Origin of the sequence: Pseudomonas sp. Marseille-Q0931, from assembly GCF_940789645.1 — a bacterium.
Classification (GTDB): Bacteria; Pseudomonadota; Gammaproteobacteria; order Pseudomonadales; family Pseudomonadaceae; genus Aquipseudomonas.
Map to the genome: position 1 here is coordinate 1 of NZ_CALNWT010000013.1, position 115,343 is coordinate 115,343.

Genomic DNA, 115,343 nt, shown 5'->3' on the forward strand with positions numbered 1-115,343 from the left:
GCCCCCCCCCCCCCCCCCCCCCCCCCACCCGGGGGGGGGGGGGGTGCCCGAAAAACCGCCGATAAAACCATGGCTGTTGCCATAAACGCGGCAGCCCTGATGGGTGCTGAGACTGGTGCCATCGGCGTTCTTGATCCGCGTGTCGGCGGCGAATGCCGCCGCCTCGCAGGCCAGCGCCTGCTCGACTGCCTGCTCCGGGGTGATCGACCAGGGGTGATAAAGGTCCAGTTCCGGCAGCTCGCGGGCCATCAGCGCCGCATCGGCCAGGCCGGCACATTCATCTTCGGATGCGTGCCTGGCAATCGCCAGGGCTGCCGCCACGGTCTCGCGAATGGCCTCGATACCGGTGGCCGAGGTGCTGGCCGAGCCCTTGCTCTGACCCACGTACAGGGTGATGCCGAAACCCTGGTCGCGATTGAATTCGACGGTCTCCACCTCGCCCTGGCGCACGGTGGTGGACAACCCCTGGCCCGCCGAGACGGCGACTTCGCAGGCACTGGCACCCTGGCGCCTGGCCTCGGCGAGAATCGCCTCGACCTGCTCCTGCAGCGCTGGCAAGGCCTGCGGCCCGATGCGTTCTACTTCACTCATAACCACTCCCGATTCTCTGGCGCAGCCCCCTCGCACACGTAGCCTGGGGCCTGCTCTCGACTGCCGGCTACGGGCCGGCGGTCACGGTTACTGCTATCATGGCGGCGTTTCCCTCTGGACCCACCCCATGTCTGATTCCTACGACGACTTCTCCCTGGAGAAGAGCAAATCTCAGGTCAAGCGCGAACTGCATGCCCTGCAGGAACTCGGCGAGCGCCTGACTGCGCTCAAGCCGGACCTGCTGGCGAAAATGCCGCTGACCGACGCACTACGCCGCGCCCTCGCCGAAGCGCCGAAACACACCGCCAACGCCGCGCGCAAACGCCACATCCAATTCATCGGCAAGCTGATGCGTGAACAGGATGTCGAGGCGATCGTCGCCATGCTCGACCAGGTGGACAGCTCCACCCGCGAATACAACGAGCGCTTCCACGCCCTCGAGCGCTGGCGCGACCGCCTGATCGGCGAAGGCGACAGTGCGCTGGAAAGCTTTGTCGAGCTTTACCCCGATGCCGACGTCCAGCATCTGCGCGGCCTGGTTCGTCATGCCCTGCATGAAGCCGCGCGCAACAAGCCGCCGGCCGCCGCGCGCAAGGTGTTCAAGTACATCCGCGAGCTTGACGAAATCCAGCGCGGCCTGCGCTGAGCCGGCATCGCCTCAGGCACCGGTGCCGCCGACGGTGATCGCGTCGATCTTCAACGTCGGCTGACCAACGCCCACCGGCACCGACTGGCCATCCTTGCCACAGGTGCCGACGCCGCTGTCCAGGGCCAGGTCATTGCCAACCATGGATACGCGGCTCATAGCCTCCGGACCGTTACCGATCAACGTGGCACCTTTGACCGGCGCGGTGATCTTGCCGTCTTCGATCAGGTAGGCCTCGCTGGTGGAGAAAACGAACTTGCCGCTGGTGATGTCCACCTGGCCGCCACCGAGGTTGGCACAGTAGATGCCCTTCTTCACCGAACGGATGATTTCCTCCGGGTCGCTCTCGCCGGCCAGCATGTAAGTGTTGGTCATGCGCGGCATCGGCAGGTGCGCGTAGGACTCGCGACGACCGTTACCGGTAGCAGCCACGCCCATCAGGCGCGCGTTGAGCTTGTCCTGCATGTAGCCCTTGAGCACGCCGTTCTCGATCAGCGTGGTGCACTGGGTCGGCGTGCCTTCGTCGTCGACGCTGAGCGAGCCGCGACGACCGACCAGGGTGCCGTCATCGACGATGGTGCACAGCTTGGACGCCACCTGCTGGCCAATCTTGCCACTGTAGTTGGAGCTGCCCTTGCGATTGAAGTCGCCTTCCAGGCCGTGGCCGACCGCCTCGTGCAGCAACACGCCGGACCAGCCGGCGCCCATCACCACCGGCATGCTGCCAGCGGGTGCGGCGATAGCCTCCAGGTTGACCAGCGCCTGGCGCAGCGCCTCGCGGGCGTAACCCATGGCTCGGTCTTCCTCCAGGAAATAGCGGTAGTCGGTACGTCCACCGCCGCCATGCCCACCACGTTCACGACGACCGTTCTGCTCGACGATGACGCTGACGTTGAAGCGCACCAGCGGGCGGATATCGGCGCTGAGGCTGCCATCATGAGCGGCGACCAGAATGCGATCCCACACACCGGCCAGACTTACGGTGACCTGCTTGATGCGCGGGTCGAGCGCCCGGGTGGCACGATCGATACGCTGCAGGAGCTCGACCTTCTCGGCGCGGCTCATGACATCCAGCGGGTTGCCTTCGGCATAAAGCTGGGTCACCTGCGGACTGACGAAAGCCTGCACGCGGCCCTGTTGGCCGGCGCGGGAGATCGAACGCGCAGCCTGCGCAGCCTGGGTCAGCGCATCGAGGCTGATCGCATTGCTGTAGGCGAAACCGGTTTTCTCACCGGACTGGGCGCGCACGCCAACGCCCTGATCAAGATTGAAACTGCCTTCCTTGACGATGCCATCTTCCAGTACCCAGGTTTCCGAAACCTGGCTTTGGAAATAGAGATCGGCGGCATCGATGCCGGGACCTGCGACCTCACCCAGCACGCTGCTGAGGCTGTCGAGCGTCAGGTTACCGGGCGCCAACAGGTGCTCGCTGACGGATTGCAACATCGTATTCATGATCACTCCACAACGATCGGACGCGGTGCGCCCGATAAAAAGAATCGGCGGTGCTGCTGCACCGGCATACGTTGGCGAATGGCCGCCTGCTCGGCGGCATCGCGCGAAGCAAGCAATGCGGCTTCGCCTTGATCCTGCTCGGCCAGTACGCTGCCCCAGGGGTCGATGATCGCCGAATGGCCAAAGGTCAGGCGCTGCCCGGGGTGCTCGCCACCCTGCCCGGCTGCCAGCACGTAGCACTGGGTCTCGATGGCACGGGCGCGCGTCAGCACCTGCCAATGCGCCGCGCCAGTCACGGCGGTGAAGGCTGCCGGCACGCTGATCAGCTCGGCACCGGCTTCGCGCAGCGCGCCGAACAGCTCGGGGAAGCGCAAGTCGTAACACACGGTCAGACCCAGGCGCCCCACGGGCGTGTCCGCTACCACGACACGCTGGCCATGGGCGAAATCGTCAGACTCGCGATAACGGCCACGGTTGTCGGCCACGTCGACGTCGAATAGGTGCAGCTTATCATAGCGAGCCGCGCGCTCGCCCTGGTCATCGATCAGCAGCGAGCAGGCGTTCGGCTTGCCCTCGGCATCGTCGTCAGGCGGCAGTGGCAAGGTGCCGGCCACTATCCATAAACTGAGGTCACGCGCGGCGCGTTTCAACCAGGGCAGGATGGGACCTTCGCCGACTGCCTCGGCACGACCGATGGCGGCCAAGTCTCGACGGCCCATGGCGGCGAAGTTCTCCGGCAGCACGGCAAGGCGTGCACCGCCCTGCGCCGCCCGCTCCAGCATGCGACGCGCCAGGCGCAGGTTGGTTTGCACGTCATCCTGACTGACCATCTGGATTACAGCGAGATTCATGGCGGCACTCATCGGTTCTCGTCGTGACAGCCTACGCCAAGACGCGCCGTCATTGCGGTTTTTCGAAGGGCTTGTCGAAACGGATATCCGGGTCGTGCAGCGGGCCTCTGACGTCGTATTGCACGCTGGCGAAACGGGCGACCTTGTCACCCAGCAATTTGTCCGCCACGAACAGGGCGCCACCAATCGCCGGTGCACCGACGATCAGAGCCGCCAGTGGCAGGTTGTTGGTCACCGGCAGGGTCACCAGCAGCTTGGCATCGATCTGCTCGTTACGCAGATCCAGATTGCCGTTGAGCTCGAGATTGCTCGACGGCCCGGTCATGGTGATGGGCTCATGGGTGACGAAGAAGCCATTGGTCGCCTGCAGGTTGCCCTTGACCCGGTCATAACTCAGCCCCTTGCCCAGCAGGTCGGAGAAGTCCAGACGCAGGCGGCGGCCGATGGAATTGAAGTTGAGCAGGCCGAATACGCGCAGCGCCTGGGCCGAGCCCTGCACTTCGACGAACTGCCCCTTGCGCAGCGAGGGGTCGAGATTGCCCGAGAAGCGCTTGAGCGAGAACCAGGCAGGCGAGCCGGGCCAGTTGCCATCGACGTCGACGCGGAAATTTTCGCTGGTGACGCTGGGGGCGTAATCCCAGGCTTTCAGGATCGCACCAAGGTCCTTGCCCTGCAGGCGCCCCTTGTACCAGCTCTGGGTATTGCCGGCAGCACTTCGCCAACCGGCGCTGCCGCCAATCTTCAACCCCTGCAGGTCGAGATCGAGCTCATCGAAACGCACGCCCTGTTCCTCGGGGCGCACCTTGAGCGACCAGGCACCCAGCACCTTGTCGCCGCGCTGAACACGCTGGATGCTGATATCCAGCGGCGGCAGCGACTTGGGATCGAAGTCGGCCAGGGGATCGGGTGCATCGCTGGCCTTTTCTGCATCGGGTTCGGGGTCGGGAGCTGGCAGCCTGACATGCCGCAAATCGATACGGATAGGCACGCCTTCGGCGTCCGCCAGCAGCACTTGGCCGGCGGCCAGTTCGCTGTCGAGTTGCAGGGCCCAGCCCTGAGGTTCTCGCGTCACGCCGACGCTCAGTTGCTCGACCTCCTGGCCGAAGCCGCGCAACCGTCCGATTTCCAGCCGTGCACTGCGCAAAAAACGCTGGCTGTCAGCGTCCACCTCGACCGGATGATCGCTACCGAGCTGCTTCCAGGCATCCAGATCCAGCTCATCCAGGCGTCCGCGCACGCGCAGGCCCTGGCCAGGCGGCAGTCCCGCCGCGCCACCGCCAACCACCACCTCGCCACGCCCCTCGGCCAGTGCGCCGGCAGGTGCGGCCAAATTGAGACTGGCCAGCTCGCCATAATCCGCCCAGTAGCGACGCTGACGCCCGGAGAGCGTCATGCGCCAACTGGCATCACGCTCCTGCTGCGCCGTCTTGCCGAACGGCGCCGGCAGATCGATCGCCACACCGCGCAGGTTGGAGTCGACACGCAGCTTGCTGTCGTCGCCGTCCAGGGTCAGGCGCAGGCGATAAGGCAGCAAACCGCTGACAGGCAGCTTCTGCGGCCCACCGAGCCATTGGCTGAGGGTATCGACCTGCACCTGGCCGCGCAGATCGAATCCGCTGCGCGCCTGTCCGCGTGAACCTTCGGCGCTGATCCTGCCGCTTACCTGACGCCCGAATACCTCGGCGCGAACATCCGGCGCGCTCAGCCCGGCATTGCTGTCGAAACGAAAGGCGCCCTTCACCTTGTTCAGTTGCAGATCCGGATTGGCCAGCTTGAGGCTGGCCCCCTCGGTGGCGAAATCCACCACCACACCGGGCTTGGCTCCCTTCTGCAGCGGAATATCCAGTTGCAGCCGCCCGGTCAGCGGGCCTTGCCCCTGCCAGCCGGCAAAAATTTCCGAGGTCCCCAGCGGCGCTTCCTGCAGCAGTTTGATCGCGTCGCTCAGGCTGCTCTGCACCTTGCCATCGAGGTGCAGACGTGGCGGCTTACCATCGTGCAGCAGCGGGATATTGGCAATGACGTCGCGGACCTCGCTTTCCTGCAGACGTCCGCTCTGCAGGCGCACGCGCACGGCATCGTCCTCGATCAGCACCTCGCCCACACCTTCACGCAGCGACGGCCAGCCGGGCTGGAAGGCCAGCTCGGCGTCCCTGACCTTGAAGAACAGACTGAGACTGCGCGCCCCCAGCGCTGCGCCCTTGTTCAGCGAGCCCTGGTACTGGAAGTAGCCTTCCTCGACATGGCCGGCGCGAATCGCTGTCTTCAGCCAATGATCGAGTTCGGCACTCATGCCGGGGGCGCGGCTCGGCAGATACTTCTCGGTGTAGGACGCATCGCCGTCGCGCATGCCAACGCGCAGGTCCATGTAGCTTTCCGCCTCAGGATCGCGCAGCAGGCGGATCAGCATGTCCCCTGCGACCTGCCCTTCCTCGCCGTCCACGCGCATATAGGGGCTGTAGAGGGTCAAGCCAGTTTCACTCCAGTCCCAGCTCAACCGCGCCTGAGCATGGCGATAACGCCAGGGCTTGGGGAAAAGTTGATCCAGGTGCAGGGCGAAGTCCTCGGTATTCAGGCGCAGCTCGCCTTTGAACATGTCGCCCGAGGCGCTACCGCTGACATTCTCTGCCGCCGGCGCACCGCGATAGGCCTGGATGCCCACCTTGTCCAGATTGGCAGCGAACTGCAGACGCTCGGCGCCCTCGCGCTGCGGGTAATAATCGAGCAGCAGGTTGTTGACCGCGCCAACCGGTGCCAGCGCCACCAGAACCTCGCGCGCCTTGTCGGGCATCGGCGCCAGCGCCTGCACCAGCGGCGCCCAGGCGGCGAGGTCGAGACGATCGGCCGTCAGCGCCCAACGCTCGTCAGCCTCCCCCACATCGTGCTGTTTCAGGTTCAGGTGCAGCTCGCCGATACGTTGCTCACCATGGCTCATGGCCAGGGAATCGATCTGTGCCCGTACGCCCTGCTCATCCCGAGCGAAGAAGGCGTTGAAGGCCAGGTCCTTGAGCGTCACGGCCTCGTGCCTGGCCTGACCGCCAACCACTGCGGGAGCATGCAGGCGCAGGGCGCCCTTGTGCAGGGCCAGGCCGCGCCCTTCCAGCCAAAGCTCACCGCCGGCCTGCAGGCGCTGCAGCTGCCAGTCGCCGAGCAGTGTTTTCGGCAGCCAGCTCGCCCAATCGCTCTGCGGCAGGCTCAGATAGAGCTGCGACTCGGCTTCGCGCCAGGTCTTCGGCTGCATGCGCGTGCGCAGACTCAGCGCCACCGGCTGGCCGTCTGGCAGCAGCAGACGACCGTCGAGGCGCTGGCTGTTGCTGCCGTAGCGCAGGCTCAGATTGACGTAGCTGAGCAGCAACGGCTCCTGATTGAGAGGCTGCACCACCACGCGGCTGTCGAGCAGGCTGATGCGATGCACCATCTGCAATTGCTTGAGCAGTCGTTCGACATTCAGCTCGGGGCCGTCGCGCTGTGGCAATCCTTGCAACTGCCAGCCGCCCTCGGCGTTCTGCTGCACGTTCAGTTGCAGACCGTCGACTTGCAGATGGGCGATACGCGGCTGGCGTGCCAGCAGGCTGCCGCTCACATCCGGCAGCAGTTGCACGCGCTCCAGGCTCAGCCCTGCACCCTCGGCCCCGAGGCGTACATCGCGCGCCACCAGCACCGGCGCGAAGCCCCGCCAACGGCCTTCGAGGCTGCCGATCCGCACCGGCACGCCCAGCTGCTCGGTGGCGCGATCTTCCAGTTCGAGGCGGTATTCGGCCACCAGCGGCACCAGCTCACGCCCCAGGCTGACGTACAGCGCGGCCAGCACCAGCACGGCCGCGCACAGCCCCAGGCCCCAGCGCAGCAAGGCCGAGAACAGGCGCACCAGGGCGCCCTCGGTACCTGCGGCGCTCAGAGCAGCACCACGTCGTACTGTTCCTGGGAATACATGGTTTCCACCTGGAACTTGATGGTGCGCCCGATAAAGGCTTCCAGATCGGCGACGTTGCCCGACTCTTCATCGAGCAGGCGATCGACCACTTTCTGATTGGCCAGCACGCGATAGCTTTCCGCCTGGTAGGCACGCGCCTCGCGCAGAATTTCGCGGAAGATCTCGTAGCAGATGGTCTCGGGCGTCTTCAGCTTGCCGCGGCCCTGACACGCGGTGCACGGCTCGCAAAGAATCTGCTCGAGGCTTTCACGGGTACGTTTGCGGGTCATCTGCACCAGGCCGAGTTCGGTGATGCCGATGATGTTGGTCTTGGCATGGTCGCGCTCGAGCTGCTTTTCCAGGGTGCGCAGCACCTGACGCTGATGCTCCTCGTCTTCCATGTCGATGAAGTCGATGATGATGATGCCGCCCAGGTTGCGCAGGCGCAGCTGGCGGGCAATCGCGGTGGCCGCCTCCAGGTTGGTCTTGAAGATGGTCTCTTCCAGCGTGCGATGGCCGACGAAGGCGCCGGTATTGACGTCGATGGTGCTCATCGCCTCGGCCGGGTCGACCACCAGGTAACCACCGGACTTCAACGGCACCTTGCGCTCCAAGGCGCGCTGAATCTCGTCCTCGACGCCATACAGGTCGAAGATCGGCCGCTCACCCGGATAGTGCTCCAGACGATCGGCGATTTCCGGCATCAGTTCGGCGACGAATTGCGTGATCTTCTGGAAGGTTTCCCGCGAGTCCACGCGAATCTTCTCGGTGCGCGGGCTGACCAGATCGCGCAGCGTGCGCAGGGCCAGCGACAGATCCTCGTAGATCACCGACGGCGCCTTGGCGGTCTGCACCTGCGCGGAAATCTGATCCCACAGGCGGCGCAGGTAGCGGATGTCGATGAGAATCTCGTCGGCGCCGGCACCCTCGGCCGCGGTGCGCAGGATGAAGCCGCCCGCCTCCTCGATGCCCTCGGCGGCAACGCAATCGGCGACCACCTGCTTGAGGCGCTCGCGTTCGCCTTCATCCTCGATCTTCAGGGAGATGCCGACATGGCTGGTGCGCGGCATGTACACCAGGTAACGCGAGGGAATCGACAGCTGAGTGGTCAGGCGTGCGCCCTTGCTGCCGATGGGGTCCTTGGTGACCTGCACCGTCAGGCTCTGGCCTTCGTGGACCAGCGCACTGATCGGCTCCACCGCAGCGCCTTCGCGGGTGGAGATCTCCGAGGCATGGATGAAGGCCGCACGTTCAAGGCCAATGTCGATGAAGGCCGCCTGCATGCCGGGCAGCACGCGCACCACCTTGCCCTTGTAGATATTGCCGACGATGCCGCGCTTCTGCGTGCGTTCGACGTGAACTTCCTGCAGCACGCCGTTTTCCACCACGGCCACGCGCGACTCCATCGGCGTGATATTGATCAGAATCTCTTCGCTCATGCATCCATCCTGGTGATCATGCCGGCCGGGCTACTGCACCGCCCCGCGGACTCAAGCTTTTCGGACACCTCATCCCGCAGCCGCGTTGCCGTCGCCTGGTTTCTGAAAATGTCCTGGCGCCGGGAATTGCCAGCAGGCAATACCGAATTCCCCAAGCAGCTCGGCAGTTTCGCACAGCGGCAGACCGACCACCGCCGAATAGCTGCCCTGCAATTGGCTGACGAACACGGCCGCCAACCCCTGGATACCATAACTGCCCGCCTTGTCGCATGGCTCGCCGCTGGCCCAGTACGCCTCGATTTCGGCCTCGCTGATAGGGCGAAAACTCACTTCGCTGCTGACCACACGAGCCGACTCGCGACCATCGCCGACCAGCGCAACGGCTGTCAGTACTTGATGGCTGCGCCCCGACAGGGCCTGCAGCATGGCCCGCGACTCGGCGAAATCCGCCGGTTTGCCGAGAATGCGCCCATCGAGCACCACGGCGGTATCAGCGCCCAGCACCACGGCATCGACACGTTCGCCCAATGCGCGCAGGCCGGCCCGCGCCTTCTCGCGAGCCAGACGCTCTACATAGGCTGCTGCCGGCTCGTCTGGCAACGGGTTTTCATCTATCGAGGCGATTTGCGTGACGCATGGCACAGCGATCTGGGCCAGCAACTCACGGCGACGGGGCGAAGCGGAGGCCAGAAACAGCTCGGCCATGCGGGTATCTCCCTTGGCGAACCGCGGCCAGCCATGCCAGGCCGCGTTCAGTTGACGTTGAGGCGCAGGTGCAGCCCCCGCAGGATGACGCAGATCCACGGCCACAGCAGGGCGCTCACCAGCGCCGGCAGGATGAAGGCCAGGGTTGGCGGGCGGCTGCCGGTCAGCGCATTGAGCCACAGCTGCACCAGCTGGGCGAGGCCGAACACCACCATCAGCACCATGCTCTGCTGCCACATGGGAAACATGCGCAGACGCTGGTGCAGGCTCAGTACCAGAAAGGTGATCAAGGTAAGGATCAGCGCGTTCTGCCCGAGCAGCGTGCCGAACAGCACATCCTGCGCCAGGCCGAGAATCCACGCTGTGGTCAGGCCGACGCGGTGCGGCAGCGCCAGCACCCAGTAGGTGAGGATCAGGGCGACCCACAGCGGGCGACCGATCTGCATGAACTCGAGCAGCGGCGCGACGCTGAGCAGCAGCGCGAAGGCCAGACTCAACCAGATCACCCAGCCGTTACGAGACTTTACGCCGACCATCAGTTCGCCTCCTGTGCGGGAGCGTCCGCGGCCGGAGTGGCGGTCGACGCGGGCGCCTGCTCGCCTTGGGTACGTTCCTGCTCGGCCTCGCGGTCAGCGGCCTCCTGGGCCTGGGCCGAATCGGAAGCGCGCTGCTCAGGGCTGCGCCGGTCGGAGAACACCAGCAGCAGATAACGACTGCGATTGAGCGCCGCGGTCGGTGTGGCGCGGACGATGGCGAACGGCTGGCCGGAATCATGGATCACCTCCTTGACCGTGGCCACCGGGTAGCCGGCCGGGAAACGCTGGCCCATGCCGGAGCTGACCAGCAGATCGCCTTCCTTGATATCGGCGGTATCGGCGACATGGCGCAGCTCGAGGCTTTCCGGGTTGCCAGTGCCGACAGCGATGGCGCGCAGGCCGTTGCGGTTGACCTGCACGGGAATACTGTGGGTGTTATCGGTGAGCAACAGCACGCGCGAGGTATAGGGCATGACCTCCACCACCTGGCCCATCAGGCCACGCGCATCGAGCACCGGCTGACCGAGGAACACGCAGTTTTGCTTGCCCTCGTCAACGCAATCCTTCTCGCCCTTGTCGATCAGGATGCGGTGGGTGTATGGGTTGGGGTCGACGCCGATCAGTTCGCTGACCAGCACCTCTTCATCCACCAGCGCCGCGGAGTTGAGCAGCTCGCGCAGGCGCACGTTTTGCTCGGTCAGGGTCGCCAGCTTCTGCAGGCGGCGCTGCAGCAACAGGGCTTCGGCCTTGAGCTTCTCATTCTCGGCCACCAGCTCGCTGCGCGAGGAAATCTGCTGGGTCGCGCCTTCCCAGGCCCGCACGGGCAGCTCGGCCAGCTCGTACAGGGGCGTCAACACCGTGCCCATGATGCTGCGCACGGGCTTGAGCGTGTCGAAGCGGGCGTCGGCCACCATCAGCACTGCCGACAGCACGGCAAATACCAGTAGGCGAATGCCCAGCGAGGGACCTTTGGCGAAGAGCGGCTTAATAAGCTGCTCCTTGTGCGCCACGAGGGCGGAAAGCGCGCGAATTCATGCGAAGGGCGAACCGGTCTGGCGAAGGTTGGGCCGAGTGTACTGCAATGCTCGAATATGCGCGTGCCGCCCGGAGGCGGCACGGCAAGCGTCCACAGCCGCGGGGCTCACTCGGTGGAGAGCAGGTCCATGGCGTGGCGGTCCATCATTTCCAGGGCCTTGCCGCCGCCACGGGCGACGCAGGTCAGCGGGTCTTCAGCAACGATCACCGGCAGACCGGTTTCCTGGCTCAGCAGCTTGTCCAGGTCGCGCAGCAGCGCGCCACCGCCGGTCAGCACCAGGCCGCGCTCGGCGATGTCCGAAGCCAGCTCGGGCGGCGACTGCTCCAGGGCGCTCTTGACCGCCTGGACGATGGTCGCCAGCGATTCCTGCAGCGCTTCGAGCACTTCGTTGGAGTTCAGGGTGAAGCTGCGCGGCACGCCCTCGGCCAGGTTGCGGCCGCGTACGTCGACTTCACGGATTTCGCCACCCGGATAGGCAGTACCGATTTCCTGCTTGATGCGCTCGGCGGTGCCTTCACCGATCAGCGAACCGTAGTTGCGGCGCACGTAGGTGATGATGGCTTCGTCGAAACGGTCGCCGCCCACACGTACGGACTCGGCGTAAACCACGCCATTGAGGGAGATCAGCGCGATTTCGGTGGTACCGCCGCCAATATCGACGACCATCGAACCGCGGGCCTCTTCGACCGGCAGGCCGGCGCCGATGGCAGCGGCCATCGGCTCTTCGATCAGGAACACTTCACGGGCACCGGCGCCCAGGGCCGATTCACGGATGGCGCGGCGCTCGACCTGGGTCGACTTGCACGGCACGCAAATCAGCACGCGCGGCGACGGCTGCAGGAAGCTGTTCTCGTGAACCTTGTTGATGAAGTACTGCAGCATCTTTTCGCAGACGCTGAAGTCAGCGATCACGCCGTCCTTCATCGGACGAATCGCGGAAATGTTGCCGGGGGTACGGCCGAGCATGCGCTTGGCCTCGGTGCCCACAGCCACGACACTCTTCTGGTTGCCGTGGGTACGGATGGCGACCACGGACGGCTCATTCAGGACGATACCGCGCTCGCGCACATAAATAAGGGTATTGGCAGTACCCAGGTCGATCGACAGATCGCTGGAGAACATGCCACGCAGTTTCTTGAACATTAGGAAGGGACCCTAGGCAACGCGTGGGTAAAAGTCAGACGCGGAAAAACGCGCGGGTAAAAAGTGCGGCAAACTCTAACAACGGCAGGGATTTTGAGCAAGGCGGCAATATGGTAGATTGCCTGTTTTTCCGGGCCTTGCAGCTGCACAGCGCGGCCTTTGACCGCCGGCTCGCGGCATCCGTTCCCTGCTTGTCCTCTCTGTCACACTTCCCCTGGAGAACCCCTGATGGCGCTTGAACGCTCCGAGGTGGAAAAAATCGCCCACCTGGCCCGCCTGGGTCTGAACGAAGGCGATATTCCGCAAACCACCGAGACCCTGAACAACATCCTCGGCCTGATCGACCAGATGCAGGCCGTCGATACCCAGGGCATCGAACCCATGGCGCACCCGCTGGAAGCGACCCAGCGCCTGCGTGCCGACGTGGTCAACGAGAGCAACCAGCGCGACGCCTACCAGGCCATCGCCCCGGCCGTGGAAAGCGGCCTGTACCTCGTGCCGAAAGTCATCGAATAAAGGAAAGGGCCCGACATGCATCAACTGACCCTGGCCGAGATCGCCCGCGGCCTCGCCGACAAGCAATTCTCCGCCGAAGAACTGAGCCGCGCCCTGCTGGCGCGCATCAATCAGCTCGACCCCCAGCTCAACAGTTTCATCACCATTACCGAAGAGCTGGCCATCGAACAGGCCAAGGCCGCGGACGCCCGCCGCGCCGCTGGCGAGAACGGCGCCCTGCTCGGCGCGCCGATCGCGCACAAGGACTTGTTCTGCACCAACGGCGTGCTGACCTCCTGCGCCTCGAAGATCCTCACCGGCTTCAAGGCGCCCTACGACGCCACCGTGGTTGAGAAACTCGCCAACGCCGGTACCGTGACCCTCGGCAAGCTGAACATGGACGAGTTCGCCATGGGCTCGGCCAACGAATCCAGCCACTACGGCGCGGTCAAGAACCCCTGGGACACAAGCCGCGTGCCCGGCGGCTCCTCAGGTGGTTCCGCTGCAGCCGTAGCGGCGCGCCTGATTCCGGCCGCCACCGGCACCGACACCGGCGGTTCGATCCGCCAGCCGGCGGCGCTGACCAACCTCACCGGCATCAAGCCGACCTACGGCCGCGTCTCGCGCTGGGGCATGATCGCCTACGCCTCCAGCCTTGATCAGGGCGGCCCACTGGCCCGCACCGCCGAGGACTGCGCCCTGCTGCTCGGCGCCATGGCCGGTTTCGACGCCAAGGATTCCACCAGCGTCGATCAGCCGGTGGATGACTACCTGGCGGCGCTGGCCCAGCCGCTGGCCGGCCTGCGCATCGGTCTGCCCAAGGAATACTTCGGCGCCGGCCTCGATGCACGCATCGGCGAGAAGGTCATGGCCGTGGTCGAGGAGCTGAAAAAGCTCGGCGCCACCATCAAGGACATCAGCCTGCCGAACATGCAGCACGCGATTCCCGCCTACTACGTGATCGCCCCGGCAGAAGCCAGCTCCAACCTGTCGCGCTTCGACGGCGTGCGTTTCGGCTATCGCTGCGAAAACCCGGTGAACCTCGAAGACCTGTACAAACGCTCGCGCGGCGAAGGCTTCGGTGCGGAAGTCAAACGGCGCATCATGATCGGCACCTACGCGCTGTCGGCCGGCTACTACGACGCCTACTACATCAAGGCCCAGCAGATCCGCAGACTGATCAAGAACGACTTCGTCGCCGCGTTCAATGACGTCGACGTGATCCTCGGCCCGACCACGCCGAACCTGGCCTGGAAGATTGGTGAGAAAGGCGGCGACCCGGTCTCGGCCTACCTCGAAGACATCTACACCATCACCGCCAACCTGGCCGGCATCCCCGGTCTGTCGATGCCGGCCGGCTTCGTCGATGGCCTGCCGGTGGGCGTGCAACTGCTCGGCAACTACTTCCAGGAAGGTCGCCTGCTCAACATCGCGCACCAGTACCAGCAGGTCAGCGACTGGCATAAAGCGACGCCCGCCGGATTCTGAAACAACCCTCCCCTCTCTCATTCTTTGTGAAGAACGGAGAGGGACCGGGAGAAGGTACGGCCCGTCACCCTCTCCCCAACCCTCTCCCGCAAGCGGGAGAGGGGCAGACCGCAAAACATTTGAGGGACATTGAACATGCAATGGGAAACCGTGATCGGGCTCGAGATTCACGCTCAGCTCAGCACCCAATCGAAGATTTTCTCGGCCAGCGCCACCACCTTTGGCGCCGAGCCCAACACCCAGGCCAGCCTGGTCGACCTCGGCATGCCCGGCACCCTGCCGGTGCTCAACGCCGAAGCCGTGCGCATGGCCTGCCAGTTCGGCCTGGCCATCGACGCCGAAATCGCCGAGCGTAACGTCTTCGCGCGCAAGAACTACTTCTACCCGGACCTGCCGAAGGGCTACCAGACCAGCCAGATGGACCACCCCATCGTCGGCAAGGGCTTCCTCGACATCACCCTGGAAGACGGCACCGTCAAGCGCATCGGCATTACCCGTGCGCACCTGGAAGAGGATGCCGGCAAGAGCCTGCACGAAGACTTCCACGGCATGAGCGGCATCGACCTGAACCGCGCCGGCACGCCGCTGCTGGAAATCGTTTCCGAGCCGGACATCCGCTCGGCCAAGGAAGCGGTGGCCTACGTCAAGGCCATCCACGCACTGGTGCGCTACCTGGGCATCTGCGACGGCAACATGGCCGAAGGCTCGCTGCGCTGCGACTGCAACGTGTCGGTACGGCCGAAGGGCCAGGCCGAGTTCGGCACCCGCGCCGAGATCAAGAACGTCAACTCGTTCCGCTTCATCGAGAAAGCCATCAACCACGAAGTGCAGCGCCAGATCGAGCTGATCGAGGACGGCGGCAAGGTGGTGCAGGAAACCCGCCTTTACGATCCCAACAAGGATCAGACCCGCTCCATGCGCAGCAAGGAAGAAGCCAACGACTACCGTTACTTCCCCTGCCCGGACCTGCTGCCGGTGGTCATCGAGCGCAGCTTCCTCGACGAGTTGCGCGCCGCGCTGCCCGAGCTGCCGCCGCAGAAGCGCGAGCGTTTCGAGAGTCAGTTCGGCCTGTCCACCTATGATGCCAGCGTGCTCAGCGCCAGCCGCGAAATGGCCGATTACTTCGAAGCGGTCGAGAAAGCCTGCGGCGATGCCAAGCTGGCCGCCAACTGGGTGATGGGCGAGCTGTCCAGCCTGCTCAATAAAGAGGGTCTGGAGATCGAGCAGTCGCCGGTGTCCGCCGAGCAGCTGGGCGGCATGATCCTGCGCATCAAGGACAACACCATCAGCGGCAAGATCGCCAAGATGGTGTTCGAGGCCATGGCGGCCGGTGAAGGCAGCGCCGATGCGATCATCGAGAGCAAGGGCCTCAAGCAGGTCACCGACAGCGGCGCCATCGAGAAGATGCTCGATGAGGTGCTGGCGGCCAACGCCGAGCAGGTCGAGCAGTACCGCGCCAGCGACGAAGCCAAGCGCGGCAAGATGTTCGGTTTCTTCGTCGGCCAGGCCATGAAAGCCTCCAAGGGCAAGGCCAACCCGGGGCAAGTGAACGAACTGCTGAAGAAGAAGCTCGAAGGCTGAGCCAGACCGGTTCGCTTGATACTGAAAAACGCCGGGTTCCGCCGGCGTTTTTTATGGGGAAACGACAGATGACGATCCGTAGCCCGGATGCAATCCGGGAACCTTCATTGCCCCGGATTGCATCCGGGCTACGCACCTGCATTCTACTTGCCGCACTCGCCGCACTCGGCGGCTGCTCCACCTTCGGCGGCGGCGCAGGCGGCAGCGAAACCGGCAAGGCCTCATACTACGCTCAGGCGCACCACGGCAAACGCACCGCCAGCGGCGAACGCTTCGATCAGAGCGCGCTGACCGCTGCGCATCGCACCCTGCCGTTCGGCACACGTGTGCGGGTGACCAACCTGAACAATGAACGTAGCGTCGTATTGCGCATCAATGATCGTGGGCCCTTCGTACGCGGCCGCGTGATCGACGTTTCACGCGCCGCCGCCGTGCGCCTGGACATGCTGCGCGCAGGCGTGGTGCCGGTACGGGTCGAGGCGCTGGACTGACCAACAATTGGCAACAAAATCTTTCTGCAGCATCTGGCGGCGTACAACGCCATCGCTACACTAGCCGCACTTTTTCCGGAGCTACCCTGCAATGACCCTGATGACCTATGTCTACCTGATCGCCGGCCTGGTGCTGCTGGTCGCTGGCGCCGAAGTGCTGGTGCGCGGCGCCGCCAAGCTGGCCGCACAGTTCGGCATTCCACCGCTGGTAATCGGCCTGACCGTGGTGGCCTTCGGCACCAGCGCCCCGGAAACCGCGGTCAGCGTGCAATCGGCATTCAACGGCAGCGGCGACCTGGCAATCGGCAACGTGATCGGCAGCAATATCGCCAACGTCCTGCTGATCCTCGGTGTGACGGCCCTGGTCGCGCCGCTGATCGTCTCGCGCCAGTTGATCCGCCTCGATGTGCCGATCATGATCGGCGCCAGCCTGGTGGTCTATGCGCTGGCCTGGGACGGCGCGCTGAGTCGCCTCGACGGCGCCCTGCTGTTCGCCGGCGTGCTGACCTACACCGGTTTTCTGATCTACAGCGCGCGCAAGGAGAACAAGAACGAGGATGACGAGTTCGCCAAGGAGTTCGGCCTCGACGAAGCGCCCAAACCCTATGCCTGGGCGATCAACCTGGGCCTGGTCATCGCGGGCCTGGTGCTGCTGGTGGTGGGCTCCAACTTCCTGGTCGAAGGCGCCGTGCAACTGGCTCGCGCCCTGGGGCTTTCGGAGCTGGTGATCGGCCTGACGGTGATCGCCATCGGCACCTCGCTGCCGGAGCTGGCCACCTCGATCATCGCGGCCTTCAAGGGCGAGCGCGACATCGCCGTGGGCAATATCGTCGGCAGCAACATCTTCAACCTGCTGTGCGTGCTGGGCCTAGCCTCGCTGGTTTCGCCGGCAGCCATTCCGGTAGCCGCCAATGCGCTGGCCTTCGACTTCCCGGTGATGATTGCCGTGGCGGTGGCCTGCCTGCCGATCTTCTTCACCGGCTATCGCATCAACCGCTGGGAAGGTCTGCTGTTCCTCGCCTACTACGTGGCCTACACCCTGTACCTGGTGCTGTTCAGCACCGGCCGCCCGCAGGCCGAAACCTTCGGTGACGCAATGATCGGCTATGTGCTGCCGCTCACCGTCATTACCCTGGTGATCATTGCCGGGCGTGCCTGGCACAAACAGCGTGGCGAGCAGGTGTGAGCATGAGCGAGAACCATGACCGCGGGCTGCAGGTACGCCGTGAGGTGATGGGCGATGCCTTCGTCGACCGCGCCCTGGGCAATGCCACCGAGTTCACCCAGCCGCTGCAGGATTTCGTCAACGAGCATGCCTGGGGCGGCGTGTGGACGCGCAGCGGCCTGCCGCGCGCGACGCGCAGCCTGATCACCCTGGCTGCGCTCACCGCATTGAAATGCCCGCAGGAACTCAAGGGCCACGTGCGCGGCGCGCTGAACAACGGCTGCACCGTCGAGGAAATTCGCGAAACCCTCCTGCACTGCGCGGTGTATGCCGGTGTGCCGGCCAGCATCGATGCCTTCCGCGCGGCGCAGGAGGTGATCGACGAATGGCAGCGCAACGCATCTGAAACCTAGCAGCCCGCCTGCGTACCCATGCGGCGAAACATGAGGCGCATCGGGCGTTCTGGCTCAGCCTCTGAGGCAAAACCTCAGATGTGCTGGCGAACCTGACGCGTATCAGGCCCCAGTTCAGCCAGCAGTGCCTGGATCATCGGCTCATCGGGCCACCAGTTGCAGAAGCCCACCCCCAGATTGCCGAAGGCCCAGGGCATGGGCAGGAACTGCCAGTCGTGCAGGCGTCCGGCCCGTTTACAGGCCGGGCAGTTCAGCGTCGCATCGTCGTGCCCGGCGAACCAGTTGCCGACAGCCTCGTCCCAGACGATTTCATCAGCCGCGCTGACCTGCTGACAGCTCGGGCAGGCCAATCCTTCCACGCCACTGTCGCCCGCATGGAATACGGTACGCTCCTGTACGAGCTGAACGCCGCAGTAGTCGATAGCGCGGTCGAATCCCTGCGCAGCGTCCCCTGGCAGATAGAGGCCACTGCACGGGCAGACCTGCGCCGCGACGATCTTTCGCTCGATCAGCCAGTCCAGCAGCGACCGCCCCCGCACACGCGCCTGCTCGTCACTGGGACAGATCACAACGAACCAGTGGATGGAATCACTCATTTTTCTTTTCCTTGAAAACCGAGTTCAGGCGACTATCGAAACGCTAGATCCAACCACCCCACTGCAGCAACAGCAGACCGATATTGGTGGTGACCACCGCCGCTAAGGTGGTGATGACGATGATGGCTGCCGCCAGCTCATGGTTGGCCCCCACCGCACGGGCCATGACGAAGCTGGCCGCCGCCGTCGGGCTGGCGAAATAGAGGAAGAGGATCGCCAGGTCCGCACCGCGAAAGCCCAACAGCCAGGCGCCAGAGGTACTCAGCAGGGGCAGCCAGACCATTTTCATCATGCCCGAACCGATGGCGGTGCCGCTGCTGCGATGCAGCGACGCCAGACTCAGCGTGCCGCCGATACAGATCAGCGCCAGCGGCAAGGTCATCTGCGCGAAGTACTCGGCCGAGGTCAGGAACCACTGCGGCAGCGGGATTTTCCAGTAGGCGATCGGCACCGCCATCAGCACGCCGATGATCATCGGATTGGTCACGATGCTGCGTACGATGGCCTTGGCACCGGGCTTGACGCCGGGGCTGTAGATGGCCAGTACGACGGCCGAGAGCGCGTTGTAGCAGAGGATCACCAATGCCGCGAGCAACGAGCCGACCGACAGGCCGTAGTCACCGTACATGCTGGTGGCCAGTGCCAGGCCGACGATGCCGTTGTTGCCGCGGAAGGCGCCCTGGGTGTAGATGCCGCGATCTTCGAACGGCACCCGCCAGATCGCCCAGGCCCAGGCCACGAAGAACGAGGCCACGGTGGCCAGGAAGAAGTAGCTCAGCAACTGCGGCTGCATGGCCGCATCCAGGTCGGCCTTGACCACCCCAAGAAACAACAGGGTCGGCATGGTGCCGCGAAACACCAGGCTCGAGGCTGTGTCGATGAAGGACGTATCGATCCAGCGCACACGTTTGAGCACCACGCCGAGAAACAGCATGGCGAACACGGGCGCGGTAATGGCGAGGGTTTGTGCAGCGACGGCGAGCATGACGACACCAGCAGGTTGTCTGACGACCTATATTAGCTGGCTAAGCATTTCTAGGCTATGGGCACAGAATGCCAATATTCGCTCGCGCAGGACGGCTGGGCGGCATTTCGCTTCAGCCGCGATTAGGCCAGTGAGCCAGACGTTTCGTGGCTAAAGCCGCTCCTACAAAAAAGCGCGCAGCACGCCCGATACGCTGCAGCGCATCAGCGGCGAACCGGGCGTTTCTGCAGCTTGCGCTGCAAGGTACGGCGGTGCATGCCGAGGGCGCGGGCAGTAGCAGAGATGTTGCCCTCGTGCTCGGCCAGCACGCGCTGGATATGTTCCCACTGCAGGCGGTCCACCGACATCGGGTTTTCCGGCACCAGGCTGTCGAGGTCGGCGTGTTCGGAAAGCAGCGCAGTGAGCACGTCGTCAGCATCGGCCGGCTTGCACAGGTAGTTGGCCGCGCCGCGCTTGATGGCCTCCACCGCGGTGGCGATGCTGGAATAGCCGGTGAGAATCACCACGCGCATCTCGGCGTCCAGCTCCAGCAGCTTGGGCAGCAGTACCAAGCCGGAGTCGCCTTCCATCTTCAGGTCGACCACGGCGTAATCCGGCAGATCGTCCTTGGCCAGGGCCAGGCCCTCTTCGGCGCTGGACGCGGTGGAGACGCGCAGGCCGCGGCGACTCATGGCGCGCGCCATCACGCGAGTGAAGGTGGGATCATCATCCACCAGCAGCAGATGCGGATGCTCTTCGCCTTCGAACAGGGATTCTTCGCTCATGCTTGGTTTTCCTAATCAGGCCACGCCATAGGCACGCGGCAACTTCAATTCGGTGAGGGTGCCGCCTTCTTCATGGTTATACAACTTAACCGTGCCACCAGCACGGGTCACGCTGGCCTGGCTGAGGAACAACCCCAGGCCGAAGCCCTTGCCCTTGGTGGTGAAGAAAGGTCGACCCAGCTGTTCGGCGATGGCCAGCGGCACGCCGACGCCATGGTCACGAATGCTCAGGCGCAGCCACTGATGGTCCCAGTCCAGGCAGATGTCGAGCTTGTCCGGGCAGGCATCGGCGGCATTATTGAGCAGGTTGAGCAGCGCCTGGGTCAGGTCTGCCGGCGGCATGATGCGCGGCGGCGTGCCGCGGCCCAGGCACTGGTAGCGGTAGCTGGCCTCGGGGCGCATCAGGTGCCAGCGATTGAGGGTGGTTTCCAGCCACTCCACGCTGGACTGCTCGATAACCGCCTGGCGCCGATCGTTCTCGGCGGCGCGCACCAGCTGTTGCAAGGTGAACTTGCACAGCTTGACCTGCTCCTGCAGCAGGGCCAGGTCGTCCTGCAGGGCGGGCGTGTCGCGGTATTCCTGGCGCAGTTCCTTGAGCAGCACGCTCATGGTGCCCAACGGCGTGCCCAGTTCGTGGGCGGCGCCAGCGGCCTGGGTGGCCACGGCCAGCAGTTGTTGATCACGCAGGCTTTCCTCGCGGCGCTCGGCACGCAGCTCGTCCTGCCGACGCAGCTCCTCGGCCATTTTGGCTACGAAGAAGGTGATCAACGATGCCGCCAGGGCGAAGCTCAGCCACATGCCGTAGACCAGCAGGCTCTCGCGAGCGGCGGGCAGTTCGAGCGGGTGCGTCCATACCAGCAGCAGGGTATATCCAGTCAGGGCCAGGCCCGATAGCACGATGGTAAATAGCCAGGGCAGCGTCGCCGCGGCGATGGTCAGCGGCACCAGGTAATAGGAGACGAAGGGATTGGTCGAACCGCCCGAGTAATACAGCAGCACACTGTGGATGATCAGGTCGCAGCCCAGTTGTACCGCGTACTCGACCTCGGTCACCGGCCAGGGACCGCGCAGGCGCAGCGCCGTGCCCAGGCACAGCAGCAGAGAAACGCCAAGGGTGACCGATAACTGCAACCACGGCAGCGGTATCATGCCCGATTTGTAGGCAAGCCCGACCGAGCCTGCCTGGGCGGCCAGCACCAGAATTCGAATGAGGGTCAGGCGCCAGAGATTCTGGCGACTGGCGGAGAGTAACTGCACAGGTTCGAGCATGGCGACTCCAATTGATCGCGGCGAGTATAACCAAGCCTGCTGCGGCCCTGCGCCGCTGCGGCAACCGGACGCACACCTCTGCACCCTGTTTGAACGCGCAAAAAAACTCAAACAGGTTAACCCGAATCGTCACCCGTCTTCGTCTACCCTCGGGAAACGGCCACCAAGGTCACTGAAAAAGGAACTGCACATGCGCACCATGCCCCGTATCGCCTCCATCCTCGCCCTGACCATCGCCGGCCTGGCCAGTACAGGTCTGCTTGCCGACGAGGCGCGCTACAACCAGATCGCCCTGCGCGCCGAGGTGAACCAGGAGGTCGCCCACGACCTGATGCACGTCACCCTCTACACCGAAGCGCAGAACAGCGACCCGGCCAAGCTGGCAGCCGAGATCACCAACACCCTCAACAAGACCCTGGAGCAGGTACGCCAGGTACGCGGCGTTTCGGTCAAGCTGGGCAGCCGCAACAGCTATCCGGTGTATGACGACAAGGGGCAGAACATCACCGCCTGGCGCGAGCGCGCCGAGGTGCGCATGGAAAGTGCCGACTTCGCTCGTCTGTCGGCCCTGACCGGCGACCTGCTGCAATCGATGAAGATGGCCGGCATGGACTTCAGCATCGCCACCGATACCCGCAAGACCCGCGAGGACGCCATGCTCAAGGACGCCGTCGACGCCTTCAAGGCACGCGCGCAACTGGCCACCGAAGCACTGGGTGGCAAGAGCTACAAGCTGGTCAACCTGAGCATCAGCACCGGGGGATTCCAACCGCCGATGGCCATGCGCAACTTCGAAGCCAAGAGCATGGCGATGATGGATGCGGCGCCCACGCCGCAGATCGAGGCTGGCACCAGCCAGGTCACGGTCAGCGCCGATGGCGTCATCGAAGTGCAGATGCCCTGATCCCCGAGCGAAAACGAGAAAACGCCGTTATCGACGGATAACGGCGTTTCGCATTCCTTGCCGACACTTACTCGAAAGCGTGGATAGAGACGCGCAACTGCCGGAGCCGCCTTACGTCAAGGCGCTGGCGGCAAAGTCATCTCGATGCTTTCCCCCAGCGAATCCTCCAGGCGCTGCAGCTCGACGCCGACCACAGCGGCATCATCGGCCAGGGTTTTGGCGATATGCAGAAACTCCGGCGCTGCTTCGACGAAGGCCAACACCACCAGCGGATCGAAGCGCGTGCCGCTGGCCGCGCAAATCTGCGTCACCGCCTGCTCTGGGCTGACGGCCGGCAGGTAGGCATGCTGGCAGGTCAGCTCTTCGAAGTGCCCCACCAGTGCCATCAACCGAGCCGACAGCGGTATCTGCTCACCGAACAGGCCCTGCGGATAGCCTTTGCCGTCCCAACGTTCGTGCTGGCCGTAGACGATGTCCTTGGCGTCGGACAAGAAGTCGGTGATGCTGCCCAGCTTGCGCTCAGCCCTTTCCAGCGCATCACAGCCGGCGATCACCCCCTCGCTCAACAGGTGCAGGTCACTCTCGTCCGGCTCGCCATGGCTGAGCAGGATGCGATCGGGCAGGGTCAGCCTGTCGATCACATGCAGCATGGCCGACTTGCCCAACTGGGCGATGCGCTCCTCGCTCAGCAGCTCCGACAGGGCAGGCTGCTGCCGCGCCAGGGCGGTGGCTAGGCCAATCATGTAGCGTTCGATCCGCGCCAGGCGACGGCTGCGCGGGTTGTCGCGCATCACCGCGACGCTGGCCATGGCCTCGATGGTGACGTCCTGCAAACGCTGGATATCACGCGTACGGCGCTTGACCTCGAGTTCCAGGTATTCGCTTTTGTCACGCAGGTAATCGGTTGCGGCTTTGAGCTGCAGCTGCGCCCGCACGCGGGCGAGCACGATGGGCGGGCTGACCGGCTTGGTGATGTAGTCGGCGGCACCGAGGTCGAAGCCCAACTGCTCGTCGGCGGCATCGCTTCTGGCCGTCACCAGGATCAGCGGGATATAGCGGGTTTGCGGGCCGCTCTTCAGCTCGCGGCACAATGCGTAGTCATCCTGCCAGTTGAGCAGGATCAGGTCCGGTTGCGGGCGTGCCCTGGCAGCTTGCAGGGCCTCTTCGTTGCCGACCAGTCGCACCTGATAGCGATCGACCAGCAGCGCGCCGAGCCGCTGTCGTGCATCCACCGCATCATCCACCACCAGAATCAATTCCTGCTCCGACCTGTCGAGCATCCCGCGCATGGCGACCTCCGTTTGCACCCTTCTACCCTGATCGACGGTGCTGGGCTGTAGTTGCGCTCAGGCCGTCATACAAATGACCTTGCCTGGGGTTTGAAAGTGCAATACGGATTGGCAGAGCAGCGGCGCCAGCCGACAATCGACACCATGATCCTTAGCGCAAGGCACCCCCATGCTCGATCAGGAACGTTGCTGGCAGGCCGTCTGCGAACGCGACGAGGCGTTCGACGGACGCTTCGTCTTCGCCGTACGCAGCACCGGCATCTATTGCCGACCGAACTGCCCGGCGCGGCGACCACGGCGCGACAACGTCAGTTTTCATGGCGATGCGCAACGTGCAGAAGCTGCTGGATTTCGCCCCTGCAAGCGCTGCTCGCCGCAAGGCCAGAGCCCGGCACAACAACTCGACGCGCTGGTCGCAGCCGCCTGTGAACTGCTGCGTGGCGAACAGCGCCTGACACTGACGCAACTGGCCGCACGCATCGGCCTGTCGTCATCGCATCTGGCCCGAGCGTTCAAGACGCGCACCGGCATGACGCCCAACGCCTGGGCAACGGCGCAACGGCGCCAGCGCCTGGAGGCTCATTTACCAAAGGCCGATAGCGTGCTCGATGCGGCCCTGGCCGCCGGCTATTCCGGCACCCGCGCGCTGTACGAAAAGCCCCAGGCCCTGACACCGGCACAACGCCGCCAGCGCGGGGCTGGCGAGCGCCTGCGTTACAGCATCGCGCCCTGCCCGCTCGGCCAGGTGCTGCTGGCCACCAGCGACAAGGGCGTTTGTGCGCTGCTGTTCGGCGATCAGCCGGCGGCCCTGCGCGAGGAACTGCAACAGCGCTTTGCCGCGGCGCAGCTCGAAGAGGACGAGGCAGGCCTGCGCAGCTGGCTGCAGCAGGTGCTGGCGCAGCTCGAAGAACCCGAGCGCGCGGCTCATCTGCCCCTGGACATTCGCGGCAGCGCATTCCAGCAGCGCGTCTGGCAGGCCCTGCAGCACATCCCCAGCGGCGAAACCCGCAGTTATGCCGAGCTGGCCGGGCAACTGGATAGTCATCCGCGAGCGGTTGCCCGCGCCTGCGCCAGCAACGCCATCGGCCTGCTGCTGCCGTGCCACCGCGTGGTAGCCAGCGATGGCAGCCTCAGCGGCTATCGCTGGGGGCTGCAGCGCAAGCGGCGACTATTGGAGCAGGAGCAGTCGTAACCCATCGGCGGCTTCCCGACGCACCCGGAGGTCGTCGTTCGTAGGGCGGATGTAACCCGCCAGGCCGCTGATGGCGGGTTGCTCCCGCCCTACATAGCTGCAGCGCTAGCGTCAGTTGCTGGAGCAGGAAGGCCAGGAGACGTAGCCCGGATACAATCCGGGGAAGATCATGGCCAGCGCCGCGACCTACACCAACATCGCCTCGGCCACTTCCTTGCGCGTGCCGCGCCCGACCAACTGTTCTACCAGGGTCAGGGCGAAGGCCAGCGCCGTTGCCGGCCCCTGGCTGGTGATGCAGTTGCCGTCGACCACCACCGCCTCGTCGACGAAGGTGCAGCCACTCAGACGATCGCTGAACGCCGGGTAGCAGGTCATGCGCCGCTGCCTGAGCACGCCGTAATTCTGCAACGCCACCGCCGGCGCGGCGCAGATGGCGGCGAACAGTTCGCCGGCCTTGGCCTGCTTGCGCACGCGCTCGGCCAGCGGCTCGAAATCGGCCAGGCGCTGCGCGCCGGGCATGCCACCGGGCAGGACGATCAGGTCGAAATCCTGCGCCAGCACGTCCACCAGCATGGCGTCGGCGGTCAGGCGGGTGCCGCGGGCGCAGGTGATCATTCGGCGTTCCTCGACACTGGCCACCAGCACCTCCACATCGGCGCGGCGCAGCACGTCGATCAGGGTCACGCATTCGATATCTTCGATGCCGTCGGCGACAGCAATCAGCGCTCGCTTGCTCATTTTTCAACTCCTTCAGGCAGAAAACGAAACAGTCCGGCTGGTCATGAAAGGCCGAAAGACCACAAATTCACCCGGCAAAACCTTGCTGGTATGATGCGCGGCTTTTGCAAGACCGAGCAATTTTCCGGCCCTTACGGACGGATGTGCTTTGCTGTCTGCAGACCATTTCGGCGCGTTCGCGCCTCGGGGAGCCACCATGCTGGAAAGACTGTTCCAACTCAAAGCCCACAACACCACGGTGCGCACCGAGGTGCTGGCCGGGATCACCACTTTCCTGACCATGGCCTACATCCTCTTCGTCAACCCCAACATGCTGGCCGAGACCGGCATGGACCACGGCGCGGTGTTCGTCGCCACCTGCCTGGCCGCCGCCATCGGCTCGCTGGTCATGGGTCTTTTGGCCAACTACCCGATCGCCCTGGCGCCGGGCATGGGCCTCAACGCCTTCTTCACCTACACCGTGGTCATGACCATGGGTTACAGCTGGCAGACCGCGCTGGGCGCGGTGTTCCTCTCCGGCGCGATCTTCTTTCTGCTGTCGATCTTCAAGATCCGCGAGTGGATCATCAACAGCATCCCCCTGGCCCTGCGCGCCGGCATCGCCGCCGGCATCGGCCTGTTCCTGGCGATCATCGCACTGAAGAACGCCGGCATCGTCGTCGATCACCCGGCCACGTTGGTCGGCCTCGGCGACATGAGCCAGGGCGGCGCATTGCTGGCCTGCCTGGGCTTCTTCGTCATCGCCGCGCTGGCCTATCGCAAGGTCACCGGCGCGGTGATGATCGGCATCCTGCTGGTCACCGGCCTGTCCATCGCCCTCGGCCTGTCCGAGCTGCCGGGCGTGATCTCCATGCCGCCGTCGCTGATGCCGACCCTGCTGCAACTGGATATCGCCGGTGCGCTGGACATCGGCCTGGTCAGCGTGATCTTCGCCTTCCTCTTCGTCGACCTGTTCGACACGTCGGGCACCCTGGTCGGCGTTGCGCAGAAGGCCGACCTGCTGGACAAGGACGGCAAGATGCCGCGTCTGGGCCAAGCCCTGCTGGCCGACAGCACCGCGACCATGGCCGGCGCCGCACTGGGCACCAGCACCACCACCAGCTATATCGAATCCGCTGCCGGCATCAGTGCCGGCGGGCGCACCGGCCTCACCGCCTGCGTGGTCGCCGCGCTGTTTCTGCTCAGCCTGTTCTTCGCCCCGCTGGCCGGCTCAGTGCCGGCTTACGCCACGGCTCCGGCGCTGCTGTTCGTCGCCGTGCTGATGATGAGCAGCCTGGCGCAAATCGACTGGGACGACCTGACCGTCGCCGCCCCCGTGGTGGTCGCCGCCCTGGCCATGCCACTGACCTTCTCCATCGCCAACGGTATCGCCTTCGGCTTCATCGCCTGGACCGGCATCAAGCTGCTGTCCGGCCGTGCCCGTGAGCTGAACGCGGCGATGTGGGTGCTCTCTGCCCTGTTCATCGTCAAGCTGGCCTACTTCGCCTGATCAACCCCCCAGATCGTTCCCACGCTCCGCGTGGGAACGCCTCCCAGGACGCTCCGCGTCCTGCACCACCAATGATCGATGACCACGGCACGCCAGCAACGGAATCGCTACAATGGCGCCCCGTTTTCCTGCCCCATGAGTGACCGATGAGCCGCCCCGCATTCGACCCCGCCACCTACGACGCCCAACTCGCCGAGAAGAAGACGCGCCTGGTCGAACTGCTGGCGCCCTTCGCCGCGCCGGAGCCTGCGGTGTTCGACTCGCCGCGCGAGCACTACCGCATGCGCGCCGAGTTCCGCCTGTGGCGTGAAGACGGCCAGCGCCACTACGCGATGTTCGCCCCGGGCGACAAGCACACGCCGATCCTGCTCGACGACTTCCCTATCGCCAGCCTGCGCATCAACGAGCTGATGCCGCGCCTGCGCACCGCCTGGCAGGCCAGCGAGGTGCTGTCGTTCAAGCTGTTCCAGGTGGAATTTCTCACCACCCTGGCAGGCGATTCGCTGATCACCCTGGCCTACCACCGCCCGCTGGACGAGGCCTGGCAGGCCGAGGCGGAGAAACTGGCCGCCGAGCTGAACGTCAGCCTCGTCGGCCGCTCCCGTGGCCAGCGCCTGGTGATCGGTCGCGATTACGTGGAAGAGGAATTGAGCGTAGCCGGACGCACGTTCCGTTATCGCCAGCCGGAAGGTGCGTTCACCCAGCCCAACGGCGCGGTGTGCGAGAAGATGCTCGGCTGGGCCTATGACGTGCTCGGCGAGCGCGAGGATGATCTGCTGGAGCTGTACTGCGGCAACGGCAACTTCACCCTGCCGCTGGCGACCCGCGTGCGCCGCGTGCTGGCCACCGAAATCAGCAAGACCTCGGTGAACGCCGCCCTGGCCAACCTGGCCGATAACGGCGTGGACAACGTCGAGCTGGTGCGCCTGTCCGCCGAAGAGCTGACCCAGGCGCTCAACGAGGTGCGCCCGTTCCGCCGCCTGGCCGGCATCGACCTGAAGAGTTACGACTTCGGCAGCGTGTTCGTCGACCCGCCGCGCGCCGGCATGGACCCGGACACCTGCGAGCTGACCCGGCGCTTCGAGCGCATCCTGTATATCTCCTGCAACCCGGAAACCCTGGCCGCCAACATTGCGCAACTCGCCGACACGCACAAAGTGACGCGCTGCGCACTGTTCGACCAGTTCCCCTATACCCACCACATGGAAGCCGGCGTGCTGCTGGAAAGGCGCTGAGCCTGGCTCGCGCTGGAAGCCACGTAGCGCCGCCGGTCGCGACGCATGGTCGCAAGCACTTGGGCCGTGCCCGCCGCGGGGCTATGCTGGGCGCTGGTTAATCTGGAGCCTTGCCATGCGTCGTTCCCTGCTCGCCCTCTTCCTCTTCTCCGGCCTGGCGCACGCCAGCGAGCCGCTGACCATCGACGTGCATCGCGACGCCAATTGCGGCTGCTGCAAGGCCTGGATCAGCCACCTGCAGGACAACGGCTTCACCGTCAACGACCATGTCGAGGCCGACATGGGCGCCGTCAAACAGAAGCTTGGCGTGCCGCCGCGCCTGGCCTCCTGTCACACCGGCGTGATCGACGGCAAGTTCGTCGAGGGCCACGTACCGGCCGCTGACATTCTCAAGCTGCGCGAGCGCACGGACCTGATCGGCGCCGCCGTCCCCGGCATGCCCATGGGCTCGCCAGGCATGGAATATGGCGACCGTGTCGATGCCTATCAGGTGATCGGCCTGGATCGCGAGCGCCAGGACCAACTGCTCAGTGACTACCCGGGCAACTGAGACGGCGCCAAGGCAGCTACACTGCAGCGATCAGTAACCCGGGAGTGCAGCCATGCGCTGGCAACGCGGTAGACGCAGTGACAACGTGGTGGACGCGCGCGGCCGTTCCGGCAGGCGCCTCGGTGGCGGCCTGAGCCTCGGCGGCGTCGCGCTGATCGTCATCTTCGGCTTGCTGACCGGGCAGGACCCGCTGCAGATCCTCGGCCAGATCGCCGGCCAGGCCACCCAGCCACAGGTCGCGCAGACACAAAGCGCACCGCCAGCCAACGACGAGCAGAGCGAGTTCGTCCGCGCCATTCTCGGCGACACCGAGGACACCTGGCGCGAGCTGTTCCAGCAGGCCGGCCAGCAGTATCGCGACCCGAAACTGGTGCTGTTCTCCGGTAACGTCAATTCCGCCTGCGGCTTCGCCAGCTCGGCGGTCGGCCCGTTCTACTGCCCTGGCGATCAGCGCGTGTATCTGGACATGGCGTTCTTCCGCGAGATGGAGCAGCGCTTCTCCGCTGCCGGCGACTTCGCCCAGGCCTACGTGATCGCCCATGAGGTCGGCCACCACGTGCAGACGCTGCTGGGCGTGTCGGCCAAGGTCAATGCGGCACGCCAGCGCGGCGAACGCGTCGAGGGCGATGGTGGCCTGCTGGTGCGTCAGGAGTTGCAGGCCGACTGCCTGGCCGGGGTCTGGGCGCATCACGCGCAACGACGGCACGACTGGCTGGAGGCAGGCGACCTGGAAGAGGCGCTGAACGCCGCCAGCGCCATCGGCGATGACCGCCTGCAGAAGCAGGCGCGCGGCCAGGTGGTGCCGGATGCCTTCACCCATGGTACTTCGCAGCAGCGCGTGCGCTGGTTCAGCACCGGTTTCGACAGCGGTCAGCCGGGGCGTTGCGACACATTCAAGGCAGCCCGCCTGTAACGCGCCGGGTCAGACCGCGAAGCGCTTGCTCCACCAGGCAAAGCCACTGGCGGCAGCACCGCACAGGGCGATCACCAGCGCCATGGGCATGGCCGAGCCATCATGCAGGTAGGCCACCAGCGCCGACGCGCCGGCCGCCACGCTGAACTGCATGCTGCCCAGCAGTCCGGAAGCGCTGCCGGCATGACGGCCCTGCCCCGCCATGGCGCAGGCCGTGGCGTTGGGCAGCACGCAGCCGAGGCTGGCGACGCAGATGAACAGCGGAATCAGCAGCGGCCACAGCTGCGCCGGCTGCCACAACGCCAGCGCCAGCAGGCTCAGACCGCTGGCCAGGTACACCAGCACCATGCGCCGCAGCCACCGCGCCGGGCCGCCGTTGCGCACCAGGCGCGCGTTGACCTGCGCCATGACCACGAAACCCGCGGCGTTGCTGCCGAACAGCCAGCCATAGTGCTCGGCCGGCACGCCGTAAAGTTCGATGAAGATGAAGGGCGAGCCGGCGATATAGGCGAACATGCCAGCCATGGCGACGCCACCGGCCAGGCTGTAGCCCATGAACGGCGCATTGCCCAGCAGCGCGCGGTACTGGCCGAAGGCACCGCTCAGCGGCGCCGGTTGCAGATCCTTCGGGCGCGTTTCCGGAAGCCAGAGCAGTACAGCCAGCAGGCACAGTCCGGCGAAGATCGCCAGGCTGTGGAAGATCGCAGGCCAGCCCAGTGTATTGAGCAGCAGGCCGCCCCCCAGAGGCGCGAGAATCGGCGCAAGCCCCATCACCAGCACCAGTTGCGAGAACACCTTGGCCGAGGCCAGTGGGTCGCACAGATCGCGCACCACGGCGCGGGTGATGACCATGCCGGCGCAGCCGCCCAGGGCCTGCACGAAACGTGCGGCCACCAGCCATTCCAGGTTCGGCGCCAAGGCGCAGGCCAGCGATGCCACGGTGAACAGGGCGACCCCGACCAGCAGCGGCACGCGGCGACCGAAACGATCCGCCAGCGGCCCGTAGAACAGCTGGCCGATGGCGATGCCGATGAAATAGGCCGCCAGCGACAGCTGGATATGCTCGACATCGGTGCCGAACTGCTGGGCCAGGGTGGGGAAACTCGGCAGATAGAAATCGATGGCCAGAGGGCCGAAGGCGCATAGCGCGCCCAGAATCAGCAGGGTTCGCAGGTTCATGAACAGTCCGGACTATTGTTAGCCGGCTAATCATCTCACCGACCAGCTGCATGCGAAAGCGCGGGCCGCCGAACGACGGCTCGCGTAGCTCAATGCGGTTCTGCCTCCTTTGTCTTGCCGCGTCGACTCACACGCTGGGCGGCCGACTCTACCAGCAGGTAGAACATCGGGATCAGGAACGTGGCCAGAAGCGTGGCGGCGAGCATGCCGCCGATCACCCCGGTGCCGATGGAATGCCGGCTGGCCGAGCCGGCGCCAGAGCTGATGGCCAACGGCACGCAACCGAGAATGAACGCCAGCGAAGTCATCACGATGGGACGGAAACGCAGCTTGGCCGCCTCCAGCGCCGAGTCGAAAATGCCCTTGCCCTCGGCGCGTAGCATCACCGCGAACTCGACGATGAGAATGGCGTTCTTCGCCGCCAGGCCGATCAGGGTGACCAGGCCGACCTGGAAGTACACGTCGTTCTGAATGCCGCGCAGCCACACCGCGAGAATCGCCCCGAACACCGCGAAGGGTACGGCGGTGACCACCGCCAGCGGCAGCGTCCAGCGCTCGTACTGCGCCGCCAGGATCAGGAATACCAGGATCAGGCCGAAGACGAAGGCCTGGGCGCCCGAGCCTTGCGTGGCCAGCTCCTGATAGGCCGAGCCGATCCAACCCAGGCTGTAATCCTCGCCGAGCACCTCGTCGGCCACTTCCTGCATCGCCGCCAGCGCCTGCCCGGAGCTGTAGCCCGGCGCCGGGCCACCGAGCACCTTGGCCGACGGGTAGACGTTGAAACGGTCGTAGGAATCCGGGCCGAGGATGCGCCGCACCCGCAGCAGGGTCGACAGCGGCACCAGATCGCCACCGCTGGAGCGCACGTAAACCTGGCCGAGGTCCTCCGGCTTGCGGCGGAACTCCGATTCGGACTGCAAACTGACCTGCCAGGTGCGCCCGTAGAGGGTGAAATCGTTGACGTAGTAACTGCCGAAGGTCGCCTGCATGGCAGTGAACACGTCACTGACACTGACGCCCAGAGCACGCGTCTTGGTGCGGTCCAGGTCGATGTAGTACTGCGGCACGTTGGCACTGAAGGTGCTCTGCACACCGGCCAGCTCAGGTCGCTTGCCGGCCGCCTCGACGAAAGCCTGCACCTTATCGCCAAGCTGCTCGACGCTGCCACCGGAGCGGTCCTGAATGTAGGACTCGAAACCACCGGTGGTGCTCATGCCGGTGATCGGCGGCGGGTTGAACGACAACACCAGGCCGTCCTTCTGCGCGGCGCCCATGCCCATGAACTCGCGCGTCAGGTTGCGCGCATCGAGCTCATCGGTGGTGCGCTCGCTCCAGTCCTTGAGCGGCACGAAGGACACCCCGGCATTGCTGCGCACGCCGAAGGTGAGCACGTCGAAACCGGCGAAGGTCACCACGTCCTGCACCGCCGGGTGCTCCATCAATTGCCGGGTCACCGCGCCACTCAACGCCTCGGTACGATTGAGCGAGGCCGCCGGCGGCAGGTAGTAGGCGTTGATCACGTAGCCCTGATCCTCGTCGGGCACCAGGGAGCCGGGCACCCGCGCAAACAGCAGCATGATCAGCGCGATCATCCCGCCGAACAGCAACAGGCCGATCAGCGAGCGCTTGAGGAAGAAGCTCACGCCGGCGCCGTAGCCCTCCGTGGCCTTTTCGAAGAAGCGGTTGAAGGCGCGAAACGGCGCAGCCGGCTCGTGGTGGCCGGGCTTGAGCAGCAGCGCGCAGAGCGCTGGCGACAGGGTCAGGGCGACGATGCCGGAAATCACCACCGAGACCGCGATGGTGATCGCGAACTGCTTGTACATCTGCCCCGCCAGGCCGCCAAGAAAGCCCACCGGCACGAACACGGCACAGAGCACCAGAACGATGGCGATGATCGGCCCGGTGACCTCTTCCATGGCCTTGATCGAGGCATCCCGCGCGTTGAGGTGTTCGGTTCGCATGACCCGCTCGACGTTCTCGATCACCACGATGGCGTCGTCCACCACGATGCCGATGGCCAGCACCATGCCGAACAGGGTCAGCAGGTTGATGGAGAACCCCAGCATGTACATGCCAGCGAAGGTGCCGACCAGCGACACCGGAATCGCCAGCACCGGGATCAGCGTGGCGCGCCAGTTCTGCAGGAAGATGAACACCACCAGCACCACCAGCACCAGCGCCTCGAAGAAGGTGTGGATCACCTCCTCGATGGAGACCTGGACGAATTTGGTGGTGTCGTAGGGGATCTTGTAGGCGATGCCCTCGGGGAAGCGCTGGCTCAGGCGCTGCATGGTGCGCTCGACCGCTTCGGCGGTGTCCAGCGCGTTGGCGCCGGGCTGCAGATAGATGCCGAAGGCGGCGTTCTGCTGGCCATTGAGGGTGGTGACCAGCGAGTAATCCTGCGCCCCCAGTTCGACCCGCGCCACGTCCTTGAGCAGCAGGCTGGCGCCGGTGTCGTCAGTGCGCAGGATGACGCTTTCGAACTCCTTGGGGTCGGTGAAGCGGCCCTGGGTGGTGACCGTGTAGGTGAAGTCCTGCGGCTCCTTGAGCGGCTGCTGGCCGAAGCTGCCGGCGGCGAACTGCGAGTTCTGCTCGCGGATAGCATTGACCACGTCGGTGGGCGTGAGGTTGTACTGCGCCAGTTTGTCCGGGCGCAGCCAGATGCGCATGGAGTAGTCCTTGGAGCCGAACTGGCTGGCATCGCCCACGCCCTTGAGGCGCTTGAGTTCGTCGATGACGTTGATCAGCGCATAGTTGCTGATGAAGATCGGGTCGCGTGAGTCATCCGGCGAGTACAGGGTGATCACCTGGAGGATGTCCGAGGACTTCTTTTCCACCTTCACGCCCTGGCGGCGTACCTCTTCCGGCAGCTTGGCCAGCGCCGCCTGCACCTTGTTGTTGACGTTGATGGTGGCCTGGTCCGGGTCGGTGCCGACCTCGAAGTACACCGTCAGGCTCATCGCTCCGCTGCTGGAGGAGTTCGACAGCTGATAGATCATGTTCTCGACGCCGTTGATCTCCTGCTCCAGCGGCGCCGCCACGGTTTCGGCGATGACCTGCGAGCTGGCACCGGGATAGGAGGCGCTGACCGACACCTGCGGCGGCAGGATTTCCGGATACTGGGCGATGGGCAGCGCACGCATCGCGGCCAACCCGGCGAGCACGACGACGATGGAGATGACGGTGGCGAACACCGGACGGTCGATGAAGAAGCGCGAGATCATGGCCGTTACTCCTGCGCCTGGCTGGCGGGCTTGGCTGCCTGCGCCTCCTCGACCTTGACCGGGCTGTCCGGCCGCACCTTGGCCAGGCCGTCGACGATCACCCGCTCACCATCGCTGACCCCGGAGAGGATCAACCAGCGCCCACCTGCGGTGTCGCCCGTGGCGACCTGACGCATGCGCGCGACGTTCTGATCGTCGACGACGTAGACGAAAGTACCGCGTGGCCCCTGGGCGACGGCGCGCTCCGGCACGGTAATGGCATTGGGGCGGGTCAGGCCTTTGACCTGCACCCGTACGAACTGCCCCGGCAGCAGTTTCTGCTCGGGGTTGGGCACCACGCCACGGGCGCTGACGGTGCCGGTGCCGCGGTCGATCAGGCTGTCGGTGAAGTCCACCTCACCCACCGTCGGATACGCCGAACCATCACCGAAATGCACCTCCACATTCAGCTTGCCGCTGGCCGGCGGCACCAGGCTGCCCTCGGACAGCTCGCGGCGCAGGCGCTCGGCCTCGGCATCCGGATAGGCGAAATTGACGAAGATCGGATCGAGCTGGGTGATCTGCGTGAGCAGGCTGGCGCTGGGGTCGCCCGCGACAATCAGACTGCCTTCAGAGACGCTTTCCTTGCTGGTGATGCCGGTGATCGGCGCCTTCACCGTGGTGTAATCGAGGTCGATCTGGCGCGACTGCACCTCGGCCTGGGCCGCCTCGATATTGGCCTTGCTCTGCTCGAAATTGGAGATGGCGTTGTCCAGTTCGCTCTCGCTGGCGAAGCCCTTCTTCTGCAATTCGCGGATACGCTTGAGATCGCGATCGGTCTGCCGGAACCGCGCCTGCTCCTGTGCCAGTGCGCCCTTGGCGCGGGCCAGGGCCGCCTCGTAGGGGCGCGGGTCGATACGAAACAGTACCTGGTCCTTCTGTACCCGGCTCCCCTCCTGGTAGGTGCGTTCCTGCAGGATGCCGCCAACCTGGGCCCTGACCTGCACCTCACGGTAACCGGCGGTCCGCGCGGGATACTCCAGCACGATAGGCAAGTCGCCGACCTTGGCCTGTTCGACCGTCACCGCCGTGGGCGGCGCGTCGGCGGCCTGTGCACCGAGGGTGAAAATAAGCGTTGCGGACAGGCAGAAACGATCCAGGCGAACGAACCACATGATGCATCCCTCTCCTTGGCTAGACGCAGAGCAGAAGCCGCACAAAGAAGCGCGCCACCAGCAGGCGGGCATAATCGGTACAATCGAGCCTAGCTCCAATTAGCCGGATCGCCATGCGTAGAACCAAAGAAGATGCAGAGAAAACCCGCTGCGCCATCCTCGCCGCTGCGGAACAATTGTTCCTCGAGCGTGGCGTCGCCCATACCAGCCTGGAGCACATCGCCCGGCATGCCGGGGTGACTCGCGGGGCCGTCTATTGGCACTTCCAGAACAAGGCACATCTGTTCCACGAAATGCTCAACCAGGTACGCCTGCCGCTGGAGCCGCTGGCTCAGCAACTGGCTGCCGTCGACGGCCTGTCATCGCTGCAGTTGCTGCGCGATCTGTGCATCGAGGCCATGGCCAATCTGGTGCTGGATGAACAGCGGCGGCGCATCCTCACCGTGCTGCTGCGTCGTTGCGAGTTCACCGAAGAACTGCGCGAGGCCGAAGAGCGCCACGAAACCTTCGTCAATCAGTTCATCGACCTGTGCCAGCAGCAGTTCGCCCTGCCGACGGTGCAAGCGCATCTGCAGCCGGGCATTACCCCGCGCCTGGCCTCGCGCACGCTGCACGCGCTGCTTGTCGGACTGTTCAGTGATTGGCTGCGCGATCCCAACCTTTTCGATGCCCAGACCGACACCCCGGCCATGATCGACAGCTGCTTTCGCGGTCTGCTGCGGCAGTGGCCTTAGAACCTGTTCAAAGTCTCGCGAGCTAGCGCAATGCAAGGCAAAAAACATGTTCTTAGCCGGCCCGGGTCCTACGCGGGCACAACCTCATAGCCCTCTTCACGGATCGCGGCCTGAATCTGCGCGGCGTCCAGACTGCCCTCCACACGCACCAGCCCCGCGGCCAGATCGACTTCGACCCTGGCCGCCTGATCCAGCGCCTGGATCGCCTGGGTGACGGCACGCACGCAATGACCGCATGACATTCCGCTAATCTTGAACTGTTGCATCTGCTGACTCCTTGAACCGATGGAAGATGGGTGTAGTCTCGACCTTGCCACGATGGCAAGGTCAAGTCCTGCCACCCCGGTTTCTGCAAGAGGATTCTCGTCATGCGCCTGTTGTTTTCTGCCTTCGCCTTGTTGCTGGCGCCTCTGGCACTGGCCGACCCGCTGGCACCGCTACCTTCAACGACACAGGGCGAGGGTTATGCGGTGCTGATCGTTTCGCGTGAGCGCCTAGAGGTGGCGACCACCTGCGAGATCGCCCTGTATCTGCATGATCAGATGGCCGCTCGCCTGCATCAGGGCCAGTCGGTGTCCTTCAACCTGCCGCCGGGCAAGGTTTCGCTGCGCCTCGGCCTGACCGGCCCCGGCTCCTGCCAGGACGGCGTCGCCCAGCTGAGCGGGCAGTCGCTGGAGCTGTATGCCGGCGAAGTGCGCCGCTACCGCATCGCCATGGAAAGTGGTGGCCTGCGACTGCATGCCGCGCCGCCACTGAACTGAAGGCTTGACCTTGCCATGGGGTCAAGGTTGATCCTGTAGCCATGACGTTACAGGGAGCCGAGCCATGACCACCTTCGACCTGCCGATCCAGGGCATGACCTGCGCCAGCTGCGCCGGCCGTGTCGAGCGCGCGCTGCGCAAAATGCCGGAGGTGTCCGGCGCCAGCGTCAACCTGGCCAACGAGCAGGCACGTATCGAAGCGCCCGCCGGCAGCCTGCCGCAGCTGATCGCCGCCATCGAGGGCGCCGGTTACAGCGTGCCCAGCCAGCCCATCGAATTGCGCATCGAAGGCATGACCTGCGCCAGCTGCGTCGGCCGTATCGAGCGCGCCCTGAACAAGCTGCCGGGCGTCCGCCAGGTCGCCGTCAATCTTGCCGACGAGAAGGCGCGCCTGCAGGTGCTCGCCGGTTTCGACCCGCAACTGGCGGTGAAAGCCGTCAGCGCCGCCGGCTACGAGGCCGCTCTGCTCGATGACCGCCCGGCCACCGATCTGGCCCAAGGCCGCCTGCGCCGTGAGCGCCTGACCTTGCTCGCCGCAATCGCCCTGACCCTGCCGCTGGTGCTGCCGATGCTGCTCGAGCCCTTCGGCCTGCACTGGATGCTGCCGGCCTGGGCGCAGTTCCTGCTGGCCACGCCGGTGCAGTTCATCTTCGGCGCGCGCTTCTATCGCGCGGCCTGGCAGGCGCTCAAGGCCTGGGCCGGCAACATGGATCAACTGGTGGCCATCGGCACCAGCGCCGGCTACGGCCTGAGTCTGTACCAGTGGGCCGTGACGCCGCCCGGGCAGATGCCGCATCTGTACTTCGAGGCCTCGGCGGTGATCATCAGCCTGATCCTGCTCGGAAAGTACCTGGAGAGCCGCGCCAAACGCCAGACCGCCAGTGCCATTCGCGCATTGCAGGCCCTGCGCCCGGACCACGCGGTACGCCTGGTGGACGGCCGCGAGGAGCGCGTCGGCATCGACGCCCTGGCGCTGGGCGACCGCATCCTGGTCAAGCCCGGCGAGCGCTTCCCGGTCGACGGTCAGGTGCTGGAAGGTCACAGCCATGCGGACGAGGCGCTGATCAGCGGCGAGAGCCTGCCGGTGGCCAAGCAGCCGGGCGACAAGGTCACCGCTGGCGCGATCAATGGCGAAGGCCGCCTGCTGGTGGAGACCACCGCCCTGGGCGCCGAGACCGTGCTGTCGCGCATCATCCGCCTGGTCGAAGACGCCCAGGCGGCCAAGGCGCCGATCCAGAAGCTGGTGGACAGAGTCAGCCAGGTGTTCGTCCCCACGGTGCTGCTGATCGCCCTGGCCACGCTGCTGGCCTGGCTGGCGCTCGGCGCCTCGCTGGAAAACGCCCTGCTCAATGCCGTCGCCGTGCTGGTAATCGCCTGCCCCTGCGCCCTTGGCCTGGCCACGCCGACAGCGATCATGGCCGGCACCGGCGTCGCCGCGCGCCACGGCATCCTGATCAAGGACGCCGAAGCACTGGAAGTGGCGCACGCCGTGCAGCACGTCGCCTTCGACAAGACCGGCACCCTCACCGAAGGCAAGCCACGCATCGTCCATATCGGCCTGGGCGAGGCCGGCGAACAGGAGTTGCTGCGCCTGGCCGGCGGCCTGCAACAGGGCAGCGAGCACCCGCTGGCCAGGGCCGTGCTGCAGCGCTGCAGCGATCAGCACCTCACCCTGCCGGCGCTGAGCGAGAGCCGGGCGCTGGCCGGGCGCGGCATCGCCGGCGAAGTCGAGGGCCGCGCCCTGCAACTGGGTAGCAGCCGCCTGCTGCAGGAACATCAGCTGCAGGCCGGCGCGCTGGGCGAATCGGCAAAGGCCTGGGAGGCCGAGGGGCGCACCCTGTCCTGGCTGATCGAAACCGGCAGCACGCCACGCCTGCTGGGCCTGCTGGCCTTCGGCGATCAGCTCAAGGAAGGCGCCGCCGAGGCCATCGCCGAGCTGCGCGAGCAAGGCATCAGCAGCCACCTGATCAGCGGTGACAACCCCGGCAGCGTCGCGGCGGTCGCCAGCGCGCTGGGCATCGACGAACCCCACGCCCAGGTGCTGCCGGCGGACAAGGCACGCCTGATTGGCGAACTGCGCCAACGCGGCACCGTGGCCATGGTCGGCGACGGCATCAACGATGCCCCGGCGCTGGCTGCGGCGGATGTCGGCATCGCCATGGGCGGCGGCACCGACGCCGCCATGCACGCCGCCGGCATCACCCTGATGCGCGGCGACCCGCGCCTGGTGCCGGCCGCGCTGGACATCAGCCGGCGCACCTACGCCAAGATCCGCCAGAACCTGTTCTGGGCCTTCATCTACAACCTGATCGGCATTCCGCTGGCCGCCGCCGGCCTGCTCAACCCGATGTTCGCTGGCGCCGCCATGGCCCTGTCCAGCGTCAGCGTGGTGAGCAATGCCCTGCTGCTCAACCGCTGGAGACCACGCGCATGAACATCGGCCAAGCCGCCAGGCACACCGGCCTCAGCGCCAAGATGATTCGCTACTACGAGTCCATCGACCTGCTGCCCCACGCCGGACGGTCGGAGAGTGGTTACCGGCAGTACAGCGCTTCGGATCTGCACCGCCTGGCATTCATCAAGCGGGCACGGGATCTGGGGTTTTCTCTGGAAGAAGTCGGCAAGCTGCTGGCCCTGTGGCAGGACAAGCAACGCGCCAGTGCCGATGTGAAGGCGCTGGCCGAGGGGCATATCGCCACGCTTTCGCGCAAGATCGCCGAGATGAGTGCCCTGCGCGACACGCTGGTGGAGCTGGCGAACAGTTGCCAGGGCAATGACCGGCCTGACTGCCCGATTCTGAAGGGAATCGAACAAGGCGTGAGCTGCGGCGCGGCGGAGTGTTCGTCGCACCGTCAGCCGTAGGGCGGGTGAAACCCGCCAGACCGACAATGGCGGGTTGCACCCGCCCTACGTCAGTGGCGCCCAGTTCTAATGCCCCGGGGCGTCGTGTGAAGAGGGTGCGCACGGCACCCTACGGAGCGGAGCCCGGCAAAAGCCTTATCAACGCATCCAGGGCGGCGTCGGCTCGGCGTCCTTGGGTTCGTCTTCGGCGTTGCGTAGCGCCTGCTTCTTCGCCTCTTCGGCCAGCGCAGCCTTGATCTCGCGCATCACCGCGTCGATATCGGCAGCGTCCTCAGGCTCGGCGAATTCGCCGGTCAGTGGCGTATCGGGCTGCAGCTTGCCGGCCTCGTAGAGCGCCCACATTTCCTTGGCGTACTTGGTGTACTTCAGCTCCGGGGCGAACTGGCCGAAGTACTCGGCCATGTTGCGCACGTCACGTTCGAGCATGCTGAAGGCGTGGTTGTTGGCAGCGGCATCCACCGCCTGCGGCAGATCGATGATCACCGGACCGTCTGCGCCGAGCAGCACGTTGAACTCCGACAGGTCGCCATGCACCAGGCCGGCGCAGAGCATCTTGACGATCTCCTGGATCATGAAGGCGTGAAACTCGCGGGCATCGTCCGGGTGCAGGTCGACGTCATTGAGCCGTGGCGCCACATCGCCCTCGCCGTCGTCCACCAGCTCCATCAGCAACACGCCATCGAGAAAGTCGTAGGGTTTGGGCACTCGCACGCCGGCATTGGCCAGGCGGAACAGCGCCGCGACTTCGGCGTTCTGCCAGGCCTGCTCCTGCTCCTTGCGCCCGTACTTGCTGCCCTTGGCCATGGCCCGCGCCTGGCGGCTGCCCCGCACCTTGCGCCCCTCCTGGTATTCGGATGCCTGGCGGAAACTGCGTTTGTTGGCTTCCTTGTAGACCTTGGCGCAACGCAGCTCGTCGCCACAGCGCACCACGTAGACCGCTGCTTCCTTGCCGCTCATAAGCGGTCGCAGCACCTCGTCCACCAGGCCATCCTCGACCAGGGGTTCAATACGTTTGGGCGTCTTCATCGGTGTGGATCACGGGTCCTTTCTGACGGAGAGATTATTTGGCGACCATCCTCGCACAGCCAGGAACCTGTTCAAAGGCTCGCGAGCTACGGCCAGGCAGGGCGAGAACCCACAAAGTGGCGGATGCCGACTGTCGATCATCATGCGCTCACCAGATGACGCCTGAGCGCTTCGATGGCATAGCGTACCTTGGCCGGTTGCGCATCGCGGCGCGGGGTGACGATATACAGGCCGAAAGGCTCCAGCTGCCAGTCCGGCAGCAGCGCCAGGAGTTCGCCGCGAGTCAGCAATTCACGGATTTCCGGCTCGGGCTGCAACGAAACGCCCATGCCCGCCAGAGCGAACTGACGCGCGGCCAGAATGTTATTGCAGCTGATGCGCGTCTCCAGGCGCAGGCGTTGCTGCGCCCCGCCGGGGCCATGCAGGGTGAGGTGCTGGCTGCGCTCCAGATGCAGGCCGATCCAGTCCAGCCTGAGCAATTGCTGCGGTTCGACCGGCACACCCGCGCGGGCCAGGTAAGCCGGCGCCGCGCATAACAGCATGCGCCAGTCGGTCACGTGACGGGCGATCAGACTGGAATCTTCTTGGTTGCCGACGCGGATGGCGAGGTCGATTCGAGACTCGATCAGATCGATCTGCTCGTCCTGAAAGAACAGGCTCAGGCTCAAGCCCGGATGAGCGCTGAGCAGTGGAGCCAGTGCTTCGCACAGCATGGGCCCGGAAAAACCCACCGGCGCGGCGACACGCAACTCTCCTACCGGCGCGTCGCGCTGTTCGGCCAGCCGCTGTTCAGCCTGCTGAGCCAGCTCGACGATCTGCCGGCAGCTGTCGTAGAACGCGGCGCCCGCTTCGGTCAGGGTCAGCTTGCGCGTGGTGCGATGCAGCAGCGTAACGCCGGTGGCCTGCTCCAGGCGGCGGATCTGCTGACTGACTGCCGAAGCCGTCATGCCCAGCGCTTCTGCCGCGGCCACCATCGAACCTTTTTCCACCACCGTGGCGAACAGGGCCATGCGTTTGAGCTGCTCCATTATGAAGCTCCGCTTAATTATCCAAGTGCATAAAGCCACTTTTTCCGGTCTTTATCCAGCAGCGATCATGTGTCCACCCTCAACCCTTCGAGAACGAACCCATGAAGATCGCTCTGATCGGGGCCACCGGCTATGTCGGTGCCCCGCTGCTGCAGGAAGCGCTGGAGCGCGGACATCAGGTCACGGCCCTGGCGCGCCACCCACAGAAACTCGGTGCACACCCGCACCTCACCGCCGTCCAGGCAGACGTTCAGGACAGCGCGGCGCTGGCCGAGCAATTACGCGGGCATGACGCCGTGATCAGCGCGTTCAACCCGGGCTGGAGTGTTGCGGATATTCGCGAGCAGTTCATCGCCGGCAGCCGCGCGATCATCGCCGCGAGCAAGCAAGCTGGCGTCAAACGCCTACTGGTGGTCGGCGGCGCTGGCAGTCTGTACGTCGCCCCCGGGGTGCAACTGATCGATACCCCGGGCTTTCCCGCCGAATACAAGGAAGGTGCCGAAGGCGCGCGCCAGACACTTAACATGCTGCGGAACGAGCAGGCGCTGGAGTGGACCTTTCTCTCGCCGGCCGCCCAGCTCGTTCCAGGACCGCGCACCGGCAAGTTCCGCCTGGGCCATGACGAACTGCTGATGAACGGTGACGAGCCGGGCAGCATTTCGGTCGCCGATCTGGCCGTGGCGCTGATCGACGAAGTCGAAAAACCGCAACATATCCGCCAGCGTTTCACCCTGGCGTACTGAACCACGCGGCTGCTCGGGTGGCCGCTCCGAACGCTGGAAACCAGAGGAATTTTTCATGAACCCATTCAGCAGCAGCGCCTTCGTCGCCACCGACACGCCGGCGCGCTATATCAGCCGGCTGTGCAAGCACTTCGCGCACAAGATCCCGGTCAGCTTCGACGAACAACAGGGGCGCATCGAGTTCGGCGCCGGCCTGGCGACCTTGAGCGCCGAGGAGCGCGGCCTGCGCCTGCAGGTGCAAAGCGCAAGCAGCGAGGACCTGCAGCGCCTGCAAGGCGTGGTCGCCAGCCACTTTGAACGCTTTGCCTGGCAGGAAGCGCTGACCCTGGACTGGCAGCCCGCCTGATCCCTCAGAGCGCATCCAGGCAGGCGCGCAAACGGCGCAGCACCGCCAGCGACTCGGGATTATCGCCATGCACGCACAGGCTGTCGGCCCGCAGACGCAGCGGCTTGCCGTCGATATCGGCAAAGGGCTCGCCACGGGCAATGGCCATGGCCTGGGCGAGGATGCGCTCGGGGTCCTGGTGCACTGCGCCAGCGAGGCGGCGTGGCGCAAGCTGCCCATCCGACAGATAGGCGCGATCGGCAAACGCCTCGAACATCAGCGGCACGTCGGCCTCGTCGGCCAGGCGCAGCTCACGAGCGTTGTCGGCCAGCGCCAACACCATCAGCGGCAGGCCCTTGCGGTAGCTGGCGCAAGCATCGAGCACCGCCATCAGCAGCGCATCGTCTCGAACCAGATCGTTGTACAGCGCGCCGTGCGGTTTGACGTAGGCCAGCTGGCAGCCAGCCGCGCGGCAGAAGGCATCCAGCGCGCCGATCTGATACAGCACCAGCGCGCGCACCTCCTCCGGCGAGCACTGCAGGTGCCGCCTGCCAAAGCCTTGCAGGTCGGGATAGGACGGATGCGCGCCGATACTCACGCCATGCGCCACCGCCAGCTCGACGCTGCGCGCCATGATCAGCGGGTCACCGGCATGAAAGCCGCAGGCCAGGTTGGCCTGATCGATCAGCGGCATGGCCAGTCGGTCGTCGCCCATGCGCCAGGCGCCGAAGCCCTCGCCCATGTCGCAATTGAGAAGAATCAGGTTCATACCGGCAGCTTAGAGCGCTTGGAATACAGGCGTAAAGCGAGCTGACTCATTCGAGAACCGATCGCATTTACAAAATTTACATCTGTCTGCAGCCCAGTAGCCGCGCCCTCTGTAGCTGAACCGAGTGGTCGTTGAAATCACCCGCGATTGAACCTTATATGCAAATCACTATCATCCCGGCCGTTTGCAACCGTTCCGCCTGCACTTTCTTACTGCCAGGAGTAGATCGATGTCCGCCCTCAATTCCCGTACCGCCTTGGCTAGCGCCATTGCTCTGGCCGCCAGCTTCGGCGCCCAGGCCAACGAGCCCATCGCCCTGGGCGACGTGGTCGTCAGTGCTTCCGGCTTCGAGCAGAAGATCACCGAAGCCCCCGCCAGTATTAGCGTGATCAGTCGCGAAGAGTTGCAGCAGAAGAGCTTCAGTAATCTCGCCGAGGCACTCGAGGATGTCGAAGGCATCGACGTACGCCAGGGCACCGGCAAGACGGGCGGTTGAACATCAGCATTCGCGGTATGCCTAGCGACTACACCCTGATTCTGATCGACGGCCGCCGCCAGAACACGGCAGGCAACGTCACGCCCAACGGTTTCAACGAGACTGCTACCAGCTTCATGCCGCCGATGTCCGCCATCGAGCGCATCGAAGTGATTCGTGGCCCGATGTCGACCCTGTATGGCTCTGATGCCATGGGTGGCGTGGTCAATATCATCACCCGCAAGGTAGCCAAGGAATGGGGAGCCAGCCTGAGCCTGGACCACACGTTCCAGGAAAACCGCGATTACGGCGAGGCCAGCAGCACCAGCCTCTACGCCAGTGGTCCGCTGATCGAAGGGCTGTTGGGGCTTGCCGTACGCGGCAGCCTGTATGACCGTGGCGAATCCGATCTGCAGTTCGATAACGACAGCACCGTCAGCAAACGCGGCGCATCGCCAGTCGAAGGACGCAATACCACTTTCGGTACTCGCCTGACGCTGACCCCGAACGAAGCCCATGATTTCGCACTCGATGTCGAACGCGGTCGCCAGGTCTACAACAACGACAATTGCCAACTCGGAAATCTGGATGGCAAGAACGGCGGCAGCGCCACCGATGGCTGTACAACCGATGCACCTTCACGTGCCAATGGTTACAAAGATGAACTGCGTTTCGAGCGAGACCAGCTAGCACTCAGCCATACCGGACGTTTCAGCTTCGGCACGCTGGAAAGCAGCATCACCCACAACACTACGGAAACCTTCGGTCGCACCATTCCAGGCAACCCGATCGGCAACGCGTACACCGGTTTTCCGTCGATCATCATCGGCGACGACCGCAAACTGAAGTCCACCGACCTGGTCGTCGATACCAAGTTGGTCGCTCCAGTCGGCGAATCGCATATCGCAACCGTCGGTGCACAGTGGTGGGACGCCAAGGTCACCGACGGCATCGCCGATGACGATTTCCAGCAAACCTCCTGGGCGCTGTTCGCAGAAGATGAATGGCGTCTACGTGACGACCTGGCACTGACGTTGGGCGCCCGCTACGAAGATCATGAGGCCTTTGGTGGTCATGTCAGCCCGCGCGCCTATCTGGTGTGGAATACCACGGATATGTGGACATTGAAGGGCGGCGTAAGCCGTGGCTACAAGACTCCGACACTCAATCAACTGCACAGCGGCATAAATGGCGTCACCGGCCAGGGCTCGACCATCACCATCGGCAGCCCCGATCTTGATCCGGAAATCACCACCAACACCGAGATCGGTGCTTACTACGACAACTTGTCCGACTTCAACGCCAACGTCACCCTGTTCCATAACAAATTCAAGGACAAGATCGACGACGGCACGCCTTTGGCCAACTGCTTCTACACTGCGAACCCGAACCAGCCAGGCTGCGTCAGTTACGGCTCGGGCTTCACTCAGGAGAACTTCTCCCAGAGCGTGAACATCGGCGAAGCCGTCACCAAGGGTGTCGAGGTTGCAGGTCGCTGGGAGTTTGCTCCAGCCTGGGCACTGGCCGTCAACTACACCTACACCGACAGCGAGCAGAAGAGCGGTATCAACAAGGGCGCGCCATTGACCAATACCCCTGAGCATATGGCTCATGCACGCTTGAGCTGGGCAGCCAATGATCGCCTGACGCTATGGTTCAAGGGTGAATATCGCGGCGAGCGTGCGCGGTTCACTGATCGCTACGAAAACCTGACTGCCGCGAACAAGGCCTTGTACGACGCAGCCGATGATCTGAAAGCCTACGAAGTCTTCCACCTTGGAGGTTCGTTCAAGGCCTCGGAGAACGTCACGGTCAGCGCCACGATCTACAACCTGTTCGACAAGGACTTCACCAGCGGTAGCTACTACACCACCAATACCGGCACTACCGGCTGGGCCTCCGACTATACGCAGATCGCCCAGTCGACCACCGGCACCCTGGAGGAAGGACGCCGCCTGTGGCTGTCGACTGTGATCGAGTTCTGACTCACGCCCCCCCAGGCAAAACGCCAGCCCCAGGGCTGGCGTTTTGCATTGCGGACTACGGAAACAAGCGGTGAGTGCTTAGAAGCTGTAAGTCGCCGAGAGGATGGCCGAGCGACCATCGCCGTATTCGATAGCCGAAGACCGGTTGTCGGCACCGGGCGTCTGGCGCACGCGCTCGACGTAGTCCTCATCGAACAGGTTGTTGAGGTTCAGCTGCAGATCGAGATTGTCGTTGACCTGGTAGCCGACCATGGCGTTGTGCAGCCAGTAGGCGTCGAGCTTGGCGCCGCCACTGGAGCTGACGTTGCGTTCGCTGACATAGCGCGCACCATAGCCGAGACTCCAGCCGGCCGGCAGTTGATAGGAGGTCCACAGGTTGAACGAACGTGGCGGGGTATTGGCCAGGGCCTGACCTTCGCGCGCGATACCGGCAGCGGTGTCGGATGCCTTGAGCGTTTCGCTGCTGAGCACCGTGTAGTTGGCGAATACATCCCAGCGCTCGGTGATGTGACCGGTCATACCCAGTTCGATACCGTCAACGCGCTGCTCGCCAGCAAGCTGGTACTGCCGTCAAGCATGGTTTCACGGGCGTTGGTCTTTTCCACACGGAAGATCGCAGCATCCAGCTCCAGGCGACGGTCGAGCAGCTCCCACTTGGTCCCCAGCTCCCAGGTCTTGTTCTTTTCCGGCGCCAGATCGGCCGTCGCGGCCGAAACGCCACCGCCGGTCGTCACCAGGTTCTCGGCCGAGGGGTTGAAGGAGGTGCCGTAGGCCACGTAGATCCGGCCATTGTCAGCAGGTTTGTAGACCAGCCCAACGCGCCCGCTGAGTTCCTCATCGCGTGTGTCCAGCTTGGTCAGGGTACCGGCCGGCAGTGCGGTGCTCTTGTAGTCACCCTCCACCCAGTCGTAGCGCAGCCCCAGGCTCAGGTCCCAGTCCGGACTCAGGGCGATGGTGTCAAAAACGTACACTGCCTGGTTGTCGAGACGGGTCGAGTTGTCGGCTGTCAGTGTCTTGTTCGCCGCTCCGTTCCAGTAGCCCGGCGGATTACCCAGCGGGTAGCCGCCGGCTGGATAACCGTCCAGGCTGTGGTTGTAAACCAGCAGGTCGTAATTCTCCCGGGAGATTTCCACACCAGTGGCCAGGCTGTGCAGCAGGCCGAAGGTTTCGAAGTCGGCGCGCAGGTTGGTCTGGTTGATCAGCATCTCGCTGTTCACGTCACGCCCATAGGCCTGCGGCCCGGCAGGCAGGTAATTGCCAGCCGGCACACCGGTGATGTTGACGTGGGAGGCGGAAACCACCGTATTGCGGTCGATCTGACTGTAGCGGGTGAGGTTTTGCAGGCTCAGGCTGTCGTTGAAGCTGTGCTCCAGCTTGATGGTGAAGGAGTCGGTCCGGATGTCGTCCTTGTCCAGGTTCTTCCAGCCGAAGTAAGCCTCGCGATCAACGCCGGCGATCTTCTTGCCATCGCGCGCCGGTACACCATAGTCCGGCAGGATGTCGTCCGTCTGATGGAAGTAGCTGAAGGTCAGGCGGGTGTCTTCGCTCAGCCCCAGAGCCAGCGATGGCGCGATACCCCAGCGCTTGCGGTCGATTTCGTCACGGCCCGGTATGTCGTTCTCGTGGGCCATCAGGTTGAGGCGAAAGGCGCTGTCGGTACCGATACCGTCGAGGGTCTGGTTACTGTCCAGCGTCAGTCGATGATAGCTGTCGGTGCCCAGGCCGGCGCCGATGCGGGTGAAGTCGCGCTGCACGGGCGCCTTGGTCACCTGATTGATGCTGCCGCCCGTAGTGCCGCTGCCGCCGAACACCGAGTTCGGCCCCTTGATGACCTCAACGGACTCGATGTTGAAGGTGTCGGTACGGTTGGTCTGCGCGCTGTCACGCAGGCCGTCGATCTGCATGTTGGCGTTGGCGCTGAAGCCACGGATGTTGATGCTGTCACCAGAACCACCGCCGCCCTCCCCGGCAGTAAAGGTGATACCGGAGACGTTCGACAGCACCTGGCGCAGGCTCAGCGCCTGCTGCTCGGCGATTACCTTCTGCGGTACCACGGTCACGGTCTGCGGGGTATCCAACAGCGGTGCGGTGTATTTGACCGAGGATGCCGACTCGGTCTTGTAATCCCCGTCACGTTCACCCTTGACGGTGACACTGTCGAGTTTGACCGAATCGTCGGCCAGGGCCGGCAGGGTCAGCGTGGCGACGGCCAGGCCGACGGCGGTGGCGAGCAGGCGCTTGGTAGGCAGAGCATGCAAATTATTCTTGGCACTCATCGAGAATACGCACTCTTAATTATTGATAATTATTTACATTCGATCGCGCATTAACTCTCTTACGAATCCGCGCGCCGACGCCCAGCCAGCAGACCTGCACGAGGCCAGCAGCTAAAAGCGAACGTATATTATTTGTAAATAATTCAAAGTCAAATAAGAAGCACTCTTAAATGAATTCCTATTTATCGATGGCTCGTGCGCCTCGCGCAGCCAGCTTTTCGCAAAGCCGACCAACCACTGAGGGCCCCCGTCGAATAGGCTCTGCGCAGGCGCCCGCTCAGTGTTGGGACCGAGTGAAGATCAGCTGCGGGCCGATACTGGCGAGGTCCCTGCAGCCGGTCAGTGCCATGGCTACTTCCAGTTCGGCGCGCAGAATCTGCAGTACATGCGCCACCCCCAGAGCACCGGCCGTGGCCAGGGCGAAGACACAGGGCCGGCCCACCAGCACGGCATTGGCACCCAGCGCCAGCGCCTTGAGGACATCGGTGCCACGACGCACGCCGCCGTCGAGCAGCAGAGGAATGCGGCCCTGCACTACTGCCGCCACCTCCGGCAGTGCATCGATGGTCGCCGGCAGGCTGTCAAGAGTACGTCCGCCATGATTGGAGACGATCAGCCCGTCGACTCCGGCTGCCAGCGCCTGCTCGGCATCGGCAGCGCCCAGGATCCCCTTGAGCAGAATCGGCAGGCGAGTCTGCTCTCGCAGCCAGGCCAGGTCGCGCCAGGTCGGCGCCGCCGCCAGCAACGGACCGCCGAGCAGCAGACTATCGCCAGGCGGGGCGCCACTGGGCTGCGGGCGCATTCCCCGTAGATTGACCGCCTCAATACCGGGCGGCAGAACGAAACCTGCGCGCTGCTCGCGGTTGCGAATGCCGCTCACCGGCGCATCCACGGTGACCACCAGAGCGCGGTAGCCGGCCGCCTCGGCACGACGTATCAGCGCTACGGTGAAGTCGCGGTCGGCCTGGATATACAGCTGAAACCACAGCGGCGCCTGCGCCTGTGCAGCGATGGCCTCCAGTTCGACGCTGGCCTGGGTGCTGACCAGCATGCCAGCTCCCATGGCACCGGCGCCCAGCACGCATGCCAGTTCGCCGTCCGGGTGAGCGAGCTGCTGGTAGGCCACCGGAGCGACGAAGATCGGGTGAGCAAAGTCATCGCCGAACAACCGAAGGCGCGTGTTCCCTCCCTGCAGGTCCTGCAGGACCCGGCTGCGCAGGCGCAAGCGGTCGAAGGCCTGGCGGTTGTCCTGCAGGGTCAGCTCATCGGCTGCGCCTCCGGCCAGATAAGCCCAGGCCTGCTCGCCGAGGCGCTCGCGGGCATAGGCGCTGTAATCGGCCACGGCAGCGATATCGGCAGGAATCTGTGCCAGCTTGGGCGAGGACATAGGGGTACTCCCGGCGCTTCAGGTTTGCGACCATTGCCGCAGCAGGTTGTGGTAGATGCCGGTCAGTCGCAGCAGTTCGGCGCTGTCCGGTACCTGCTGACGCAGCGCCTGGATGCTGTCATCGAGCTCCAGCAGAACGCTGCGCTGATCATCCTGACGCACCAGGCTCTGCACCCAGAAGAACGAGGCCAGACGGGCACCACTGGTCACCGGTTCGACGCGATGCAGGCAGCCACTGGAATAAAGCACCATGTGCCCGGCCGGCAGTTTGATGCGCCGGTCCTGCATCACCAGTTCACCGCCGTCGTATTCGTGCGGTTCGCTGAAGAACAGGGTAGCCGAGAGGTCCGCGCGAATACGATGCGCAGTGCCCGGTACGCTGAAGATGGCATTGTCGATGTGATCGCCGTATTGGCCGCCGCCGGCATACCGGTTGAAACGCGGCGGCACCACCTTGAGCGGCAGCGCGGCAGCCATGAAACGCGGATGGCGGCTAAGACAGTCGAGCAGAAAGTCGCCGAGCTGGGTCACCAGTGGATCGTCCTGCGCCAGTTGCTGATTGCTCTTGGCCTGTATCGCCTGATGCCCGGCACTGATTCGCCCGTCCTGCCAGTTTGCCGCTTCGAGCGCGGCACGGTACTGACGCAACTGCTCGGCGTCGAGCACGTCAGGGATGATCAGCAGCATGCGCCCTCTCCACAGGTGTAAGGTGATAATGATTCTAAATAGCTTGCGCAACAAACAACAGTCACGGCGGCATAAATGAAAACGCCCACACAAGGTGGGCGTATTCAGTTTGCGTGGGCCTTACAGGTAGTAGGACTTCAGCGGCGGGAAGCCGTTGAATTCCACCGCGCTGTAGCTGGTGGTGTAAGCACCGGTGGACAACCAGTACAGGCGGTCGCCGCTGGCCAGGTTCAGCGGCAGGCCGTACTTGTAGTTCTCGTACATGATGTCGGCGCTGTCGCAGGTCGGGCCGGCGATCACTACCTCTTCCATCTCGCCCTTTTTCTCGGTCCAGATGGGGAACTTGATGGCTTCGTCCATGGTTTCGATCAGGCCGCTGAACTTGCCCACATCGGCATAGACCCAGCGCTCGACCGCAGTACGCGATTTGCGCGCCACCAGCACCACTTCCGAGACCAGTACGCCGGCGTTGGCGATCAGCGAGCGGCCCGGCTCGAGGATGATTTCCGGCAGTTCGTCACCGAAGTCTTCCTTGAGGAAGCGGGTGATTTCTTCGGCGTAGGTTTCCAGGTCGTTGGTGCGCTGGATGTAGTTGGCCGGGAAGCCGCCGCCCATGTTGATCATCTGCAGGGTGATGCCGTCTTCTTCCTTGAGACGCTCGAAGATCACCTTGACCTTGGCGATGGCGGCGTCCCAGACGTCGATGTCGCGCTGCTGGCTGCCTACGTGGAAGGAGATGCCGTAAGGCACCAGGCCCAGTTGCTTGGCCAGGATCAACAGGTCCAGGGCCATGTCCGGCTGGCAGCCGAACTTGCGGCTCAGCGGCCAGTCGGCGCTGGTCGAGCCTTCGGTGAGGATGCGCACATAAATCTTCGAACCCGGCGCTGCCTTGGCGATGTTGCGCAGGTCAGCCTCGGAGTCGGTGGCGAACAGGCGCACGCCCTTGTCGAAGAAGTAACGGATATCACGGGACTTCTTGATGGTGTTGCCGTAGCTGATGCGCTCCGGGCCAACGCCGGTTGCCATGACCTTGTCCAGCTCGTAGATCGAGGCGATGTCGAAGCTCGAGCCTTTGTCACGCAGCAGCTCGATGATCTCGGTGGCCGGGTTGGCCTTGACCGCGTAATAGATCTTGGCGAACGGGAAGCAGTTGCCCAACTGATCGTAGGCGTCACTGATGATCTGCCGGTCGATCACCACGAACGGGGTTTCGTGCTGATCGGCGAACGCCTTCATGCGCTGGAAAGTGGCGGGTGCGTAGTAGTCTTCGACCTTGATCGACATGCTGGGGACTCCATTGGCAAAACCGGGAACACATTGATTCGGGCAGCAGAACCGCTTGCAGGTTCCGCCACGTGTCGGGGCTGGCCGCGCCATGCGCCGGCCTGAACGTCTGACAGTTTCCCCACTTTGGTTCGCCTACTTCCCAAGGCATGTCGCCGAGCATCACCGGTACCGACCTGGCCGGCCGGCAACCTCTCGTCGTCAGTACTTGAGCCGGATGGATCGTTTCCAGCATGGACGTTCGGGCGCGGACTTTAAGACCATGCGCCGCGCAGATCAACCGGAAATTCTGCCTAATTTCGTCTCGTTCCGGATATCACACAAAACGCCCTGAAATGCTGAACAGGCGGGGCTTTCAGCCAGTTTGGCGCAGCCGTGTTTCAGTGCCATTGCAGCACCAGCTGATCCAGCTGAGCGAAGCCCTGCAAATGTCGCCAGATGACCTCCTGCAACTCCTCGAGTTCGGCTGCGCTCGGCGCCGTGCAGGCCAGATGCAAGGCCTGCTCATCGGCGCGCAACACGCACTCGCCGATGGAGAAACGCAGCAGACCTTCCTGCTCGCTCCAGCGCGCCTCGATCTTGTGCGAAAAATGTTTGCACAGGCGGCCAAGCAGGCGCGGCGCCTGGGTGCAGGTGAACGAGCTATGACTGTTCGGCATGATCGGTTAATTCCTTGAGCAGTGGACGGTCGGCCAGCACCAGTGCCTGACCGAGGGAGCAATGTTCGATACGCGCCTCGATGCCATAGGCGCGGCGCAGCCAGGCGGTGTCCAGCACCTTGTCGGCTACACCGAAGCGGTACCCCCCGCCCGGCGCCAGCAACAGTAGATGAGTACAGAAACGCAGCGCCAAGTTAAGGTCATGGCAGGCCACCAGGGCGATGGTGCGTTCAGTGCGGCAACGCTCGGCGACGCAGTCGAGCACACGCAGTTGCCAGTGCAGGTCGAGCGCACTGGTGGGCTCGTCGAGCAGCAGCAGGTGCGGCTCACCAACCAGCGCCTGCGCCAGGCCGAGCAGTTGTCGCTGCCCGCCGGACAGACGATCCATGCGCTGCAGGGCCAGATGCTCGATGCCCAGGCGCTGGAGAATGGCTTCGACCCGCGCCGCCAGCTCGTGCGAGGCAAGCTGCGGACAACGCGCCCGCGTGGCCGCCAGCAGGCTTTCGTACGCCAGCAGCGACACCGCCTGCGGCAATTGCTGCGGCAGGTAGGCCACCTTCGCCTGCTGGCGCCAGGGTGGCACGCCGCTCAAGACCGCTTCGCCCAATCGCGCCACGCCACCGCACGCCTGCAGACCGGCAATGGCGCGCAGCAGCGACGACTTGCCGACACCATTGGGGCCGAGCACGCCAACCAGGCTGCCCGCCTCGACGGCAGCCAGGGTCAGGTCCTGCAGGATGCTGCGCGCGCCATAGTTCAGCCCCAACCCCTCGATCAGCAGGCTCATAGGCTGCTCCCCCGCGCCAGGATCAGGCCGATGAACAGCGGCACGCCGACCACTGCGGTGACCAGCCCCACCGGCAGGATCACCCCGGGCAGCAACGCGCGGCTGGCCAGGGACGCCAGCGACAGCAGCAAGGCTCCGGCCAGGGCGCTGCCGGGCAGGTAGAAACGATGATCCTCACCCAATAGCAGGCGCGCCACGTGCGGGCCGACCAGGCCGATGAAGCCGACCTCGCCGACGAAGGCCGTAGCCACGCCGGTGAGCAAACTGACCCGCAGCAATACAAAGGTGCGCAAACGGCCGACGCGAATGCCCAGGCTGCGCGCCTGCTCCTCGCCGCCGCGCAGGCTGGTCATGGCCCAGGCCTGGCGCAGCGCCAGCGTCAGGCAGACAGCCAGCACGATAGCCACCAGCGCCACCCGCTGCAGATCGGCGCGGGCCAGGCTGCCAAGGGTCCAGAACACGATCTGCTGCAGCGCATCGGCATCGGCGAGAAACTGCAGCAGCCCGACCAGCGCATTGATCCCGAACAGCAGGGCGATGCCGAACAGCACCAGGGTGTGCAGCGCCTCGCCCAGCATCCGCGCTACCAGAAGCAGCAGCAGGCAGGAAATGAACGCGCAGACGAAGGCCGCCAGCGGCAACAGCAGATCGGCGCCCAACCCGCCGATAGCGGGCCGAAACAGGATCACCAGCGCCGCGCCCAGCGTCGCGGCCGCGCCCACGCCGAGAGTGAAGGGGCTGGCCAGCGGATTGTTCAGCGCCGTCTGCATTTCGGCGCCGGCCAGGCCCAGGCTGGCGCCGACCACCAGCGCCATCAGCGCGTAGGGCACGCGGATATCGAAGATGATCACCGCCTGCGACGGTTCGAGGTGCTGCGGCTGCAAAAGCCCGCGCGCCACATCCCACCAGCCCAGGCCCGCCGGTCCGGTGGCCAGGTCGGCAATGAAGCTGGCCAGCAGCAGTGCCGCCAGCACGCCGAGGCACGCCCAGCGCCGCCAGAGCGTGCGGCGATAGGCGCGGTTCAGCGTCTGCATAGCGTGCGCGCTCACAGGCTGATCCAGTACTGGCCGTCCAACGCTACGGGCTGGAACTGGCCGTAGAAGGTTTCCAGCGTGCGCCGCGGATCGAGATCGGCGAAGGCTTGCGGATGCAGCCATTTGGCGAAGACCTGCACCGCCACCACATTGAACGGGCTGTTGTAGAAACCATGCCAGATGGCATGCACCTGCCCGTCGCGCACCGGAGCCAGATGCTGCAGGCCGCCGCGGCTGACCAGGCGCTGCAACGAGGCGCGCGCCGGATCGGCGTCGACCCCAGGGCCGAGGGCGATATAGGACGCACCCGCAGCCAGGCTATCGGCCGAACCCACGGCGCTGGCGATATACAGCTGCGGCGGTTGGCTGAGCAGCAGCTCCAGACTCAGGACGCCGGCATGCCCGGGCAGACGCTCACGGGCGATATTGTCGCCGCCGGCCTCGACCAGCAGATCGGCGAACATGCCGCGCGCCATGCTTTCGCAGCAGCCCTCGCCAAGTCCGGCGCGGCTGTGCAGAAACACCTTGGGCCCAGCGCCTTGCGGCAGCCGCTCGCGCACCGCGGCCAGGGCCTCGGCATGCGCGGCATTGAACGCTTCGGCACGCGCCTCGCGGCCCAGCGCGCGGCCAAGCAGCGTCATGCTGCGCGGCGTGTTGGCCAAAGGCTGCTCGCGAAAATCGACGAACAGCACCGCAACACCGGCGCGCTGCAACTGCTCGATCATCCGCCCCTGGGTGCTCCCGGGGCCATGCCCGGACAGGCTGAAGATGGCCAGGTCAGGGCGCAACGTCAGCACCTGCTCGAGGCTGAAAGTATCGGCCGCGCCCTGGCCAATGCGCGGCACCTTGGCCAGGGCGGGAAAGGCCTGCTGGTATTGCCGCGCGCTGCCCGGATCGACCAGCGCCAGGTCGGCCGGCATGCCCACCAGACGCTCCAGCAGTTGCTCGTCTTCGAGGATGGCCAGCACCGGCAGCAGGCGCCCTTCACCGAGCACGATGCGCTCGACTTTGTCGGGCACCTCGACCTCGCGCCCGGCCAGGTCAGTCAACACCTGTGCCTGCACCGACGCCAGCGAGGCCAGTCCCAACAAGACGCCAAGAATCAACCGCTGCATCAGATACGCCACGCAACCCCCAGACGCAACTCACGCCCCGGCTCGTAGGAGCCGCGCACGATGCCGTAGCCGGGAATATGGGTGAAGTCCTCGTTGCTGGCGTGATCCAGGTACTGCTTGTCCAGCAGGTTCTTCAGGGTCAGGGTGAGGGTCAGCTGCTCCGGCAGCGCCTGCCATTCGGCGTAGAGGTCATGCACGCCGTAGCCCGGCTTGGAGACGTCACCATCGATCGTATGCAGCTTATCGATACCGCGCACGAAGCGGCCCTGCCAACCGACGGTCAGGCTATCGCTGGCACGGTAGTCGGCGAAGGTCGTCCAGGTATTGCCCAGGCTGGTGCCGAGGCCGTTGTGCTCGTAGGCGTTGAGTCGCCGATCATCCAGGCGGGCGATGTTGCGATGGAAGCTGAGCCCCAGGCTGACCTGCTGCCAGTGATAGGCGCCTTGCAGCAGCACGCCCTTGGTTTCCAGGTCACCTAGGTTGCGATACAGGTTGGCCCGCTCAGGCGTATAGGAAATGGCATCGCGGATGTGCGTGACATAGGCCTTGCCCATGAACTCCAGGCCACCCAGGCGGTAGTCGAAGCCGACCTCCTCGGTGCGCGCCTTCTCCGCTTTCAGGCTGGGGTCGTTGCCGGCCACGTCGAGCTTGAACGCATCGCGAACCTGCGGGCCGCGCAGCGCTTGGGAATGCCCGGCGAACACCGCCAGTTCGGGGGTGAGTTGGTAGCGCAGGCTCAGGTTGGGGCTGAACCCCTCTTCCTTGAACGTCTGCTTGTCGCGGTCGTCCAGCTCATAACGGTCATAGCGCAGACCTGCGTTGAGCAGCAGGCGCGACGTGATCTGGTAAGCGTCCTGCACGTAGAAGCCAAGCACCTCCCCGTTCTCATCGTCCAGTTCACGGTCGCCTTCCGGGCCCAGGGTGGTGCGATCGTCGCGGTAGTCCACGCCGTAGGTCAGCTTGTGCGCGGCGAAGCGGCTGGTATTGCGCAGGTCGAAGCCGCTGCTGCGGGTTTCACCGAAATACAGACCGAAACGACCATCCTGCTGCAGCTCGTTGGTGGTGTAGTAGGTGGTCAGCTCGAGGTCGAGCAGGTCGTTGTTCAGCGGTTGCAGGGCGTAATTGAGCGTCCAGGTTTCACGCTCGGTCTGCAATGGATACGCCGCATTGCGCGGCACCGAGACCACCCACTGCGGACGTTGCGGGCGCTCGCCTTCATCGAGACGGCGCTCGTAGCTCAGGCGCAGGGTCTGCGCTTCATCGAGCTTGCCGACCAGCTTGGCGTAGCCGAACTTCTGCCGTGCGCCAGTGCCGAGCACGTCGTCGTTGTTGCCGTCCTCGTAATCGTTCTGATCCTGATAGCTGGCCATGGCCAGCGCCGACCAGTTTTCATTGAAACGACCGAACACGCTGGCGCTGCTCCTGTAGCCCTCGCCATTGCTGAAGTAACCCGTCTTGAGCAGCGCGCCGAGCTGCTCGCCTTCGCGCAGCAGGTCATCCGGGTCCTTGGTGACGAAGCGCACCGCGCCGCCCAGCGCCCCCGCCCCGGCGGTGGCATCACCGGTACCGGCCTGCACTTCCGCGCGCTTGAGCAACTCCTGCTCGATGCTGATGCGACCAGTGTGGTGGAAGGTCTGCCCCGGCTGGCTGGCACCGTCGATGGTGATGTTCAGCAGCGTGTCTTCCAGACCGCGCAGGTAGAGTTTCTGCGCAGCCGTGGAGCCGCCGGCTACCGCTACCTCGGGGTTGGATTCGAACACTTCCTGCAGGTCGCTGGCCTGGTAACGCTCGAGCTGCTCGGCCTCGACGCTTTCGCTGCGGTCCAGCGCGGCGGCGGTGATTTCCTGGGCGTCCAGCTCCAGCAGAGACTCGGCACTGTGCGCATGCGATGCGCCGAGCAGACCTCCGAAGGTCATGGCGCCGAGCAGGCTCAGGCGGTAAGGGCAACGCTGCATGTTCAATCCTCCCCGAAAGAAATGTGAATACTTCGCATTTGCGAATTTTCATCACATGCCTTGCGCCAGGGAATCACTTTTACAACTGTTACACCGCCGTGCGTGGCAACCGAATGTCCATGAGCAAGCCGCCGCCACTGCGATTGCTCGCACGGATACTGCCGCCGGTAGCATTGACCTGGCGCTGCGCCAGGGCCAGGCCGAGCCCGAAGCCGGCGCGCTCGCTGCCGCCGCGAAAGAACGGCTGGAAGATGCGTTCCAGCCAGTGCTCGGCGACCCCTGGCCCCTGATCGGCGACCGTCAGCGACCAGTCGCCGCCTGTCTCCTGCAGGCAGACCTCGACCTCACCACCGGCCGGCGTGTGGCCCAGCGCATTGCGCACCACGTTCTCGATGGCCTGGCCCAGCGCCCGGCTGCTGCTGCCGTGCAGCGGTGCGCTGTCCGGTGTCTGGCAGGTGATCGTTCGATCGGGATATTCGAAACGCGCATCGTCGAGGATGCTGTCGATCAGCTCGGACAGATCCAGGTTCTCGTCGCGCAACTCGGGACGTTCGTTCTCCAGCCAGCTCAGGGTCAGGGCATCCTCGACCAGGCGGCGCATACCGGCGCAGTCCTCGCGAATGCGTTCGAGCAAGCCTTGGCTGCCGCCGTTCTGTTCGGCCAGGCTGACCGCCATCTCGATGCGCGTCAGCGGCGTGCGCAGCTCATGGGACATGTCCGCCAGGCGCTGGCGCTGGTCGATGATCAATTGGCCGGTGCGCTCGGCCATCGCGTCGAAGGTGTCCGCCAGGCTGGCCAGCTCATCGTTGCGCGAGCCGAGCAGCGAGCGCACGCGCACGTCCAGACGGCCGTCGCTGAACTGCCGGGTGGCCTGCTCCAGGCGACTCAGCGGCTGCATCAGGTGGCGATAGAGGATCAGGCAGAGAATCACCAGCAACACCAGCGGCACCACCAGTTGCAGCAGCAGCTTGGCGTAGTGCCAATACAGGCCGGGACGCATGCGCTGCGGCAACTGGATGAGAAAGTGCGCGCTGCCGTCGCTGAACGGAATGTCCATGATCGGGTTTTCCTGGAAGTACAGGTGAATCTTCCAGCTCAGATCCCGGCCCAGACCGAAACTGTCGGTGAAGCGCCGCGACAGCTCGCTGCCGGCCAGCGGCCGCACCTCGGCCTCGACCAGCGCCGCCCAGGTCTGCTCCTGCTGCTGCAGGGTATCCAGCCAACGCCCCAGCGCGGCATGGTCGCCGGAGCGATACATGGCTTCGGCCTGCTGGGCGTAATGACGCAAGGTCTGCTGGTGCTCGGCATCGATGAAGCTCATGCGCTCCTCGGTCTGCCAGGCGACACGGGCGATGATCCAGAACAGCACCACGCTGCCCAAGGCGATGACCAGGCACAGCTTCCAGAACAGGCGCCGGTTCATGTGAAGGCGTAGCCGCGGCCGTGCAGCGTCTGCAAGCGGTCGGCGCCGAGGCCGGCTTCGGCCAGGCGGCGGCGAATGCGGCTGACGTGCATGTCCAGGCTGCGGTCGTACTGGCTGTACTCGCGCTCCAGCGCCATGCGGTACAGATAGGGCTTGCTCAGCGCCTCGCCACGATGGCTGACCAGCAACCAGAGCAGACGGAACTGCAACGGCGTCAGCGCCAGGTCGCAGTCGCCGACCCGCGCCTGCTGAGCGTGGCGGTCCAGCTGCAACTCGTCGACCTGCAACTGCTGCGCCTGGCCGCCGCGCGTGCCCTCCTGCGGGCGCGTGCGGCGCAGCACGGCGTCGATGCGCAACTGCAGCTCGGTGATGTTGAAGGGCTTGGGCAGGTAGTCATCGGCACCGTGGCGCAGGCCACGAATGCGCTCCTCCTCGGCGCCACAGGCGGTGAGCATGATCACCGGGGTCTGCTGTTGCTCACGCAGGCGCCGCAACACGGAAAACCCATTGACGTCCGGCAGCATCACATCGAGCAACAGCAGATCCGGCGACTCGCGCAGCGCCGTCTCCAGGCCCGCCTCGCCCAGATGGCAGGCGCTGGTGGCATAACCCTGACCGCGCAGCAGCTCGCCTAGCTGAGCGGCCAGGGTGCGATCGTCCTCGACGATCAGGATGCGAGCCAGGCTGGCAGTCATGTGGCTTACTCAGGGCGATGTAGGCGAATGATTCTCATATATAAAAATCACTTCGGCAACTTCCCCCCGCGCATCGTGGCCAGTTCGGCTCAATACACGTCGCGGCGATAGCGACCTTCCTCGACCAGATACTGCACCGCCTCGTCGCCGAGCAGTTCGCGCAGTGCCGCATCGACGCCACCGGCCATGCCCTGCAGGCTGCCGCAGACGTAGATGGCAGCTCCTTCGGCCAGCCAGGCGTGCAAGCGTTCGTGCCGCTCGCGCAATAGATCCTGTACGTAGCGCTTGTCGGCCTGGTCGCGGGAGAACACCGAATCCAGGTGCTGCAGCTCGCCTGCCTCCAGCGCCGCCTGCAGCTCGTCACCACAAAAGAAATCGCAGGCGCGATTGCGCTCACCGAACAGCAGCCAGTTACGCCCCTGCCCTGCCAGTGCGCGCGCGCGCAGCAGCGAGCGCAGCCCGGCCAGACCGGTGCCGTTGCCGATCAGAATCAGCGGGCGATCATCATCCGGCAGATGGAAACCGCTGTTGCGCCGCACTCGCGCCAGCAACTGGCCGCCGTCGGGCAGGTGCTCGGTCAGCCAGCCTGAGCCCAGGCCGAGACGGCCATCGGCTTGCACCGCCTGGCGCACGATCAGTTGCAGCACACCATCGGCTGCCACCGAGGCGATGGAATATTCACGCGTACCCAGCGGCACCAGCGCGTCGACCAGCGCCTGGGCATGCAGCCCAACCAGATGGGCGAAGCTTTCCGGCAGCTGACGCTCGGCCAGCGCTTCGCCCAGGCTGCTCGCCTGGCCATCGAGCACCACCGGTTCGAGACCGTCGAAGCCCGAATGCTGCAGCCAGGTCTGCACGGCAGCGGCGTCGTGACGCGGACGGATCTCCAGGATGTCGCCAGCCTGCCAGGCGCTCTGCTCGGGCGGCGTCAGGCCGAGCAGGAATACCGGCGCGCCCTGGCTGCCAGGGTTGAGCAGGCGCCGCTCGTTCAGCGTCCAGTTCTGCCAGGGCGCCTCCTCGAAGCGAACCGGCGCAGCGCCGGTCAGGTCACTCAGATGCTGTTGCCAGCGCTGCAACGCGGCCTGGTCGGCGCCATCGACCTCGACGCTGTCGAACAGGCGCTGCGCGCCCTGCAAACCCAGCCAGTCGTTGATACGCCGGGCAAAGCCACAGAAGTGCTGATACTGCCGATCGCCCAGGGCCAGCACGGCATAGCTCAACTGATCGAGCGGCAGCGAGGCGCCAAGCACCTTGCGCTCGAAACCCAGGGCCGCGTCCGGCGCTTCACCATCGCCGAAGGTGCTGACCACGAACAGCGCCTTGCGCGCCTGGCGCAGGCTGTCGGCATCGACGCGCGAAAGCGGCTCGACCCGCACCGGGATACCGGCGGCCTGCAGTTGCCCGGCGCTCTGCCAGGCCAGTTGCTCGGCAAAACCGCTCTGGCTGGCGAAACCGACCAGCCAACCGCCTGCCGCATCATCCCCCTTGAGCGAGCCTCGTGCGGCCAGTGCCGCGCGCTTCTTGCGTCGGCGATCCAGATACAGCAGCCAGCCGGTGATGAAGAACAGTGGCATGGCCGCCGTGGCCAGCATCATCAGGATGCGCCCCGGCAGGCCGAAGTACTCACCGACATGCAGCGCGTAGACGCTGGCCAGCAGCTGCGCCTTGAAGCTCTTGTCGACGTAGCGTTCGTGACGGCTGATTACGCCGCTCTGCGGATCGATCTGGAACTGGTTGAATGCGCTTACGTGGTCGGCATCGTCGAGCATGTACAAGACCGTAGCCGGCTGCCCCGCTACCGGCGACAGGCGCAGGTTCCAGGCGATCAGCTTGGGCCCCGCTGCCTGCTGGATGCTCTGCCACATGGTGTGATAGTCGACTTCGGGCAATGCACCGTTGGGCATCTCGCGGCCACCGCGACCACGGCCTTCGCGTTTTTCCGGTGGCGTATCGGAAAGCAGGTGCGTCAGCCCCTCGCGGTACCAGTCATAGGACCAATACAGGCCTGTGAGCCCGGCGCACAGATAGAACAACAGCGCCCAGGTACCGGCGACAGCATGCAGGTCCCAGTTGAAACTGCGGCCTTTCCTCTTCCAGTCCAGGGTCAGCCAGGTGCGCCAGCTCAGCGCCTTGCGTGGCCAGCGCAAATAAAGGCCGGACAGGCAAAAAAAGAGCAGCGCCAGGGTACTGGCAGCCGTAATCTGCTTGCCCACCTCGCCCATGGACAGGAAGCGGTGCAGCATCAGCATCAACTGGAAGAAGTCCTGGCCGATCGGCTTGGCCAGCACCTCACCGGTGTAAGGGTCGAACACGATGCGCGGCCCGCGCCGCTCACCCGGTGGAGGGGAAAGAAATGCCATGCCTGGCCCGTCGTGCCGACCATCGACCCACAACCCGGTGACGCGGTCAGCGGTGGCCGTCTCGATCCGCGAAGCCAGCTCGGCCGGAGTCAGGTGCCCCTGCTCGCTGGGCTGGATCTGCCAGCGCTCTGCGTTAAGCGCCCGGATGATCTCGCCTTCGAAGCTATAGAGGGCGCCAGTGATGCCCATGATAGCCAACACCAGACCGCCACTGATGCCAAAGAACCAGTGCAACTGGAAGATGATTTTCTTCAACACGACGGAGCCACCCTTACCCTGACCCACTGCGACGGGCGGCTACTCTATATGGGAATAATTTTCATAACCATTCTTTTACGCGATATTTACGCATCGCCCGATTGGCCCAACCTGCGTTGCCTGTCAGCGCGACGCAAACCCGATGGCCGTGCCTCCGCCAGCGCCCGCAGTTATCGGTATAATCGCCAGTTTTCCGGACGCCTGAGGCGCCCTCAACGATTCAATCCAGGCACATATTCATGACCACCCAGGCCGCCGAAGTCGCCAAGCGCCGTACCTTCGCCATCATTTCCCACCCGGACGCCGGTAAGACCACCATCACCGAGAAGCTGCTGCTGATGGGCAAGGCCATCGAAGTCGCCGGTACCGTGAAGTCGCGTAAATCCGACCGTCATGCCACCTCCGACTGGATGGAGATGGAGAAGCAGCGCGGCATCTCCATCACCACCTCGGTGATGCAGTTCCCCTATCGCGAGCACATCGTCAACCTGCTCGACACCCCCGGCCACGAAGACTTCTCCGAGGACACCTACCGCACCCTGACCGCGGTAGACAGCGCGTTGATGGTGCTCGACGGCGGTAAGGGCGTCGAGCCGCGTACCATCGCCCTGATGGATGTGTGCCGCCTGCGTGATACGCCGATCGTCAGCTTCATCAACAAGCTCGACCGCGACATCCGCGATCCTATCGAGCTGCTCGACGAGATCGAGGCGGTGCTGAAGATCAAGGCCGCGCCGATCACCTGGCCGATCGGCTGCTACAAGGACTTCAAGGGCGTCTACCACCTGACCGGCGACTACATCATCGTCTACACCCCGGGCCACGGCCACGAGCGCACCGAAGCCAAGATCATTCAGAACCTCGACTCCGATGAAGCCCGCGCGCACCTCGGCGACATGTACGAGCGCTTCGTCGAGGAGCTGGAGCTGGTGCAGGGCGCCTGCCACGAGTTCGAGCCGGATGCCTTCCTCAAGGGCGAGATGACCCCGGTGTTCTTCGGCACCGCACTGGGCAACTTCGGCGTCGACCATGTGCTCGATGCCGTGGTCGACTGGGCGCCGCGCCCGCTGCCGCGTGCAGCCAACGAGCGCAGCGTGGAGCCGACCGAGGAGAAGTTCTCCGGTTTCGTGTTCAAGATCCAGGCGAACATGGACCCCAAGCACCGCGACCGCATCGCCTTCATGCGCATCTGCTCGGGCAAGTACACCCAGGGCATGAAGATGCGCCACGCCCGCCTGGGCAAGGACGTGCGCGTCGGCGACGCCCTGACCTTCTTCTCCAGCGAGCGTGAGCACCTGGACGAAGCCTATGCTGGCGACATCATCGGCCTGCACAACCACGGCACCATCCAGATTGGTGACACCTTCACCGAAGGCGAAAGCCTGGGCTTCACCGGCATCCCGCACTTCGCCCCGGAACTGTTCCGCCGCGTGCGCCTGAAGGACCCGCTGAAATCCAAGCAGCTGCGCCAGGGCCTGCAGGAACTGGCCGAAGAAGGCGCCACCCAGGTGTTCTTCCCCGAGCGCAACAACGACATCGTCCTCGGCGCCGTCGGTGTGCTGCAGTTCGACGTGGTCGCCAGCCGTCTGAAGGAGGAATACAAGGTTGAGTGCGCCTACGAGGCGGTCAACGTCTGGTCGGCGCGCTGGATCGAATGCAGCGACGAGAAGAAGCTCAAGGAATTCAAGGACAAGGCCTATGAGAACCTCGCCGTCGACGGCGGCGGCCACCTCACCTACCTGGCCCCGACCCGCGTCAACCTCAGCCTGATGGAAGAGCGCTGGCCGGAAGTGAAATTCCGCGCCACCCGCGAGCATCACTAATAGCGGACAAGGCCCGTTCTACGGCAATGCTGTTCACATAGGGGATGGGGGGAACGTGGTCAGTCCCCTCGCCCTCCTGGGGAGAGGGCTAGGGAGAGGGGAAAGACCGCGGCTCTGCGCTACTTTCAGCCCTCTCCCCCAACCCCTCTCCCATAAATGGGAGAGGGGAGCTAAGCGCACACGGCCCTAAATGAACCGCATCACCGCTTAGTGGGCCTTGTACCCGCTACTCCTCTTCCTCCAGCGTCCAGGCAACCAGCGAATCGCCCATGCGCGTGCCGAACGAGCCGTGCCCGCCGGCCATTACCACCACGTACTGCTTGCCGGTCTTTTCAGAAACGTAGCTGATGGGCGTGGCCTGGCCGCCTGCCGGCAGTCTGTCCTTCCACAGTTCCTCGCCGGTGCGCATGTCATAGGCGCGCAGGTAGTAGTCCAGCGTGCCGCTGAGAAAGCCCAGGCCGCTGGCTGTAATCAGCGGGCCACCGAGGTTCGGCACGCCGACGGTCAGGGGGATGCCCAGCGGCGCGCTGTCGCGGCTGGTACCGTTCTTGCGCTGCCAGACCTTGTCCATGCTGCGCAGGTCAACCGCCGTGACATAGCCCCATGGCGGCGCCTGGCAGGGCAGCCCCAGCGGTGACAGAAAGGGTTCCAGGCTGACCATGTAAGGCGCGCCGAGGTTGGGTTGCAGACCCACTTCGCTGCCACCGGAACCGGCCTGCCCGCCGCCCTCCTCACGCTTGACCAGACGCGAGACGAACGCCAGGTAATTGGGCGCGCCGAAGAGGATCTGCCGCTGCGGGTCAATCGCCACCGAGGGCCAGTTGAACACCCCGACGTTGCCCGGATAGATCAGCGAGCCCTGCTCCGATGGCGGGGTGAAGTCGCCCTCGTAACGCAGGCGGTGGAACTGGATACGACAGATCAATTGGTCGAACGGCGTACCGCCCCACATGTCACGCTCGTGCAGCGGCTCATCGGGCGCATAGGTAAGCGCGGAGACCGGCTGGGTCGGCGCGGCGAAGTCGCCTTCCACCGTGCCCTGCGGGACCTGTCGCTGGTTGACCGGCACGATGGGCTCGCCACTGCGCCGATCGAGCACGTACAGATCGCCGCGCTTGGTCGCCTGGATGATCGCCGGCACCGGCCCCTCAGGACCTTCGATGTCCACCAGGCTGGGCTGCGATGGCAGGTCGCGGTCCCAGAGGTCATGGTTCACCGTGCGGAACTCCCAGCGCACCCGTCCGGTTTCCAGATCCAGCGCCACCAGCGCCGCAGTGAAGCGCTCGGCCTCGGGGCTGCGCTCTACCGCCCACTGGTCAGGCGTCTGGTTGCCCATGGGGATGTACACCAGGCCCAGCGCCTCGTCCGCCGTGGCGATGGTCCAGGAGTTGGGCGTGCTGCGCACGTAGGTCTCGCCATCGGCCAGCGGCTCAGTGGCTTCGGGACGACCGGGATCGAAGTTCCATATCAGCTCGCCGCTACGCACGTCGTAGGCGCGGATCACCCCACCCGGCGAGTCCACCGAACCGTTGTCGGTGATCGAGCCACCGACGATCACCAGCTTCTCGGTCACCACCGGCGGCGAGGTGGGCAGGTAGACGCCCAGCGCGTCATCACCCAGGCCAACCTTGAGATCGACCATGCCGGCCTCGCCGAAATCCTCGCAGGGCTTGCCGTCGTGCACATCGAGCGCGTACAGCGTGGCATCGTTGGTCGGCAGGAACAGGCGCTGAGTGCAGCGCGGCGTCGCCGCCGGCGATGGCTCCGGCGCCGCGCCATCTTGCGTGGCAATCGGCGCACCGCGGTACGCTGCAGCATCGTGATAGGCCAGGCCGCGGCAGGTCATGTGCTGGTAGTAGTCGGCCTGGCGGTTGATCGCCGGGTCGAAGCGCCAGCGCTCCTCGCCGGTGTCGGCGTCGACCGCGATGGCGATGCTGTGCGGCGTGCAGATGAACAGGTTGTCGCCGACCTTCAGCGGCGTCACCTGGTTGGTGATCTCGCCGGGGTCGCCCTCGCCAGGCAGGTCGCCGGTGTGAAACTCCCAGGCCTTCTTCAGCCGCCCAACATTGGCCGTGGTGATCTGCTCCGCACTGGCGTAGCGCTCGCCACGCGACGAGCCACCGTAGGCAGTCCATTCGCTGGCCGAACGGCCGGCTGGTACCCCTTCAGCAGCGGCCATGCGCGGCTCGTCGAAACGGCCAGGCAGGCGGTGATAATCCTGCGTCAGCGAATAAACCGCCATGCCCGCGCCGAGCAGCAGGCCGATACCCAGCACCACGCTGGCACCATCACGCCAGGGCTTTTCAGGCGCTATGTGCCGGTTGATCCAGGGCAGCAACAGCCACAGACCGAACACGCACCAGAGGTCGATACGCGGCGCCATCTGCCACCAGTCGAAGCGCACCTCGTAAATCGTCCAGGCCAGGCTCGCCAGCAACACCAAGGCATACAGCCACAGCGCCGCACGCTGACGGCGATGCATCAGCACACCCACCAGCAGCAGGCCGAGGCCGGCCAGCAGGTAGTACCAGGAACCACCCAGCCACAACAGATAGGCGCCACCGAGCGCCAGCAGCGCACCCAGAACAACGGCCGCCCAGGCCGTCAGGGTGATGCGCAGAGGTTTTGCGTTGTTGTTCTCAGTCATCGCTCGCTCCCCGAACCACTGCCCCGTCCAGACCAGGGCCGTGATCTGTGGATACGAAGTGATGGTGAGAGTTCAGCGATTCTGTCGCGCCAGGAATGACAAGCAGCCTGCCTGGCCCTCCCCCACATCGCCCGTGTTGGCATAAAGTGGCGCCTGACCCCGACCCGCCCTGGAGCAGCAATGACCCACCCGAACATCGTCATCCTGACCGGCGCGGGTATCTCCGCCGAGAGCGGCATCCGCACCTTCCGCGCCGCTGATGGGCTCTGGGAAGACCACCGCATCGAAGAGGTGGCCACGCCCGAAGGTTTCGCCCGCGATCCGGCACTGGTGCAACGGTTTTACAACATGCGCCGCGCCCAGCTGCGCGATCCGGCCATTGCGCCGAATGCCGGGCATCTGGCCCTGGCTGAGCTGGAGGCCAGCTGGCAGGGCGAGTTCCTGCTGGTCACGCAGAACGTCGACAACCTGCACGAGCGCGCCGGTTCCAAACGCTTGCTGCACATGCACGGCGAGCTGCAGTCGATGCTGTGCAGCAACTGCCAGCAGCGTTTCCCGTTACTGGAAGACATGCCGGTCAGCCAGGCGTGCACCTGCTGCGGCAAGGTCGGTACCTTGCGCCCGGATATCGTCTGGTTCGGCGAGATGCCCTATCACATGGAGCGCATCCATGACGCGCTGGAGCAGTGCGAGCTGTTCGTCAGCATCGGCACTTCGGGCCATGTCTACCCGGCAGCGGGTTTCGTCGAGCAGGCGCGCCGCGCCGGCGCGCATACGCTGGAGATCAATCTGGAGCCGAGCCAGGGCCATTCTCTGTTCGCCGAGAAACGCTACGGCCCGGCTACCGAACAGTTGCCGCGCTGGGTGGCACAGCTGTTGGCTAGCTATACGTAGGGCGGGTGTAACCCGCCAAAACACAAATGGCCGACTAAGCATTCCACCCGTAGGAGCGGCTCCAGCCGAGAACAGCTTTCGCGGCTGAAGCCACTCCTACGCGAGCAGGGGCAATGTTCAGCCTGCCGCATCCTGAACGGGCGCCGCCGCTTCGGCCGGCACCTCGGGTTCCGGACTGAACGCGCCATTGTTCCAGGCGTAGTAACCCACAGCTAGCGCCAGCAGCAGCGCGATGACCCAAGGCCACAGCACCGGCTTGTTGGCGTAGGGATCGCGCAGCGCACGGTCGCTGCCCTTGGGTAGTTCCGCCATCTGAGTGAGCGCGGTGCCGAAGGGAATGCTGATACGCGCCTTGGCGTTCACCGCCCAGCCATTGGCATCGAGAATCGGCCCCAGGCTGCGGCGGTGCAGTTTGAACCACGCCAGCAGCATGGCCGGGCCGGAAATCGCCAGCAGCACGCCGAGCAGCAGCAACGGTACCTGCCACCACGCCAGCGACAGGATGCCCGTGACCACCGCCGCCAATGCCGTACCCAATGCGCCGACCGCCAGGCCGATGGCCGCGAAGATACCGGCGAACTTGGCGATATCGAACGCGGGTGTCGATGCCGCCGCTGGCGCTGCCCCGGTTTCCCCAACCTTGGCGGCGGTCTTGTTGACCATGTCGGCATCGCGGCTGGCGGCGAGCTTCTGGACCTGATCGGAAACCAGCTTGGAAACGCGTCGATACGGCGACCAGAACGCCTCGCGAATGCTGATCGCGTTCTGCACCACCTTGACCACCGTGGCATCCCAGTCATTGCCGTCGCGGTCGTAGAACAGGCCATGGCGCCCGGCTTGCATATCGCCCTCGCTGCCGGCAGTCAGCGCCACCACGATGTTCAGGGTCTCCTTGCCACGCACCGGCTCGCCACGGCGCGTGCAGGCGCAGTAGAGCAGGAAGCAATCACTGGCTGCTGCAATTTTGGCGTGAGCCTCGACGTTGTCGACCTCGACCACCAGCTCGCAGCTCTTGCCGTCGATATACAGTACGCCGGCCTGGAAGACGGCTTTCTCGTGCCGCGAATAGAAGGCCTGGAAGGACACGAAGTTGCGCAGCAACGTGACCAGGCCGTGACGCAGGCGAATCAGCTTGTCCAGCTCGACCAGGCCGTCCGCCGCCTCGGCCACGGTCTTGTCCTCTTCCACCAGCGCCAGCAGACGCGCCTCAGCGCCCTGCTCCACCAGTTCAAGGATACGCCCACGCTCCAACACATCGGCAATCGCCACCTTCGGCGTCTCGGCGCGCCAGGCCAGGTAGTTGCTGCACAGCGCGACCAGATGCTGCCACTGCTCGCGCGACAGGCTGTCCTGCTCGCCGTAGACCGGCACCACCACACGCTGGTGGAACTCGTCGATGGCGCGCTGCCAGGCCGGGTTCAGGCCCTTGCCCAGCGGCAGCTCGTCGCCATGCTGCACCACGGCCAGCGGCAGGCCAGCTACTTCGCCGGCATCGGCCAGCGACAGCGAGGCTAGACGCACCAGCTCTTCTTCCTGGGCGTTCATCAGTGCCGCCGCACGCGGATCGAACTCGGCCATGGCCACGCGGGTGAAATAGTCGTCGATCTTGCCGCGCACTGCGCTCAGCGCCTCGACCGCCGCCACCGTACCCTCACCAAAGGCGTCCAGCCCCTGCTCGGCAGCGCGGGCATGCCAGGCATGCAGCTGGCGCGCCTGATCGAAGAAGGCAGTGATCTGCTCGGCGCCGATGGCCGGCTCGCCGCTGCGGTCAGTTTGCGCGCCGAGGCAGGCGATAATGTCGGCGATGGCGGCCTTGAGCTCGGCATCCTCGGTCAGGGCTGCCGGCACCAGGCCGTCGCCATTGGGCTGCTGCGGCGGGAACAGCTGCGCCAGATCGGCGGTATCGAGCGGCGTCAGGCTGTCGCCATCAGGCCGCCCGAGCACGCCCAACAGGCGCTGCGCGGCCAGACGCAGGTGCCCGCCCACGGCATCGTCAGTGAGCGAGGAAAGCTGCAGCGGCCCGTCCTCAAACAGCACGGAGGGGTCACGCAGACGCGCCAGCGTCCAGTCCACCACATCGAGAATTTCCGGCGCGCGGATACGACCGTCATTGTTCAGGTCGATGTACTGCAGCATGCGCCGATCCAGCTCCAGGTTGTTCACCGGACAGGCCAGGCTGGCCCAGAGTTTCTGGTCAAGGCCGCGCAACGCGGCGAGGTCGGCGGGGGTTTCCAGTTGCACCTGGTCGAAGCCGCCAGCACGGAAGAAGCGCCAGCGATGCGCGAGAGCTTGAGTCATCTACAAAAGATCCTTTCTTTGTGAGGGCGACTGCGCCAGGGAGCCGGCGATGATCCATCGCTGCGCATCGACGCACGGACCATTCAACAGACTCCTGCTTTCCAGGCGCTGTTCAATTCAGTGTAACCGAGGCACGAAGGCATCGCCGAGCGCCTACCGGCCTGGATCCCATGCACGGTAGAACACTGCGAACAGCATCAGCCGCCCTGGATCTTCTGCAGCAACGGCTCGCACTGGCTCAGCTCGTCACCGGCACTGGGCGCCACCAGAGCCAGCAGCCCGGCTGCCGGCGCCACGGCCACGCCCAGTGCCACCAGCCCGGCACCACGCAGCGCCAGCGGCGTGGCCTGCACGCCTGGCGCGGGCTCCTTGAAGGTGCCGCGCACGTAGAGCGGCGAACGCAGGGAAAAGATGCGAAAGCCCTTGGTGGCCGGGGTGACGGTGAAATCCAGTTGCTCGCTGGCGAAGTTGGCACTGCCGTCCACCTTGATCACCGCGTTGTCGGTATCGATGACGAATAGCCGCGTGCTCATCAGCCCCTTCTCGATGCCGAGATCGGCCGCTGCGCAATGGATCTTCACCTCCTCGTCGCCGAACAGCCGGCCCACCAGGTAGTTGCCGACGTTCAGCCCGGCGATTTCCATCACCCCGCGGCTCACCGCACCATCGTTGATCAACATCTTCAGCTCGCCATCGGCGCTGCCCAGCAGGGCTGCCACCGAGTTGCCGCGGCCACTGAGACGTGCATCGCCGTTCAACTCGCCAAAGCTGGTCTGCATCGGCGCGAAGGTGGGAAACAGCTGCTTGAGTTTGAGATCGCGCGCGCGTAGGCGCATCTGCCCCTGCAACGGCGTGTTTGCACCATTGAGGCGAATCTGCGCATCAAGCACGCCACCGGCCATGCCGAAACGCAGTGGTTCCAGGCTGAGCATGCCGTCGTTGAGTACCACATGGGTATCCAGGTCACTGATCGGCAGTTGCACGCTGTGCACGATGCGCTTGCCGACGAAGCGCACATCGGCATCCATGGCGCGCCAACGGTCGGTACGAAACTCCGAAATCGGCAAGGCCTTGTTCGCCGGCTGCGTGTCGCGTTCGCCACGCTCACGCTTGTCGGCGCTGGAATCAGCACCGATCAGGGGCGCAAGATCACCGAATAACAGCTGGTTGGAGGTCAGGCGGCCGGACAGTTTCGGCCGCGGCTGGCGCGCGACGAAGGTCAGGTCGCCATGGATATCGCTGTCGCCAATACGCCCGTTGAAACCGAGGTAGCGAAAGGTCGCCCCGTCAGCATCACGCAGATCGGCCTGCAGACGACCGTCGGTACTGTAGGGCGGCGTGTCTGGCAAGGTAACGCCGGTCAATGGATAGAGATGGCCCAAACTGGCCCCGGCAAGCTGCAGGCGCAGATCCAGGGCGCCCAGATTCTGCGGGCCGGTCAGGCTGCCGGCGACTTGAATACGGGTGGACCCGATTCGCACATCCGCCTGCAGCGGGAAAGGTTGCGAGGCGTCATGCAGCGCCAGCAAACCACCGACCTTGCCGCTACCGGTCAGCGGCTGACCGCGAAAGCTGCCCTTGGTCTGCCAGGCGAAGGCGTAGTCCTGGGCGCTGGCATCGCTTTCGGCCAGCCGCTCGGCAGCGCTCCTGCCAACGATCTCGGCGAAGGGAATCGGCTCACCCAGCGGCTGGATGACCGCCTCCAGAGCAGTGTTGCTGACCTTGTCATCGAGCTTCACCTGCCCCTGATCGAAGGCGATGGTGCCAATATCCAGCGTCCAGGGGCTGGGCTGCTCGCTGTCGTCCGCCTGTTCGCTACCCAGGTCGAACACCCAGTTGGCGCGACCATCGGCCAGGCGCTGCAAATCGGCATTCGGTGCGCCGAGTTCAATGCTCGGAATGCTCACCGTCTTCCACAGCAGCGGCAGGGGCGACAAACGCAAACGCACGCGGTCGAGGCTGACGAAGGTATCGCCCTGCGCCCAGTCAGGATTGCCCAGACGCAGGCGCTCGGCGGAGAAATGCGGCCAGGGCATCCAGGCGCTCAACCCCTGCTGGCCAGGTTCGCGCTGCCAGATCACACGCAGATCGCCCTCGATGGCGAACGGCCGATTCAACGCCGCCGACACCTGCTCGTTGATCAGCGGCCGCGCGCGATTCCAGTCGAACAGCACCAGAAACAGCATCAGCGCCGCCACCAGCAGCAGGAAAACAGCGAACAACGCGCCCATCAGTTTGCGTACCTGACGCACCCGGCGACCTCCTCATCTGACGTTCGAGTGAAACCCGTCCATAGCCATACGACTGAAAAGATTAGCCAACGCTCCCCGACACTGGCAGCAATGGCGAAAATAGCCCACCCTGAAAGCCCATTCGCGAGCCGACCGATGCGCCTGATCGACACCCACACCCACCTGGATTTCCCGGACTTCGACGCCGACCGCGACGAAGTGCTCGCACGCAGCCGCGCCCTGGGCGTGCAGCGTATGGTGGTGCTCGGGGTGTATCAGGCCAACTGGCAGCGTCTGTGGCGACTGGTCGAGGCGAACGAGGGCCTGTATGCCGCGCTCGGTTTGCACCCGGTGTATCTGGACGATCACCAGCCGCAACACCTTGCCGAATTGCGCGACTGGCTGGGCAAGCTGGCCGGACACGGCAAGCTCTGCGCTATTGGCGAGTTCGGTCTGGATTATTACCTGGCGGAGCTGGATCGCGAACGTCAGCAGGAATTGTTCGAAGCGCAGCTGGAGTTGGCGGTGGCGTTCGAATTGCCGGTGCTGCTGCACGTGCGCCGCGCCCATGCCGCCACCATCGCCACACTCAAGCGCTTTCGCCCGGCACATGGCGGCATCATCCACGCCTTCGCCGGCAGCGTTGAAGAAGCGCGCGAGTACATCAAGCTGGGCTTTCGCCTCGGTCTCGGCGGCGCCGCCACCTGGCCGCAGGCCAACCGCCTGCGCAAGGTGGTGGCGCAACTGCCGCTGGAATCCATCGTGCTGGAAACCGACGCCCCGGACATGGCACCGGCGATGCACCCGAACCAGCGCAACAGCCCCGAATACCTGACGGACATCTGCGCCGAGCTGGCGGCGCTGCGCGGCGTTACGCCCGAAGAACTGGCAATGGCCAGCAGCCGTAATGCCGATGAGCTGTTCGGCTGGGGATAGGTGAGCAACTCTGGGTAGGAGCCCCGCCCCGGGGCGAAACGTTTGCGGCGGGGCGCCGTTCCTATAACACAGCCTGTGGAGATAATGCTGTGTACTTGAAGGTTGTACGCGCTTGGCTCCCCTCTCCCATTTATTGGGGGCACGCCTAGTGGAGAGGGGCTGGGGGAGAGGGCTGAAAACGCCGCGAGACCGCCAGCTTTCCCTCTCCGCAAAGGGGCTGGAGGACTGATCGTGCTCGCCCCTTCTTTTGTGACCAGCATTGCGCACCAGGGCGAAGCGTTATGAAGTCACGATCCAAATTCGCGGCGGGGCGCCGTTCCTACCAGGCTAGCGCGACGGCCGCGGGAATGTTGTGGGAGGGGCTTTAGCCGCGACTATCAAAAAACGTCGCCGCTGAAGCGCCTCCCACGAGGCCAATCCTCACTCACACACGAAACGCGCTGATCAACTGCCGGAGCCGCGCCACCAATTCGCTCAACTCGCGACTGGCCTGCTCGGTCTGGCTGGCACCTTGCGCCGTGCGTTCACCGGCATGATTGATCTCGACGATGTTCTGATCGATATCGTGGGCCACCGCCGTCTGCTGCTCGGCCGCCGCGGCGATCTGCTGGTTCTGGTCGACGATCATGCCCACGGCGCCGAGGATATTCTCCAGCGCCAACTGCACCTTGGCTGATTCGCTCACGGTGCCATCGGCCATCTGGTGACTGGCATTCATCGCCTTCACCGCAGCCCCAACGCCGCCCTGCAGCTTGGCGATCATCGCCTCGATTTCCTCGGTGGACTGCTGGGTGCGCTTGGCCAGGTTGCGTACCTCATCGGCCACCACGGCGAAACCACGGCCCTGCTCGCCGGCTCGCGCCGCCTCGATCGCGGCGTTGAGCGCCAGCAGGTTGGTCTGCTCGGCAATGCCCTTGATCACGTCCAGCACCTGGCTGATCGCGGCACTGTCGCTGGCCAGCTGGTTGATCACCAACACCGATTGGTCGATCTCACCGGCCAGCCGCTGGATCGCCCCCACCTGCTGCTCGACCAGGGCACGACCGCTGACCGTCTCCTGATTCACGCTCTGCGCACTGCCCACCGCAGCGGCTGCGCTGCGCGCGACTTCCTGGGCGGTGGCGGACATCTGGTTCATCGCCGTGGCGACCTGTTCGATCTGCGCTCGCTGGCTGGCCACCGCCTGGTTGCTCTCGCCCGAAACCAGCTCGACCCGGTCGGCCTGTCCGCCAACCTCGCCCACGGTATGGCCGACGCGCTCGATCAAATCGTGAATACGCTGCACGGTCTGGTTGAAGACCTGGCCCAGCTCACCCAGCTCATCGCGGCTCTGTGCCTGGAAGTTGGCCGTCATGTCGCCTGCGGCCACCTTGTCCATCACCTGCCCCAGGTTCTTCAGGGTCGCGCGGGTGGAAACGTAGAAGCCGCTGTAGAGGTAGACGATCAGCAGGAACACCACCACCAGCGCCACCGCCAGCAGCACCATCTGCGCACGGTTTTCGCTGAGTCGTTTGCTCAGTTGATTGTCGAGGAAGGCCAACAGACCATCGTTGAACGCGTAGGTCCTGGCCATCTGCTGGCTGGTCTGCTCATAGAGCTGCGTCCAGGGCGTATCCAGGCTGTCGGCGATGATGACCTGATCCTCGAACAGCACGGCGCTGTCCTTCAAACTCTGGCGGCTCGCCTCGGCCAGGCTGCCAAGGCCGTTCTGCGCGGCGACGTTGCCGGCCAGGGCATCCTGCAGGTTCAACCCATACTCGGCGTGCAGTTTCTCCAACTGCAGCAGCAGGTCGTCGAACTTGGTGCTGGCTGCAGAGTTGAGATAACCCTGGCCCAGGGAATAGGCTCCAACCGCTCGGCCCTGGCTAAGCACATCGGTAATTTGCGGGGTGACGTTGGTGATCAGCTCGGTGATCTGCCGTACCTGACGTTGCGGGTCCTGGCTCAACCCGGCCTGACTGGCCACCAGCTTGATGAACACCTGGGAAGAGCCCAGCAGCTTCTCGACGATGACTGTCTTGCTCTGCAGCGACGTCTCGGCCTCCGCGCTTTTCAACTCGGCCAGCAATTCGTCGCGTTTGGCGACGAACTCCGCTGCCTGCTCGCTATCGCTGGTCACCGGCTGCAGCCCTTGCAGCCCGGCATTGAGCGACTGCTGCAGTTGGCCGATCCGTCCCTCCAGATCCCCCGCCTGACCGGACTGACCGATCATCGAGTTGATCTGCACCAGGTCGTTGAGGCTCTCCAGATCGCGGCGTAGCTGAAGACTGCTGCCGAGCAGCTCGAGGCTTTCCAGAGCCGTCTGGGTGCCGACGAACTGACGATAGGAATCTCGCACCAGATAGAAGTTGGTGACGAGCATGGGCAGGAAGAATAGAACGCTGATCAGGCTGAACTTCATGCCGAAGCTGAGGCGATTCATCAGCGCGATGGCCGGATACAACACGGTCTTCACTCGACGTCTCCAATTGCCATTATTGTTATTAGGTCTCGCTTGGCAGCCGCCGAGCCTCTTACGATCTCGTGACGGTATCCTGCTTCGACCGACATATGGCATGCGGATACATGCGCCGAATACAGGCCGATAAACGTGATGGAAATCACCAAACAGGTCGACTGCCGCCTCCTTATACCGCTTATCGACACGCCTCTCTGTAACTTAAGGTTAAGCAAGCGCAGCGCACATGCTGTCCCGGGCGCGGCCAGGTACAGCGCATGATCCTGATGAAAACGTAGGGCGGGTGAAACCCGCCACCAGGCTAGCCCGGCCGCTCCCGCCCTGCCGGGTTCTGCCTGTGATCGGCGCCTTAGATGAACAGCACCCAGACCGCGTAGCCGGCGTACCAGACCACCGCCGCGCGAATCAGCAGTTGCCAGAGCTGGTCCAGGGTATCGACACCCTCCTCGCCCATCACCGGCGGCGGCATTTCGCCCGCCGCACGCCCGGCCTTGATCACCAGTTGCGCGGCGGAAATATCCCAGCTCAGCAGCTCATGCAGCAGGGCACGGCTGACGGCGACGAAATTGCCGACCAGCGCGAAACTGGAAGCCAGCACCCGCGCTGGCAGCCAATCGAAGGCATGGCGCAGTTGCACGGCGCGCTCACGCAGGGCCGGCTGCTGGGCGTGCTCGGCACTCAGTGCCAGCAGGCGATAGGCCAGCGCCGCCATCGGCCCCAGCAGCAGATACCAGAAGATCACCGCGAAGAAGCTCTGATAGGCCTGCCACAACAGATGCCCCTGAACCTGCTGCAGCAACTCGGCACCCTCCTCCGGCTGCAATGCCAGGTCGCGCTCGGCCACATGGTAGGCCGCCTGACCATCACCGCGGCGCCAGGCGTCACGGAACGGCCCCAGGGCCGCAAGCTGATCGCCGCGACCCAGGCTGTAGATCAGCACCAGCAAATGCACCGGCAAGGCCAGCCAACCGTAGGCCAGCGGCTCGAGGATCAGCAGCACCAGGCCCAGCGCCAGTACCGGCAGCAACACCAGAATGGCCAGGCATAGCCACGGAGCCTGCTGCAGCCCGCCCTGTTGCAGGCGCTGCAGTTGCGCCAGCCAGGGGCCGTCCTGCTGGATGCGCAGGCGCCAGGCGGAAAATTTCTCGACCCACAGCACCAGCAGAATCACCAGAAAACTCATTGCTACCTCTCATTCAATTCGGCATGCAACCGCGGCCAGTCGAACGCCGGCCCCGGATCGGTCTTGCGCCCAGGGGCGATGTCGCAGTGACCGCGAATACGCTGCGCCGACAGCGCCGGGTAGGCATCGAGCAGTTGCCGCGTCAGCTCCGTCAACCTGGCGTACTGAGCATCGCTGTAAGGCACGTCATCCGCACCTTCCAGCTCCACACCTAAGGAAAAATCATTGCAGTTGTCACGCCCCTCGAACCAGGAAACCCCGGCATGCCAGGCACGATCCAGGCAGGAGACGAACTGCGTCAGCCGGCCATCACGCTCGATGAAGAAATGCGCGGAAACCTGCAGCGAGGCGATTTCGGCAAAGAAGGGATGCTCGTGCGTGGGCAGCCGGTTCTGGAAGAACTCCAGCACCTTGCCTGTCCCGAACTGGCCGGGCGGCAGGCTGATGCTGTGCACCACCAGCAGGGATATTTCGCCATCGGGGCGAGCGTTGAAGTTCGGCGAGGGGCAATGATGGATACCCTGAAACCAGCCGGTCGTGGGGTCGAGCTGCATATGGCACTCCTGAGCGTGGCACCACTCTAGAACAGCCGACCCAGACGGCCAAGAGCGAGACAGCAACAGGATGTGCGAAGACGGAAAATAGAGGGGCACAAAGTAGAAGCCGCGCCCCGCGACGAATGGTTGCGGCAACGCTAAGCCAAAAGCTTCGCCCCGAGGCGCAATACTGTTCACTTAAGAAACGGTCGAGCGCGATTAGTCCCCTCGCCCCTCCGGGGAGAGGGTTAGGGCGGGCCGCGTTCTGCGAGGGGAAAAACTGGCAGTTTCGCGGAGTTTTCGGCCCTCTCCCCCGCCCCCTCTCCACTAGGCGTGCCCCCAATAAATGGGAGAGGGGAGCCAATGCCTACGACCTTAAGTGAACAGCATTACGCCCCGAGGCGGGGCTCCTACAAGGCCACTCGCTACCAGCAGCAGAACGTTGCAGGCAACGAATCAGGCGTTCTTCAATTTGCGCAGGTTACCGATCACCGATTCGAGCGCACGATCGAACAGCAATGCATCGTCGAGCAGGCGAATGGTGTTGCGACGGAACTCCACGGCCAGCGCATTGCGGCTCTTTTCCAGCACTTTCATGCCGGTACGGTTGACGAACACGTACTTGCCAGTAGGTTTGATGATCGCCGCCAGCTTGCAGCGCAGCTTGTGCTCATCGTCTTCCTGGAACTCGACCCAACTGCCTACACGCAGACTATCGACCTGCTGCAGCGCCTCGTCATCGTCCGGCATTGCCACGTCCGGCTCCTGAGGCCGGGTCTGACCCGGGGCCAGCAGGACGATCTCCTCGACCACCTCGACCATGGCCGGCGCATCTTCGACCTCTTCCGCTGCCGGCAACTCCAGCAGCGGCAGCTCGATACCTGCTTGCGCGGCGTCAGTGGTGGATTCGGATTCGTCCAGCGCAACCTCGGGCTCGGCCGTGGCGCGCTTGAAGCGCTGGAAAGCCTGCACATGCAGTGCCTCCAGCTGGCTGAAGAATTCGCTAGTGGAGAACGGATCGAAGGCGGCGCTGACCATACCCTCGCGCAGCGCCTTGAGCAGGCCGGGCACCAGTTCCAGCAAGCGCAGTCGCGCCTCGGGATCTTCATGCGGCGCAACGCTCCAGACCAGATCATCCATGGTCTGCAACGCAGCCTGCCATTCGTCCGAGTCCACGCCATGCTTGAGACAGGTGAGCATCAGCACCTTGCTCCAGGCTTCCTGCAGCAGACGCACCACCACTTCCGGTAGGGTCTTGCCCAACAGCCGCTCATTTAGCGCCTGTTCGACCTGACGGCGCGCCAGTTCGGCCTTGGCACTGCCCTCCTCGGCATCACGGGTACGCTGTTCGAGCAGTTCGCTACGGCGACGCTCGTCGCCCGTGAAGGCCATGAACTCGGCGAGCAGCTCGGAGAAGATCGCCGGATCATCGACGAAGTCGTTCAGCAGACGCTGCACCACCTGCTCGATCTTCTGGTACAGGCTGTCGCGCTGCGCATCGTCCTGATCGCCCCAACCCAAGGCCGCGGAGGCGATTTCGTTGAGCAGACGGCGCGCCGGGTGACTGCCGCGACTGAAGAAGGTCTTGTCCAGCACCGCGACCTTGAGCATCGGAATCTGCAGGCGGCCGATCAGCGCCTTGAGCGAATCCGGCAAAGTGCGGTCATCGAGAATGAACTCGAACAGCATCGACACCAGGTTGATCACGTCTTCATCGACTTCGCCGACCACGCGCGCCTTGCCGCTCTTGACGCTGGCACGTTCGAGCAAGCGCTCGAGCTGATCACGCAGATCGAAGTCCGCAAAATCGACTTGTGCCGGGGCACGCTGCTGCATGTGCGACAGCAGGCGCATGAGGTCGTTGCTGGTGATCGGCAGCGCATCGGCCACCTGGGCGCGGCGCGGCATGGCAGTGCCGCGTACCTGCAGGAGCAAATCCTGCAGCGCACCGAAGACTTCCTGAACGCCCTGATCGGCGCCTTCGAGCAGAGGAATGCCTTCCTCGCCCGAGGCCTGGCTATAAGTAGAGGCCGCGGGGCGCTGCTGACGACGCGGCGGCGCCGACTTCAGCTCCGGTAGCACGCCCGCATTGACCAGGGCCTGGTTGGCCTCGGCATAAAGAACATCGCAGCTGCCCAGCACGTATTTTTCGAACAGCTTGAGGATGATCAGCTTGACCTTGATCTCCACGCCCAGGCCGCTGCAGGCATCGAGGAAATACTCACTGAGCAGCGTCGGGCCGAGCGGGTTGCTCTTGTCGTCGAGCTTCTTGCTGATCACCGCATTGAGACGCGTGGTGAGGTGGCCCAGCGCCATGGCATCACGGCTCATGACCTTGGCCACCATGGCATCCAGCGCCACGGTCTCTTCCAGCTCGTCGTTCTGCACCAGGCTCAGGCTGTCGAACGACACTGCATCCAGAGCAGGCTGCTGCTTGCCGATTTCATACTGATTGAGATTGGCGAAAGACTCGAACACCTTCTGCAGGAAACCGCGCTCGATGTTCTTGCGCTTCAGACGCAGGTCGCGCATCGCCTCGAAGAAAGCGTTCTGCTCGGCATTGCTGGTCGCCCGATCCGCCATCTCGAAGAGGGTATCGTCAGCATTGTCGAACAGGCTCTGCAGGCTCTGCTTGAGCTGTTGCGCGGCTTTGTCACGCACCTGAATAAGCGCCACGGGCAGTCTTCCTACCGGCGAAGTTGGCGATTGCTCAGCGGTCGCCTTGGTCAGGGGCACCACATTCGCGTCGGTCTTCATTCTAGTCTCCCGCAGACTGCCCGAACCGGGCTTCCTGGTCTGCACAGCGTCAACCGAGCGTCATCCTTAACGTCAAAGGCCTGGCGTCAATAAAATAAAAAGTAAAGGCATTATAGGGAGGCTGCGCGCCATACCAAGCCAATTTTTTCTAGAGACATGATCCGCATCACAGATAGCCTCACGCCACTTACAGGCGGTAGTCTCTACAACACCCTCGCACCTCTGCAGCCTAACGCTGCCAGCTACGCGCCGCTGCACCGGTGGTCGGCGCATTGCCATCAATAAGAGCCGCAGTGCATGGCAAAAGTGCCCAGTCAATAATCGAAAACCGAACGGCGCAGAACGGCACTCGACCGTTGCCCCGCCCCCGCCTGGCTCTATAATCGTCCCTCGCCTACACCGGAGCCGACCATGCCCAACCTGACACTCGCCGAACTCAGCAGCGAAATCGAAGCCAATGTCCGCCGCGCCCTGGCCGAAGACATCGGCAGCGGTGATATCACCGCCCAGCTGATTCCGGCCGAGCGCCTGGCCAGCGCTCGAGTGATCACTCGCGAGGCGGCGGTTATCTGTGGTGCGGCCTGGGTCGATGCGGTATTTCGCCAGCTCGACCCGCGCGTGGCGGTGCACTGGCAGGTGCAGGACGGCGACCGCGTTCAGGCCGGCCAGACCCTGTTCACCGTCGAAGGCCCGGCCCGCGCCCTGCTCAGCGGCGAACGCAGCGCCTTGAACTTCCTGCAGACCCTGTCCGCCGTTGCTACCCGCTGCCGCCATTACGCCGATATCGTCGAAGGCACCCAGGTCAAACTGCTCGACACCCGCAAGACGCTTCCCGGCCTGCGCCTGGCACAGAAATACGCCGTGACCTGCGGCGGCTGCCACAACCACCGCATCGGCCTGTTCGATGCCTTCCTGATCAAGGAAAACCACATCGCCGCCTGCGGCGGCATCGCCCAGGCAGTTTCAGCCGCCCAGCAGATCGCCCCCGGCAAGCCGGTGGAAGTGGAAGTGGAAAGCCTGGAAGAACTGCGCGAAGCGCTGGAAGCCGGCGCCGATATCGTCATGCTCGACGAGCTGTCATTGGAAGATATGCGCGAAGCCGCAAACCTCACCGCCGGCCGCGCCAAACTCGAAGCTTCTGGCGGCATCAACGACAGCACCTTGCGCACGGTCGCCGAAACTGGGGTTGATTACATCTCGCTAGGGACGCTGACCAAGGATGTGAAGGCGGTGGATTTGTCGATGCGCTTGACACTGTGAGCCACTGACCACTGCAGGAGCCGCGCCCCGCAGCGAATCGCAGCTTCATCGACGTCTCGTAGGACTACACAAAATTCGCCCCGGGGCGGGGCTCCTATAGATCGAACCACGCTCTAATCTTACGGGTTCTTACTGCCAGACTCGCAAGCGTGATAGAGCACACTGCCTAGCCCAGCAGCCTTCTGGCATGATGGCCTTATGAAGCCCTCACGAAGTCGAGCAGCACAGTGAACGAAGCGTTATTTCCCCTGCAAGAACGAATCAATTCGGGAGCTGCAGTCGTCGGCATATATGGCCTCGGCTATGTCGGCCTTCCCCTCGCATTGCGCTTCTGTGAAGTCGGTATCAAGGTCATCGGTTTCGATATCGATGATGACAAGGTCGACACCCTCAACGCCGGGCAAAGTTATATCGAGCGATTGACGCCTCAGCGCATCAAGCACGCCTTAGCGCAGGGACTGGAAGCTACTACCGATTTCGCCCGCAGCGGTGAAGTCGACGCACTGATCATCTGCGTACCCACCCCACTCAACGCACACCGCGAACCCGACCTGAGCTTCGTCATCAACACGGTAGAAGCAATACTTCCCCACTTCCGGGCCGGCCAACTCCTCAGCCTGGAGAGCACCACGTGGCCAGGAACAACAGACGAGGAGCTCGCTCCCCGCTTGGCGACGAAGGGATTTATCCCCGGTGAAAACTGCGCACTAGTGTTCTCCCCCGAACGGGAAGACCCGGGCAATCCGGACTATGGCACCCATGACATCCCCAAGGTCATCGGCGGCATGACGCCAAGCTGCCTGGAACTGGGCCGGGCACTCTACCAGCACGCCATTCGTTCATTAGTGCCTGTCAGCAGCACCCGTACTGCAGAAATGACCAAGTTGCTGGAGAACATTCACCGCGCAGTAAATATTGGCTTGGTCAACGAAATGAAGATCGTTGCTGACAAGATGGGCATCGATATACATGAAGTCATTCGCGCTGCCGCAACCAAACCCTTTGGTTTCACGGCTTACCATCCTGGTCCAGGCCTGGGCGGCCACTGCATTCCCATCGACCCGTTCTACCTGACCTGGAAGGCCAAGGAATACGGCATCAATACACGCTTCATTGAACTGGCCGGCGAGATCAACCACTACATGCCACACTGGGTCGTGCAGAAAACAGCGGACGCCCTCAATGAGCATGGCAAGGCGATCAAAGGCAGCCGCATTCTGGTGCTGGGCCTGGCCTACAAGAAAAACATCGACGACAGCCGCGAGTCGCCGGCCGTGGAAATCATGGAGCTGCTGCAAAGCAAAGGCGCCGTGGTCGACTACAGCGACCCGCACATCCCGACCTTTCCAAAGAAGCGCGACTATCACTTTGACCTGAAGTCCATCGAGCTGAGCGTAGAACATATTGCCCGCTACGACTGCTTGGTTCTTGCTACCGATCACGACGGCTTTGATTATGAGCTGCTACAGAGCCAGGCGAAGTTGATTGTGGATACACGCGGCCGCCTGCAACGGCGAGGCAATGTGGTTCCGGCCTAAGCACCGCCTGGCTACAACAACAGATAACGGCGAGACAGCATGATCAAGCGCCCGCGCATCCTCCTGATCACCCGCAACCTTCCCCCTCTTGTCGGGGGTATGGAGCGCCTGAACTGGCATATGGCTGATGAACTAGCCAAACAGCACGAGGTGCAGGTGATCGGCCCGAGAGGAGCGGCAGCACTGAAGCCCCAATCTGTCATCCTGACTGAAGCGCCACTCAAGCCCCTACCACTGTTCCTGCTGATGGCATTTTTCAGGGGGGTGTGGATTACCTTACGCTGGAAACCGGATGTCATTCTCGCGGGTAGCGGCCTTACGGCGCCCATTGCCCGGCTGCTAAGCAAACTGCGCGGCGCCCGCTCGGCAGCCTACCTGCATGGCTTCGACATTAGCGTCAATCATGTCCTGTATCGCAGACTCTGGCGGCCAATATTCAAGAAGCTAGATAAGGTCATAGTCAACAGCTCGCCCACGCAAACGCTGGCCGTCGCAGCTAGCGTCAATCCAGCCAATATCAGCATTGTCTATCCCGGCGTCAGCCTGCCAGAAGCACCACAACCGGCAGAACGCATTACAGCATTTAAAGAACAGCACGGACTGGCCGGTAAAAAGATTCTACTGTCTGTAGGCCGCCTGACCACCCGTAAGGGATTGCGGGAATTTGTAGAGCAGGCCCTGCCCACCATCGTGCAGGCCGAGCCTGATAGCGTGCTGGTAGTGATTGGGGAAACACCAAAGAACTCCTTAGGCGCAGAAATCCAAAGCGTTGAAAGCATCCAGGCTCAAGCAGCAAAGTCTGGCGTGTCGGGGCATATCCGGTTTCTGGGCGTAATCACTGACAAGAAACGGCTGGCTACTGCCTACGAAGCCGCTGACGTACATGTATTCCCCGTGCGCCATATTCCCGATGACCCGGAAGGTTTTGGCATGGTCGCCATCGAAGCCGCTGCGCATGGGTTACCTACAGTGGCGTTTAATAGTGGCGGGGTGGTCGATGCAGTTGCAGAAAGGCAATCCGGTCATTTGATTGTACCTGATAATTACTGCGCACTGGCTCAAGCTGTATTGCAAATACTGGTTGATGATCCAGCTATGTGGCGAACTAACACAACTACCTATGCTCAGGGTTTTGCCTGGCCAGTCTTCGGTCAGCGCATAAGCGCGGCATTGAAATCGGATTATCATGACCGAGCCTAAAAACCTAGCGACTCAAGAGTCGGCAGCAATCTCGCGCCTGGCGACAGTCACAGTAACCTTCAATCCCTCACAGATGGAGCTGGAGGCACAGCTACATGCATTGCCTACATCCAGCATCAAGGTCATTGTGGACAATGCATCCCAGCCTCAGACTTGGGCAGAGATAGAAACTGTCGCCAGCAAATTTAAGGATGTCCATCTGATACGAAGTGACTCCAACCTGGGTCTAGCAGCCGCTATCAACCGTGGCGTGAATTGGTTAGCTACATTGACTCCCTGCCCGGAATTCGTACTCTTGTTAGACCAAGACAGCGAGCCACAACCAGGCAGCATTACCGCTCTACTTACTGCGTTCGAAAATCTTCAATCACAGGAGTGCAAAGTAGGATGCGTGGGACCATTACTGGCAGATCCCGATACCGGTCTGACACATGGTTTTCACCAAAGCAGCCGATGGAGGTGGACGCGGGTTTATCCACCAATAGGTTCGGCCTCACCCATACCATGCTCCAACCTCAACGGCAGCGGAACACTTGTGCCCATTAACTTGTTTCAAGAATTGGGCGGCCTCGATGAAGAATTATTCATTGACCACGTAGATACGGAATGGGCCTTTCGTGTCATGGCACACGGATACAGCTTGTGGGGCATTCCGAAAGCGGTGTTTAACCACAGCATGGGTCAAGCCAGCGTACGCTTCTGGCTATTTGGGTGGAGAGTCTGGCCGGTTCGCTCACCGAAACGACATTACTACCTATACCGCAATGCCGCCTCCCTTATGAGGCGATCTTACATCCCCAGGGTCTGGAAAACCTGGGCTGTGGTAAAGCTAATTCTGACCGCCGCCGTTGTGGCCATGACAGACCCCTCCCGCAGCCAACAAATTAAAAGCATGTGGCAAGGGATAAAAAAAGGCTCCCCCAAAAGCGCAACCTGCAGACACCCCTTACCGCCAAGCCAATAAGAAAGTGCGGACAAGTATATAGAGATATGATCGGAATGAACGCCAACAACCCTGGTCATTGGTCACGCGGCCAGCTTGAATCTGTCATTAAATGCCCTGCCTGTGGCAGCGCCATACGCATCTCGACAGCTTTCGAGCGCCGCGACAACGAAAGCTCCATGCCGGATCTGTGGCGCATGGTGCAATGTAGTGACTGCCAATCCATTTGGCTTGATCCTCGCCCCGATGCGCAATCGTTACCGCGCGCCTATGACAATTACTACACGCACAGCGCAGAGTCCGATGAGATCCCACAAAGCGGAACCAGCGGGCTAGCCTGGAGCCTGATTCATGGGTACCTCAACCAGCGCTTCGGCATGCATCGGAAACCTGCGGCAGGATGGGGATACTACGTTTTCTCTCTCATCGAGCCATGGCGACTTAAACTGGACTATTACGGCCGACACTTAACGCGTAGCCGGGCAGAAAAGCCAGGTCGACTACTGGATATCGGCTGTGGCAATGGGGCATTTCTGTCGCGCGCCATCGATATGGGTTGGCAGGTACAAGGCTGCGAGATTGACCCCAAGGCAGTAGCCACCTGCCGTAGTATTGGTATCGACGCAACGGAAGGTGATGCCTTTCATCCATCCCTGCTCGAGCAGTCCTTTGATGTCATCACCATGAGCCATGTACTCGAGCACGTGACTGATCAACCTCAGTTATTGCAACGCGCCTATAATTTGCTAAGACCCGGAGGGATGCTATGGCTTGCATTACCGAATCCAGAGAGTATCGGACTTCGCGTGTCCGGCTCAGCGTGGCACGCATTGCATCCGCCGTACCACCTATGCATTCCAAGCCAGGCAATTTTGCTGAGTTGGCTCAAGGAAAAAGGATTTTCCGACATACGATTCTTACGGCGCGGAACGCACGTTCGAAATGTTTGGCGAACCTCACAAACCATCGCCCAACGAGAGGCCATTGCCAGCCCATCTAAAAGTCAACTGCTGGTTTGGCGGATAATCGCAGATGCACTGGCAACCGTCAGCCCACGTAGAGCCGAGGAAACGGTATTACTCGCAAAAAAGCCGGAATAAATCAATGGAAGCCGATATAACATTAATCATTGGACTCGTGCTCCACTTTCGCACGCCAGAGAAAACGCTTGCCTGCCTTCACTCTCTGCAACGAGAGGGTATACGCCAAGCCATCGTTATCGACAACTCAGAAGACGACGGGAAGTCCATCACCTCTATGCAAAATGGAATGGAGGCACTTCGTAACATCGACTTCGACGCCATAGTGCTATGCCCTAGCTGTAACCTGGGTTTTGCGGGCGGTGTCGCATATGGCCTTGAATTCATAACAAGCAAACAGCCCTGCCATATATTGCTTATCAACTCGGACGCCAGACTCACCACAGGGTCACTTGATCACATGCGCCATGCGCTAAAAAACGCCGAAATAGTTGCCCCAAGAATTGCGCAAGGTCATCAACCGCCTACCTCACCGCTCGCCTATTACGACCAACTCCTGGGCCTTATAACATGGACTCCCAAGCTAATGCCGTTGCCCCATGCCAGCGGCTGCTGCCTGTTAATACACCACAATCAGACCCGACCCTCTTTATTCGATCAGGATTTTTTCTTCTACGGCGAGGACGTAATGTTCGGCCTCGACGCCCAGCGACGGGGTATCACAGTGCAAGTATGTGCAAGCGCCGTGGTTTCGCATGCAACCTCATCAAGCGCAAAAAATGGCTCGATGTTTTACGAATACCACATCAATCGAGCACACTGGCTACTGGCCACAAAGCTGGCGCGCAATCCGCTGGAAATGTGTGCATTTATCATTGCAAGAAGCCTCACTCTGCCCCTGCGTGCCTTGATACGAAGCTTCCGCTTCCGCTCACTTGTTGCATGGAAAGGTCTGTGGGCTGCAACAACTGACGTACTGCGCGGGCGCCGTCGCAGTTTTACACCATCACCTTAGCTGTTTTCTGGTTGGTACTCACAACCAAGTAACAACCCAATATAGCCATGGTCCACTCCGAACACGCCAGAGCTAACGGCATACCGATTATGCCTATGTAATGGGTGAAAATAATGGCCGCTATGAGCATAGAGACAAGGCCAGCCACCTCGAACCCCGCACGCATCCAAGGTTTGCCAATGGCCATGAGCGTGCTGCCTGCAGCAATACGCAGGGCCATACCAGGCACTGCTAGGCAGAGCCAGTGAATTATGTACTCAATCCCATCGTATCTCTCACCAAAAAGCCAGGAGAAGATCGGAGCTGCAAACCACAGCGCAGTAGCCAGCACCGTGCTATATGCCAGCGTTATCGAGAATATCCACCGCAACAGCCGGACCGTACGCTCAGGTTGTTCCTGGCTCTCACGGAACAAACGCGGCAGCGCCGACTGCATCATGGCGATCACAGGTAATGTAGCGGCACTGATGACACGGGATCCTGCCGCATAAAGCCCACCTGTCATGGGTGGAAGCAGCTTGATGGCTAGCATTTTATCGAGCTCAGTCGGGCCTGCTGCAGTGATCGCCAGCACACCATAACCCTTCGCTTGGTGCCACTGGGCCTTACTTGGCAGCCGCCAAGCGCTCGGACGTGGCCAAGGGGTAGACATGGTAGAAAATGCAACGATCAGTGCAATAACCGCAGTAAAGCAATAGAGATAGCCAAATACGATCAACGGATCATCGGGACTCCATAGGATTACAGCCATAACCGCCACCAAACGCAAAATTAGAGGAAAAACCAACAGCAATTGAGAGCGTGCAATCCTTCCTAATGCCTGATGTTCAAATGCGGGCAAGCCTAGTAATGGCAATAAAATAATCTCCGCAATACCAATGTTTAGTAGCACAGCCAGCGACGTATTGGCCTCATGCAGCACAAAAGCGCAGAGCAGTAAATAAGCCATCAACAGAACACTGCCGCAAAGCAGTGTGCAGGGAATCGCGGAAGGCAACACTTGCTCTCGACGTGAGGAGTCCTTGGATACCTCGCCCAAAAGAACCAGATGCATTCCACACGTAGAAAGCGTTCCCAACAGCACAGCTAGCGCTGCAATACCCGCAAACGCCCCAAATTGCTCAGGTCCCAGCATCCGGGCGACCAGCAGCAAGGTGCCAGCCTGCACCATGAGGCGCAGCCCCAGGACAAAACTGGTACGAATAGTCGCGAGAGCGATCGGTCCCTTGAGCATGTTCAATCGTCTGTCATCCAGTAGCCGAGCGTATTGGGCGCAACTGAGAGCTTGACCAGCACCTAGTTCCCGGCATGCATGGCTCGACTCAATCCCTGCCCTTGTACATCAACGCCGTGATCTGCTCTGAAATAAGCCCCATCAGAAACACCATCACAGCGCCGCTGTACAACAATGCACTCATATTGGTGAAGCGACCGAAACTATACAGGGTATAGCCATACCAGCCCGAAGCAAGCAGGAACATGGCCAGCGCAACCGGGGCGAAGATCTTCACCGGAGAAAACAACGTACCGATCTTGAAGATGATCAACAAAAAACGGGTGCCATCACGTAACAGGCGGATATGGCTTTTGCCGATACGCTGGGCGGCATGAATCGGTACGTAAGCCACTGAATAGCCTGCACGGAAAAAAGCCATGGTGCTGGTAGTGGGGTAGGAGAAACCGTTGGGTAACAAATAGAGGAATTCGCTGAACTTATTGGCTCGTACAGCGCGGAACCCCGAAGTCAAATCCTCAACCCGATGACCAGTCATCCAGCTCGCCAAGCGGTTGTACAAGCCGTTGGCCAGCCCGCGCCCCACACTGGCCTGCGAACCCTTCTGGCGCGCTCCCACAACCATGTCGTGCCCCTGCTCGATCAACTCCAGCAGGCGGGGAATATCCGCCGGGTCATGCTGACCATCAGCGTCCATAAACACGATTATCTCACCACCTGCAGCACGCGCACCGGTCTTGATAGCAGCACCATTGCCCTTGCTGTAAGGGTGATGAACAACCTTGGCTCCTGCTGCCTCGGAAACCTCAACCGTATTGTCGGTAGAGCCGTCGTTGACCACAATTACCTCAGCATCCGGATAATACTGGCGGATGCCGGCAACAGTTGCACCAATGGCGGTAGACTCGTTCTTGGCGGGGAGGATAATGCTGATCGTCATGGAGCTTCCGTGGCAGTGTTCTTGATATTCATAGCCTCTCTCAAGGCATCTTTCAGATAGGTTATATCCTGCTCATAGGACATACGCGAACGCTTCAGCTTGCGCGAGTCTTGCTGTGCAAGTACTTGAGTAGCCTGCTCCAGCAACGCTAGCGCTTTTTCCGGATAACCGGCAGTCCCCATTTCTGCCACCATTGCAAGCGCTGCGTCGGTTTCCTGATAGCGGCTTATCGCCTGACTGTAATATCCGTAAGCTTGTGCAGCATCACCAATGTGCAGGTATAGCTGGGCACGCAGGTACGCTACCAGACGCACAAACAACGGGAACTGGCCGTACACCGGACTGCTTTCCATCGTATCCAGCAAACTCAGGCTGTAGCGCGCATAGTCGAGAGAATTACTTGCGGTATTTTCACCCGTCACACGCTCTACCAGAGTACGTATGCCCTTCACCGTTTGGGCATCGAACTCCTGCGACTTGAGGCGTTCACCTGCCTGGATAAAATCTTGCTCATTGGCTTGCCCTACCCAGACCTTCTGCAACAGCAGGCGAGCAGTCAGTAGAGAGCTGTGCGGCAAACGTCGGCTCGCTGCCAGCAGATAGTCATTGGCCTTTTCATAGTCGCCATTATTCATGTAATGGGCCGCAACTGCGTTGACGGCTCGTGGCGAGTCGGTAGCCGACTGCACCCAATACAGCTCCAACTTATCGTTATCACTCCATAGCGATGCACGCAACCAGGTCATGGATGCGAGAATACCCAACACGACAACGGCCAGCACCGGCAACAGCTTGAAACGAGTACTGTAGATGACACAGTAATAGGCCAGCGGTAGAAACGAGAACAGCGACGCCAGATGGTTACGGTGCTCGAAGTACAGCTCTAGCCCGACGACGGTGGACTCCATCAGGTGAGAGGCAAGAAAGAACAGTACACCCAGACTAACCAACGGTGCCTTTTTACGAACAGTAAAAGCGACCGCCAGCAGAGCTACAAGAAAGGTAATGGCAAAGAAAGTGCTAGCCGGCTCAAACACGCCCTTGGAAATGACATAACCATCCTGATAAAGGCCATTGCCTTCAATTCTCGGTACGAACAGATGCAGTAAATATTCGCAGACAATTCGGGCTTCAGTCAGCAGACGCTCAATCTGATTAAAATTTCGATTAGGCCAGGGGTTATCCGAAAAATCAATATAGCGGGCTAGCAACGCAACAATGGCCAGCGAGGGCAGCCAGAGAAACAGGGCGCGCCACTGCCACGCAGGTCTACCCTCTTTCGGAAGGCAAAACTCGATCACCAGCACCAGCAAAGGCAGCAACGCACCGTTCTCCTTGCTGAAGGTAGCCAGTAAGGTTCCAGCTGCTAGCCCCAAACTCATAAGGATATAGGCGCGTAGCGGGCGTATTGCCAACTGCAGTCGCCCATACAGATACAGAACGATCCCGGCTAGGCAGAATAGCGTCGCCAGTTGTGCCATACGCTGTACCACATATAGAGTGGTAGATACCATGTACGGGTGCAGCAACCACAGGGCACAGGCCAGAGTAGCGATATATTGAGCCTGTTTTTCACTAACACTCTTAAGGTTGCGCAGGAGCAACAAGGTGGCCCAGCACAGCAGTAGACTACATAAAATATGAATCAATAGATTGGTTTGCTTGAACCAGGGGGCATGGCTAGGCCAGGTGTTGTCATCCAACAAAAAGCTGGCCAATGAAATGGGGCGCCCTGTTGGACCGGACCAACCACTGAAGACAAAGGCTCGGAAACTTTCCCAGTCCACCACCCCGCCATAATTGGCCATGCTGTCCAGATTCGGATTGTCATCGAATAGAAAGCCACCGGCAAGCCCAGGCCAATAAACCACTGCACCCAGCACGCCTAGCAGTAATAAAAAAAAGGAAGGAAACAGAGCAACGACCGAGCGCATTAATCATCCTTGGCCAAAAACAAAACTGCCCGCGATCGCGGGCAGCCTTGGCAGTGCATTCCGCCTAATTAATTACGGCAGGAAGTGGGGTAGTACTTAGTTTCAGTAGTACCGTCTGCCTTGCAGGTCCAACTCACAGAACCAGCAGCAGTAGTTGGGCTCAGAATCAGCTCAGCACCTTGAATGCCTTCGGATACACCAGTACTTTTCATGAGAGCGGTGATTACGCCACCGTCTACTGTAACCGATTCAACATAGTTGCCGGTGATATCCCCAGCATCCGCCAGACCTGCAGAGTCGTTATCAGCCGGGTAGGTACCTTTTGCGCTGTAAAACTCAGAAACGGCAGTGCGGGCGCCAGAGGCGAGGGTCATAGCTTCGGACATCTGCGAGCGAGCGGTGTAATCCTGATAAGCCGGCAGTGCGATGGCAGCCAGAATACCGATGATCGCAACCACGATCATCAGTTCGATCAGGGTAAAACCCTTCTGCATTTGAGCTTTCATTCGTTAACTCTCCTAGAAATTGACAGGTCCAGCGACCTGAGCACGATAATGCAGCCAGCGTGCCAACTTCAGCAAGCATGCCAAATGGGGCTATTCGACCAGGCCGTCGCACATTGCAACACCGCCGACGGACACTAACTGACCTTTTTCGTCACCTGGCAAAGCGTGGTTTGGCAGGCGCCAGCAACTAAGCTATAAGGCAGGCATTGTGCGTGGAGCCCCTCAATGAACGAAAGCGTATCCCTGTCCGGCTTGGCCAAGCAGATGGTGCTGGCCGAATTGCTGGACGAAAAAGCAGCCCAGCAAGCCCAGCAGCAAGCTCAACGTAACAAGCTGTCGCTGGTCACCTATCTCGTACAGAACAAGCTGGTTAAAAGCCGCGCTTTGGCCGAGCTAGCTGCAGAGCAGTTCGGCGTGGCCTTTTTCGACCTCAACGCCATCGATAAGGAAGGTCAACCCAAGGATCTGATCAGCGAAAAGCTGGTACGCCAGCACCGCGTGCTGCCGCTATGGCGTCGCGGCAACAAGCTGTTCGTCGGCCTTTCCGACCCTTCCAACCATCAGGCTGTCACCGATGTGCAGTTCAGCACCGGCCTGACCACAGAAGCCATCCTGGTCGAGGACGATAAACTCGGCGATGCCATCGACAAGTTCTTTGACTCGGCCAATAGCGGCATGGACGACCTTGCTGACGTCGACCTGGATGGATTGGATGTCGAAGTAGTCGATGACGACAAATCCACAGGTGAAGGCGGCGCCGATGCGGACGATGCGCCAGTGGTGCGTTTCGTCAACAAGATGCTGCTCGATGCCATCAAAGGAGGTTCATCCGATCTGCACTTCGAACCCTACGAGAAAGCCTACCGAGTACGCTTCCGCACAGACGGCATGCTGCATGAGGTTGCCCGGCCGCCAATCCAGCTCGCCCCACGAATATCCGCACGCCTGAAGGTCATGGCAGCTCTGGATATTTCCGAGCGGCGCAAGCCGCAGGATGGCCGGATCAAGATGAAGATATCCAAGAGCAAGGCTATCGATTTTCGCGTCAATACGCTGCCCACGCTTTGGGGCGAGAAGATCGTGATGCGGATTCTCGACCCCACCAGCGCGCAGATGGGGATCGATGCCCTAGGTTACGAGGAAGAGCAGAAGGAGCTGTATATGACAGCCCTGAAGCAGCCGCAAGGCATGATCCTGGTCACCGGCCCCACAGGCTCGGGCAAGACAGTATCGCTCTATACCGGCCTGAACATCCTCAATACGCCTGATGTGAATATCTCCACCGCGGAGGACCCGGTGGAAATCAACCTCGAGGGGATCAACCAGGTCAACGTGAATCCCAGGCAAGGCATGGACTTTACCCAGGCGCTGCGCGCCTTCCTGCGTCAGGACCCGGATATCATCATGGTGGGTGAGATCCGCGACCTGGATACCGCCTCCATCGCCGTCAAGGCCGCGCAGACGGGACACATGGTGATGTCCACGCTGCACACCAACAGCGCCGCAGAAACCCTGACCCGCTTGCGCAATATGGGTGTGCCGTCGTTCAACATTGCCACCTCGGTCAACCTGATCATCGCCCAGCGCCTGGCGCGCAAGCTGTGCAACACATGTAAGAAAGAGGTGGCGGTACCACGCGAGACTCTCTTGGCGGAGGGCTTCCCCGAAGACAAGATCGGCACCTTCAAGATTTACGGCCCGGTCGGCTGCGACAATTGCAAGGGCGGGTACAAAGGGCGTGTCGGTATTTATGAAGTGGTTAAAAACACACCCAACCTGCAGCGGATTATCATGGAGGAAGGCAACTCAATCGATATTGCCACACAGATGCGCAAAGACGGCTTTAATGACTTACGCACCTCCGCTTTGCTCAAGGCCATGCAAGGGGTCACCAGCCTTGAGGAAGTCAACCGCGTAACCAAGGATTAACCATGGCGGAAAGAGCTCTAAAAACCAGTGTGTTCACCTGGGAAGGTAAGAATAAAAGCGGCGCCGTCGTAAAAGGAGAGATCAGCGGACAAAACCCGTCATTGGTCAAGGCACAGCTGCGCAAGCAAGGCATCAACCCGACCAAGGTGCGCAAGAAGTCGGGACTTTCTCTGGGCGGGAAAGGAAAGAAAATCAAGCCCATGGACATCGCCCTGTTCACCCGGCAGATGGCAACCATGATGAAGGCTGGCGTACCGCTGTTGCAGTCTTTCGACATCATCTCCGAGGGTTTCGACAACCCCAATATGCGCAAGCTGGTGGATGAGGTGAAGCAAGAGGTGGCTGCAGGTAATAGTTTTGCCGCGTCACTGCGCAAGAAGCCCGAGTATTTCGATGAGCTTTACTGCAACTTGGTGGAGTCTGGCGAGCAGGCCGGTGCACTAGAGAATCTGCTGGATCGTATCGCCACCTACAAGGAAAAGACCGAAGCGCTGAAAGCCAAGATCAAGAAGGCAATGAATTATCCTATTGCGGTGATCATTGTAGCGGTGATTGTCTCGGCCATTCTTCTGATAAAAGTAGTACCGCAATTCGAGGAGGTATTCGCCAGCTTTGGAGCTGACCTACCAGCCTTTACACTGATGGTGATTGGGATATCCCAATTTCTTCAAGATTGGTGGTTCATATTTTTGATTGCTATTTTTGCGGCGATATTTGCTTTCAAAGAAGCAATGAAACGCTCGCAGAAATTGCGCGATTCAGTGGACCGTGGCGTACTAAAACTGCCGATCGTAGGCGACATCCTCTATAAGTCCGCCGTCGCTCGTTTCGCGCGCACGCTCTCGACCACCTTTGCCGCTGGTGTTCCGTTGGTAGATGCCCTGGATTCGGTTTCCGGCGCCACCGGCAACGTGGTGTTCAAGAATGCTACCAATAAGATCAAGGCCGATGTCTCGACGGGTATGCAGCTTAATTTCTCGATGCGTACCACAGGCACCTTTCCTTCCATGGCTGTGCAAATGACTGCCATTGGTGAAGAGTCCGGTTCGCTGGACGAGATGCTTGACAAGGTAGCCAGCTTTTACGAAGCCGAGGTGGACAATATGGTCGATGGCCTCACCAGCTTGATGGAGCCCATCATCATGTCCGTACTGGGCGTACTGGTTGGTGGCCTGATCATCGCCATGTACCTGCCAATCTTCCAGTTGGGTGCCGTGGTCTAATCAATGCCCGTACTTGAATTCCTGGCCAGCCATGTGCTGGCCTTTGTTTTATGCGCCCTGGCCTTAGGTCTACTGGTCGGTAGCTTCCTGAATGTGGTCATTTACCGCCTACCGCAAATGCTTCAACGCGACTGGCAAAGCCAGGCCCGTGAAGTTCTGAAGCTGCCAGCAGCGCCTGCTGCACAGACCTTCAACCTGATCCTCCCAAACTCCTCATGCCCTTGCTGCGGCCATGAGATTCGTCCCTGGGAAAACATCCCGGTGATCAGCTACCTGTTCCTGCGCGGTAAGTGCTCGAACTGCAAGACGCCGATCAGTAAGCGTTACCCCATCGTCGAGCTGGCTTGCGGCCTGCTTTCCGGCTATGTCGCCTGGCATTTCGGTTTTACTTGGCAGGCCGGGGCGATGCTGGTGCTGGCCTGGGGGCTGCTGGCGATGAGCCTGATCGATGCCGATCACCAGATTCTGCCGGACGTGCTGGTGCTGCCGCTGCTGTGGATGGGGTTGATCGTCAATTATTTCGGGCTGTTCACCAGCCTGGAGGATGCGCTGTGGGGCGCGATTGCCGGTTATCTCAGCCTGTGGTCGGTGTACTGGCTGTTCAAGCTGATCACCGGCAAGGAAGGCATGGGTTACGGCGACTTCAAGCTGCTGGCCATGCTCGGTGCCTGGGGTGGCTGGCAGATTTTGCCGCTGACCATTTTGCTGTCGTCGCTGGTCGGCGCGGTGCTGGGGGTGATTCTGCTGCGCATGCGCGGCAGTGATTCCGGCACGCCGATTCCCTTCGGCCCCTATCTGGCGATTGCCGGGTGGATCGCGTTGCTTTGGGGCGATGTGATTACCGGGAGTTATTTGAAGTTCGCCGGGTTCTGACGCTCCTCTAGCTCCCAGCGCCTCGTGCGGATTCGCAGCAGGGCGCCGCTCCCACAGTCCGTAGCCCGGATGAAATCCGGGGATTGCCGATACATTTCCCCGGATTGCATCCGGGCTACCACCTGAGGTTCGCTGGTTTCGATCCGCGGTCGCGTATTTGTAGGAGCCCCGCCTCGGGGCGAAGCTTTTGAATTTAGCGCTGCCCCTCAGAATCATTCGCCGCGGGGCGCGGCTCCTACATGAGCTCGAGCCGCACACGCGGTTCGCATCATCAAGCAATCCCCCCTACAATCGCGGCCTTGAGAGATAGCAAGGCTGCATTGGCGTTATGAAACCCTGGATACTCGGCCTGACCGGCGGCATTGGCAGCGGCAAGAGCGCTGTGGCGCAAGGCTTTATGGAGCGCGGCGTGCATGTGGTCGATGCTGACCACGCGGCGCGCTGGGTAGTCGAGCCGGGCCGACCGGCACTGGCGAAGATCGCCGAGCACTTCGGTGACAGCGTGCTGCAGACCTCCGGCGAGCTGGACCGCACCGCGCTACGTAAGCTGATATTCGCCGACTCCGAGCAGCGTCGATGGCTGGAGAGCCTCCTGCACCCGCTGATCGGCGCGGAAATCATTCAGGTGCTGGCACGTGCTGAGTCGCCTTATGCGATCCTGGTTTCGCCGCTGCTGGTCGAGTCCGGCCAGCGGCAGATGACCCAGCGCGTGCTGGTGGTCGATACACCTGCCGAATTGCAGATCCAACGCACCATCGCCCGCGACCAAAGCTCGGAAGAGCAGGTTCGCGCCATCATGCAGGCACAGGCTAGCCGCGAAGAGCGGCTGCGTCATGCCGATGACGTGCTGGTCAATGATCGCGATATGGCCTGGCTGGACGCCGAGGTCGAGCGCCTGCACAACTTTTACCTGACCCTGCGCGGAGGCCAGCCATGACTACGACCGTTCAATGCCCCACCTGTGGCGCGCCCGTCGAGTGGAAGACCGAAAACACCTATCGCCCGTTCTGCAGCGAACGTTGCAAGCTGATCGACCTGGGCGCCTGGGCCGCCGAAGAACATGCGATCCCTGGCAACGATCTGGAAGACGAGATGTTCAGCGGCGACCTGCCGACGCGGCCGCATTGATCGGCCCGATGTAGGAGCCCCGCCACGGAGAGTAATGCTGTTCACATAAGTAACGGTCCAACGCGATCAGTCCCCTCGCCCATCTGGGGAGAGGGTAAGGACGGGCCGCGTTCGGAGAGTGAGAAGACTGGCAGTTTTGCGGTGTTTCCAGCCCTCGCCCCAGCCCCCCTCCCATAAATGGGAGGGGGGAGCCAAAAGCATGCAACGTTAAGTGAACAGCTTTACGCCTCAAAGGAAAGCTTCTGACTTTAGCCTTGACACAACCATTCGCCGCGAGACGCGGCTCCCACACAAGCGAAGCAGTGGATGCCTCAGGGCCGCATAAAGGCGTAGTCGCGATCATCGTCGAGGTTGTCGGCGAGAAACTGCAGTTCGTGGGCCAGTTCCCGGGCATCACGCAGCGCCTTGTTCTGCTGCACGACCTCAGCCAATAGTGCACGCAATGCCATCACAGGCTCGTAGCCCTGAGCCTCGGCGTCATGCAGATCGCCCTCGAGTGCCTTTCTCGCCCAACTGTGAATACTCATGTCGAATCCCTCGGAGGCCTTTTTCACAGCATGGCGGCAGGCACGCTCCGAGCATTGACCGGGATCAACCCTGCCAGCGGCATTCAATCGGCCAATACGGCGTCATTCATTCGCCGCGATCGTTTTCCTTCCAGGGCGCCTGCAGATAGCGGCTGCGGTTGAAGGTCTCCAGCCAGTCCGGATAGAACACCACCAGCGCCGTGACGATGGTGCCGTTGATGAAGGCCTCGGGGAACGCCACCAGCCACAGGTAGCCGGCGAAGTCGTCCAGCCAGGGCGGCATGGGGAACAGGCCGTCCATCCACAGCAAGGCGAGACCGCCGAGCAGGGTCATCAGCGTCGCCAGCGCGGCCGGGAAGAACCCGCAGAAGAAGATGTAGACGAACAGGTTGCGCGGCTGCGCGCGCTCGACCCGGATGGCGCAAAGCTCGGTAACCAGCACCGGGATCAGCACCAGCAGCACGCCATTGATGCCGAGCGACGCCAGGTCCATGCGCCCGATAGCCAGCAGGCCAAGCTGCGCCGCCAGGCCAGCGAGTACGGCAAGCGGCCAGTCGAGCAGCAGGGTGACCGCGGTCATGCCGACGAAGTGATAGGAAAGCCCGGAATCGAAATCGCGGCGCACCAGCCACAACAAGAACAGCCCGAGCATGGTGCCGAACAACAGATGCTGGCGGCGCAGGTCGCTGAACAGCTCGACCCAGGGCGCGCGAGCGACCGCCCAGAGCAGTGCCAGCCCGTAGATCAGCCAACCGCCGAACAAGGTGGAAAATGCCAGCAGGTTGGAAGCGATCATGCGTGCGTACCCTAATGCCTGTCAGTTAAGGTTTTTTTAGGACGATACCGCTGTATCTAGTCGTCATCCAGGACACAAGGGCTTCGCGGACAAGTCCGCTCCCACAAGGATCACCGTAGCCACGCTGAGAGCACTGAACAGCTGGGGAGCGGACTTGTCAGCGACAGTTCTTTGATTCACGAGCGCTATCGCTATCCGCTGCTGCTTGATCAGATGAAAATGCCGCGATCCTGTAAAGCAATCACGGGCGTCTATCTGACAGGCATAGCGCGCACCCGTTTCTTCGTTCATTGCCATGGCAGGCAGTCTACACCGGCGCCCTGGAGGGTTTTTGACAACGGAGCGAGCGGAAATGCGCCTGCATCTTCATTGCCCGCAGACAATCACAGCCTGGACCGACTCCCGCCGCCGACCAGGAAGGTTTCGGAGACAGGCACTACGCACGATGTCAGCTGTTGCAGGCACTGGCAGGCAGGTCGGCGCTCCGGCTAAGCTTTGGACATGGACGACTCCGATTACCTGCGCCTACTTACGCACCAGGCCGAACAGGCCAATGCCTTTCTCTCCAACGCGAGGAAGTGGGAACGCGAGCGCTGGGTTTGTCAGCGCCTGCTGCAAGCGCTGAACGTGCGCCACCATAACGAAGATTTCACGCCCAGCGGCCAGGAACCGCCGGACGTGCTGTTTCGAGATGCCAATTTCGAAGTGTTCTTCGTGCTCGACGAAGGGCGACGCCTCAATGACGAGTGGCGTGCCGAGCTGGAAAGGCGCCGCAGCGCTTTTTCCCTGAGCCAGCTGGTACGCCGCGAAGCACGCCCCAAGCGCATTGCAGCCAGCGAGATGCAGGCGCGCCTGGCGCCGACCTTGCGCAAGAAGGCACACAACTACCGTGAGCGCGGCCTCGATCTGGGCGAACTCGACCTGGTCGCCTTCGTCAGCCTCAAGCGCGCCGTGCTCGACTGCAACAGCCATTTCCCGCCTCCGACCGAATACCTGCGCCAGGGCTGGCGCTCGTTGTCACTGGTCGGCCCGCGCTTCGCCCGCGTGCTGTTCGCCCATCCGGACGCGCCGGACTTTCTGCGACAGAATCTCGGACGCAGCCTGCTGTTCGACATCGGTATCGACCTGTGAGCCCGCTGCAGGAATTGCTCGCCGCGGTGCCGCAGGTCGGCCAGGTACGCTGGATAGGCGTTCGCCCAAGGGCGCGCGAGGCAATACTCGAAGTCGAGGCCGTGGAAGCCCGACGCGAAGCCGGCCTGACCGGCGATCACAGCCGCCCCGGGCCGCGCAATGCACGGCAGGTCACGCTGATTCAATGGGAGCACCTGGCAGTCGTCGCCGCCCTGCTCGGCCGCGATGCGCCCATGCAGCCGAGCGAGCTACGGCGCAACATTGCGGTCGCCGGCATCAACCTGTTCAGCCTGAAAGGTAGGCGCTTTCGCATTGGCCAGGCGCTGCTGGAGACCACTGGCTGGTGCCAGCCCTGTGCGCGTCTCGAGGAACGCCTTGGCCCCGGCACCTTCCAGGCCATGCGCGGCCATGGCGGCATCACCGCTCGTGTAATCGAGGGCGGCATCATCCGCCTGGACGACGTCGTGAGCGTGCAAGCCATTGACCCAATATCTGACCCGCAGAACAACGACGCTCGCCAAGGCTGGCGGGCACGCCTAGCAGGCCGTTGAAAAACGTAGGCGACGACTGCATGAATGCAGGAGGTAGAACGAAGCAGGAAGCCCGAGCCGAGGCAGCCAATGCAATACCGATGGCGGCCCCGCAAAAACAGGCGAAAAACGGTCGGAGTCGCGCTCGACTTTACGAACTGTAAATGAGCATTTTGATGGAGGCGCCTAGATCGGACTCGTGCACGAGCCTGTTTTTAACGCAGCAGTGGCAACGCAGATAGTTTTTCAACAGCCTGCTAAGATAGCCGCATTCAAGCAGAGGCCTCCCCATGACCAGCCGCCTGAGCCCCGAAGACCAGCAGAAAGTCGACCACTACCTGAGCGCACCGCAGCATCAGGTCGAACGTCAGCCGTTTCGCGTCTGGCGCCTACTCACCGTGGTACTGGTCGTCGTCATCGGCCTGGGTCTGCTGAGCCGCTTTCTGAGTCGACTGGTGCTATGAGCTGCCTCGCGCTCGCCCTCTCGCACTCACTCCGTCTTTTTCAAAGCCTTGTGAGCATTATCCATGTCCCATCGCATCGTGATTGTCGGCGGCGGCGCCGGCGGTTTGGAGCTGGCCACCCGCCTTGGTAGAAAACTCGGCAAGAGCGGCGCCGCCCGGATCATCCTGGTCGACGCCAACCTCACCCATATCTGGAAGCCCCTGCTGCACGAAGTGGCCGCCGGCTCGCTGAACTCCTCGGAAGACGAACTGAACTACGTGGCCCAGGCCAAGTGGAATCATTTCGAGTTTCAGCTCGGGCGCATGTCCGGCCTGGACCGTGCCGGCAAGAGCATCACCCTGGCGCCCACGCTGGATGACGACGGCCAGGTGCTGATGCCTGAACGCCGCATCGCCTATGACAGCCTGGTGATCGCCGTGGGCAGCACCACCAATGACTTCGGCACGCCTGGCGCAGCCGAGCACTGCATATTCCTCGACACGCGGGCACAGGCCGAGCGCTTCCACCGGCGCATGCTCAGCCACTATCTGCGTGCGCACGCCAACGAGAGCGAGGACGGCTCGAAGATCGACATCGCCATCGTTGGCGCCGGCGCCACGGGGGTCGAGCTGGCAGCCGAGCTGCACCATGCTGCCAAGCAGTTGGCCGCCTATGGTCTTAATCGCATTCGCCCGGAAGACATGCGCATCACCCTGATCGAGGCCGGGCCGCGCGTGCTGCCGGCGTTGCCCGAACGCATCGCCCGCCCGGTGCACCAGACACTGGAGAAGCTCGGCGTCACGGTACTGACCGGCGCGGCAGTCAGCGAAGTGACGGCCGATGGCCTGAAGACCGCCGATGGCAATTTCATACCGGCGAGCCTGAAAGTCTGGGCGGCCGGCATCCGCGCGCCCGGCTTTCTCAAGGATATCGACGGCCTGGAAAGCAACCGCATCAACCAGTTGCAGGTGCGCCCGACGCTGCAGACGACGCTGGATGACGACGTATTCGCCTTCGGCGATTGCGCGGCCTGCCCGCAGCCGGGTAACGACGGCCGCAACGTGCCGCCGCGCGCCCAGGCGGCGCACCAGCAGGCATCGCTGCTGGCCAAGTCGCTGCGTTTGAAGATCAGTGGTCAGTCGCTGCCGGAGTATCGCTATCGCGACTATGGCTCGCTGATCTCGCTGTCGAGCTTCTCGGCGGTCGGCAATCTGATGGGCAATCTCACTGGCAGCGTGATGCTCGAAGGCTGGTTGGCGCGAGTGTTCTACGTATCGCTTTACCGCATGCACCAGATGGCGCTGTACGGCACCCTGCGTACGCTGCTGCTGATGCTCAGCGATCGCATCGGGCGCAGCACCGAGCCGCGCCTCAAGCTGCACTAAAAGCAGCCGCAGAGCGGCCTTCTGATGACCCTCTCCCATTCATGGGAGAGGGGCGACAAGCAAGTCTCGTAGGCTGGGCTTCAGCCCACCCTACGAACTGCCATTCATAGGCGAGGGTCAGCAGACATGCGGGATGCGAACCCGTGGGAGCGGACTTGTCCGCGAGCTTTTGCTGTTCATATTCGCGGGCAAGTCCGCTCCCACAAAAGCAGCGTGGCTACCACCTGAACGGTTTCCACAACGCAGAAACGAAAAAGCCCGCACTAGGCGGGCTTCGTCGTTGTGGTGGTGGGTCGTGTAGGATTCGAACCTACGACCAATTGGTTAAAAGCCAACTGCTCTACCAACTGAGCTAACGACCCAAATATGGTCGGGGTAGGGGGATTCGAACTCCCGACATCTTGCTCCCAAAGCAAGCGCGCTACCGGACTGCGCTATACCCCGTAAGGAAGTTGGCTCCGCGACCTGGACTCGAACCAGGGACCCAATGATTAACAGTCATTTGCTCTACCGACTGAGCTATCGCGGAACTTCGGTCTTCCATCTCTGCTGCGTTTCAGCTTTTGCTTTACCGCTTCAGAGGCGCGCCATTTTACGTAGCAAAAATTCCCTGTCAACCCCCGCAAACTGCTTTTATGACAATGCTTTGCGACGCGAGCATGGACTACTATATGTTTCATTGAACTGCGGCAGCGTGCAGGACGCGCCAGCCGATGACGCCAGCCAGGACAGTCCATGAGCAAGCAGGACAAGCCCCCCGTTCATCCCAAGGTGGTCAGCCTCGCCAGCCGCGGCATCCAGCCGCGCTTCGGCGATCTGGTGCAGGCCTGCCGCAAGCTGGTGATGAACCGTCTGGCGGAGCACCTCGGCGGTGTGTTCGGCCAGGTCGATGACACCCTGTTCGAGTGCGCGGAAAAAGCCGAGAACAACAAGGTGCAGACCCTGTTCTTCGACAGCATGCGCGAGATTCGCCGGCAGCGCCCTCAGATCGAGCGCAGCTACCATCAGAAGATCGCCAGCAATTTCTCCGACTTCCTCGATGGCAAGCTGCAGAACCCGACCATCGCCGAGGTCGACCCGGAGCAGCTGGCGCTGGTGCAGAACGAGGATTACGAGGAGACCTTGCAGGTCACCAATATGGTCAGCCGGGTCAAGGCGCGCTGCACCGAGCCGCTGTTCGGTCTGGACCAGCGCCTGGCCCTGCTCAACAACGGCCAGAAGCTCGGCGAGGACAGCAACCCCTTCGGCCCGCAGGCCATCGCTCAGGCCTTTCGCGACGCCTTGGCGCCCTGCCCTTTTCCGCTGCAGATCAAGACGATCCTTTACATGCTCTTCGATAAGCATGTCATGCACAGCCTCGATTCACTCTACGGCGCACTCAACCAGCGCCTGATCGATGCCGGTGTGCTGCCAAATCTCAAGTACAGTGCGATGATCAATCCGGGCGTCAACCGCCCTGCCGCCAAGCCAGAGGTTACGACCCAGGCAGCGGACAGGCCAGGCACCGTGTCCACGCCTATGGAACAGGCACTGCTCGATCTGGACCTCAGCGCACCGCCGCCGAGTGACCAGGGCGCGCTGTTCAGCGGCCTGTCCAGCCTGCTTGACGAGCGCCGCCACAGCCACCCCGACAAGCCGCTGCTGGGTGGCACACGCAGCATCGTCAGCTTCTCCCCGCGCGAGGCCAACCGCACCTACAGCGCCAGCGAGCTGCTCGCCGCACTCAACCGCATGCAGCAGCAGTCGGCCCACGAACTCGCTCAGCGCCTGCACAAGCCCCAGGCGGTAGAAGGTCTCAAGGCTGACCTGCAGCAGCAGCTGGAAGCGCACAGCAGCCTGCCGGGCGACAGTAAGGTATCCGGCCGGGAAGCCGACGTGATCGACCTGGTCGGCATGCTGTTCGACTTCATCCTCGATGACGAGAACCTGCCGGACGCCTGCAAGACGGCGCTTTCGCACCTGCACACGCCCTATCTGAAGATCGCCCTGCTGGACAAGGCCCTGTTCACCCAGCACCACCACCCGGCCAGGCGCCTGCTCAACACCATGGCCCAGGCAGGCGTGCTGTATGGCAATGAAGGCGATGAACGCGGCCTGCTGGCCAAGATGCACTGGGTGGTCGAACGGGTGATTCATGGTTTCAGCGGCGACCTGGGGTTGTTCGACAACCTGATCGAGGAGTTCAACGAGTACGTCCTCACACTGCGCCAAAAGGTCGAGCTGCGCGAACGCCGCGCGGTCGAGGCAGCCAAGGGCCGTGACCGCCTGCTCGGCGCGCGCGAGCAGTCCCTGGAGGTGATCCAGCGCTGCGTGAACCAGCGCGAATTGCCGGCGATCATCCGCAACTTTCTCGAACTGACCTGGGCCGATGTGCTGGTTTTCGTGCTGCTGCGCCATGGCGAGCAGAGCGCAGAGTGGCAGCGCGCCTGCGAAGTGGCCGAGCAACTGGCCTGGAGTGGCACCCCGCTCGGTGAAGAGCACAAGCAGCATCTGCATGAGATACGCGCGTCCATGCTCAGCGACCTGCGCAAGGGCCTGGAATTGCTCGGCGGCTACCACGAAGATGGCATCCGCCGCCTGCTGCAGGACCTGGTGGCCTGCCAGCAGGCAGTACAGGCCAGACAGCCGCAACTGGCCGCGCAGCTCAAGCCTGACCTGCCGCAAAGCCCGCTGGGCGCCATGCTCGGTGAGGATGCCGACCTGGCGAGCCAGGCGCCTTCACCCAGCGCGCTCTCGGCTCGCGCACAAAGCCTGGTCAGGGAACTGGCCAATGTCGAGTTCGGCACCTGGTTCGAGTTCGTCGAGGGCGGCAAGAGCCGCGTACTCAAGCTCTCCTGGTTCAGCCCGACCACGCACAACTACATGTTCGTCGACAACAGCGGCCAGCGCGTGGCGATCAAGCCGCTGACCCTGCTGGCCAGCGAAATGGAACAGGGTCTGGCCCGCATCGTTACCCCCGAACGCACGACTCCGCTCATGGATCGCGCATTGAATGCCATCTACCGTGTGCTGCAGCGTTTCACTGGACGCACAGCCGAACCCCGCTGAGGAATTTCCATGGAAGAGCGTCGCCAACACAGCCGCCATGGCACGGAAATGCAGCTGGAGGTCTTCGACCTGAACAGCGGCCAGCGCCTTGGCCGCATCGTCGACCTGTCCATCGATGGCTTCATGCTGTTCAGCGATACGCCGCATACCGCCGAAGCCGTGCTGGAATGCCGCCTGGTCTGCACCTCGAACGCCGCCGTGGTGCAGGAGGTGCTCCTGGGCGCCGATTGCCTGTGGAGTCGCCCTGGCGCCGATGGTCAGCATTGCTGGGCCGGCTTTCACATCATCGACCTGGCCGAGGACCAGGCCAAGGCGCTGGAGAGTCTGCTGGCCAGGCTTTGAGCAGGCAGGGTGCGCTGTGCGCAACGCTACTCCAGCGTAGCCGGTATGCGGCGCCCTACGGCAACACAAAGGCGCGGCCAACCCCATCAGATAGCGCAGCATGTGTTCGCGGCGGGGCGCCGCTCCTACAGTGCGAGCAATGGAGCCCGAAGGCTAATGCCAGTCAGTTAAGAAAACGTCCGTGATCGCTTTGCAGCGTCGCGGCATTTTCACTTGATCAGCAGTTGCGGGTGCTGCTCGCGAACCAAAACGTTATCGCGGACAAGTCCGCTCCCACAGGAGATCAGCGCTCGCAGCACTGGGAGGGGATTCGTCCGCGAAGCTTTTTGCCCTGAATGACGACGACGGAACGGCGCCCGCCAATACCAATGAAAAAATGCCAATGCCGATCAGACAGGACTCCTGAGGAACCTTTCGCGGTAGCCCTCCCCGGAGCGAAGCTTTTCGCGGCCATGCGCAGCTTATGTCCGCGGCGCTGCTGAAATAAAAAACGGAGCCCGAAGGCTCCGTTTTTCATCTGGCTGAGGCTTACTGCGCCAGCTTTTTGTAACGCACGCGGTGCGGCTGCGCGGCGGCTTCGCCCAGACGCTTCTTGCGGTCGGCTTCGAACTCGGTGTAGTTGCCTTCGAAGAAGTTGACCTTGCCGTCGTCCTCGTAGGAGAGGATGTGCGTGGCGATACGGTCGAGGAACCAGCGATCGTGGGAAATCACGATGGCAGCGCCGGGGAAGTCCAGCAGCGCCTCTTCCAAAGCGCGCAGGGTTTCCACGTCGAGGTCGTTGGACGGTTCGTCGAGCAGCAGCACGTTGCCGCCCTGCTTGAGGGTCAGCGCCATGTGCAGGCGACCACGCTCACCGCCGGAGAGATCCTTGACGAACTTCTGCTGGTCGGCGCCCTTGAAGTTGAAGCGCCCGACGTAACCGCGCGACGGCACCTCGTAGTTGCCAACCTTGATCATGTCGAAGCCGTCGGAAACCTGCTCCCACACGGTCTTGTTGCCTTCGAGCGCCTCGCGGCTCTGCTCGACGCTGGCGATCTGCACGGTTTCGCCGATCTCGATGCTGCCGGAGTCCGGTTGTTCCTTGCCGGTGATCATGCGCAGCAGGGTCGATTTACCGGCACCGTTACCACCGATCACGCCGACGATGGCGCCTTTGGGGATGCTGAACGACAGATCGTCGATCAGCACGCGGTCACCAAAGGACTTCGACACGTTGACGAAGTCGATAACCTTGTCGCCCAAGCGCGGACCGGCCGGGATGTAGATCTCGTTGGTCTCGCTGCGTTTCTGGAATTCCTGCGACTGCATTTCCTCGAAGCGCTGCAGACGCGCCTTGGATTTCGACTGCCGCGCCTTGGCGCCCTGGCGTACCCATTCCAATTCGGCCTTCATCGCCTTGGCGTGCGATGCCTCGGCCTTGGCTTCCTGAGCCAGACGGTTGGCCTTCGACTCCAGCCAGCCGGAGTAATTGCCCTCGTACGGGATACCATGGCCGCGGTCGAGTTCGAGAATCCAGCCGGCAACGTTATCGAGGAAGTAACGGTCGTGGGTGATGGCCACCACGGTGCCGGGGAAGTCGTGCAGGAAGCGCTCGAGCCAGGCTACCGAGTCGGCATCCAGGTGGTTGGTCGGTTCATCCAGCAGCAACATGTCGGGGGCCGACAGCAGCAGACGGCACAACGCCACGCGGCGCTTCTCGCCACCGGACAGGTGCTCGATCTTGGCGTCCCATGGCGGCAGGCGCAGGGCGTCGGCCGCGACTTCCAGCTGGCGCTCCAGGTTGTGGCCATCGGAAGCCTGCAGGATGGCTTCGAGTTTGGCCTGCTCGGCGGCCAGCGCGTCGAAGTCGGCATCCGGCTCGGCATAAGCGGCGTACACCTCGTCGAGACGCGCCTGGGCCTGCTTGATCTCGCCTACGGCTTCTTCGACGATGTCGCGCACGGTCTTGCTCGGGTCGAGCTGGGGCTCCTGCGGCAGATAGCCGACCTTGATCCCCGGCATCGGGCGGGCTTCGCCGTCGATCTCGGTATCGACGCCGGCCATGATGCGCAGCAGGGTCGACTTACCGGCACCGTTGAGGCCCAGCACGCCGATCTTGGCGCCTGGGAAGAACGACAGGGAGATGTCCTTGAGAATTTCACGCTTCGGCGGGACGACCTTGCTGACCCGATGCATGCTGTAGACGTACTGAGCCATGGAGAACCTGACTGATGAGAATTGGGAGCTGGAAACGGCGCGCCATGCAGGTCGCGTGAAAACATGATGAATGCGTCGAGGGGCTATGTTCGCGTTAGCTGTTGTACACCCTGCAGGAGCGGATTTATCCGCGAAATTCGCGGCTGAAGCCGCTCCTACCGAGAGGCCAGGGTCGTTAACGTGCGCTAGCCATCAGTTTTCACACCACCTACGCGTACGCAATGTGCAGAGACCTTAGCCCCTGCCGGAGCGAACGCCAAGTACCGCGCGGACAGTTCACGCGCGCGGCGCAAAGCTACCGCAATGTACGTGACAGGGCAAACCTACGCTCGTCGGCGCAGCTGGCACTTGGCCACGTTTACAGGCATTCTACCCGGCTGACATGAGCATACGCCGGCTCATATGTCTCAAAGCTCAGATAGCTCAGCACTGGCTGCAGGTTCGCAAACGTGTCGACTCCCTCATCCCTGCCTTCATCAACTCCGGGCGAGTCGCGCGCACCGATGCGCGTAGCGCTGAGACGCGCGCTGTTGGTGCTGGTGTTGGCGATCCTAGGGCTACTGGCCTGGCAGTTGACGCAGGAATATCGCCAGTTGCTCGCCAGCCAGAAGCAACTGAGCCAGGGTTACGCCAGCCAACTGGCCAAGCATGTGAGCCTGAACATGCGCCTGAAAGCGCAGGCAGGCCAGGCAATGCTGCAAAACGCCCCGGCGCACGAAAGCGGCGGTAGCGAAGTGGTGGCGACACTGCGCAGTATCTTTCCGACGCTGGACAGCATGGCCCGGCTCGATACCGACGGGCAGCTGCTAGCCGACAGCGCCAGCGGATCGCGCGACCTCAGCTTCCTTCGCGACCTGCAGCGGCGCAGCGGCGCAGCGGCTTACCACTTCGCCTTCAGCGCACAGGGCGGTGGCGCGCTCTACTTGCTGCTGCGCCAGCCAGACGGCAGCCAGTATGTTCTGCGCATGCGCGCCAGTGCGCTGCGTAACTGGCTGCGCGAACAGCATCAGAGCGAATACCAGTGGTTGCTCGAAGACCTGCAAAGTCAGCGGGTAATCGCCCGAGCCGACGACCTGCAACAAGTTGGCAGCATCATCGCCCCGGTTACCGCGGCGGAGCAGGCGCAGAGCCTGGAGCTGGTCGCCCTGCCCGGCAGCGACTGGCAATTGCGCGCCCTGTTCGATGCCGAGCGCGCCGGCAACGAGCTGATGCCGACCCTGGCCAGCAAATTCCTGCTGTTCGCCCTGTGCAGCCTGCTGACCCTGGCGGCCTTGTACGGCCTGCAACGCGAGCAACGCCGCCTGCAACGCCTGAACACCGAGTCGCGCCGCTCTCTGCGCCAGGCCGCCAGCGCACTCGGCGCCGTCGAAGAGCGCATTCTGGTGACCCAGGCCGATGGCAAGTTGCGCTACCTGAACCCACAGGCCGAGACGCTGTTCGGCATCAGCAGCGAAGCGGCCTGGGACATGCATTTGCTGGATCTGCTGCCCGATCTCGATCCGCTGCTGCTCAACAGCCCGCAGCCGGCTAATGATCTGGGGCCGGAACTGGTCAGAGTCGAAAGCGAGGGCCGCGCACGACTGTTCGCCAGGCCGGCTACGTCTGGGTGCTGCGCGACGTGACCAACGAGCAGCAGGCCATGCGCGTGCTGCAGGAAACCCGCCGGCGCTATCAGGACATTTTCGAAGGCACCGGCGTGGCCCTGTGCGTGCTCGATCTTTCCGGCGTGCGCAGCCTGTTGCTGCAACACAAACTACGTGACGCAGCAGGCCTGCAACGTTGGCTGCGCGCCGATGCCGAGCATCAGGAACTGCTGGTCGAGCAGTTGCGCATCACCGAGGCCAACCAGGTTGCACTCAACCTGCTCGGGGTGAAGAGCACCGAGCAGGCCTGGCAACAACTGATCGACAACGGTCCCATTCATCCGGACGACCTGCGCTATCGCCTGGCCGTGGCCGTACTCGAAGGGCCCAACCTGGTGGAACTGGAAACCCAGTTGGTCACCGCGCAGGGCTTGCAACGTCACGTCTGGCTGGTACTGCGCCTGCCGGAAATGATCCAGGACTATCAGGCCGTCACCCTGAGCATCAGCGACATCACCAGCCGCAAGCGCATCGAGTTGTCGCTGATCGAGCGTGAGCGCTTCTGGTCGGAGGTGGTGCGCTCGGTGCCCGACCTCCTCTACGTGCATGACATGCAGAGCCGGCAGGTGCTGTTCAGCAACCACAGTCTGGGCCAGCAGCTGGGTTACAGCAAGGCCGAGCTGCGCGCCATGCGCGAGGACTTCTGGGTGCAGGTACTGCACCCGGACGACGCCGAATACTACTGGCGCATCCGCAACTTGCAAAAAGTGGTCGGCGACGGCGTGCTGCTCGAGTCGGTGCTGCGCTGGCGTCATCGCAATGGCCAGTGGCACTGGTTCAGCATCCGCGAGCAGGCCCTGGCACGCGACGATCGCGGCCGCGTCAGCCGCCTGATCGGCGTGGCCAAGGACATCACCGAACAGATCGAGCGCAACCAGTCGTTGCGTGACAGCGAGCAGCGTTATCGCCTGCTGGCCGAAAGCATCAGCGATGTGATCTTCTCCACCGACAGCGCGCTGAGCCTCAACTATGTCAGCCCCTCGGTCGAGCCGGTGCTGGGTTATACCGTCAACTGGATGATGGCCAACAGTTTCTACGGCCTGGCGGCCAATCCGCAGCAACTGGACGGCCTCAACCTGCTGCTCGATCGTATCCGCGATGCGCTCGGCGAGCGCGACCGCCTCAATCGCCTGCGCGACGAACTGCCGGATCAGTTGTTCGTCTTCGATTGCCTGCGCGCCGATGGCCACAAGATTCCGGTGGAGCTGCGCCTGGTGCTGATGTGGGACGAGAACGGTCGCTTCGAAGGCATCCTCGGCGTTGGCCGCGACATCAGCCAGCAACGCCGTGCCGAAAAAGACCTGCGCATGGCGGCCACGGTCTTCGAACACTCCACCGCAGCGATTCTGGTGACCGACCCAGCCGGCTATATCGTCCAGGTTAACAAGGCGTTCAGCCGCGTCAGCGGGTATTCGGCCGGCCAGGTGCTCGACCAGTTGCCGGGTATGCTGACCGCCGACCGCCAGCAGGCCACCCACATGCAGTACATCCTCGGCCAGCTCAACCAGCGCGGCAGTTGGGAAGGCGAGGTGTGGCTCAAGCGCAAGGGCGGGGAGAACTTCCCGGCCTGGGTCGGCATCACCGCAGTGCATGATGAGGAAGGCGACCTGGTCAGCTACGTGTGCTTCTTCAGCGATATCAGCGAGCGTAAGGCCAGCGAACAGCGTATCCACCGCCTGGCCTACTACGACGCCCTGACCCATCTGCCCAACCGCACCCTGTTCCAGGATCGCCTGCACAGCGCCCTGCAGCACGCCGAGCGGCACAGCGAATGGGTGGTGCTGATGTTCCTCGATCTTGACCGCTTCAAGCCGATCAACGACTCGCTCGGCCATGCCGCCGGCGACCGCATGCTCAAGGACGTGGCCGTGCGTCTGTCCGCCTGCGTCGACGGCGACGACACCGTGGCGCGCATGGGCGGCGACGAGTTCACCCTGCTGCTGCAGCCGCGCGCGACCCGCGAGGGCGCGCTCAACCGCGCCATTCATGTCGCCGAGCAGATTCTCTCCAGCCTGGCCCGCCCCTTCGTCCTCGAAGGCCGCGAGTTCTTCGTCACCGCCAGTATCGGTATCGCCCTCGCGCCGCAGGACGGCAACGAACTGAGCCAGTTGATGAAGAACGCCGACACCGCCATGTACCACGCCAAGGAGCGCGGCAAGAACAACTTCCAGTTCTACCAGGCCGACATGAACGCCAGCGCCCTGGAACGTCTGGAGCTGGAAAGCGACCTGCGCCACGCCCAGGAACAGGGCCAGTTCGTGCTGCATTACCAGCCGCAGTTTTCCGGCGATGGCCGCCGCCTCACCGGCGTCGAAGCGCTGCTGCGCTGGAATCACCCGAGCCGCGGCCTGGTGCCGCCGGATGACTTCATCCCGGTGCTGGAGGAGCTTGGTCTGGTGGTGCAGGTCGGCGAGTGGGTTCTGGAAGAGTCGTGCAGGCAGCTCAAGGCCTGGCACGAAGAGAAGATTCGCATTCCGAAGATTTCGGTCAACCTGTCGGCCCGCCAGTTCGGAGAGGGCGACCTGACCGCGCGTATCGCCACCATTCTGGAAAGAACCGGCGTCGCCCCGGCGTGCCTGGAGGTGGAGCTGACCGAAAGTATCCTGATGCGCGACGTATCCAGCGCGATGCAGACCCTCAACGAGCTCAAGCGCCTCGGCCTGTGCATCGCGGTGGACGATTTCGGCACCGGCTACTCGTCGCTGAACTACCTCAAGCAGTTCCCCATCGACGTATTGAAGATCGACCGCAGCTTCGTCGATGGCCTGCCCGATGGCGAACAGGACGCGCAGATCGCCCGGGCCATCATCGCCATGGCGCACAGCTTGAACATGATGGTGATCGCCGAAGGCGTGGAAAGTCATGCCCAACTGGAGTTCCTGCGCGAGCATGGCTGCGACGAAGTCCAGGGCTACCTGCTCGGCAGGCCGATGCACGCTCGCCAGTTCAGCGCAGAGTTCGGCGACGCAGCGCTGTTCCTGTTCAGCTGAACAGGCCGCGCGGACTGGGCTGGCGCGCTGCCAGCTGCGGCCAGGTTCCAGCATGAAGGCCTTTTGTCAGGCTCATGACCGACCTTCATATGCCTGAATGCGACCTTTGCGGTAGAATCCGCCCCCTCTTTCCACCGCCCAGCTGATTTCAGGGGACCGCCATGTTCAGCCGTGATTTGACCCTCGCTCGTTTTGACGCCGAACTCTTTGCCGCTATGGAGCAGGAAGCCCAGCGCCAGGAAGAGCACATCGAGCTGATCGCCTCGGAAAACTACACCAGCCCGGCGGTGATGGAAGCTCAGGGCAGCGTGCTCACCAACAAGTACGCAGAAGGCTACCCGGGCAAGCGTTACTACGGCGGTTGCGAGTACGTCGACGTGGTCGAGCAGCTCGCCATCGACCGCGCCAAGGAGCTGTTCGGCGCCGACTACGCCAACGTCCAGCCGCACTCCGGCAGCCAGGCCAACAGCGCCGTGTACATGGCCCTGCTCAACGCCGGCGACACCGTACTGGGCATGAGCCTGGCCCACGGCGGCCACCTGACCCACGGCGCCAGCGTCAGTTTCTCCGGCAAGATCTACAACGCCGTGCAGTACGGCATCACCGACGCCGGCCTGATCGACTATGACGAAGTCGAGCGCCTGGCCGTCGAGCACAAGCCGAAGATGATCATCGCCGGCTTCAGCGCCTATTCGCAGGTGCTGGACTTCCCGCGTTTCCGCGCCATTGCCGACAAGGTCGGTGCCTATCTGTTCGTCGACATGGCGCACGTGGCAGGTCTGGTCGCCGCCGGCCTGTACCCGAACCCGGTGCCGTTCGCCGACGTGGTCACCACCACCACCCACAAGACCCTGCGCGGCCCGCGCGGCGGCCTGATCCTGGCGCGCAAGAACGAAGAGCTGGAGAAGAAGTTCAACTCCGCGGTTTTCCCGGGCGGCCAGGGTGGCCCGCTGGAGCACGTTATCGCCGCCAAGGCCGTGTGCTTCAAGGAAGCCCTGCAGCCTGAGTTCAAGGCCTACCAGGCTCAGGTCATCAAGAATGCCCAGACCATGGCCCAGGTGTTCATCGACAACGGCTACGACGTGGTTTCCGGCGGTACGCAGAACCACCTGTTCCTGCTCTCGCTGATCAAGCAGGACATCACCGGTAAGGATGCCGACGCTGCCCTCGGCCGCGCTTTCATCACCGTGAACAAGAACAGCGTACCGAATGACCCGCGTTCGCCGTTCGTCACCTCCGGCCTGCGTATCGGCACCCCGGCCGTGACCACTCGTGGTTTCAAGGAAGACGAGTGCCGCCAACTGGCGGGCTGGATCTGCGAAGTTCTGGCCAACATCGGCAACGATGAAGTCGAAGGCCGCGTGCGCGAGCAGGTCAAGGCGCTGTGCGCCAAGTTCCCGGTGTACGCCAACTGAGGCGACACCTGAAACGAAGAAGCCCGCCGATTGGCGGGCTTCTTTTTGCCTGGGATTTGCCTCAGGCCGGCTGTTTCACATAACGCGCCAGCTGCGCGTCACGGCTCATCACGTCGAGAGTGGCGGCCAGTACCTGCTCGCTGGTGGCATCGGCCTCGCTGAAGATGGTCCCGAAGTTGTCTTGAGTGACCTTGGCGAAATGCGCGCGGTCCTCGGCTTCGACACCCAGCAAAGTGGCGTAGGCATCCAGCGCTTCGCCCTGGCCCATGGCCATGTCTTCGGCGATGGAATCGAGCATGCCGTTCATCGCCAGCATGGAGCGACCACCGTAACCCAACACGGCGCTGGTATCGCAACCGTTGGTACCGGAAGTCATACCGAAGGTGGCGTTACCCGAAGTACCGTTGGTGGTGGTGGCGAGGAAGTGCGGAGCCATGCCGCGTTGCCCTTCGAACAGCATGTTGCCCCAGCCGCAGCCATTGCCGCCCGCTGCATCGGCAAACGCGCCGACACTGGCCATGCTCAACAGACCAAATACCAAACCCTTGCCCAGCAGTCGCTTGCTCATATCTATCGCTCCGCAATATCGAGTAATAAAAACCGCATAAGGAGCTTCGGCGAGACTTGGCTACCTGTCAAACTGATGTGCATCAGTTGTGCGCCACGGCACAGGGGTTAGAGTACGTGGCCAGCAGCCTTGGCTATAGTGATGTAAACCCTTCAGGAGTACCGGCATGAGCGAATCAGCCAACGAGCGTCGGCGCTTTCAGCGCATCGCCTTCGACGCCCCCACCGTAATCGCACAGGGCGAGCGGCAATGGTCGGCGGCTCTGCACGATATTTCACTCAAGGGCCTGCTGATCACCACACCGCGCGACTGGAGCGGGGATCCGAATCAGCCCTTCGAGGCCGTGATCGAACTGGGTGGCGAAGCCAGGGTGAAGATGGAGGTGGTGCTGACACGCACCCAGCCAAAGTCTTTGGGTTTCGTCTGCCGCCATATCGATCTGGACTCCATCAGCCATCTGCGCCGCCTGGTCGAACTCAACCTGGGCGATGAGCAGCTGCTGGAACGGGAACTGGCGGCGCTCGGCGAAGGCGACTGAGCCGCGCTCAATGGCGCTTGCGCGCCGCCTCGTCCTTACGCTGCTGGCGCTGTTGACGCAGCGCCTGGATGCGCAGCGCCTCACCATGCGCCTCGTGCGACTGCGCGGCCTTGGCGTCGAAGTTGAAAGCGCGGGAAAAGAAATCGAAGAACAAAAACATGATGGCGTCTCCTTCAAGTGGATACGCCTTCATGCTGCTCGCCGATAGCCTGCTACCTATTGATCTGCGTCAGTTTTCGCCAGGCCCAGTTGGCGACAGAACGCCGCAGTCCAGAATCGCGGCTAAAGCCCCTCCCACAGCGGACTCCCGGCACCTGTGGGAGGGGCTTTAGCCGCGACTTTAGTTACTCGAACAGCGCATCCAGCGCCTGCTCCAGGCGAGTCACCGCGATGATCTGCAGACCCGGCGGCGCTTCTTTCGGCGCATTGCCCTTGGGCACGATGGCGCGCTTGAAGCCGTGCTTGGCCGCCTCCTTGAGACGCTCCTGGCCGCTCGGCACCGGGCGGATCTCGCCGGACAGGCCGATCTCGCCGAACACCAGCAGATCATGCTGCAACGGCCGGTTGCGCAGGCTGGAAATCACCGCTGCCATCAGCGCCAGATCGGAGGCCGTCTCCAGTACCTTCACCCCGCCGACCACGTTGAGAAACACGTCCTGATCATAGGTCGGGATACCACCGTGGCGGTGCAGCACCGCCAGCAGCATGGCCAGGCGGTTCTGATCCAGGCCCAGGGTGACGCGGCGCGGGTTACCCAGGTGGCTGGTGTCGACCAGCGCCTGCACTTCCACCAGCATCGGCCGCGAGCCTTCCCAAGTGGCCATCACGACACTGCCGGGCACCGCCTCCTGCGCGCGGGTGAGAAAGATCGCCGAGGGGTTGGACACTTCCTTGAGGCCCTTGTCGGTCATGCCGAACACGCCCAGTTCGTTGACCGCGCCGAAACGATTCTTCACCGCCCGCAGCAGGCGCAGGCGACCGTCGGACTCGCCCTCGAAATACAGCACGGTATCGACCATATGCTCCAGCACGCGCGGGCCGGCCAGCGCGCCCTCCTTGGTGACGTGGCCGACCAGGAAGATCGCCGTGCCGCTCTGTTTGGCGAAGCGCACCAGCAGCGCCGCACTCTCGCGCACCTGGGCCACGCCGCCGGGTGCCGACTGCAGCTGCTCGGTGAAGATGGTCTGGATCGAGTCGATCACCATCACCTTGGGCTTTTCCTGGCGCGCGGTGGCGATGATCGACTCGATGCAGGTCTCGGTCATTACCT

Annotated in this window: 91 protein-coding genes, 3 tRNA genes and 3 pseudogenes (1 of these 97 running past the window's edge); 43 read left to right on the top strand and 54 right to left on the bottom strand. The window is 63.1% G+C overall.

Features of this window, described 5'->3' with window-relative positions:
- The coding region (locus P3C50_RS19015; RefSeq protein ID WP_275547153.1) for a PmbA/TldA family metallopeptidase at positions 1 to 591 on the bottom strand (591 nt) is incomplete at its 3' end.
- A 127-nt stretch (positions 592 to 718) separates the two neighbouring features.
- Between P3C50_RS19015 and yjgA the strand changes: the two genes are divergently transcribed.
- Positions 719 to 1,237: a ribosome biogenesis factor YjgA gene (gene yjgA, locus P3C50_RS19020; protein ID WP_275547154.1), complete on the top strand. Its 519-nt coding sequence runs from the start codon at positions 719 to 721 to the stop codon at positions 1,235 to 1,237.
- A 12-nt stretch (positions 1,238 to 1,249) separates the two neighbouring features.
- Here yjgA and tldD read toward each other — a convergent pair whose 3' ends face one another.
- From tldD to mreB, 8 genes are all read right to left on the bottom strand, one after another.
- Entirely contained in the window at positions 1,250 to 2,692 is a 1,443-nt protein-coding gene (gene tldD / locus P3C50_RS19025; RefSeq protein ID WP_275547155.1) for a metalloprotease TldD, read from the bottom strand.
- 2 nt (positions 2,693 to 2,694) lie between these two features.
- On the bottom strand, positions 2,695 to 3,543 hold the full coding sequence (locus tag P3C50_RS19030; RefSeq protein ID WP_275547156.1) for a carbon-nitrogen hydrolase family protein: 849 nt from the start codon (positions 3,541 to 3,543) through the stop codon (positions 2,695 to 2,697).
- A gap of 49 nt (positions 3,544 to 3,592) precedes the next feature.
- Entirely contained in the window at positions 3,593 to 7,408 is a 3,816-nt protein-coding gene (locus P3C50_RS19035) for a YhdP family protein (RefSeq protein WP_275547157.1), read from the bottom strand.
- A gap of 26 nt (positions 7,409 to 7,434) precedes the next feature.
- Positions 7,435 to 8,892, bottom strand: a complete 1,458-nt coding sequence (gene rng / locus P3C50_RS19040) for a ribonuclease G (RefSeq protein WP_197857574.1) — start codon at positions 8,890 to 8,892, stop codon at positions 7,435 to 7,437.
- A gap of 69 nt (positions 8,893 to 8,961) precedes the next feature.
- On the bottom strand, positions 8,962 to 9,597 hold the full coding sequence (locus P3C50_RS19045) for a Maf family protein (RefSeq protein WP_275547158.1): 636 nt from the start codon (positions 9,595 to 9,597) through the stop codon (positions 8,962 to 8,964).
- A gap of 47 nt (positions 9,598 to 9,644) precedes the next feature.
- On the bottom strand, positions 9,645 to 10,133 hold the full coding sequence (gene mreD / locus P3C50_RS19050; protein WP_197857576.1) for a rod shape-determining protein MreD: 489 nt from the start codon (positions 10,131 to 10,133) through the stop codon (positions 9,645 to 9,647).
- Positions 10,133 to 11,122 carry a rod shape-determining protein MreC gene (mreC, locus tag P3C50_RS19055; RefSeq protein WP_275547269.1) on the bottom strand — a complete coding sequence of 330 codons (990 nt, stop codon included), beginning with the start codon at positions 11,120 to 11,122 and terminating at the stop codon, positions 10,133 to 10,135. Before mreC ends, mreD begins: the two co-directional genes overlap by 1 nt.
- A 152-nt stretch (positions 11,123 to 11,274) precedes the next feature.
- Complete coding sequence (gene mreB / locus P3C50_RS19060) at positions 11,275 to 12,312, bottom strand: rod shape-determining protein MreB (RefSeq protein WP_013714086.1); 1,038 nt, start codon at positions 12,310 to 12,312, stop codon at positions 11,275 to 11,277.
- Between the two features lie 228 nt (positions 12,313 to 12,540).
- Here mreB and gatC point away from each other — a divergent pair, with 228 nt between their 5' ends.
- From gatC to P3C50_RS19090, 6 genes are all read left to right on the top strand, one after another.
- Entirely contained in the window at positions 12,541 to 12,828 is a 288-nt protein-coding gene (gatC, locus tag P3C50_RS19065; RefSeq protein ID WP_275547159.1) for an Asp-tRNA(Asn)/Glu-tRNA(Gln) amidotransferase subunit GatC, read from the top strand.
- 15 nt (positions 12,829 to 12,843) lie between these two features.
- The gene (gene gatA, locus P3C50_RS19070; protein ID WP_275547160.1) at positions 12,844 to 14,295 is read left to right on the top strand and encodes an Asp-tRNA(Asn)/Glu-tRNA(Gln) amidotransferase subunit GatA; all 1,452 of its coding nucleotides are present in this window, start codon (positions 12,844 to 12,846) and stop codon (positions 14,293 to 14,295) included.
- 135 nt (positions 14,296 to 14,430) lie between these two features.
- Positions 14,431 to 15,876, top strand: a complete 1,446-nt coding sequence (gene gatB, locus P3C50_RS19075) for an Asp-tRNA(Asn)/Glu-tRNA(Gln) amidotransferase subunit GatB (protein WP_197857578.1) — start codon at positions 14,431 to 14,433, stop codon at positions 15,874 to 15,876.
- A gap of 68 nt (positions 15,877 to 15,944) precedes the next feature.
- Complete coding sequence (locus P3C50_RS19080; protein WP_275547161.1) at positions 15,945 to 16,367, top strand: septal ring lytic transglycosylase RlpA family protein; 423 nt, start codon at positions 15,945 to 15,947, stop codon at positions 16,365 to 16,367.
- Between the two features lie 91 nt (positions 16,368 to 16,458).
- Entirely contained in the window at positions 16,459 to 17,553 is a 1,095-nt protein-coding gene (locus tag P3C50_RS19085) for a calcium/sodium antiporter (RefSeq protein ID WP_197857580.1), read from the top strand.
- Positions 17,554 to 17,555: 2 nt separating this feature from the next.
- Positions 17,556 to 17,945, top strand: a complete 390-nt coding sequence (locus tag P3C50_RS19090) for a carboxymuconolactone decarboxylase family protein (RefSeq protein WP_275547162.1) — start codon at positions 17,556 to 17,558, stop codon at positions 17,943 to 17,945.
- A 74-nt stretch (positions 17,946 to 18,019) separates the two neighbouring features.
- On the opposite strand, the gene P3C50_RS19095 is transcribed toward P3C50_RS19090, so the two are convergent.
- From P3C50_RS19095 to P3C50_RS19110, 4 genes are all read right to left on the bottom strand, one after another.
- The gene (locus tag P3C50_RS19095; protein ID WP_275547163.1) at positions 18,020 to 18,541 is read right to left on the bottom strand and encodes a hypothetical protein; all 522 of its coding nucleotides are present in this window, start codon (positions 18,539 to 18,541) and stop codon (positions 18,020 to 18,022) included.
- A 43-nt stretch (positions 18,542 to 18,584) separates the two neighbouring features.
- Positions 18,585 to 19,526: an AEC family transporter gene (locus P3C50_RS19100; RefSeq protein WP_275547164.1), complete on the bottom strand. Its 942-nt coding sequence runs from the start codon at positions 19,524 to 19,526 to the stop codon at positions 18,585 to 18,587.
- 203 nt (positions 19,527 to 19,729) lie between these two features.
- Positions 19,730 to 20,290, bottom strand: coding sequence for a response regulator transcription factor (locus tag P3C50_RS19105; protein ID WP_013714077.1), 561 nt, complete (start codon positions 20,288 to 20,290; stop codon positions 19,730 to 19,732).
- A gap of 15 nt (positions 20,291 to 20,305) precedes the next feature.
- Positions 20,306 to 21,559 carry an ATP-binding protein gene (locus tag P3C50_RS19110; protein WP_197857584.1) on the bottom strand — a complete coding sequence of 418 codons (1,254 nt, stop codon included), beginning with the start codon at positions 21,557 to 21,559 and terminating at the stop codon, positions 20,306 to 20,308.
- A gap of 190 nt (positions 21,560 to 21,749) precedes the next feature.
- Between P3C50_RS19110 and P3C50_RS19115 the strand changes: the two genes are divergently transcribed.
- The gene (locus P3C50_RS19115; RefSeq protein WP_275547165.1) at positions 21,750 to 22,463 is read left to right on the top strand and encodes an SIMPL domain-containing protein; all 714 of its coding nucleotides are present in this window, start codon (positions 21,750 to 21,752) and stop codon (positions 22,461 to 22,463) included.
- Between the two features lie 116 nt (positions 22,464 to 22,579).
- On the opposite strand, the gene P3C50_RS19120 is transcribed toward P3C50_RS19115, so the two are convergent.
- Entirely contained in the window at positions 22,580 to 23,752 is a 1,173-nt protein-coding gene (locus P3C50_RS19120; protein WP_275547166.1) for an HD domain-containing phosphohydrolase, read from the bottom strand.
- Positions 23,753 to 23,921: 169 nt separating this feature from the next.
- Here P3C50_RS19120 and ada point away from each other — a divergent pair, with 169 nt between their 5' ends.
- A complete protein-coding gene (gene ada, locus P3C50_RS19125) occupies positions 23,922 to 24,944 on the top strand; it encodes a bifunctional DNA-binding transcriptional regulator/O6-methylguanine-DNA methyltransferase Ada (RefSeq protein WP_275547167.1) in 1,023 nt (340 codons plus the stop codon).
- A 186-nt stretch (positions 24,945 to 25,130) separates the two neighbouring features.
- Here the strand turns inward: ada and P3C50_RS19130 are convergent, their stop codons facing one another.
- Positions 25,131 to 25,682, bottom strand: a complete 552-nt coding sequence (locus P3C50_RS19130) for a DJ-1 family glyoxalase III (protein ID WP_275547168.1) — start codon at positions 25,680 to 25,682, stop codon at positions 25,131 to 25,133.
- Positions 25,683 to 25,878: 196 nt separating this feature from the next.
- On the opposite strand from P3C50_RS19130, the gene P3C50_RS19135 reads away from it, so the two are divergent.
- From P3C50_RS19135 to P3C50_RS19150, 4 genes are all read left to right on the top strand, one after another.
- Positions 25,879 to 27,171 (top strand): NCS2 family permease, encoded by a 1,293-nt coding sequence (locus tag P3C50_RS19135; RefSeq protein WP_275547169.1) that lies wholly within the window; start codon positions 25,879 to 25,881, stop codon positions 27,169 to 27,171.
- A gap of 146 nt (positions 27,172 to 27,317) precedes the next feature.
- Entirely contained in the window at positions 27,318 to 28,406 is a 1,089-nt protein-coding gene (trmA, locus tag P3C50_RS19140; protein ID WP_275547170.1) for a tRNA (uridine(54)-C5)-methyltransferase TrmA, read from the top strand.
- A 115-nt stretch (positions 28,407 to 28,521) separates the two neighbouring features.
- Positions 28,522 to 28,956, top strand: coding sequence for a DUF411 domain-containing protein (locus P3C50_RS19145; protein WP_275547171.1), 435 nt, complete (start codon positions 28,522 to 28,524; stop codon positions 28,954 to 28,956).
- A 52-nt stretch (positions 28,957 to 29,008) separates the two neighbouring features.
- Positions 29,009 to 29,869: a neutral zinc metallopeptidase gene (locus P3C50_RS19150; RefSeq protein ID WP_275547172.1), complete on the top strand. Its 861-nt coding sequence runs from the start codon at positions 29,009 to 29,011 to the stop codon at positions 29,867 to 29,869.
- Positions 29,870 to 29,878: 9 nt separating this feature from the next.
- Here the strand turns inward: P3C50_RS19150 and P3C50_RS19155 are convergent, their stop codons facing one another.
- From P3C50_RS19155 to P3C50_RS19165, 3 genes are all read right to left on the bottom strand, one after another.
- Positions 29,879 to 31,048 (bottom strand): Bcr/CflA family multidrug efflux MFS transporter, encoded by a 1,170-nt coding sequence (locus P3C50_RS19155; protein WP_275547173.1) that lies wholly within the window; start codon positions 31,046 to 31,048, stop codon positions 29,879 to 29,881.
- Positions 31,049 to 31,137: 89 nt separating this feature from the next.
- Positions 31,138 to 34,272, bottom strand: a complete 3,135-nt coding sequence (locus P3C50_RS19160) for an efflux RND transporter permease subunit (RefSeq protein WP_275547174.1) — start codon at positions 34,270 to 34,272, stop codon at positions 31,138 to 31,140.
- Between the two features lie 5 nt (positions 34,273 to 34,277).
- Positions 34,278 to 35,426 (bottom strand): efflux RND transporter periplasmic adaptor subunit, encoded by a 1,149-nt coding sequence (locus P3C50_RS19165; RefSeq protein ID WP_197857595.1) that lies wholly within the window; start codon positions 35,424 to 35,426, stop codon positions 34,278 to 34,280.
- 113 nt (positions 35,427 to 35,539) lie between these two features.
- Here P3C50_RS19165 and P3C50_RS19170 point away from each other — a divergent pair, with 113 nt between their 5' ends.
- Positions 35,540 to 36,160, top strand: a complete 621-nt coding sequence (locus tag P3C50_RS19170; RefSeq protein WP_275547175.1) for a TetR family transcriptional regulator — start codon at positions 35,540 to 35,542, stop codon at positions 36,158 to 36,160.
- Positions 36,161 to 36,228: 68 nt separating this feature from the next.
- On the opposite strand, the gene P3C50_RS19175 is transcribed toward P3C50_RS19170, so the two are convergent.
- Positions 36,229 to 36,426, bottom strand: coding sequence for a heavy-metal-associated domain-containing protein (locus P3C50_RS19175; protein WP_275547176.1), 198 nt, complete (start codon positions 36,424 to 36,426; stop codon positions 36,229 to 36,231).
- A gap of 102 nt (positions 36,427 to 36,528) precedes the next feature.
- On the opposite strand from P3C50_RS19175, the gene P3C50_RS19180 reads away from it, so the two are divergent.
- The 3 genes from P3C50_RS19180 (at position 36,529) to cueR (ending at position 39,783) form a co-directional block, all read left to right on the top strand.
- A complete protein-coding gene (locus tag P3C50_RS19180) occupies positions 36,529 to 36,921 on the top strand; it encodes a hypothetical protein (RefSeq protein ID WP_275547177.1) in 393 nt (130 codons plus the stop codon).
- Between the two features lie 64 nt (positions 36,922 to 36,985).
- Positions 36,986 to 39,355 carry a heavy metal translocating P-type ATPase gene (locus P3C50_RS19185; RefSeq protein WP_275547178.1) on the top strand — a complete coding sequence of 790 codons (2,370 nt, stop codon included), beginning with the start codon at positions 36,986 to 36,988 and terminating at the stop codon, positions 39,353 to 39,355.
- Positions 39,352 to 39,783 carry a Cu(I)-responsive transcriptional regulator gene (gene cueR / locus P3C50_RS19190; RefSeq protein WP_275547179.1) on the top strand — a complete coding sequence of 144 codons (432 nt, stop codon included), beginning with the start codon at positions 39,352 to 39,354 and terminating at the stop codon, positions 39,781 to 39,783. The genes P3C50_RS19185 and cueR overlap by 4 nt, the downstream gene beginning before the upstream one ends.
- A 138-nt stretch (positions 39,784 to 39,921) precedes the next feature.
- On the opposite strand, the gene P3C50_RS19195 is transcribed toward cueR, so the two are convergent.
- The gene (locus P3C50_RS19195) at positions 39,922 to 40,809 is read right to left on the bottom strand and encodes a PA4780 family RIO1-like protein kinase (protein ID WP_275547180.1); all 888 of its coding nucleotides are present in this window, start codon (positions 40,807 to 40,809) and stop codon (positions 39,922 to 39,924) included.
- 140 nt (positions 40,810 to 40,949) lie between these two features.
- Positions 40,950 to 41,837, bottom strand: coding sequence for a LysR family transcriptional regulator (locus P3C50_RS19200; RefSeq protein WP_275547181.1), 888 nt, complete (start codon positions 41,835 to 41,837; stop codon positions 40,950 to 40,952).
- A gap of 101 nt (positions 41,838 to 41,938) precedes the next feature.
- Between P3C50_RS19200 and P3C50_RS19205 the strand changes: the two genes are divergently transcribed.
- Positions 41,939 to 42,580, top strand: a complete 642-nt coding sequence (locus tag P3C50_RS19205; protein WP_275547182.1) for an NAD(P)-dependent oxidoreductase — start codon at positions 41,939 to 41,941, stop codon at positions 42,578 to 42,580.
- Positions 42,581 to 42,635: 55 nt separating this feature from the next.
- The gene (locus P3C50_RS19210; protein ID WP_275547183.1) at positions 42,636 to 42,926 is read left to right on the top strand and encodes a DUF2218 domain-containing protein; all 291 of its coding nucleotides are present in this window, start codon (positions 42,636 to 42,638) and stop codon (positions 42,924 to 42,926) included.
- Between the two features lie 4 nt (positions 42,927 to 42,930).
- Here P3C50_RS19210 and P3C50_RS19215 read toward each other — a convergent pair whose 3' ends face one another.
- Entirely contained in the window at positions 42,931 to 43,674 is a 744-nt protein-coding gene (locus tag P3C50_RS19215) for a 5-oxoprolinase subunit PxpA (RefSeq protein ID WP_275547184.1), read from the bottom strand.
- A 229-nt stretch (positions 43,675 to 43,903) separates the two neighbouring features.
- Between P3C50_RS19215 and P3C50_RS19225 the strand changes: the two are divergent.
- Positions 43,904 to 46,134: pseudogene (locus P3C50_RS19225) on the top strand (TonB-dependent receptor).
- A gap of 78 nt (positions 46,135 to 46,212) precedes the next feature.
- Here the strand turns inward: P3C50_RS19225 and P3C50_RS19230 are convergent.
- From P3C50_RS19230 to P3C50_RS19285, 12 genes and pseudogenes are all read right to left on the bottom strand, one after another.
- A pseudogene (locus P3C50_RS19230) lies at positions 46,213 to 48,410 on the bottom strand (TonB-dependent siderophore receptor).
- Between the two features lie 277 nt (positions 48,411 to 48,687).
- Positions 48,688 to 49,797 (bottom strand): alpha-hydroxy acid oxidase, encoded by a 1,110-nt coding sequence (locus tag P3C50_RS19235; RefSeq protein ID WP_275547185.1) that lies wholly within the window; start codon positions 49,795 to 49,797, stop codon positions 48,688 to 48,690.
- Between the two features lie 18 nt (positions 49,798 to 49,815).
- On the bottom strand, positions 49,816 to 50,484 hold the full coding sequence (locus tag P3C50_RS19240) for a Fe2+-dependent dioxygenase (RefSeq protein WP_275547186.1): 669 nt from the start codon (positions 50,482 to 50,484) through the stop codon (positions 49,816 to 49,818).
- 120 nt (positions 50,485 to 50,604) lie between these two features.
- Entirely contained in the window at positions 50,605 to 51,768 is a 1,164-nt protein-coding gene (locus tag P3C50_RS19245; protein ID WP_275547187.1) for a type III PLP-dependent enzyme, read from the bottom strand.
- Between the two features lie 380 nt (positions 51,769 to 52,148).
- Positions 52,149 to 52,427, bottom strand: a complete 279-nt coding sequence (locus P3C50_RS19250) for a DUF2218 domain-containing protein (RefSeq protein WP_275547188.1) — start codon at positions 52,425 to 52,427, stop codon at positions 52,149 to 52,151.
- Entirely contained in the window at positions 52,411 to 53,214 is an 804-nt protein-coding gene (locus P3C50_RS19255) for an ABC transporter ATP-binding protein (RefSeq protein WP_275547189.1), read from the bottom strand. Before P3C50_RS19255 ends, P3C50_RS19250 begins: the two co-directional genes overlap by 17 nt.
- A complete protein-coding gene (locus P3C50_RS19260; RefSeq protein WP_275547271.1) occupies positions 53,211 to 54,248 on the bottom strand; it encodes a FecCD family ABC transporter permease in 1,038 nt (345 codons plus the stop codon). Before P3C50_RS19260 ends, P3C50_RS19255 begins: the two co-directional genes overlap by 4 nt.
- Positions 54,249 to 54,259: 11 nt before the next feature.
- Positions 54,260 to 55,363 carry an ABC transporter substrate-binding protein gene (locus P3C50_RS19265; RefSeq protein WP_275547190.1) on the bottom strand — a complete coding sequence of 368 codons (1,104 nt, stop codon included), beginning with the start codon at positions 55,361 to 55,363 and terminating at the stop codon, positions 54,260 to 54,262.
- On the bottom strand, positions 55,363 to 57,318 hold the full coding sequence (locus P3C50_RS19270; RefSeq protein WP_275547191.1) for a TonB-dependent receptor domain-containing protein: 1,956 nt from the start codon (positions 57,316 to 57,318) through the stop codon (positions 55,363 to 55,365). The genes P3C50_RS19265 and P3C50_RS19270 overlap by 1 nt, the downstream gene beginning before the upstream one ends.
- An 88-nt stretch (positions 57,319 to 57,406) precedes the next feature.
- Complete coding sequence (locus P3C50_RS19275; protein WP_275547192.1) at positions 57,407 to 58,741, bottom strand: sensor histidine kinase; 1,335 nt, start codon at positions 58,739 to 58,741, stop codon at positions 57,407 to 57,409.
- Positions 58,738 to 59,436: a response regulator transcription factor gene (locus P3C50_RS19280; protein WP_275547193.1), complete on the bottom strand. Its 699-nt coding sequence runs from the start codon at positions 59,434 to 59,436 to the stop codon at positions 58,738 to 58,740. Before P3C50_RS19280 ends, P3C50_RS19275 begins: the two co-directional genes overlap by 4 nt.
- A gap of 89 nt (positions 59,437 to 59,525) precedes the next feature.
- A complete protein-coding gene (locus P3C50_RS19285) occupies positions 59,526 to 62,054 on the bottom strand; it encodes a sulfite reductase flavoprotein subunit alpha (protein ID WP_275547194.1) in 2,529 nt (842 codons plus the stop codon).
- 239 nt (positions 62,055 to 62,293) lie between these two features.
- Here P3C50_RS19285 and P3C50_RS19290 point away from each other — a divergent pair, with 239 nt between their 5' ends.
- Positions 62,294 to 63,877, top strand: coding sequence for a peptide chain release factor 3 (locus P3C50_RS19290; RefSeq protein WP_197857617.1), 1,584 nt, complete (start codon positions 62,294 to 62,296; stop codon positions 63,875 to 63,877).
- Positions 63,878 to 64,103: 226 nt separating this feature from the next.
- On the opposite strand, the gene P3C50_RS19295 is transcribed toward P3C50_RS19290, so the two are convergent.
- Entirely contained in the window at positions 64,104 to 66,524 is a 2,421-nt protein-coding gene (locus P3C50_RS19295; protein ID WP_275547195.1) for a membrane-bound PQQ-dependent dehydrogenase, glucose/quinate/shikimate family, read from the bottom strand.
- A gap of 180 nt (positions 66,525 to 66,704) precedes the next feature.
- Between P3C50_RS19295 and cobB the strand changes: the two genes are divergently transcribed.
- Positions 66,705 to 67,418 carry a Sir2 family NAD+-dependent deacetylase gene (gene cobB, locus P3C50_RS19300; RefSeq protein WP_275547196.1) on the top strand — a complete coding sequence of 238 codons (714 nt, stop codon included), beginning with the start codon at positions 66,705 to 66,707 and terminating at the stop codon, positions 67,416 to 67,418.
- Positions 67,419 to 67,535: 117 nt separating this feature from the next.
- Here the strand turns inward: cobB and P3C50_RS19305 are convergent, their stop codons facing one another.
- Together P3C50_RS19305 and P3C50_RS19310 are read right to left on the bottom strand one after the other, a co-directional pair.
- The gene (locus P3C50_RS19305) at positions 67,536 to 69,716 is read right to left on the bottom strand and encodes a hypothetical protein (RefSeq protein WP_275547197.1); all 2,181 of its coding nucleotides are present in this window, start codon (positions 69,714 to 69,716) and stop codon (positions 67,536 to 67,538) included.
- 197 nt (positions 69,717 to 69,913) lie between these two features.
- The gene (locus tag P3C50_RS19310; RefSeq protein ID WP_275547198.1) at positions 69,914 to 71,968 is read right to left on the bottom strand and encodes an AsmA family protein; all 2,055 of its coding nucleotides are present in this window, start codon (positions 71,966 to 71,968) and stop codon (positions 69,914 to 69,916) included.
- A gap of 135 nt (positions 71,969 to 72,103) precedes the next feature.
- Between P3C50_RS19310 and P3C50_RS19315 the strand changes: the two genes are divergently transcribed.
- Positions 72,104 to 72,883, top strand: coding sequence for a TatD family hydrolase (locus tag P3C50_RS19315; protein ID WP_275547199.1), 780 nt, complete (start codon positions 72,104 to 72,106; stop codon positions 72,881 to 72,883).
- A gap of 424 nt (positions 72,884 to 73,307) precedes the next feature.
- Here the strand turns inward: P3C50_RS19315 and P3C50_RS19320 are convergent, their stop codons facing one another.
- From P3C50_RS19320 to P3C50_RS19335, 4 genes are all read right to left on the bottom strand, one after another.
- Positions 73,308 to 75,338, bottom strand: a complete 2,031-nt coding sequence (locus P3C50_RS19320; RefSeq protein WP_275547200.1) for a methyl-accepting chemotaxis protein — start codon at positions 75,336 to 75,338, stop codon at positions 73,308 to 73,310.
- Positions 75,339 to 75,690: 352 nt separating this feature from the next.
- A complete protein-coding gene (ampE, locus tag P3C50_RS19325; protein ID WP_275547201.1) occupies positions 75,691 to 76,524 on the bottom strand; it encodes a regulatory signaling modulator protein AmpE in 834 nt (277 codons plus the stop codon).
- Between the two features lie 2 nt (positions 76,525 to 76,526).
- Positions 76,527 to 77,078 carry a 1,6-anhydro-N-acetylmuramyl-L-alanine amidase AmpD gene (ampD, locus tag P3C50_RS19330; protein WP_275547202.1) on the bottom strand — a complete coding sequence of 184 codons (552 nt, stop codon included), beginning with the start codon at positions 77,076 to 77,078 and terminating at the stop codon, positions 76,527 to 76,529.
- A 438-nt stretch (positions 77,079 to 77,516) separates the two neighbouring features.
- Entirely contained in the window at positions 77,517 to 79,817 is a 2,301-nt protein-coding gene (locus P3C50_RS19335; protein WP_275547203.1) for a DUF1631 domain-containing protein, read from the bottom strand.
- A 411-nt stretch (positions 79,818 to 80,228) separates the two neighbouring features.
- On the opposite strand from P3C50_RS19335, the gene nadC reads away from it, so the two are divergent.
- From nadC to P3C50_RS19365, 6 genes are all read left to right on the top strand, one after another.
- Positions 80,229 to 81,077, top strand: coding sequence for a carboxylating nicotinate-nucleotide diphosphorylase (gene nadC / locus P3C50_RS19340; protein ID WP_275547204.1), 849 nt, complete (start codon positions 80,229 to 80,231; stop codon positions 81,075 to 81,077).
- A 227-nt stretch (positions 81,078 to 81,304) separates the two neighbouring features.
- Positions 81,305 to 82,615, top strand: coding sequence for a nucleotide sugar dehydrogenase (locus P3C50_RS19345; RefSeq protein ID WP_275547205.1), 1,311 nt, complete (start codon positions 81,305 to 81,307; stop codon positions 82,613 to 82,615).
- Positions 82,616 to 82,654: 39 nt separating this feature from the next.
- A complete protein-coding gene (locus tag P3C50_RS19350) occupies positions 82,655 to 83,815 on the top strand; it encodes a glycosyltransferase family 4 protein (protein WP_275547206.1) in 1,161 nt (386 codons plus the stop codon).
- A complete protein-coding gene (locus tag P3C50_RS19355) occupies positions 83,802 to 84,779 on the top strand; it encodes a glycosyltransferase (RefSeq protein WP_275547207.1) in 978 nt (325 codons plus the stop codon). Before P3C50_RS19350 ends, P3C50_RS19355 begins: the two co-directional genes overlap by 14 nt.
- 35 nt (positions 84,780 to 84,814) lie before the next feature.
- A complete protein-coding gene (locus tag P3C50_RS19360; protein ID WP_275547208.1) occupies positions 84,815 to 85,858 on the top strand; it encodes a class I SAM-dependent methyltransferase in 1,044 nt (347 codons plus the stop codon).
- Between the two features lie 4 nt (positions 85,859 to 85,862).
- On the top strand, positions 85,863 to 86,753 hold the full coding sequence (locus P3C50_RS19365) for a glycosyltransferase family 2 protein (protein ID WP_275547209.1): 891 nt from the start codon (positions 85,863 to 85,865) through the stop codon (positions 86,751 to 86,753).
- On the opposite strand, the gene P3C50_RS19370 is transcribed toward P3C50_RS19365, so the two are convergent.
- The 4 genes from P3C50_RS19370 to P3C50_RS19385 all read right to left on the bottom strand — a co-directional run bounded on the left by P3C50_RS19370 (position 86,737) and on the right by P3C50_RS19385 (position 91,367).
- Complete coding sequence (locus P3C50_RS19370) at positions 86,737 to 87,987, bottom strand: lipopolysaccharide biosynthesis protein (RefSeq protein ID WP_275547272.1); 1,251 nt, start codon at positions 87,985 to 87,987, stop codon at positions 86,737 to 86,739. The two genes, P3C50_RS19365 and P3C50_RS19370, sit on opposite strands and share 17 nt — an antisense overlap.
- A gap of 88 nt (positions 87,988 to 88,075) precedes the next feature.
- Complete coding sequence (locus tag P3C50_RS19375) at positions 88,076 to 88,927, bottom strand: glycosyltransferase family 2 protein (RefSeq protein ID WP_275547210.1); 852 nt, start codon at positions 88,925 to 88,927, stop codon at positions 88,076 to 88,078.
- Positions 88,924 to 90,861, bottom strand: coding sequence for a tetratricopeptide repeat protein (locus P3C50_RS19380; protein ID WP_275547211.1), 1,938 nt, complete (start codon positions 90,859 to 90,861; stop codon positions 88,924 to 88,926). Before P3C50_RS19380 ends, P3C50_RS19375 begins: the two co-directional genes overlap by 4 nt.
- 68 nt (positions 90,862 to 90,929) lie before the next feature.
- On the bottom strand, positions 90,930 to 91,367 hold the full coding sequence (locus P3C50_RS19385; RefSeq protein WP_275547212.1) for a pilin: 438 nt from the start codon (positions 91,365 to 91,367) through the stop codon (positions 90,930 to 90,932).
- A 225-nt stretch (positions 91,368 to 91,592) separates the two neighbouring features.
- Here P3C50_RS19385 and pilB point away from each other — a divergent pair, with 225 nt between their 5' ends.
- The 5 genes from pilB (at position 91,593) to yacG (ending at position 96,520) form a co-directional block, all read left to right on the top strand.
- Entirely contained in the window at positions 91,593 to 93,296 is a 1,704-nt protein-coding gene (gene pilB / locus P3C50_RS19390; RefSeq protein WP_275547213.1) for a type IV-A pilus assembly ATPase PilB, read from the top strand.
- Between the two features lie 2 nt (positions 93,297 to 93,298).
- A complete protein-coding gene (locus tag P3C50_RS19395; RefSeq protein WP_275547214.1) occupies positions 93,299 to 94,519 on the top strand; it encodes a type II secretion system F family protein in 1,221 nt (406 codons plus the stop codon).
- Positions 94,520 to 94,522: 3 nt separating this feature from the next.
- On the top strand, positions 94,523 to 95,392 hold the full coding sequence (locus tag P3C50_RS19400; protein ID WP_275547215.1) for a prepilin peptidase: 870 nt from the start codon (positions 94,523 to 94,525) through the stop codon (positions 95,390 to 95,392).
- Positions 95,393 to 95,720: 328 nt separating this feature from the next.
- On the top strand, positions 95,721 to 96,329 hold the full coding sequence (gene coaE / locus P3C50_RS19405) for a dephospho-CoA kinase (protein ID WP_197859185.1): 609 nt from the start codon (positions 95,721 to 95,723) through the stop codon (positions 96,327 to 96,329).
- Positions 96,326 to 96,520 (top strand): DNA gyrase inhibitor YacG, encoded by a 195-nt coding sequence (gene yacG, locus P3C50_RS19410; RefSeq protein ID WP_197859184.1) that lies wholly within the window; start codon positions 96,326 to 96,328, stop codon positions 96,518 to 96,520. The genes coaE and yacG overlap by 4 nt, the downstream gene beginning before the upstream one ends.
- A 311-nt stretch (positions 96,521 to 96,831) precedes the next feature.
- Here yacG and P3C50_RS19415 read toward each other — a convergent pair whose 3' ends face one another.
- Together P3C50_RS19415 and P3C50_RS19420 are read right to left on the bottom strand one after the other, a co-directional pair.
- Complete coding sequence (locus P3C50_RS19415) at positions 96,832 to 97,047, bottom strand: hypothetical protein (RefSeq protein ID WP_197859183.1); 216 nt, start codon at positions 97,045 to 97,047, stop codon at positions 96,832 to 96,834.
- 106 nt (positions 97,048 to 97,153) lie between these two features.
- Positions 97,154 to 97,843 carry an energy-coupling factor ABC transporter permease gene (locus tag P3C50_RS19420; RefSeq protein WP_197859182.1) on the bottom strand — a complete coding sequence of 230 codons (690 nt, stop codon included), beginning with the start codon at positions 97,841 to 97,843 and terminating at the stop codon, positions 97,154 to 97,156.
- Positions 97,844 to 98,344: 501 nt separating this feature from the next.
- On the opposite strand from P3C50_RS19420, the gene P3C50_RS19425 reads away from it, so the two are divergent.
- From P3C50_RS19425 to P3C50_RS19440, 4 genes are all read left to right on the top strand, one after another.
- Positions 98,345 to 98,974, top strand: coding sequence for a DUF1780 domain-containing protein (locus tag P3C50_RS19425; protein ID WP_197859181.1), 630 nt, complete (start codon positions 98,345 to 98,347; stop codon positions 98,972 to 98,974).
- Complete coding sequence (locus P3C50_RS19430; RefSeq protein ID WP_275547216.1) at positions 98,971 to 99,525, top strand: MOSC domain-containing protein; 555 nt, start codon at positions 98,971 to 98,973, stop codon at positions 99,523 to 99,525. The genes P3C50_RS19425 and P3C50_RS19430 overlap by 4 nt, the downstream gene beginning before the upstream one ends.
- 269 nt (positions 99,526 to 99,794) lie before the next feature.
- Positions 99,795 to 99,968 carry a DUF3094 family protein gene (locus P3C50_RS19435; RefSeq protein WP_161864860.1) on the top strand — a complete coding sequence of 58 codons (174 nt, stop codon included), beginning with the start codon at positions 99,795 to 99,797 and terminating at the stop codon, positions 99,966 to 99,968.
- Between the two features lie 63 nt (positions 99,969 to 100,031).
- Entirely contained in the window at positions 100,032 to 101,333 is a 1,302-nt protein-coding gene (locus tag P3C50_RS19440; protein ID WP_275547217.1) for an NAD(P)/FAD-dependent oxidoreductase, read from the top strand.
- A 286-nt stretch (positions 101,334 to 101,619) separates the two neighbouring features.
- On the opposite strand, the gene P3C50_RS19445 is transcribed toward P3C50_RS19440, so the two are convergent.
- The 3 genes from P3C50_RS19445 to P3C50_RS19455 form a co-directional block, all read right to left on the bottom strand.
- A tRNA-Lys gene (locus tag P3C50_RS19445) sits at positions 101,620 to 101,695 on the bottom strand.
- Between the two features lie 5 nt (positions 101,696 to 101,700).
- Positions 101,701 to 101,777: transfer RNA gene (locus P3C50_RS19450), tRNA-Pro, on the bottom strand.
- 9 nt (positions 101,778 to 101,786) lie between these two features.
- Positions 101,787 to 101,862, bottom strand: a tRNA-Asn gene (locus tag P3C50_RS19455).
- 206 nt (positions 101,863 to 102,068) lie between these two features.
- Between P3C50_RS19455 and P3C50_RS19460 the strand changes: the two genes are divergently transcribed.
- Positions 102,069 to 104,381: a DUF1631 domain-containing protein gene (locus P3C50_RS19460; RefSeq protein WP_275547218.1), complete on the top strand. Its 2,313-nt coding sequence runs from the start codon at positions 102,069 to 102,071 to the stop codon at positions 104,379 to 104,381.
- 9 nt (positions 104,382 to 104,390) lie between these two features.
- Entirely contained in the window at positions 104,391 to 104,723 is a 333-nt protein-coding gene (locus P3C50_RS19465; protein WP_275547219.1) for a PilZ domain-containing protein, read from the top strand.
- 528 nt (positions 104,724 to 105,251) lie between these two features.
- Here P3C50_RS19465 and ettA read toward each other — a convergent pair.
- Positions 105,252 to 106,919 (bottom strand): energy-dependent translational throttle protein EttA, encoded by a 1,668-nt coding sequence (ettA, locus tag P3C50_RS19470; protein ID WP_197859176.1) that lies wholly within the window; start codon positions 106,917 to 106,919, stop codon positions 105,252 to 105,254.
- Positions 106,920 to 107,422: 503 nt separating this feature from the next.
- Here ettA and P3C50_RS19475 point away from each other — a divergent pair.
- Positions 107,423 to 111,552, top strand: a pseudogene (locus tag P3C50_RS19475) (EAL domain-containing protein).
- Positions 111,553 to 111,713: 161 nt separating this feature from the next.
- Complete coding sequence (gene glyA, locus P3C50_RS19480; RefSeq protein ID WP_275547220.1) at positions 111,714 to 112,967, top strand: serine hydroxymethyltransferase; 1,254 nt, start codon at positions 111,714 to 111,716, stop codon at positions 112,965 to 112,967.
- Between the two features lie 61 nt (positions 112,968 to 113,028).
- Here glyA and P3C50_RS19485 read toward each other — a convergent pair whose 3' ends face one another.
- Entirely contained in the window at positions 113,029 to 113,535 is a 507-nt protein-coding gene (locus P3C50_RS19485; RefSeq protein WP_275547221.1) for a DUF3015 domain-containing protein, read from the bottom strand.
- Between the two features lie 166 nt (positions 113,536 to 113,701).
- Here P3C50_RS19485 and P3C50_RS19490 point away from each other — a divergent pair, with 166 nt between their 5' ends.
- The gene (locus P3C50_RS19490) at positions 113,702 to 114,073 is read left to right on the top strand and encodes a PilZ domain-containing protein (protein WP_275547222.1); all 372 of its coding nucleotides are present in this window, start codon (positions 113,702 to 113,704) and stop codon (positions 114,071 to 114,073) included.
- Positions 114,074 to 114,080: 7 nt separating this feature from the next.
- Here P3C50_RS19490 and P3C50_RS19495 read toward each other — a convergent pair whose 3' ends face one another.
- Positions 114,081 to 114,233 (bottom strand): hypothetical protein, encoded by a 153-nt coding sequence (locus P3C50_RS19495; RefSeq protein ID WP_197859172.1) that lies wholly within the window; start codon positions 114,231 to 114,233, stop codon positions 114,081 to 114,083.
- A 184-nt stretch (positions 114,234 to 114,417) separates the two neighbouring features.
- Positions 114,418 to 115,343 carry the 3' portion of a DNA repair protein RadA gene (gene radA, locus P3C50_RS19500; RefSeq protein ID WP_275547223.1) on the bottom strand. The gene runs 433 nt beyond the window's last position, so only the last 926 of its 1,359 coding nucleotides appear in the window; its start codon lies off the right edge, out of view — the gene reads right to left on this strand; the stop codon is at positions 114,418 to 114,420.

What these genes read in the sequence shown, in the direction of transcription:
- glyA (WP_275547220.1), top strand. Translation starts at nt 111,714, where the DNA reads ATGTTCAGCCGTGATTTGACCCTCGCTCGTTTTGACGCCGAACTCTTT.
- P3C50_RS19160 (WP_275547174.1), bottom strand. Translation starts at nt 34,272, where the DNA reads ATGATCTCGCGCTTCTTCATCGACCGTCCGGTGTTCGCCACCGTCATC.
- P3C50_RS19265 (WP_275547190.1), bottom strand. Translation starts at nt 55,363, where the DNA reads ATGCAGCGGTTGATTCTTGGCGTCTTGTTGGGACTGGCCTCGCTGGCG.
- P3C50_RS19360 (WP_275547208.1), top strand. Translation starts at nt 84,815, where the DNA reads ATGAACGCCAACAACCCTGGTCATTGGTCACGCGGCCAGCTTGAATCT.
- gatC (WP_275547159.1), top strand. Translation starts at nt 12,541, where the DNA reads ATGGCGCTTGAACGCTCCGAGGTGGAAAAAATCGCCCACCTGGCCCGC.
- P3C50_RS19090 (WP_275547162.1), top strand. Translation starts at nt 17,556, where the DNA reads ATGAGCGAGAACCATGACCGCGGGCTGCAGGTACGCCGTGAGGTGATG.
- pilB (WP_275547213.1), top strand. Translation starts at nt 91,593, where the DNA reads ATGAACGAAAGCGTATCCCTGTCCGGCTTGGCCAAGCAGATGGTGCTG.
- ampE (WP_275547201.1), bottom strand. Translation starts at nt 76,524, where the DNA reads ATGAGTTTTCTGGTGATTCTGCTGGTGCTGTGGGTCGAGAAATTTTCC.
- P3C50_RS19045 (WP_275547158.1), bottom strand. Translation starts at nt 9,597, where the DNA reads ATGGCCGAGCTGTTTCTGGCCTCCGCTTCGCCCCGTCGCCGTGAGTTG.
- tldD (WP_275547155.1), bottom strand. Translation starts at nt 2,692, where the DNA reads ATGAATACGATGTTGCAATCCGTCAGCGAGCACCTGTTGGCGCCCGGT.
- P3C50_RS19305 (WP_275547197.1), bottom strand. Translation starts at nt 69,716, where the DNA reads ATGACTCAAGCTCTCGCGCATCGCTGGCGCTTCTTCCGTGCTGGCGGC.
- P3C50_RS19495 (WP_197859172.1), bottom strand. Translation starts at nt 114,233, where the DNA reads ATGTTTTTGTTCTTCGATTTCTTTTCCCGCGCTTTCAACTTCGACGCC.
- P3C50_RS19030 (WP_275547156.1), bottom strand. Translation starts at nt 3,543, where the DNA reads ATGAATCTCGCTGTAATCCAGATGGTCAGTCAGGATGACGTGCAAACC.
- rng (WP_197857574.1), bottom strand. Translation starts at nt 8,892, where the DNA reads ATGAGCGAAGAGATTCTGATCAATATCACGCCGATGGAGTCGCGCGTG.
- P3C50_RS19420 (WP_197859182.1), bottom strand. Translation starts at nt 97,843, where the DNA reads ATGATCGCTTCCAACCTGCTGGCATTTTCCACCTTGTTCGGCGGTTGG.
- P3C50_RS19170 (WP_275547175.1), top strand. Translation starts at nt 35,540, where the DNA reads ATGCGTAGAACCAAAGAAGATGCAGAGAAAACCCGCTGCGCCATCCTC.
- P3C50_RS19290 (WP_197857617.1), top strand. Translation starts at nt 62,294, where the DNA reads ATGACCACCCAGGCCGCCGAAGTCGCCAAGCGCCGTACCTTCGCCATC.
- gatB (WP_197857578.1), top strand. Translation starts at nt 14,431, where the DNA reads ATGCAATGGGAAACCGTGATCGGGCTCGAGATTCACGCTCAGCTCAGC.
- yacG (WP_197859184.1), top strand. Translation starts at nt 96,326, where the DNA reads ATGACTACGACCGTTCAATGCCCCACCTGTGGCGCGCCCGTCGAGTGG.
- cobB (WP_275547196.1), top strand. Translation starts at nt 66,705, where the DNA reads ATGACCCACCCGAACATCGTCATCCTGACCGGCGCGGGTATCTCCGCC.
- P3C50_RS19080 (WP_275547161.1), top strand. Translation starts at nt 15,945, where the DNA reads ATGACGATCCGTAGCCCGGATGCAATCCGGGAACCTTCATTGCCCCGG.
- P3C50_RS19120 (WP_275547166.1), bottom strand. Translation starts at nt 23,752, where the DNA reads ATGCGCGGGATGCTCGACAGGTCGGAGCAGGAATTGATTCTGGTGGTG.
- P3C50_RS19365 (WP_275547209.1), top strand. Translation starts at nt 85,863, where the DNA reads ATGGAAGCCGATATAACATTAATCATTGGACTCGTGCTCCACTTTCGC.
- P3C50_RS19250 (WP_275547188.1), bottom strand. Translation starts at nt 52,427, where the DNA reads ATGCCGAACAGTCATAGCTCGTTCACCTGCACCCAGGCGCCGCGCCTG.
- P3C50_RS19275 (WP_275547192.1), bottom strand. Translation starts at nt 58,741, where the DNA reads ATGAACCGGCGCCTGTTCTGGAAGCTGTGCCTGGTCATCGCCTTGGGC.
- P3C50_RS19095 (WP_275547163.1), bottom strand. Translation starts at nt 18,541, where the DNA reads ATGAGTGATTCCATCCACTGGTTCGTTGTGATCTGTCCCAGTGACGAG.
- P3C50_RS19380 (WP_275547211.1), bottom strand. Translation starts at nt 90,861, where the DNA reads ATGCGCTCGGTCGTTGCTCTGTTTCCTTCCTTTTTTTTATTACTGCTA.
- P3C50_RS19165 (WP_197857595.1), bottom strand. Translation starts at nt 35,426, where the DNA reads ATGTGGTTCGTTCGCCTGGATCGTTTCTGCCTGTCCGCAACGCTTATT.
- P3C50_RS19295 (WP_275547195.1), bottom strand. Translation starts at nt 66,524, where the DNA reads ATGACTGAGAACAACAACGCAAAACCTCTGCGCATCACCCTGACGGCC.
- P3C50_RS19145 (WP_275547171.1), top strand. Translation starts at nt 28,522, where the DNA reads ATGCGTCGTTCCCTGCTCGCCCTCTTCCTCTTCTCCGGCCTGGCGCAC.
- P3C50_RS19205 (WP_275547182.1), top strand. Translation starts at nt 41,939, where the DNA reads ATGAAGATCGCTCTGATCGGGGCCACCGGCTATGTCGGTGCCCCGCTG.
- P3C50_RS19200 (WP_275547181.1), bottom strand. Translation starts at nt 41,837, where the DNA reads ATGGAGCAGCTCAAACGCATGGCCCTGTTCGCCACGGTGGTGGAAAAA.
- yjgA (WP_275547154.1), top strand. Translation starts at nt 719, where the DNA reads ATGTCTGATTCCTACGACGACTTCTCCCTGGAGAAGAGCAAATCTCAG.
- nadC (WP_275547204.1), top strand. Translation starts at nt 80,229, where the DNA reads ATGCCCAACCTGACACTCGCCGAACTCAGCAGCGAAATCGAAGCCAAT.
- P3C50_RS19440 (WP_275547217.1), top strand. Translation starts at nt 100,032, where the DNA reads ATGTCCCATCGCATCGTGATTGTCGGCGGCGGCGCCGGCGGTTTGGAG.
- mreB (WP_013714086.1), bottom strand. Translation starts at nt 12,312, where the DNA reads ATGTTCAAGAAACTGCGTGGCATGTTCTCCAGCGATCTGTCGATCGAC.
- P3C50_RS19135 (WP_275547169.1), top strand. Translation starts at nt 25,879, where the DNA reads ATGCTGGAAAGACTGTTCCAACTCAAAGCCCACAACACCACGGTGCGC.
- P3C50_RS19395 (WP_275547214.1), top strand. Translation starts at nt 93,299, where the DNA reads ATGGCGGAAAGAGCTCTAAAAACCAGTGTGTTCACCTGGGAAGGTAAG.
- P3C50_RS19315 (WP_275547199.1), top strand. Translation starts at nt 72,104, where the DNA reads ATGCGCCTGATCGACACCCACACCCACCTGGATTTCCCGGACTTCGAC.
- P3C50_RS19255 (WP_275547189.1), bottom strand. Translation starts at nt 53,214, where the DNA reads ATGAGCCTGCTGATCGAGGGGTTGGGGCTGAACTATGGCGCGCGCAGC.
- P3C50_RS19385 (WP_275547212.1), bottom strand. Translation starts at nt 91,367, where the DNA reads ATGAAAGCTCAAATGCAGAAGGGTTTTACCCTGATCGAACTGATGATC.
- mreD (WP_197857576.1), bottom strand. Translation starts at nt 10,133, where the DNA reads ATGGTCGGCGTAAAGTCTCGTAACGGCTGGGTGATCTGGTTGAGTCTG.
- P3C50_RS19335 (WP_275547203.1), bottom strand. Translation starts at nt 79,817, where the DNA reads ATGAAGACCGACGCGAATGTGGTGCCCCTGACCAAGGCGACCGCTGAG.
- P3C50_RS19245 (WP_275547187.1), bottom strand. Translation starts at nt 51,768, where the DNA reads ATGTCGATCAAGGTCGAAGACTACTACGCACCCGCCACTTTCCAGCGC.
- P3C50_RS19180 (WP_275547177.1), top strand. Translation starts at nt 36,529, where the DNA reads ATGCGCCTGTTGTTTTCTGCCTTCGCCTTGTTGCTGGCGCCTCTGGCA.
- ada (WP_275547167.1), top strand. Translation starts at nt 23,922, where the DNA reads ATGCTCGATCAGGAACGTTGCTGGCAGGCCGTCTGCGAACGCGACGAG.
- P3C50_RS19350 (WP_275547206.1), top strand. Translation starts at nt 82,655, where the DNA reads ATGATCAAGCGCCCGCGCATCCTCCTGATCACCCGCAACCTTCCCCCT.
- gatA (WP_275547160.1), top strand. Translation starts at nt 12,844, where the DNA reads ATGCATCAACTGACCCTGGCCGAGATCGCCCGCGGCCTCGCCGACAAG.
- P3C50_RS19210 (WP_275547183.1), top strand. Translation starts at nt 42,636, where the DNA reads ATGAACCCATTCAGCAGCAGCGCCTTCGTCGCCACCGACACGCCGGCG.
- P3C50_RS19425 (WP_197859181.1), top strand. Translation starts at nt 98,345, where the DNA reads ATGGACGACTCCGATTACCTGCGCCTACTTACGCACCAGGCCGAACAG.
- P3C50_RS19195 (WP_275547180.1), bottom strand. Translation starts at nt 40,809, where the DNA reads ATGAAGACGCCCAAACGTATTGAACCCCTGGTCGAGGATGGCCTGGTG.
- P3C50_RS19485 (WP_275547221.1), bottom strand. Translation starts at nt 113,535, where the DNA reads ATGAGCAAGCGACTGCTGGGCAAGGGTTTGGTATTTGGTCTGTTGAGC.
- P3C50_RS19100 (WP_275547164.1), bottom strand. Translation starts at nt 19,526, where the DNA reads ATGCTCGCCGTCGCTGCACAAACCCTCGCCATTACCGCGCCCGTGTTC.
- P3C50_RS19460 (WP_275547218.1), top strand. Translation starts at nt 102,069, where the DNA reads ATGAGCAAGCAGGACAAGCCCCCCGTTCATCCCAAGGTGGTCAGCCTC.
- P3C50_RS19375 (WP_275547210.1), bottom strand. Translation starts at nt 88,927, where the DNA reads ATGACGATCAGCATTATCCTCCCCGCCAAGAACGAGTCTACCGCCATT.
- ettA (WP_197859176.1), bottom strand. Translation starts at nt 106,919, where the DNA reads ATGGCTCAGTACGTCTACAGCATGCATCGGGTCAGCAAGGTCGTCCCG.
- P3C50_RS19110 (WP_197857584.1), bottom strand. Translation starts at nt 21,559, where the DNA reads ATGCTCGAACCTGTGCAGTTACTCTCCGCCAGTCGCCAGAATCTCTGG.
- P3C50_RS19105 (WP_013714077.1), bottom strand. Translation starts at nt 20,290, where the DNA reads ATGAGCGAAGAATCCCTGTTCGAAGGCGAAGAGCATCCGCATCTGCTG.
- P3C50_RS19355 (WP_275547207.1), top strand. Translation starts at nt 83,802, where the DNA reads ATGACCGAGCCTAAAAACCTAGCGACTCAAGAGTCGGCAGCAATCTCG.
- P3C50_RS19465 (WP_275547219.1), top strand. Translation starts at nt 104,391, where the DNA reads ATGGAAGAGCGTCGCCAACACAGCCGCCATGGCACGGAAATGCAGCTG.
- P3C50_RS19150 (WP_275547172.1), top strand. Translation starts at nt 29,009, where the DNA reads ATGCGCTGGCAACGCGGTAGACGCAGTGACAACGTGGTGGACGCGCGC.
- trmA (WP_275547170.1), top strand. Translation starts at nt 27,318, where the DNA reads ATGAGCCGCCCCGCATTCGACCCCGCCACCTACGACGCCCAACTCGCC.
- P3C50_RS19115 (WP_275547165.1), top strand. Translation starts at nt 21,750, where the DNA reads ATGCGCACCATGCCCCGTATCGCCTCCATCCTCGCCCTGACCATCGCC.
- P3C50_RS19260 (WP_275547271.1), bottom strand. Translation starts at nt 54,248, where the DNA reads ATGCAGACGCTGAACCGCGCCTATCGCCGCACGCTCTGGCGGCGCTGG.
- P3C50_RS19435 (WP_161864860.1), top strand. Translation starts at nt 99,795, where the DNA reads ATGACCAGCCGCCTGAGCCCCGAAGACCAGCAGAAAGTCGACCACTAC.
- P3C50_RS19085 (WP_197857580.1), top strand. Translation starts at nt 16,459, where the DNA reads ATGACCCTGATGACCTATGTCTACCTGATCGCCGGCCTGGTGCTGCTG.
- P3C50_RS19240 (WP_275547186.1), bottom strand. Translation starts at nt 50,484, where the DNA reads ATGCTGCTGATCATCCCTGACGTGCTCGACGCCGAGCAGTTGCGTCAG.
- P3C50_RS19370 (WP_275547272.1), bottom strand. Translation starts at nt 87,987, where the DNA reads ATGCTCAAGGGACCGATCGCTCTCGCGACTATTCGTACCAGTTTTGTC.
- P3C50_RS19130 (WP_275547168.1), bottom strand. Translation starts at nt 25,682, where the DNA reads ATGAGCAAGCGAGCGCTGATTGCTGTCGCCGACGGCATCGAAGATATC.
- P3C50_RS19490 (WP_275547222.1), top strand. Translation starts at nt 113,702, where the DNA reads ATGAGCGAATCAGCCAACGAGCGTCGGCGCTTTCAGCGCATCGCCTTC.
- coaE (WP_197859185.1), top strand. Translation starts at nt 95,721, where the DNA reads ATGAAACCCTGGATACTCGGCCTGACCGGCGGCATTGGCAGCGGCAAG.
- P3C50_RS19280 (WP_275547193.1), bottom strand. Translation starts at nt 59,436, where the DNA reads ATGACTGCCAGCCTGGCTCGCATCCTGATCGTCGAGGACGATCGCACC.
- P3C50_RS19415 (WP_197859183.1), bottom strand. Translation starts at nt 97,047, where the DNA reads ATGAGTATTCACAGTTGGGCGAGAAAGGCACTCGAGGGCGATCTGCAT.
- P3C50_RS19215 (WP_275547184.1), bottom strand. Translation starts at nt 43,674, where the DNA reads ATGAACCTGATTCTTCTCAATTGCGACATGGGCGAGGGCTTCGGCGCC.
- P3C50_RS19175 (WP_275547176.1), bottom strand. Translation starts at nt 36,426, where the DNA reads ATGCAACAGTTCAAGATTAGCGGAATGTCATGCGGTCATTGCGTGCGT.
- P3C50_RS19270 (WP_275547191.1), bottom strand. Translation starts at nt 57,318, where the DNA reads ATGCAGCGTTGCCCTTACCGCCTGAGCCTGCTCGGCGCCATGACCTTC.
- P3C50_RS19185 (WP_275547178.1), top strand. Translation starts at nt 36,986, where the DNA reads ATGACCACCTTCGACCTGCCGATCCAGGGCATGACCTGCGCCAGCTGC.
- ampD (WP_275547202.1), bottom strand. Translation starts at nt 77,078, where the DNA reads ATGCAGCTCGACCCCACGACCGGCTGGTTTCAGGGTATCCATCATTGC.
- P3C50_RS19155 (WP_275547173.1), bottom strand. Translation starts at nt 31,048, where the DNA reads ATGAACCTGCGAACCCTGCTGATTCTGGGCGCGCTATGCGCCTTCGGC.
- P3C50_RS19235 (WP_275547185.1), bottom strand. Translation starts at nt 49,797, where the DNA reads ATGTCCTCGCCCAAGCTGGCACAGATTCCTGCCGATATCGCTGCCGTG.
- P3C50_RS19400 (WP_275547215.1), top strand. Translation starts at nt 94,523, where the DNA reads ATGCCCGTACTTGAATTCCTGGCCAGCCATGTGCTGGCCTTTGTTTTA.
- cueR (WP_275547179.1), top strand. Translation starts at nt 39,352, where the DNA reads ATGAACATCGGCCAAGCCGCCAGGCACACCGGCCTCAGCGCCAAGATG.